Here is a 115,343-nt window from a genome sequence, read left to right as displayed (position 1 = left end):
AAAATTAAAATATATAAATAATAAACAATGGAGGGAACACAATTGGAAAATTTTGATAAAGACTTACGTTCTATACAAGAAGCAAGAGATCTTGCACGTTTAGGAAAAATTGCAGCAGACCAAATTGCTGATTATACTGAAGAACAAATTGATAAAATCCTATGTAATATGGTTAGGGTAGCAGAAGAAAATGCAGTTTGCCTTGGTAAAATGGCTGCAGAAGAAACTGGTTTTGGAAAAGCTGAAGATAAGGCTTATAAGAACCATATGGCTGCTACTACAGTATATAATTACATCAAGGATATGAAGACTATTGGTGTTATAAAAGAAGATAAAAGTGAAGGTGTAATTGAATTTGCAGAACCAGTTGGTTTATTAATGGGTATTGTACCATCTACAAATCCAACATCTACTGTTATTTATAAATCAATCATTGCAATTAAATCAAGAAATGCAATTGTATTCTCACCACACCCAGCTGCATTAAAATGTTCAACAAAAGCAATAGAACTTATGCGTGATGCAGCAGTAGCAGCAGGAGCTCCTGCAAATGTAATTGGTGGTATTGTTACACCATCTATACAAGCTACAAATGAACTTATGAAAGCTAAAGAAGTTGCTATGATAATTGCAACTGGAGGCCCTGGAATGGTAAAGGCTGCATATAGTTCAGGAACACCTGCAATAGGCGTTGGTGCTGGTAACTCTCCATCCTATATTGAAAGAACTGCTGATGTTCATCAATCAGTTAAAGATATAATAGCTAGTAAGAGTTTTGACTATGGTACTATTTGTGCATCCGAGCAGTCTGTAATTGCAGAAGAATGCAACCATGATGAAATAGTAGCTGAATTTAAGAAACAAGGCGGATATTTCATGACAGCTGAAGAAACTGCAAAAGTTTGCAGCGTACTTTTTAAACCTGGTACACACAGCATGAGTGCTAAGTTTGTAGGAAGAGCTCCTCAGGTTATAGCAGAAGCTGCAGGTTTCACAGTTCCAGAAGGAACAAAAGTATTAATAGGAGAACAAGGCGGAGTTGGTAATGGTTACCCTCTATCTTATGAGAAACTTACAACAGTACTTGCTTTCTATACAGTTAAAGATTGGCATGAAGCATGTGAGCTTAGTATAAGATTACTTCAAAATGGTCTTGGACATACAATGAACATTCATACAAATGATAGAGACTTAGTAATGAAGTTTGCTAAAAAACCAGCATCCCGTATCTTAGTTAATACTGGTGGAAGCCAGGGAGGTACTGGTGCAAGCACAGGATTAGCACCTGCATTTACATTAGGTTGTGGTACATGGGGAGGAAGCTCTGTTTCTGAAAATGTTACTCCATTACATTTAATCAATATAAAGAGAGTAGCATATGGTCTTAAAGATTGTACTACATTAGCTGCAGACGATACAACTTTCAATCATCCTGAACTTTGCGGAAGCAAAAATGACTTAGGATTCTGTGCTACAAGCCCTGCAGAATTTGCAGCAAAGAGCAATTGTGATAGCACTGCTGCAGATACTACTGATAATGATAAACTTGCTAGACTCGTAAGTGAATTAGTAGCTGCAATGAAGGGAGCTAACTAAAATGGACAAGTACGAAGCTGTTATAAAGCTTTTATTGGAAGCTGTTCAAGGTAGTCAGTCTTCTACAGAGACAAAGCAAGATACAAATGAAATCCCGGTTGGAGTTTCAAACCGTCACATTCATCTTTCACAAGCAGATTTTAACATATTATTTGGAGAAGGATACCAGGTAACAAAGATAAAGGATTTAGCACAACCAGGACAGTATGCTTGTAAAGAAACAGTAACAGTATGTGGACCAAAGGGAGCTATTGAGAAGATTAGAATTCTTGGACCATTACGTAGTAAGACACAGGTAGAAATCCTAAGAGGAGATTCTTTCAAATTGGGAGTAGCTCCAGAAGTAAGGATGTCCGGTGATTTACACGGAACACCTGGAATTGCCATAATAGGACCAAAGGGATCTGTTCAAATAAAGGAAGGTGTGATTGTTGCACAAAGACATATTCACATGACTCCTGCAGATGCACAACATTTTGGGGTGCATGATGGACAGACAGTAAGCATTAAAGTTGATGGACCACGTGGTGGAATTTATAATAATGTTGCAATTAGAGCAAATGATACTTCAGCTTTAGAATGCCATATTGACACAGAGGAAGCAAATGCAATGTGTGTTGGCAACTCATCAAAAATTACAATAGTAAAATAGTAAAATTATAAATTATAAAATAACAGTATTTGGAGAGGAGAAATAAAAATGAAATCTGATGCATTAGGAATGATTGAAACAAAGGGGTTAGTAGGTTCTATAGAGGCTGCAGATGCAATGGTTAAGGCAGCTAACGTTAACTTAATAGGTAAAGAACATGTTGGCGGCGGTCTTGTAACAGTAATGGTAAGAGGAGATGTAGGAGCAGTAAAGGCAGCTACTGATGCTGGTGCTGCAGCAGCACAACGTGTTGGAGAATTAGTTTCTGTTCATGTTATTCCTCGTCCACACGTTGAAGTTGAAACTATCCTTCCTAAAACTGGTTTAAAGGAAGACTAATATTAGAAGATATAGGATATAAGATACAAAGTAAAAAATAAAAAAAATAAATTATAAACTAGGAGGAAATAAAAATGAAATATGATGCATTAGGAATGATTGAAACAAAAGGTTTAGTAGGTTCAATTGAAGCTGCAGATGCAATGGTAAAGGCAGCTAATGTTTATCTAATAGGAAAAGAACATGTTGGTGGCGGTCTTGTAACAGTAATGGTAAGAGGAGATGTAGGAGCTGTAAAGGCAGCTACTGATGCTGGTGCTGCAGCAGCACAACGTGTTGGAGAATTAGTTTCTGTTCATGTTATTCCTCGTCCACACGTTGAAGTTGAAACTATCCTTCCTAAAACTAATTTAAAGGAAGATGAAAAGTAGATTACAGTTTACCGTTTAAATGCATATGCAGAGATGACTTTGAAATAAGTCAGATATGATGTGACATGGTAGATAGTTAAAAGTAATAGTTTGTATAGGGAACGTATCTAGATTGTGTAAATTAAATCAAGATACGTTCCTTATTTGATCTTTAGAAAAATGTTATCAGAAAATATAATTAAAGCGCCAATTGTATAATTGGCGCTTTAATTATATATAACTGTGCATTTAACAGGGAACAGTTCAAATATCAATCTTTCCTATGAAATTAACTACACACAATTTAGTCATCTTCCATTGACATAAGCGCATGTTTTCTATAGGCTTGAGGAGTCATATTCATCTCCGCACAAAATACCCTGTTAAAATAAGATGGATCTGAAAAGCCATATTCTGATGAAATTCGATAAGCACGATAATTAGTTGTTTTTAATAATCTGCAGGCATATTGAATTCTCAGATTAATTACATACTTTGAAAATGAGACACCTAGTTCCTTTTTAAAGACACGACTAAAATATTTTGGATTCAAAAATACTGTAGAGGCAACTATTTGTAAAGTTATTTTTTCCCTAAAATGCTCTTTAATATATTTTATAGACTTTTCAATAAAGTATTGCTGAGATTCTTTGGATTCGGGGTTCTTTTCTTCAGAGCTCTTATCTAGTACTATATTACAATCAGCTGCGGAGTCTAACATCTTCCGAAAAACTTGTTTGATAATGTTAGGCTTTACAGGTTTTAATAGGTATTCAAAAACCCGGAGACTAATTGCTTTCTGTGCATAGGAAAAGTCCGAGTGAGCAGATAAAATTGTAATAAGCACGTTGGGGAGAAATTTTCTGATTTCTTCAATAGTACTAAGACCGTCCAATTCGGGAATCATTACATCCATCATGATAATATTTGGCTTGTATTGTTTGGCTAGTTTAATAGCCTGAACTCCACTTTCACAGGTCAGTAATACATCTTCTGGAAAAAGTTCTTCAAGTACAATTGATTTGAGAAATTCTTGTTCAAGTATTTCATCTTCTACAATCAATACTATACTCATTATTATCACCTCACAATAGGTTCTGCAGGAATTGTGATGGTAACGGTGCTTCCACTGTAATCAGATTTTAAAATTTTCAATCCATATTGTTCTCCGTAATATCGTTTTAAACGTTTGTCTGTACTTTGAAAACCTAGGCCAGATTTATTTTTACATTGTTGTATGTCAAGCAAAACATCCTTTGGGAAACCATTTCCATTATCCATAATGGAAATAACAATTTCATCTTTATATTTTTCTGCATAGATACTTATTTTGCCTCCATCTCGCCTTGGGGTTATTCCATGAATTACAGAGTTTTCAACAATAGGTTGGATAATCATATTGAGAATTCTATAAGACTTAAGATCTTCCGAAATGTTGATATCATATTCCAGACGAGTTTTAAATCTTACTTTTTGAATATATAAATACTTCTCAATATTGTTAATTTCAGCACCAATGGTGTGAAGCTGGTTACCCTGCTTTAAATTATACCGCAGCAAATCAGAAAGGCAATAAATAAGCTCTTCTGTTTCGTGAGAATGTTCAAAATAAGCCACACGGGCAATACAATTTAAAGTGTTAAACAAAAAATGAGGATTAACGACTAGAGACATATTTTTTGATTCTAGATCAATGATCTTCTTTTCCAGTATTTCCTTTTCAATTGACAACCTTTTCACATCCTGATGGGACAGCTTAGTGCTTTCTGATAAATCAAGAGAAATATTTTTAGCAATTTCGCAACATAATCGCTCGTATACTTTAATTTTATTTGATTCTACGGATTTTAGTGAGAAAATCGATTTAGCGATAAACTCTAGCTCCTCAGTCTTAGTATCTTTGTGAGATTGGACATCAATCATATACTTTTTGTATTCGTTATCTTTCAAATATACTTGTATACCAGCCATATAACCTACAGTTTTATTGTCTACTATGATCGGAAAAATCATATTTTCAAGACCATATCGGCATACAAATCTACCTTCCTTGCCAGATTGTAATCGACATTGATAGTCAGGACATACATGAGACTCTCTTTCCTGACATACATGAGTACAAAAATCTGGGGAGGGAATAAATTCAAGTAAAATATCCCCATTTGTATCTACCAAAAATAAAGGTACATCTGATAGGGATAAAATACCACTATAGCGGCTATATAACTTTGAGGTTATAAATTTTTTAAGTGGATTATCAGTTTTATTCATCCTTATAACACCCGTCTCCTGACCTATAGTTTATACTCAAAAAAAGAAATTAATTAGATTCTAGTACGTTCTTTTTTTATATTATATTATATAAAAATATAAAAGTAAACAATATTTTATACTTTCCCACAGTTTCTTGTCATATATTGTCAAAAAAAGAGGGTAAATATAAAACATTTAGATTCTAATTTTTCCTAGTTTTAAGTAATAAATTAATTTTTACTATAAGCACTAAGACATAATTTAAAAATAATGCAAAGCAAAGCTTCGCAAGTTAAGAATTAATAATGAAAAATTAATAGTGAAGGATGATTTCTAGTTATCACAAAAAATCCACCTTCACTGTCCACTATCAATTATCAACTTTCAACTAAATTGAGAAAGTTGAGATACTTATTAATAACATTTTTGATAAATATGTATAAGTTCTTCTTTAGAAGGTTTTCTAGGATTAGTTGGAGTGCATCTATCTTGCATTGCTGTTTCTGCCATATGATTTAGAGCACTTTGAAACTCATCTTCTTTAATCCCAAGAGATCGAATATTATCTTCAACACCTAGGGATTTTATTAATTTATCTACAGCTTCAATAAAACTTACAGCGCCTTCGCGAGTTGTTCGAGCTGGAAGGTGTAGAATTGATGCTAGTTTTGCGTATTTTTCCATAGCATGTTCGCTTGCATTTCCAACCAAGCTAGCGTTGTATTCCATTACTGCATTAAGTAGAAGTGCATTGGATCGGCCGTGAGGAATGTGGAAAGATCCACCCATAGCATGAGCCAAGCTGTGATTAATTCCAAGACCAGCATTTGTAAATGCTATTCCTGCTATACAGGAAGCGTTTTGAACATGATCTCGAGCTTCGGAATCCTTACTATCGTTATAAATTTTTGGAAGATTCTCAAAAATTAATTTAACTGCTTTTTCAGCAAGAGCGTCTGTAAAGTCAGTTGCTTTTTTGGAAACATAGGCTTCAATAGAATGAACTAGAACATCTATACCAGTATCTGCTACAATACGCTGAGGCAGACCATCAATACAACTTGAGTCAAGTATTGCAACATCTGGTGCAATAAAATCATCTATAATGCATACCTTTTCTTTCTGAGAAGTAATAACAGTAAAGTTTGTTACTTCAGAGCCTGTACCACTTGTTGATGGAATTGCAATAAATAGAGGTTTTTTCATTTCTTGGCCCATTGCTTTTCCTAAATTACATGCAAAATACATTATTCCCTTAGCGGTATCAATACTGGATCCTCCACCTAGTGCTACGAGAACATCTGCGTCGCTTTTTTTGTACAATTTCATTGCATCTGCAATTACATTGACGTCTGGATCAGGGTGTACCCCCGTAAAAACAACGGAACTTATTCCAGCTTTGCTTAGGTAATCTATTACTTTTTGAAGATATCCAAGTTTTCCCATAATAGCATCTGCAACAATAAATGCTCGAGAACCAGTGACTTGCTCTAAAAGTTGAATAGATTCCCTATTAAAATAAATCTTGGATTTCAAATTAAAATTTTCAAACTTGTCTTCCATGATTTTCCCTCCTATTCTTTCTACAGTTACTTTTTACAGATTTTTAATAAACTTTGTTATTTTTTTAATAAATGCTTTCGCAATTATCACTTTACATGGTAGCATACAAAGTGGCTAGTTTATTGTAAATAGAATATATAGTTTTAGCACTATTGTATCTAGTTAGAAATTTATATGGTACAATATTGCTTTTATTGAACAATATCTACTTCAAAACATGATTTGTTATTGCATTTTTTTGAAGTTACAATTAATACTGCTATTAGAATATATATAATCTATAAAAAAGGTATGAAATATTTAATAAAGGCTCTAATAGAAAGCGATATGTTGATTTTTGGGACTATTATTGTTATAATTAAATTAATAATGGGTATGATCAGAAAGTTACAAACCGGTGTTAGGTGGTTACTTGTGTTTTTTATTGACAAAACAAAAGATTGAAATATGTGTGGTGGATTATTTATGAAAATGGAAGAATTAGTACAAAAAAAACTGTGTCTTGCTTTTAACGATGACAGTATAATGTTTGATAAATCTCGTTTTGCAGGTGGACTTACCAATTATAACTATATTATGAATATCAATGGAAAACAGTATGTTGTCCGACAACCGGGTGCCATGACCAATCTGATGATTGATCGTAAAATTGAAAGTTTTAATGATAAAATAGCAGCAGAGCTTGGTTTGAATTCTGAGTGTATTTATTTTGATGAGGATAGTGGAATAAAAATTAGCGTATATATTGAAAACAGCAAAAATATTGCTCAAGTTGATCCATGTTCTCCTATAACTCTTAGATCTGTTTCTGATCTCATGAAAAAAACTCACTCTAGCAAAAAGTGTTTTTCTAATTCATTTAATTGGCGGATGGAGTTAAATAAATATGAACATATAATTCAAAAGCTTAATGGTGATTTTTTCTTTGACTACGCTACATTAAAAAAACAATTGCTTGATTTTATGGAAAAGAATATTAAAAAAACAATTTCTGTTCCGTGCCATAATGACACGGTTCCTGAAAATTTTATTGTTGATAGTAATGGAAAGACCTACCTTATAGATTGGGAATATTCCGGAATGAATGATCCAAGCTGGGACGTAGCTTCATATATTCTTGAATCTAAATTAACCGAGGAAGCAATTCAATATCTTCTTGTTGACTACTATGGACAACTTCCGACACCTGAAGAAATAGTAAAGATAAAAAGTTATATGGTAGCACAAGATTTACTTTGGATGGTATGGGCTATGATTAGACATTACAGTGGAGATGATTTTCTTGATTATTGCTGTTTTAGATATGAACGATTTCAAAGAAATGTGAAGGCAATCACAAGCTCGCCAAGTTACTCCATTGCTGATATGGTAAAGAATTGTTAGTAAATAACATATTGCTGAGAACCCTGTACATAAGAGTAGAAAATAAGATCAAAATCAAAGTAGAAATATAGTGGTTTTTTGTGAATATAAAGCGTTCATTAATAAAGTGAAAATTTATTAATATGAGTTAAAGCAGTTATTAAGCATAACTAAAAGTTTGTACTATCAGTGTACATTTTACTGATAGTACAAGCTTTAATAGGTCATAATATATTATAGTGGTTATCGATTACTATTATTTTGCATAATCTTTAAGAATCTCATAAGTATAATCTATTATCTCATCACAAGATATACCTTTTTGTTTTAATTTAGAGCATTCAAAAGTGCCATACTTTTCTGTTACTTTGTTCATTATTTCTTTTGCAATTTTTCTAGATTTATTTTGTACAGAAGCCTCGTTTCTTCCTTTTACGGAGCCCATAGCCATAAGTGCTCCAGTAACAGCACCGCAAGTACTTTGTACGGCCATACCAAGACCAAATGGACTTGCAATTGAGACAGGAATATTTAAATTGTTGTCTCTGTTAAAAGCTTTAATTATAGATTCTGCACAATTAAATCCCTCTTTATGAAATTGTGACGCATCATTCATAATTTTCACCCCTTGTTTTATATAAATTCTAAATATTTGTAAATTACATTAATAATTATAATATATACATTTTTGTTGATGTCAAATTATATAATCTATCTTATTTATTAGGTACTGTTTTCCAGTCATCTAAAAATCTCTGTATTCCTATATCTGTTAGTGGGTGTTTAGTCATTTGTATTAATATTTTATATGGAACAGTGGCAATGTCTGATCCTGCTTTAGCAGCATTTATAACGTGAAGAGGATTTCTAATGCTGGCTGCTATAATTTCTGTTTTTATGTCATGAATTTTAAAAATATCAGATATTTGTTCAACTAATTCAATTCCGTTCATTCCAATATCATCTAGTCTTCCTAAGAAAGGACTTACATAAGTTGCACCAGCTCTTGCAGCTAAAAGTGCTTGTGCTGGAGAAAATATTAATGTTACATTGGTTTTTATATTTTCTTTTGAAAGAATTTTTACAGCTTTTAATCCTTCTACAGTCATAGGAATTTTTATTATTATATTTTTATGTATTTTTGCAAGTTCTTTGGCTTCTTTTACCATTCCTTCAGATTCTAAGCTTATTACTTCAGCGCTTATTGGCCCGTCTACAATAGTAGTTATTTCTTTTACTACTTCCTTAAAATCTCTGCCTTCTTTTGCGATTAAAGAAGGATTAGTAGTAACTCCACAAATTACTCCCATTTCATTAGCTTTTCTTATTTCTTCTACATTAGCGGTATCTATAAATAATTTCATACTTATTACCTCCTATTATATTTATATAAAATTATGATTTACACAATTATTTTACCACAAATTGATCATATTTTCTTTCTAAAATTCTTAGCTACTTTATTAATTAATTCAACTTTTGAAGTTGACCTTCTGTCTATATATTGACGAAAAAGCTAAAAAAGAATATTATAAAGTCATGTAAATGTATCCACTTTTTATAAAAAAGAAGATACTAATTGACTGAGTATATGAAAATAAGGTCAATCTTTATTAAATTAAATAAAGCTTGGCCTTATTTTCATATTAAATAAAGGTTATAATCTATATTTTTAAGGGTATGAAAAATATAGAGGTTAAATAGTGTAAAAACATTTACACTAACAAATTAAAATAGGGGGAAAGTGTTATGAAGAAAATAAGAAAGGGAAGTTTAATTTTATTATGTGCTATTCTTGTACTATCTACCTTGATTGTAGGATGTCAGGACCAGAAAAAAACAACTTCTGACAATAAAAAAATCAAAGTAGCTTTTGTTTATGAGGGGCCTATAGGAGATACGGGATGGAATTATGCCCAGGATCAAGGACGAAAGTATTTAGCTGCTAATATGCCAAATGCAGAAGTAACATATGTGGACAATGTCCCTGAAACAGCAGACTCGGAGAAAGTATTCACACAGCTTGCTCAAAAAGGCAATAAGGTTATATTTGGAACAACTTATGGGTACATGGATTATATGGTTAATGTAGCAAAAAAATTTCCAAATGTAATTTTCATGCATTGTACTGGATACAAAACGTCAAACAATCTAGGAACATATGCTGGACGTGATTATGAAGGAAGATATCTTTCAGGTATTTTGGCAGGTAAGAATACAAAGAGTAATATAATTGGATTTGTGGCTCCGTTTTCAATACCTGAAATTGTAAGAAATATTGATGCCTTTACTTTGGGAGCACAATCAGTAAATCCAAATGTAAAAGTTAAAGTAGTTTATACTAATTCATGGAGTGATCCTGCTACTGAAAAAACTGCAACTAATAGTTTAATAGATGCGGGGGCTGATGTACTTGCAATGCATCTTGATTCTACTACTGTAATGCAGGCTGCCCAGGAAAGAGGGGTATATGGAATTGGTTTTAGTTCTGATATGAGGTCAAAAGCTCCAAAGGCAGTGCTTGGAGGATCAATATGGAATTGGGGACCTTATTATGTCAAGACTGTTAAAGCTGTAGCTAATGGTACCTGGAAATCTGGACAATACTGGGGTGGAATTAAAGATGATTCAATAGTTGATATAGGTCCTTTTGGTCCAATGGTAACAAATGATGTAAAAACACTTATTTCAAAACAGAGGCAGAACATTATAGATAATAAGTTAAATGTATTTGAAGGGCCAATATATGATCAAGCTGGTAACTTAAAGGTTGCTAAAGGACAAAAACTTACGGATGAACAAATGCTTTCTATTAATTGGTTTGTAAAAGGCGTTGAAGGAACAATCTCTAAATAGAATATATTATTTTTACATACCGGCTTCTAAATGGGTCGGTATGTAAACTTTAAAGGTTGGGAGTGATAATATGGAGAAACAACCTATAGTTGAAATGACTAATATTTCAAAAGAATTTTCAGGAATAGCAGTTAATGATAAAATTTCATTCTCATTAAATGCTGGAGAAATCCATGCTCTTTTAGGTGAGAATGGAGCAGGTAAAAGTACACTTATGAATATATTAACAGGTCTATATAAATCAGATAGCGGTGAAATAAAGATAAATGGGAAAAATGTTGAATTCAACTCTCCTAAAGATGCCATAGCTTGTGGCATAGGTATGGTGCATCAGCATTTTAAGTTAGTAAGAGCTTTTACTGTGGCGGAAAACATAATGTTAGGACTTAGAAATTTAAAAGAAATTTACAATAAGAAATATATTGAAGATGAAATTGAAAAAAGTGCTCAAGAATATGGACTTTATGTAAACCCTAAAGCTAAAATATGGCAGCTTACAGTAGGAGAACAACAAAAGGTTGAAATTATAAAAGCACTTATGCATGGTGCAAAAATACTTATAATGGATGAACCTACAGCAGTACTTACACCTAAGGAAGGGGAATCACTTTATAAAACACTGGGCATTTTAGCTAAAAAGGGAAAATCCATTATAGTAATATCACATAAGATGAGAGAAGTAATGAAAAATACCAATAAAATTACAGTGCTGCGTGATGGAAAATCCATGGGTACTTTTAACACAAAAGACGTTGAAGAAAAAGATATGGCGAAAATGATGGTGGGCGGAAATATAGCACATGTTTCCAGTAAAAAAGCAGTATTAAATGGAAAGAAAATTTTAGAATTGAAAGATGTGTGTTCAGAAGATAAAAGTGGATCTGTAAAATTAAGAAATATATCATTTAGCGTACATGAAGGAGAAATATTTGGAGTTGCAGGTATTGATGACAATGGACAGAAGGAACTGGCAGAAGTTATTTCAGGTTTGACACCAATAAAAAAAGGAAATATATTTTTAAATGAAGCAAATTGTATAAATGAAAGTAGAAGAAAATTTATAGATAGGGGAATAAGTTATGTACCCGAAGACAGGATGACGGTAGGTCTTGTAGCCGATATGAATGCTTGCGAGAATATGATACTTGAAAATTATCGAAGGATGCCAGGATATCATATTAACTGGAGAAAAGTGTATGATAACACAGTTAATATAATAGAAAAGTTTCATATCAAGATAGCTTCTTTGAATACCCCTGTGAAAACTATGTCAGGGGGAAATATGCAAAAGCTTCTTTTAGCTAGAGAAATACAGTCAGATCCAAATCTTATTGTTTTGGCATATCCTTTCAGAGGACTTGATATAGGTGCCTCAGAATATATAAAAAAACTTTTAATAGATGAAAGAAATAAAGGTAGAGCAATTCTTCTTATTTCTGAAGAACTGGAAGATTTAATACAGCTTTCAGATAGAATATGTGTTTTGCATGAAGGCTCTATTATGGGAATAGTAGATTCATCTGAGGTTACTATGGAATCTATTGGACTAATGATGTCTGGAAGTAGAAAGGAGAATTACAGTGATTGACGTGTTTAAAGGGTGGAAACTAAAAAAAACGGACTCCTGTTCTATGATGAAAAAGGTAATGGTTTCTATTATATCTGTAATTGGTGGAATTGTATTTTCAGCTATTATCATTGCTATTACTGGAAATGATCCTATAGATGTATGTTCCCAAATATTTTCTGGTGCTTTTGGTTCAACCTATGGACTTTCAGAAACTGTAGCGAAATCTATACCACTTATGCTTACTTCTCTTGGAGTATCACTGGCTTTTCGTATGCAGCTCTGGAATATAGGTGCTGAAGGTCAGTTTTTCATGGGAGCTTTTGGGGCTTCTTGGGCTGCACTATCTTTTCCAAATATGCCCGCTTATGAATTGCTGCCACTTATGATGATAGCAGGTTTTATAGCAGGTGGATTATGGTCAATGGTTGCAGCGATTCCAAAGGCATTTTTAAATATAAATGAAACTATAACTACATTACTTCTCAATTATATAGCTATATTATGGGTTCAATATCTGGTATTTGGCCCTTGGAAAGATCCAAAGGGCAAAAATTTTCCAGTAAGTGCTGCATTTTCTAAAAGTGCAACTTTAACTTCCTTTGGTAATACAGATATAAATATAGGTCTATTTATTGGAATAGGGATAGCAGTGCTTATGTTTATTGTTTTGAAGTATTCTAGATGGGGATATGAGATACGGGTAAGCGGTGGAAATAAAAGCACAGCAATCTATGCAGGTATGAATTATGTCAGAAATATTTTAATTGTTATGTTTATAAGTGGAGGAATTGCAGGGATTGCAGGAATGGTAGAGGTATCAGGAGCTATTCATAAACTTCAACAGAATATATCACCTGGATATGGATATACAGCAGTTATAATTGCACTTCTGGCAAGACTTAGTCCGTTGGGTATAGTTATAGTTTCTTTCTTTATGGGAGGCCTTTTTGTAGGTGGATATAATTTGCAAACATCAGGCTTTTCATTAAGTATGGTTTTAATGTTTCAAGGTGCCATATTACTTTTCGTACTGGGGAGCGAAATATTACTCAAGTATAAATTAGTGAGAAAGGAAGCTTGACAATATGAATAGTACTTTTATAATTTCAGTGTTTGCAGCGGGAGTTGTTGCAGGAACGCCCTTATTATATGCTTGTCTTGGAGAACTTTTGACAGAGAGAGCAGGAGTAATGAATTTAGGTGTAGAAGGCATGATGCTTGTAGGTGCTGTAACAGGATTTATAGTTAGCATTCATACTAAGAATCAATGGTTGGGATTTATAGCAGGAATTGCTGCTGGTGCGGCCTTAGCATTTTTTCATGCTGTCCTCACTATAAAATTAAAAGCCAATCAGGTGGCCAGTGGTGTGGCACTTACTATATTTGGAACGGGACTTAGTGCCTACCTTGGAAAATCCTACATAGGGGCTCTTCCAGCTGCTTCATTTAAAGCTATAGATATTCCGATCTTAAGTAAAATACCAGTAATAGGGACAATACTTTTCAAAAATGATCTATTGGTGTATTTGAGCTTCATACTGGTTTTTGTAATCTGGTTTGTACTTTATAAAACTAAATCTGGACTTATACTGAGAGCTGTTGGAGAAAATCCTGCTGCTGCAGATGCTGCAGGAATAAATGTTTTTTTAGTAAGGTATGCATGCGTAATTTTAGGTGGTATGCTGTCTGGGGCAGGGGGTGCCTATATATCTCTTGCTTATTCTCCTTCATGGAGTGAAAATATGACAGCAGGGAGGGGATGGATTGCCATAGCTCTTGTGATATTTGCGTTGTGGGATCCAATTCGTGCTGTAGTAGGAGCTTATATTTTTGGAATTATAAGTTCACTGGGTCTTCACCTGCAGGCTTTTGGTTTTGTTATTCCTACATATATACTACAAATGCTTCCTTATATGTTTACTTTTGTAGTTCTAATTTTTACAACTAGAGAAACTAAAAGTAGACCTTCAGCTATGCCTAAAGCTTTGGGTATTTCATATTCAAGAGAAGAAAGATAATTATTTAAAATGGTAAAAACTTAGGATTTAAATTGGAATCCTAAGTTTCTATTTTATCTGCACATCGATAGAAAATATTTGTGGAAGTTTAAGTCTTCTGTAAGTTCGGGATGAAATGAGGTTACTAAAATGTTCTTATATTTTGCTGCCACTACATGCTTACCTATACTACATAAGTTTTTAACAGTACTGCCTATGGCAGTAATAAAAGGAGCTCTTATAAAAACTAAAGGTATTTTAGAAGAAGATACCTGGGGAATTAAAGCTTCTGTACTAAAACTATTGATTTGACTTCCATATGCATTTCTTTTCACCTTAATATCCATAACTTTTAGATAACCTTCATTTGAATTTTCTATAGAATTTGCAAGCAATATCATCCCTGCACAGGTTCCCCAAGTAGGCAATCCATTTAATATTTTTTCTCGCAAGGGCTCCATCATATTTGTGTCTATTAAAAGTTTCCCTATTGTGGTACTTTCTCCGCCGGGAAGTATGATACCATCAATGTCATCCAGCTGATATGAGTTTTTTATTTCTACAGCAGCAGATTTAAGCATTTTAACATGGTGAATATGTTCTGCTACTCCACCTTGAAATGACAATACTCCGATTTTCATGATTTACCATCCTCGCTGTGCATATTTTTGATCTAAATTATTAATTTCAAGTCCAGGCATTGCTTCCCCTAGGTCTTCTGAAACTTCTTCAATTTTTTTAGGATCATTGTAATAAGTTGTAGCAAGTACTATAGCAGTGGCTCTTTTTTGCGGATTTTCAGATTTAAATATTCCAGAACCTACAAATACCCCCTCAGCTCCAAGCTGCATCATAAGTGCAGCATCTGCTGGGGTTGCGATGCCACCTGCTGCAAAGTTTACTACTGGTAGCTTTCCGTTTTCCCATACATATTTTATTAAATCATAAGGTGCTTCAAATTCTTTTGCAAGTGTCATAAGCTCTTCTTTTTTTGCACTTTTAACTTTTGATATACCATCTACCATAGTTCTCATATGAGTTACAGCTTCAATAACATTTCCAGTTCCAGCTTCACCTTTTGTTCTTATCATTGCAGCTCCTTCACCGATTCTTCTTAGGGCTTCACCTAAATTTGTAGCTCCGCATACAAAAGGTACTTTGAAGTCCCATTTATTTATATGGTAAGAGTTATCTGCAGGAGTTAAAACTTCACTTTCATCTATAAAGTCTATATTCAACTGCTGAAGCACCTGAGCTTCAACAAAATGACCTATTCTAACTTTTGCCATAACAGGTATGGATACAGATTCTTGTATTTCTTTTATTATTTTAGGATCAGACATTCTGGCTACCCCTCCCTCTTTTCTTATATCAGAGGGAACTCTTTCTAAAGCCATAACCGCACAGGCTCCAGCTTTTTCAGCAATAATGGCTTGTTCTTTATTTACTACGTCCATTATTACTCCACCTTTTAACATCTGGGCTAAGTTTTTATTTATTTCATATTGTCCCATATTATTATCCTCCTATATTATCTAAAGACTTATTGATTAAGCTATAAAATCTCCATGAACTAGTATTAATGGAGTCTATAATAAATGAATGAAATAAAGCTTTATTATTTATATATTATATTCATAATTGAGTATTTGCAAAATGTAACGGTACATTTTAAAATAAAATCTTTATAGAATCTTTATACAGGCAAGTACAATCTTAACTCAAAATTTATGCTCAAGGTGGTAATATAGTAAAATCAAAATTAGGAAATCAACTTGGCATGGGGTTTAATATAGTAATAATAACACTGAGGGGAAATACCGTATTTTGGAAATCATATGAAATTACTTTTAGAGGTGTTAAAAATGAATTTAAATTTAGGAAATGTATCGAATGCTCTTATAGGTAGAAGTTTAAAAACCGAGGAATTAAAAGGTGAAAAGTTCAATGTATTTTGGGGACTGCCAATAATGTCAAGTGATGCTATCTCCTCTGTAGCTTATGCTGGAGAAGAAATATTATTGATACTTATGCCGGTTATGGGTCTTTTATCCTATAGATATATGCTCTATGCTTCACTATGCATTATATTTTTGCTGTTTATGCTTATATTTTCATATAGACAAACTATAGATGCCTATCCAGGTGGAGGAGGTTCTTATATTGTAGCAACGGATAATTTAGGGACAACCGCTGGTCTTGTAGCAGGTGCTTCTTTAATTATTGATTATATATTGACTGTAGCAGTAAGTGCTTCAGCAGGAACTGCTGCTATAACTTCAGCGATACCATCCTTGCTTCCGCATACAGTTACTATAACTTTAGTACTTATAACAATTTTAGTAATTGGAAATTTAAAAGGAATAAGAGAATCTTCAAAGGTATTTGGAGTTCCAACCTATGTATTTATATTTTTAATATTAGTTATGCTTATATGGGGAATAATAAAAATAAATTTTATGGGATATGTACCTAAATCTAATTACAAGATACCTGATGTTTCTGGAACCATAACTATATTTCTATTTTTAAAGGCCTTTGCAGCAGGGTGTACGGCTTTAACAGGTGTGGAAGCTGTAAGTAATGGAGTTCCAAACTTTAGGGAACCATCACAGAAAAATGCTAAGATTGTGTTAATGCTTTTAGCTTTTATAGTACTTTTAATGTTTGGAGGAATTTCCTATTTGGCTACACTTTATCATGCTGTTCCAAATTCTAATGTAACTGTAGTCGCTCAGATTTCATGGCAGGTATTTAATGGAGGAATTTTATTTTATATAATTCAGGCAGCTACAGCCATTATACTTGTTATGGCATGTAATACTGCTTTTGCAGGACTGCCGCTCCTGCTTGCTCTTATGGCTAAAGATGGATATGCCCCAAGACAGTTTGCAAAACGTGGTAAAAGGCTTAATTATTCTAATGGTATAATAATGCTTGGTTTACTGGCTGCCATATTAGTTATAATATTTAAAGGAGATACTCACTACTTGCTAGGACTTTATGCTGTAGGAGTGTTTATATCATTTACTTTATCTCAGTGCGGTATGTTCAAAAGGTGGACTAAAATTAAAATAAACGGATGGAAACACAAGGCATTTATAAATGGATTAGGCGGATTATTAACTTTTGTTACAACTATTATTATAGGAGTTACCAGGTTTACTCGTGGTGCATGGGTAGTTCTCATACTTATACCTATAATTGTATATACCATGGAAAAGATAAAAAGACATTATTTAAAAGTTGCACAGCAGCTGCGGCTTTCCATGGATGAACTGAGAAAATATGAGAAGGTAAGCTTTGAGGGGCAAAAGAGATACGTAATAGTACCTATAGATACCTTAAATAAATCTTTTCTGAAAGCTTTAAATTATGCTAGAACTATATCTGAGAATATAATAATATTTCATGTTTCTGTAGATGATGAGGTCACTAATAAACTTTTAAAGAAATGGAATGAATATAATATAGGTATACCTATAATAGTGAAAAAATCTCCTTATAGAAGCATTATAAAGCCTCTTGCAAAGTTTATAGATTCTGAAGAGTATGCTGCAGGGCCTAATGATACAATAACTGTTGTTCTTCCGCAATTTGTAGTTACTAAATGGTGGGGAAATATTTTGCACAATCAAACTGCATTGTTGATTAAAACTATTCTTCTTAAAAGAAGAAATATAGCAATAGTTACAGTGCCTTATATAATAGATGAAAATTAAATAATGTTAAAAAAAGAAATTCACATTTTGTGAATTTCTTTTTTTTTGGAAATAAAACATTTATGGAATTTTTACATAGGTAGGGTTTATCTTAACTCTAATTTTATACATTAGGTGATAGTATTATGGCTAAGAAATATGGAGGAGGGATAAAGATGCTGGATATTATATTTATAATTTTGATTTTATTAGGGTTTTTTCTACTAAAATATTTTACAAAGTGGTGTGAAAATCAAATAAGTAAAAAACAATAAGTTGGAGGAATGTTTATGATCTTTTTAGTAATTGTGATTATTTTATTGTTTGGATATCTGTGCTATGCATTATTTAATCCAGAGAAGTTTTAACTATAGGATGTGGAGGTTAATAATATGGAAATATTGCAAATTGGAATTATACTTGTTATTTTTGTTCTACTCTGTATTCCAACAGGTAAATACATTTATAAAGTTGCAGAACATGAAAAAACATTTTTAGATCCTGTACTTGATAAAGTTGATAATTTTATTTATAAAATTTCAGGAATAACAAAGGAAGAAATGACATGGAAACAATACATTGGAGCTTTACTTTTATGTAATCTTGTTCCAGCTATTTTAGCATATATAATTTTGAGAATACAGTTTATGCCTGTTTTCAATCCTAACCATATAGGGGGCATGGAGCAAGGACTTACATTTAACACTGTAATAAGTTTTTTAACAAATACTAATCTTCAAGGTTACAGCGGTGAATCAGGGCTTTCTTACTTTAGCCAGATGATAGTAATTACATTTTTTATGTTTCTTGCAGCATCAACAGGGCTTTCTATAGCACTGGCATTTATGAGGGGACTTGCAGGAAAGAAAAAAACACTTGGAAATTTTTATGTAGATTATGTAAGGATTATAACAAGAATACTTCTTCCTGTGTGTATTGTAATATCTATATTTTATATTCAACAGGGTGTCCCACAGACATTATCAGCTAATAAAACAATTACTACTATAGAGGGAAAGCTCCAGGACATTCCAATGGGGCCTGTAGCAAGCTTAGAATCAGTAAAACTATTTGGAACCAATGGAGGAGGATTCTTTGGGGCTAATTCAGCTCATCCATTTGAAAATCCAACACCACTTACAAATGCTTTTGAGATAATTTCATTTCTTCTTTTTGCAGGAGCAACTGTGGTATGTTTTGGACATATGATTAAAAAGAAAAAACAGGCTATATGTATATTCTCAGCTATGAGTGTGTTATTTATAATTGGCGTTGTAATATGTTATGCAGCTGAAAAAGCAGGTAATCCTATACTTGGACATTTAGGGCTTAATCAAATTATGGGTAATATGGAAGGCAAGGAAGTTAGATTTGGAATACCTATGTCTGCACTTTTTACTACAGCTACTACGGCTACATCCTGTGGTGCTGTTAATAACATGCATGATTCACTGACACCTATAGGTGGACTTGTGGCACTTGTAAACATGATGCTCAATGTAATATTTGGTGGAAAAGGTGTAGGGTTTATGAATATGATCATGTATGCGATACTTACTGTTTTTCTGTGTGGACTTATGGTAGGAAGAACTCCTGAATTTCTTTCAAAAAAAATTGAGGGAAAAGAAATTAAATTAATAGCACTTGCTATTATTATACATCCATTTTTGATATTAATGGTTTCAGCTTTAGCACTTGTTGTACCTCAGGGAATTGCAGGCATATCAAATCCAGGATTTCATGGACTTACACAGATATTATATCAATTTTCAAGTTCAGCTGCAAACAATGGATCTGGATTTGAAGGACTTTCAGATAACACCATGTTTTGGAATACAACTGCAGGCATAGTAATGTTTTTCGGAAGATATTTGTCTATGATAATACTGCTTGCTGTATCAACATCTTTAGCTTCAAAGAAGGCAATACCTGTAACTGCAGGCACATTTAAAACAGACAATGGGGTATTTACTATAACTTTAGTATTTATTGTCTTGATAATTGGCGCACTTACGTTTTTTCCAGCATTGTCTCTTGGACCTATTGCAGAACAGCTTACATTATGAATATAAAAAGGGGATGGTGTGATTATGAAAAATAAAATTAAAAAATCTAAGTTTATTACAAAGAGCATAATGAAAGATGCAATTGTAGAAGCTCTAAAAAAATTAAATCCTAAATATATGATTAAAAATCCTGTTATGTTTGTAGTTGAAATTGGATTCTTTATATCTTTGCTTAGCACAATTTTCCCTAATATATTTGGGGACAAAGGAAGTAATTTAAGAAGTTATGATTTTATAGTAGCTCTAATTTTATTTATAACAATATTGTTTGCAAACTTTGCAGAAGCAATAGCTGAAGGAAGAGGAAAAGCTCAAGCAGAAACGCTTAAGAAAACCCGTAAGGATACTTCTGCAAAATTACTTGATTTAAATGGCAATATAACTGTTATAAATGCAAGTGAATTAAAAAAAGGTGACATAGTTTTAGTGGAAAATGGAGATATAATTCCAAATGATGGAGAAGTTGTTTGCGGTATAGCATCTGTAGATGAATCTGCAATAACTGGTGAATCAGCACCTGTTGTAAAAGAATCAGGAGGGGATTTTGCTTCAGTTACAGGAGGAACTAAAGTTGTAAGTGATTGGTTGAAAGTAAAAATAACAGCAACTCCAGGAGAATCTTTTTTAGATAAAATGATAAGTCTGGTAGAAGGGGCTTCAAGGCAGAAAACACCTAATGAAATTGCTCTTAATACTGTGCTTGTAAGTTTAACACTTATTTTTCTTATAGTACTTGCAGCACTTTATCCTATGGCTTCTTATACAGGGGTAAAGCTTTCAATATCTACTCTTATAGCTCTTTTAGTTTGCCTTATACCAACAACAATAGGAGGACTTTTATCTGCAATAGGTATAGCTGGAATGGATAGAGTTACAAGATTTAATGTTATAGCTATGTCTGGAAAAGCAGTAGAATCCTGTGGAGATGTGGATACCATGATACTTGACAAGACTGGTACCATAACTTTTGGAAACAGGCTAGCTTCAGATTTTATTCCTGTAGAACATGTATCTAAAGAAGAGCTTATAGATTATGCTGTTTTATGTTCTTTAAAGGATGATACGCCAGAGGGCAAATCCACAGTAGAACTTGGATATAAATTGGGTTCAAAAGTGGAAAAATCCAAATATGAGGACATGGAATTTGAAGAATTTACAGCACAGACTAGAATGAGTGGGGTTAATTTAAAGGATGGTACTTCTATAAGAAAAGGGGCCTATGATGCTATAAAAGATAGAGTGGGGAAATTAAAAGGAGCTATTCCATATGGACTAGATGATATTGTAAACAAAGTAGCAAGCTTGGGAGGAACACCACTTGTAGTATGTGTGGATAATAAAATTTATGGAGTTATATATCTTAAAGATACCGTAAAGCCAGGTCTTGTGGAAAGATTTCAAAGGCTTCGTGAAATTGGAATCAAAACTATAATGTGTACCGGAGACAACCCACTTACGGCAGCAACTATTGCTAAAGAGGCAGGAGTGGATAGTTTTATTGCTGAATGCAAGCCAGAGGATAAAATAGAAGCTATAAAAAAAGAACAATCAGAAGGTAAAATTGTAGCAATGACAGGAGATGGAACAAATGATGCTCCGGCACTAGCGCAGGCAGATGTGGGACTTGCTATGAATAGTGGTACCACTTCAGCTAAAGAGGCTGCCAACATGGTGGACTTAGATTCAGATCCAACCAAGATACTAGAAGTAGTTGAAATAGGAAAGCAGCTTTTAATAACAAGAGGAGCACTTACTACTTTTAGCATAGCTAATGATGTAGCTAAATATTTTGCTGTAATACCTGCTATGTTTGCAGTAGCTATACCTAGAATGCAGGTGATGAATGTTATGAAATTGGCAACACCTTATAGTGCTATACTATCTGCGTTAATATTCAATGCCATAATAATACCTCTTTTAATACCTATTGCTATGAGAGGCGTAAAATATAGACCTATGAGATCAGAGACAATGCTTTTGAGGAATATGCTTGTTTTTGGATTTGGAGGAATTATTACTCCATTTATAGGAATAAAAATTATAGATTTACTAATAACTCCATTAGTTAGAATTCTTAATTTAGGTTAGGTATTTTGAGAAAGGAAGGTTTTAATATGAAAATGCTCCAAAAATCTATTCGATTAACTATTGTTTTTATGATAATTTGCGGTATTATATATCCGCTTTTTATAACAGGTGTAGGTCAGGTATTTTTTCATAAACAGGCAAATGGAAGTATTATAACGGTAAATGGCAAAGAGGTAGGTTCTGAACTAATAGGACAGAATTTTACAGATCCAAGGTTTTTTAGAGGAAGGGTTTCGGCTGTGAACTATAACACTTATACAAAGGAAGATTTGAAGCCAGATAAGAGTGGAAAAGTAGTTTACACTGGTGTATCATCTGGATCTCAAAATTTGGCACCATCAAATAAGATGCTGCAGGATAGGGTTAAAAAGGATTTAGATGGTTTCTTAAAAACCCATCCAGGGGTAAAGAAAGAAGATGTACCTACAGATCTTCTTACAAGTTCTGGATCTGGCCTTGATCCGGATATAAGTCCTAAAGCTGCAGAGGTACAGATACCTGATGTATCTAAAGCAACAGGAATAAGTGAAGAAAATATTCGTAAGATAGTCCGTAAATATACAGAAGATAAAACTTTTGGAATTTTAGGCGAGCCTAGAGTAAATGTACTAAAAGTTAATCTTGAAATAGCCTCGATTTTAAATAAATAAGTTTTATTTTAATTGGAGAAGTAGGTGATAGTATCATGAAAAAGATGGGTGTTATAATATTATGTATAATTATTGTTGTATTTATAGTGGTTTTTGTAAAGAAAGATAATAATAAATATCCCTATATAGGTAAATATCAGTGTCCCCAGAATAATACAATTTTAATACTTGATAAAAATAATAATTATACAATAATAAATAATTTATACAGAGAAGCTGTTTATACTAAAGGCAAGTATAGCATAGAAAATAACAATATGAAATTAATGTTAAAGAAAGGCGAGACGGTTTCCTATCCAAAAGAATATATTGAAGGAAAAATTAAGGGGGATAGAATTGAATTCAATAAATTTTATGAAAAACATGTTACATTTTATCTAGAAAAATGAGAAAATAAATATGTGATATAAGTTCTATATGGAGGTGATTATTATAGATTATAATGAAAGACCTGATCCATATCGTATTTTAAACAAAGTGGAAAAAGAAGATAGTGAAAGTGAACGGGGAAAACTAAAAATATTTTTTGGATATGCTGCAGGAGTTGGAAAAACCTATTCCATGCTTAGAGAAGCACATGACATTAAAAACTTGGGAAAAGATATAGTGATAGGTTATATTGAATCCCATGAAAGATTAGAAACTATGGATTTGACTAAAGGGATTGAGAGTATAAATACTAAAGTTATCGACTACAGGGGGGTAATTTTAAAAGAATTTGATTTGGATGCAGCTCTTTTAAGAAAGCCTGAGATAATACTTGTAGATGAACTTGCCCACACCAATGCCAAGGGAAAAAGACATAGAAAAAGATGGCAGGATATAGAGGAGCTTCTTGAAGCTGGAATTGATGTATATACCACGTTAAATGTTCAGCACATTGAAAGTTTAAATGATGTAGTTGAAAGTATAACTCATATTTCCGTAAGAGAAACTATTCCAGATAAAGTATTTGATAATGCAGATAAAGTTGAAATTATAGATATAGAACCAGATGAACTTTTAAAGCGGTTTAGCGATGGTAAAGTATATGCGAGAGATCAAGTAAAGAGTGCCTTTCATAATTTCTTTACTAAAAGCAATTTATATGCTTTAAGGGAAATTGCCCTTAGGAAAACGGCTGACAGGGTAAACTATGAAATTGAAACTGCAAGGCTTTCAAAAGGTCAGATTACTGTAGTACCTGCTTCCGATCAAATACTTGCATGTATAAGTTCATCACCTTCATCTCTTCGGGTTATACGAACAGCTGCGAGAATGGCAGAAGTTTATCATTCAAAATGGATAGTAGTATATGTAGAAACTACTAAATCTCAGAAATTAAGTAAAGAAGATAGAAAAAGACTTAATTCATATTTTAATTTAGGAGAGCAATTAGGTGGAGAAGTAGTTACAATATATGGGGATGACATAGCAGATCAGGTTATACAATATGCAAAATTTAGAAATATAACTAAAATAATAATAGGTAAGAACAATAAAAAAACAAGTAAAGTATTTCACTTTTATGCAAAAGATGTAGTAGATAAACTTATGGATTCCAATTCTTATATTGACGTTTATGTAATACCAAATTCACTATATGATAGGAAAAGTAACAAGATTACTAAGAAATTTAGTAAAGAATTTAATTTATCCTTAAAGGAAGCTATTAAAGCTGCTTTAATTTTATCAATAGTAACTTGTGCTGCTATAATTTTTGACTATGTGGGTTTTTCAGAAGCCAATGTTATTATGATTTTTATTTTAGGTGTTATAATTGTATACATGCAGACTACGGGTTACTTAATGGGTATAATATCTTCCTTAGTGGGTGTATCTATATTTAATTATTTATTTGTTCCGCCCAAGAGGTCTTTTCATTTTTATGATAAAAATTATTTGATTACATTTATAATGATACTTATTGAGGCATTTGTAATAGGAAATTTGACAAATAAGATTCAGCAGGATGCGGATGAGTCCTATACTAGGGAAAAAAGAACACAGACATTGTATAGGGTCACAAGTAAACTTTTAAGTGCAGTTGGAAATTCTGATGTAGTTTCCATAGCTATAAAATATCTATCAAGACTTGTGGACAGAACTGTGGTATGTTACCTGTCTATAGATAACAAACTTTCAACTCCTTTTGTATATTATTTGGATGAATTAAAAAAGGACGACTTAATTTTAAATAAAGATGAGGCTGCTGTGGCTTACTGGAGTTTTTTGAAAGGAAGGGAAGCTGGTTCTGGTACAGATACATTTTATGGGGCAAGGGGATACTATATTCCAGTAAAAGTGCAAAATAAGATATTAGGAGTTATTGGAGTTTCCTGTGAAAAAGACTTTTTAAGCCATGATCAGAAATTTATTGTAGAAACTGTAACGGGCCAAATGGCTATTGCACTTGACAGAGAAATACTTGTAGGACAGCAGGAGAAATCTAAGGTGGAGATTGAACGTGAAAGACTTAGAAGCAATCTTTTAAGATCCATTTCTCATGATTTAAGAAGTCCACTTGCAGGAATTAAGGGAGCAGTAAGTACTATTATAGAAAATGGTAAATTTATACCAGAAAAGACTAAGGAAGACTTGCTGAATGGGATTTATGACGATACAGAATGGCTTATAAGCCTTGTAGAGAATCTTCTTAGTATGACTAAATTTGATGAGGGGAATATGAAAATCAATAAAAACCTAGAATTGGTGGAGGAAGTAGTATCAGAGGCAGTTCAAAGAAGTTCTAAATATTTTAAAGACCATAAAATAAAGGTAGAAGTTCCAAAGAAACTTATAATGGTTCCTATGGATGGAAATTTAATTGAGCAAGTACTTATAAATTTAATTCAGAATGCTGCAAAATTTTCTAAAAAACAATCGTTTATACAAATAAAAGTTTATGAAAGTGTAGACGATGTATTTTTTGAAGTCATAGATGATGGAATAGGAATATCAGATAAAATATTGCCACATATATTTGATAGATTTTTTACCAATGGCAGCAGTATAGCAGATTCAAGACGTGGTGTGGGACTTGGACTTACCATTTGTAAGTCCATAGTCGAGGCCCATTGTGGTACAATTGAAGCTGAAAACAAAAAAGAAGGAGGGGCTATTTTTAGGTTTAACATTCCTAAAGGGGAAAGTACTAGTAATGAGTTAATGTAAGGAGGAAGATTGATGGATAGTAAGCCTTATATTCTTGTAATTGAAGACGACAGACCAATAAGAAATTTTATTACAGCAGCTTTATCTTCCCAGGGATATAAATATATTGAAACAGATAAGGGAAATGAAGGCATTTCTCTTGTAATGTCACACAATCCTGATCTTATAATATTAGATTTGGGTCTTCCAGATATTGATGGAATTGAAGTTATAGAAAAAGTAAGAGGATGGTCCAATATTCCCATTATAGTTGTATCTGCAAGAGGAAATGAAAGACAGAAAGTTGAAGCACTTGATAAGGGCGCAGATGACTATTTAACTAAACCTTTTAGTATAAGTGAATTGCTTGCTAGAATTCGTGTGTCTTTAAGGCATCTTATTGTAAACAAAGATCAACATGAAATATTGAATAATTTTAAGGTAAAAAGGCTATCTATAGATTTCGATAAAAGACGTGTAACTGTAGAAGGTAAAGAGATACATTTAACTCCTATAGAATATAAAATAATGGCACTTTTATGTAAGTATTCAGGAAAAGTGCTGACTCATAATTTTATTATTCGTGAAATATGGGGTTCATCCTTGGGAAGTGAAACTAAATCATTAAGGGTGTTTATGGCAAATTTAAGACGAAAGATAGAAAAAGATCCTGCACAGCCTGAGTATATATACACAGAAGTTGGAGTAGGCTACAGGCTTGCAGATGAGTAGTATAAATGAATTATGTATAAATTTTTAATAAACATTTGGAGGAAAATGAGATGAAATTCAATGTAGCACTAATACCAGGAGACGGAATTGGACCTGAAGCTATTGAACAAGCTGTTAAAGTATTAGATAAAGTTGGAGAAATATTTTCACATGAGTTTAAATACACAAAAGTTTATGCAGGAGGATCAGCTGTTGATAAATATGATAAGCCCCTTCCAGAAGAAACTTTAGATATTTGTAAAAAAAGCGATGCAGTTTTACTTGGGGCAATAGGAGGAGATAAGTGGAGCAATCTTCCTTTAAATAAAAAACCAGAAAAAGCACTTTTGACTTTGAGAAAAGAATTAGGACTTTATGCAAACTTGCGTCCTGCAGTACTGCAAAGATCATTAAAAAATGATTGCCCTTTAAAGTCTGAACTTGTAAAAGATGGTATTGATATGATTATAATAAGAGAATTAACTGGAGGAATGTATTCTGGTGAGAAAGGAGTAAGGCAGGGCAAAGATGGAAAAGAAGCTTATGATGTTGAGTGCTATAGTGAAAATACAGTTAGAAGAATAGCTTCAAAGGCTTTTGAAATTGCACTTAAAAGAAGAAAAAAGGTAACTAGTATTGATAAAGCTAATGTTTTAGAAAGTTCCATGCTTTGGAGAAATACTGTAAATGAAGTAGCAAAAAATTACCCTGAAGTTGAGTTAGAACAGATATATGTAGATAGTGCCTCAATGAAAATCTTAAAAAATCCTGGTGCATTTGATGTAGTATTGGCATCAAATGCATTTGGGGATATTATAGCAGACGAAGCTAGCCAAATAGTTGGATCTATTGGAACCTTGCCAGCTGCAAGCCTTGGGGAGAAAAGCTTGGGAATGTTTGAGCCAAATCAAATACATTCTTCCGTGCAGGATATTGCTGGGAAAAACACGGCAAATCCTATAGCTGTAATAATGTCTTCTGCCATGATGCTTAGATACTCATTTAATTTAAATGAAGAAGCTTCTGCTATTGAGAAAGCTGTATCAGAGACACTTGAAAATGGTTATAGAACTAGAGATATGATGACTGATGGAATGAAACTTGTTGGAACTAGGGAAATGGGAGATGTTATAGCTAAATTGTTAAGTAAGTAAAGGCGAGTTAGAATTGAATTTGAGATGCTAAAATTAATAATATACAGCTTATGCATAAATGTTTTATGTACAAGCTGTATATTGCTAAACTGCACTTTAACTAAGATAATTTGACCTAGGAAATTATGTCTTGATGCAGCTATTTTAGGTCATTAAGTTGCTTTTTTAAGTCATGAATTTGATCTTTTTTACTCTGAATTGACTCGAGGTACTGCATCTGGGCTGCGATAGAAAGCACAGTAGCTCCAGTTGATGCAATTACGTTTCCAAGAACATTTATTTCATCTGCACTTTTATCTTTAGTTATAACAATAGCTATAAAAGTACTAAGTACTGCAAGCTGTGTAGGGGATATTGTGTTTAAACAAGACATTTTATTCACACCTCTAATATATATTATATGAAATTAATATAAATGACACACTAAATTATTTAGGCATTTGAAAGAAAATAGGCTAGCGTGCTGACTAGTTATTGCTTTAAAAATACATTATAGTTGGGAGGGTAAGATTATGAAAGAATTTGGGAAACTTTTAGGTTGGGTTGGATTTTGGGCGTATTTTATATTACTCCTTAATTTCTTTATAAAGTACATAAATAGGAAGTATATGAAGAAGTTACCCAAAGATAAAAAACAGTATGAGCGTGTATATAAAGTCTTTATGAAGTACATTGTAAAATATCACAAGTTGGTTGGAATTATAGGAGTTATAGCTGTAGTGTGTCATGGTTATTTTATGTATAAATATAAGGGAATTTCTATACCGGGACTTGCTGCAGCTGTAGTTATGATTGTAACAGCATGTTTAGGAATATATGGACTTAAAAGTAGGAATATGAAGGGAAAATGGCTTATGGATCATAGGATATTAGCGTTTTTTCTCATATTCCTAATACTATTTCACATAATGTTTAAAAAGTTTCTTATGGTATAGAATTTCTAAGTGTGATTTCAATTTTGTTATTATATTTTATATAGAATTTCAATTAGAATCACTATATAGTTTCTTTAACTTAAAAGTCAGCTTATACACAGGTATATTTTTACAATAATGAAGCTCTTTTAAATATTTAACGAGCTGAAGGTTATAAAAAATATTCTGAGTATAAGCTTATTTTTAATTGGTAACTATGTCAGTTATATTTTTAGGATAAATATTAACGGCACATAAAACTTCTTATTTGACGTAAATCCATTCCAAAATAAACCCATCTATTTCTATGCCATCTATAACCTGAAATAGATCTTCTTCCTACATGAGTTAACCATGCCCAGAATCCATTGCCTCTATTTGGCCAAATATAAACGAACTTAAATAAGCATCGTCTTATAGAACCTGGATCTACAAATTTTGTACTTGAACCAGGTGCTAAGTTTTGAGGTGCTTGAGGAATATTGGATGGAGGAGGACCTGGTGGAAAGTTATCTCGCTGTCTGCTCATACACATAGGGGTATGGTTTGAGGAAAATCGTAGGTAAGGACATACGAAATCATCATCTAAATAATCTAATTCTTCGGGTTCATCATCTTCTCTAGCTTCATCATCAAATCTGAAGTAATCATAATCGTACATGTATACAACTCCTATTTTTTACTCTTAATTAAATAGTATGTTATTGTGAGTTATATAGTTACAAATCAATGAAAAAAATTTACATATACATAGTAGTTAAGTTAGAATTGTTCCTTAGAACAGTTTGATGTATATATAAAGTTATATAGACTAGCATGTCTTAATTCATCTGTTATTATTTCAATAAGCATGTTTATGTGTTTTCTGTTATTAAGTGCAAATAATATTTTTCTATATTTTACAACTGCATTTAGTTCTCCATTTAAGGCACGTTTAATGCCGCTGCAGAAAGAATCGGGAGTATTAAACTCTACATTTTCAGGAGAAGGAATCATATTTCCCGTTAATTCATAGTAAATAAATCTAAACATTTTGTTATGCTTTTTTTCATTGTCCCTGATACCAGATATAATTTTTTTAGATTCATTTTCAGGAGCATTTTTTATTAAATAGTCGTAAAAAAGTTCATCTTCTCTTTCTCCAGAGATAGCTTCTTCTATTAACTTTAGTGCAGAATTGAAGTTGTCTGGATAAGTGTATTCATCTAAATTCAAGTCCATCTGAGAAACATTGTTAGGAAAGTTCATACCACAGCGAGTAAAGGGACACATATAATGTTTCATTTTCAACTCTCCAAAATATAAATTATAGTAGTATTTTATGATAGAAGTTATAAAAAGTGAATGAGGATAAACAGAGTTCTTGGCATCAGATGGAGTTTTGACTCCACCTGATGCTTATTAACAGGCTTCTTAGTGCTTCAGCACTTAGAAGGCGTTATCCTTTAGGGAAAATCGTTATCCAGGGACGTAACTGCTCTTTACTCCCATTTGGAGAAAAGCAGATATCCCAAATCTTTGATTTGGTGATAGTCGCTTTCACAGAGTGCGTGGGAGTATTAGAGCAGGTAGTCATCGGATAAATAAGTTACTTTAATGCAATATACTGATATATTAAACTACCATATTGTAAAAAAGTAATTTATTAATCTAGAATTAAACTTTTTTCATTTATGTAAATTTTATCTAAAATTGATTTATAATATAAGTATAAGTTTGGAATATAAGGAGATGTTTGGTGTGTATCCAATAAAATTTGAAAACTTATACTATGATAAAATTTGGGGAGGTAGAGATTTAGAACTTTTCAGGAGTAACCTTCCAGAAGGTAAGATAGGAGAAAGCTGGGATATAGCCTGTCATAAAAATGGTATGGGCATAGTAAAGAATGGGGAATTCAAAGGAACTAGATTTGATGATCTTGTTAAGGCTCAAGGAGATAAGCTATTGGGAACAAAAATTAAAGGTAATAGATTTCCCCTTCTTGTAAAGCTAATAAATGCTAGGGAGAAACTTTCAATACAAGTTCATCCAGATGATATCTATGCGAAAGAAGTAGAAAATGATTCAGGAAAAACAGAGGTATGGTATGTTATTGAAGCATTTGAGGGGGCAAGTTTGATAGTTGGAACTAAAGATGGATGCAGCATAGACGAATTTAAAAAGGCTATAAACAATGGAAACTTGGAAAAGTATATGAACAGAATTCCTGTTAAAAAAGGTGATGTGTATTTTATAAAAAGCGGTCTTGTACATGCAATATGTGAAGGAGTTATATTGGCAGAAATTCAACAAAATAGTGATATAACTTACAGAGTATATGACTATGGAAGGGGAAGGAAGTTACATATTAATAAAGCCTTAGACGTAGTAAATCTAAAATTAAAAGGAAATAGGAGCAGAGGTATTAGTATAAAAAAGGATGGCTATAAAAAAACTTATCTTTGTTTATCAACAGAAATTTCTCTGGAATTATATGATATTCAAATTGAAGCAGTAGAAAAAAGTGATAGAGAAAGGTTTTATATATTTACCTGTGTTGATGGCAAGGGCAAGATAGTTTATAGCGGCGGTTTTGAAGATATATTTAAAGGAGACAGTGTGCTTATTCCAGCTTCTCTTGGAGAATATAGATTAAAAGGTAACATGAAGTTGCTTAAAAGCTATGTTCCAGATTGTAATAAAGTAGAAAATAGTATATTAGATGAAATAAGAAAATTTTAAGAATTTTCACTAAGCTATTGTTAATAAAAATCTTTTTATTAACAATAGCTTTCTTCTTTTTTATACATAAAAATTGAAAATATCTTATTTTCAAAAAATTTTAAATTTCTAGCTAAATATTTTAGTAAAGCATTTCATTCAAATCCTTATTATTGTATCTCAACCCTTTGTATAAGACAATTCCCTTAAATTTTATCTATAGAATTACTGTATTATGTATAGGCAATAACTATAAAAGATAACGATAACATTGGTGGTAACTATTGGTAATATATTTTAGATTTAAGTATAATGAAAACATAAAGATTGTTATAAAATACACAAGGGGGAAATAAAATGTCAAAATTAAATGAAAAAGAATTTCAGGATTATCTGAAACAAATTAGGGCTTTAGCTGAAGGACCTTTTGAAGAAATACAAAAAGAAGTTGAGGTTACTAATAAATTTCCTCAGAAGTTTTTTGACTTATCAATTGAAAACAATTTATACAGATGCGCATTGCCAGAACAATATGGTGGATGGGGATTAAGTGAGACACAGATTTTACAGGTACAAGAAGAGTTCAGTAGAGGACCAGGCGGAATGCGTATGCATCTTCATTATGCAATGGATTTAAACTGGAGAATTCTTGATGACTTTGGAAGTAAAGAATTAAAAGATGAATATATGGATAAATTTCAGGATAAAACAATCTTCACATGCTTTGCATTAACTGAAGAAACAGGTGGTACAGGAGCAGATTTACATACAAGAGCTGTGAAAGATGGAGACTATTACATCATGAATGGTGAAAAAACATTAATTTCCCATACTGACTGCTGTGAGTTTGCATATGTAATCGCTGTCACTGACCCAGATGCTCCAAAGGATAAGAGATTATCTGCATTCTTTGTACCAGTTAATACACCTGGTTATGAAATCGTTCCAATGCCTCATATGATGGGTTGCCGTGGAGCTGGACATGCAGGATTAAAATTCACTAACATGAAGCTTGACAAGAAATACTTACTTGGTAAAGAAGGCGAAGGCTTAAAGATTGCAATGCATTCTTTATCCGTATCTAGAGCTCATATTGCAGTAAGTAATCTTGGTATGTCTCAGAGAATGTTAGAGATGACAATTAAGAGAGCAAAAGACAGAGTAACATTTGGAAAACCACTTGTTAAGAGACAAGCAATTCAACAGACAATTGCTGATATGGGAACTGAAATACATGCACTTAGATTAATGGTTTACGATTTTGCAAAAGATTATGAAGCTGGTAAGGAAATTGAGATGAAAGCAGCTATGTGTAAACTTCATAGTATCAATACTGTTAAGTTAGTATCTGATTATATGTTAGAGATATTTGGAGGAATTGGATACTTTGAAGAATGCGAATATGGTCCAGTTGAAAGATTATATCGTGATTGTCGTGCAATGTGGTTAGAGGAAGGCCCTAGAACTGTTCAAAGATTAACAGCTTCAAGAAAACTTATTGCTAATGGAGGCAATACTGAAGAAGAATAATTTTTTACTTGAAATATTTACTATTTTATATTATAGCCTTTTGAAGTTTTCAAAAGGCTATAAATAAAATATAGAAACAGGAGGATAAAAATGGAACCTTTAAAAGGGATTAAGGTGGTAGATTTAACCACATATTTAGCAGCTCCTACTACTGCTAGGATTATGGGAGAATGGGGCGCTGACTTAATTAAAATCGAAGCCCCCAAAGGAGATCCAGCAAGAGGACAGGGTTCAGTATTTAATATGCCTTTTAGTGATGAAGAAAATTTGCCGTTTGATGTAGCAAATATGGATAAGAGATTTATCACTATAAATTTGAAGACAGAACATGGACGGGAAGTTGCTTATAAATTATTAGAAGAGGCAGATGTATTTATTACAAATACAAGAACAAAATCACTTGTAAAATTAGGTATGGATTATGATACCTTGAAAGAAAAATTCCCAAAACTTATTTTTGCACAGGTTTTAGGATATGGAGAAAAAGGACCTGCAAAGGATAGGCCGGGTTTTGATGCTACTTGCTATATGGCAAGGGGAGGTGTCCTAGGTACAACAGTAGATAAAGGTGGTTCGCCAATGAATCCACCTAATGGATATGGAGATTTTCAGGTTTCAATATGTCTTTTATCTGGTATATGCGGAGCTTTGTTTAACAGAGAAAGGACAGGAAAAGGAGATAAGATAACTGTAAGTCTTCAGCATGCTGCATCATTTATGTTAAGTGTTGCTATGATTTCAGCACAATATGGAAATGAATATCCAAAGAGTCGAAAAGAAGTTCCAAATCCATTTAATAATTGTTATCGCACTAAAGATAATAAGTGGGTTGTAATGTGCTGTCCTGAATATGATAGAGATTACGATAAAATTATGAATTTATTAGATGTTAAACATATGGTAGGAAATAAAAAATACAATAATTGTGCAAAGATAAATTCAGATAAGCTAAATCATGAAGTAGTAGATATACTTGATGAGGCTATTTCCAAGATTAATAGGGATGATTTGCTTAAAATACTTGAAGACAATGAACTGCCGTGTGAAGCAGCAAATGAGCCTTTGGATGTTTATAAAGATGAGCAGGTTTGGGCAAACAATATTTTAACTAAAGTAGATTACCCTTCAGGAAAAAGAATGGTTCCTACTAATCCAATTTTATTTGGTTCTATGTCAGAACCTATAATAAAAACTTGTAAACCTCAAGGTGCACATACAGAGCAAATCATGAAAGAATTAGGTTACAGCAGCAGTGAGGTTGAAGAATACATAAACGAAGGAGCTGTAGCTGGATTGAAACTGCTTAAAAAATAATGGGGAGGGTTAAAATTAATGAGCTTATTATATACAAAGGAACAAAAAGAATTAATTGCTCTTGTAAAAGAAATGGCAGAAAATGAAATCAAACCACATGTTCAGGAGCTGGATGAAAAAGGCGAATGTCCAAGAGAATTGTTTAAGTATGCTTTTGATATGGGACTTCATATGCTTGAGATTCCAGAAGAATATGGTGGAACAGGACTGAGCTACGAAACTACAGCCATGATTTTTGAAGAGCTTGCAAAGATAGATGCAGGATATGCAATTACACTTGTTACTACATTTGTTGCTTTGAGAAATGTAATTCTTTCTGGTACCAAAGAGCAGGGCAAATATTTTGCAGATATAATTGGAAAAGGAAATTTTGCGGGTTTCGCTCTTACAGAGCCAAATGCAGGTTCTGATCCTGCAGGAATGAGAGGAACAGCTGTAAAAGATGGTGATGAATATATATTGAACGCAACAAAAACGTTTATCACTAATGGTGCACTTGCTTCTGTGTTTGTAGGAATTTTTAAAACAAACCCTGAAGCAGGCAATAAAGGTATTTCAGCTTTTATAGTAGATGCAAATACACTAGGAATTACTATTGGAAAACATGAAGACAAAATGGGTCTTCGTTTATCAAATACTACAGATGTTACTTTTGAAAATGTAAGAGTTCCAGCTTCTAATATGCTTGGAGAGGAAGGATCAGGATTTAAACTTGCATTAAATTCTCTTAACTTATCTAGAGCCTTTGTTGCTACGTTAGCAGTAGGTATTATGCAGAGGGCTTTGGATGAATCTGTAAAGTATGCAAAAGAAAGAAAGCAGTTTGGCAAGCCTATAATTAAATTTCAAATGGTACAACAGATGCTTGCAGATATGGCAATAAAGATAGAAGCTTCCAGAGCACTTGTAAACAATACTATGAAGTTAATGGATAATGGAAATCTTGTTCGTAAAGAAGGTGCCATTACTAAAGCATTCGTATCTGATTGTGCACAGGAAGTTACGTCAAATGCAGTTCAAATTTTCGGTGGATATGGATACAGCAAAGAATATCCAGTTGAGAAGCTTATGAGAGATTGCAAGGTGTTCCAGATTTTTGAAGGAGCTAATCAGATTCAAAGAATGACAATAGCCGGTGCATTAGAAAAGGAATATAAGTAGGGGGGAAGAGAAATGAACATCGTTGTTTGTATAAAACAGGTTCCTGATACAACAGAAATTAAAATTGATCCAGTTAAAAATACATTAATTCGAAAAGGCGTTCCAAGTATTCTAAATCCATTTGACAAAAATGCATTAGAGCAGGCACTTCGTTTAAAAGATCAATATGGAGCTACTGTAACTGCAATTTCCATGGGACCTGATAACGCAAAAGAAGTTTTAAGGGAAGCTCTTTCCATGGGTGCAGATAAAGCGTACTTAGTTACAGACAGAGCTTTTGGAGGATCTGATACCTATGCAACTAGTTATATTTTATCAAAAGCAATTGAAAAACTAGGGCCATTTGATTTTGTACTTGTAGGTAAACAGGCAATTGATGGAGATACAGGACAGACAGGTTCAAGTATTGCAGAACATTTGAAGATTTCCAGATTAAGTTATGTGCTTGATATTAAAATGGAAGGTCAAAAGTGTGTAGTAAAGCGTCAAGTAGAAGAAGGGGCTGAAATAGTTGAAACAAAACTTCCTGTTTTATGTACTTTGACAAAAGAAAGCAATAAACCAAGATATGCAACTATTAAGGGAAAAATTGACTCTTTAAAAGCAGAAATAGGAGAAATTCACTTAGATGATATTAAGGATATAGATACTACCAAAATAGGTCTTAAAGGTTCACCAACAAGAGTAAAAGCAACTTTTACACCAAAACGTCAGGCAAGTGGTGAGGTAATGAAAGTTGTAAATCCTGAAAAAACAGCAAAAGAGTTAGTTGGCAAGCTATTAGAAGCAAAATTAGTTTAAGGGGAGGCTTTGGTTATGAATTTCGATGAATATAAAGACGTATGGGTATTTATAGAATGCTTTCAGGGACAACCAAAGAACGTTGGTTTTGAACTGCTGGGACAAGGTAGAATTTTAGCAGATAGCCTAAAGCAGAAATTATGTGCCGTAGTAATAGGCAGTGACGTAGAAGATGCAGTTAAGGGTGCAGGCAGTCATGGAGCAGATAAAGTTTATGTTGTGCAGGGAGAAGAATATAAAAATTATTCTTCAGATGTATATGGAGATGCATTTTTAAAACTCTGTCACAAGTATAACCCAAATACCATTTTAATAGGTGCCACTATAAGGGGCAGAGAACTTGGTTCTAAAATTGCAGTTAGCTTAAGAACAGGTCTTACTGCAGACTGTACTGCTTTAAGTGTAGAAGAGGATACTGGAAATGTTGTATGGGAAAGACCTGCTTTTGGAGGCAATCTCTATGCACAGATACTTTGCAGTGATACTAGACCACAGATGGGAACTGTAAGGCCTGGTGCCTTTAAGAAACCACAAGAAAATGAAAATAACCGTCCAGAAATTATTAAAGAGACTATTAATATAGACAAAGATTCTATTTTAACAAAAGTAGTTGATTTTATTAAAGCCCAAGAAGATTCTGGAGTCAAACTTGAAGAGGCAGAGTATATAGTATCTGGCGGCAGAGGAATGAAAAATGGAGAAAACTTTAAGATGTTACAACAACTTGCAGATTTACTTGGTGGAACAATTGGAGCATCAAGAGCTGCTGTAGATTCTGGATGGATTCCACAGACAAAGCAGGTAGGGCAGACAGGTAAAACAGTTTCTCCAAAAGTATATATTGCATGTGGAATTTCAGGTGCTGTACAGCATTTAGCTGGAATGAGCTCTTCAGATACAATTATTGCAATTAATAGAGATGAAACTGCACCAATATTTGAAGTAGCAGATTATTGTATAGTAGGAGACCTATTTGAAGTCGTTCCAGCACTTATAAAGGAAATTAGTTCAGTAAAAAATCTTTAATTGTGTTCTTTTTATAAGGAGATATGACGTGATGGATGAAATTAAAATAAATGATAGCCAAAAAAGATTGTATGAAAAAATGGGCTATTGGGGTAAAAAAACACTCTTAGATTACTGGCATACGTCGGTAAAAAAGTATAGAGATAAGGAATTTGTAGTAGATGATAGAGGATATCGTTACACCTATGGACAATTGGATGAAAAAGCAGGTATTGTTGCTTCCTATTTTCTTAGTATTGGAGTAAAGCCTCTAGATGTTATTTCTTTTCAAATACCAATATGGAGTGAATTTGTAATTGTTAGTATTGCATGCATGAAGGTGGGAGCTGTTGTTAACCCAATTGGCATGTGCTATAGTGGTCGGGAAGTTTCATATCTTTTGAATTTATGTAAAAGTAAAGTTTTTCTCTGCCCTACATGGTACAATAAGACAAATTATGAAAAATTGATTCTATCAGTCAAAAAGGATGTAAAAAGTTTAAAACACATTGTATTACTTGACAATCTTAAAGAAAAAGAAAGTAACAGTATTACTTTAAAACATATATTATCATCATACTTTTCCTTGAACATAAAAGATGAGGTAATGGTTGACAGTAATGATGTAGCAGCTATCCTTTGCACATCCGGTACTACTGGATGTGCAAAGGGAGCCATGCTGACTCATAATAACATAATATTTAGTGAAAAATACTTTAATAAGGAACTTGGCATTACAAAAGATGATATTATGTTTATGCCGGCACCTTTAAATCATGCAACTGGCTTTCATCATGGAATTATTGCACCTATGCTTATTGGATCAAAAGTGGTTTTACAGCAGAAGTTTAAAAGTAAAAAGGCAATAGAACTTATGAATAGAGAAAAATGCACCTGGTCAATGGGAGCTACACCATTTATATATGATATTTTGAAAAACATTAGAGAGGATGAAGTTTACCTTAGTTCGTTAAAATTTTATCTTTGTGGTGGAGCTGTAGTACCAGAAGAAATGGTAAGGCAAGCCTATGAATATGGAATAAAATTATGTGAAGTTTATGGATCTACAGAAAGTGTTCCACATGTATTTGTAAGACCAGATGAAAATATTGAGTTAACATTTGGCACTGCAGGAAGGGCTATGGAAGGCGTAGAAGTTAAAATTGTAGATGAAAATAGAAAAGAGATACTACCTGGAAATCTAGGGGAAGAAGTATCGAGAGGTCCAAATGTATTTGTAGGATATATAGGTGATAAATCAGCTACAAATAAGGTACTGGATGATGAAGGATGGTTTTATAGTGGCGATTTATGTGTAAGTGATATAAGTGGCAATATTAATATCATTGGGAGAAAAAAAGACATAATTGTTAGAGGCGGTGAAAATCTCAACTCGAATCATATAAGTCAGTATATTTCAAAATTTCCACTAATTAAAGATGAGGCAGTTATTGGAATGCCTGATAAGCGTCTTGGTGAACGAATTTGTGCTTATGTCGTATTGAAAAAAGAAGTTAATTCTCTGAAATTAGAAGAACTTTTAGAGTACATGGAAAAGGAAAAAATCCCTAAAAGGTATTGGCCGGAACACCTGGAGATTATAGATAAAATTCCCAGAACTGACAGTGGAAAGGTGAAAAAAAATTTATTGGCAAAGGATTTAAAAGTTCGAATGAGTAGACAGGAGGAGTCAAGTTGGAAGGGCGAGAATTCGGTCCAAGAAGATCAAGAGAAACAACAAAACCAAGGGTTGTGTGCCCCAAGTTAATATTTTATCATTGTAAACATTGTGGAAATGTATTTCAGTTAACAAGCATGGGAAAGGGAATATCTCCAATGTGTTGTGATGAAAAAATGGAGATACTTTCTACCAAAAATCCTTCAGAAGTTTCAGATGATATAATTATTGATTACAAAATTACAGGTGGGTACAATGAAAATGTGGTAGAGGTCTTTTGGAAAATAAGGAATGAAGCTATTTGTGTTGAATGGATTTATCTTAGGACATTTACAGGTGGACAGTTAAAGTATGTGACAAATCCTAAAAAGACATCTTTTGTATTTGCTTTAGCAGATGAAGATGCGTATGTTTACTGTGATGAAGATCCATGCCTTGAATGCACTTTTAGATGTAAAAGGGGATTTGAAATTTATGCATATATAAAAGATAAAGCAATTGTTAAAATCCCTTTAGAGAGAATGCATGCTAATTGGCAGTCCTAATTTTATGGCTTTTGCTTTTTTTTATCATATAGTCTGAAAACATTTTCACAGCTATAGAATGGTAATTATTTTTATTATAGGCCATATATACTGTACGTGTATTGTTTGGTGTATTTAGTTTTATAATTTTTAACTTATGAAATTGGAGTAAAAAAGAGGTACGTGCAGTAATAGCAGCCACATTTGTTGAACATACCATTCCACCAATAGTTATTTCATCGTCAAAATCATAACTTACATGAAGGTCATAAGGTTTTAAGAGTTCCATTATAGTTTTACCAATAGGCAAACTTTGTCGATATGTGATCAATGGATAGTCGCTAATATCTTGCAAATTAATGATTTTTTCTTTTGCCAATGGATGTTTATCGTTTACAACAAGGACAAGTTCTTGATCAAGAATTGGAATAAATTCAATGCTAGGTTCATTTTCCAAAATGGAACAGAAGCCGATATCGTATTTTTCTGACTTGATTCCAGCTATAACATCTAAAGTCATGCCAGTGAAAATGTTAAATTTGGTTTTTGAATTTACAGTATTTAAATACTTATTTATTATATTTGGCAAAAAATTTCCACATAAGGTAGGAATACATCCTATATCAATAATTCCTCCAACAATACCAGATGATTCTTTTAAGCATTCAATCCCTTTTTCTAATTCACTTAAAGAATTGCACACGTAGTGATAAAAAACTTTTCCGTATTTTGTAAGTTTGATTTTTCGACCTTGTCTATGAAATAATTCTAGACCAATTTCTTCTTCTAAAGATGAAATGGCTTCACTTAGACTTGGTTGGGTTATATATAATTCTTTAGCAGCTTGAGTAAAATGCTGTATTTCAGATAATTTTTTAAAATAATATAATTGATTTAAGTTCATAGTGTACCTCCCTGTAAATTTATACTCGTATTTGTTAATATTTTAGCATATTTCGATAAAATATTCCACAATTATGGTATAGTTTAACAGGAAAAAATAAAACTAATTAATAGATTAAATAGAAGGGAGAAATGAATATGATTTCAGAAGTTGAAAGCGTTGGTAAAAGCGTTGGTAAGAAGAGGTGGGAGATTGTTTTACTTTTAACTCTATGCTACTTGATTTTATATATGGACAGATCATGTATGTCAATGGCAGGCCCCTCTATGATGAATTATTTTCATTGGAATGCAAGTCAGTTTGGATTGGTTTCTACAGCTTTCTTCATTGGTTATGCTTGTACTCAAATTTTAGGTGGATGGTTAGCTGATAAATTTGGTGGAGGCAAAGTTGTAATGTTTGGTGCGATATGGTGGTCAGTATTTGTTTTTTTAACCCCATTTGGAGCAACCTTAGGTCTTATGATAGTAATTCGTATTGTTATGGGAATGGGAGAAGGAGTTTCTTTACCGGCCATGTCTACAATTATTGCAAAATGGGTACCAAAGAAAGAATCAGGACTAGCATGGGGAATAAGTATAATGGGTGTTTCTATGGGAATTGCTCTTGCTATGCCTATCTCTGCATGGATTATAAAAACTTGGAGTTGGCAGATGGTATTTCACTCCTTCGCTTTTCTTGCACCTATTTGGGTAATTATTTGGTGGAAGTTTGGAAAAGATAAACCAGAAGATCATCCTAGTGTAAGTAAAGAGGAATTACAATATATAAGAGTAGACGATAATATATCAGAAAATTCAGGAAAAAGAACTATTTTAAGTTCAAAAGATATATTTTCTACTCCATCTGTATGGACGGGTGCACTTTCATTTTTCTGTACTAACTATTTATTTTACTTATTTATGACATGGCTTCCTACGTACTTTGTTAAGGGCAGAGGATTTGCAATGGGTACAAGTGCTATTTATACAATGATGCCTTATATTGTTGCAACTTTTACATATCCATTTGGTGGATGGTTAGCTGATAAAGCAGCTAAAAAGTTTGGAGATAATATGGGACGAAAGTTATTTCCTCTTCTTGGTATGGTTGGAGCAGGTGTTCTGCTTATACTAGGATCTAAGGCTTCTAGCGCTATTTCGGCAGTAGCATTAATATCTATATCAAATGGAGTATTATGTCTTACTATGGGTGGATATTATTCAATGCCAATGATTTTCTCTTCAACTAATGCAGGTAAAATTACTGGACTTTATGCAACTTTTGCTACAATTGGAGGTATATTAGCTCCACTTCTTACTGGAATTATGGTTGACGCTCACGGATATACAAGTGCACTTTACTTAGGTGCAGGAATATCTATACTTGGTGCTATTATATTACTTACAAGTACAGTTCGTCCTATTGTACCTATAGCTGAAAGAAAGTAGGTTTATCCTAGAAATATTTATTTTGATAATGATTTCATCTAAAGGATAGAAAAGTATTTAAGAAATTTGTTAATAAGCATCGGATGAAGTTTAAAATTTTGTCCGATGCTTAAAGCTATTTACTTTAAGAAAAATAAGCAGCAGCCTAAAGATAGCAGTAAATGATAAAATTTTTACATAAGGAGTTGTTGAGCAAATGGATTTTAGCAAGTTATTTAAAGTTGGAAGTACATATGTTAGTGAGTATATAGTAAAACCTGAAGATACAGCTAATTTTATTGGAAATAACGGTGTTGTTATGTTATCTACGCCTGCTATGATAAAGTATATGGAATATACAACTTTACATATAGTAGACAATGTTATACCTAAAAATTATAGACCTGTTGGAACTAAAATTGATGTTGAACATATAAAGCCAATACCTGCAAATATGAAGGTTGTTGTAAAAGTAACATTAATATCCATTGAAGGTAAAAAACTGCGTTATAATGTAGAAGCTTTCAATGAAAAAAATTGTAAAGTAGGTTTTGGAATATACGAACAACAAATAGTTAATTTAGAACAATTTTTAAATAGATAGTAAAAATTAATAGAACCGATAAATTTTTTGAGTTATTTAGGATAAAAATATATATGAAGTATTTGTTTAAAGGTTTTAAAATTTAACCTTTTAATCAAGTAAGAATAAATACATTATAGTGTACCTATGATGTATTTATTTCATATAAAATGAAAATTATTTTATAAAAACTATTGCAAAACAACAATTAATATTATATAATAATTTATGTCAAGGGAAATGAAAATTATATGAAATAACTTTAAGGAGGAATTTTAAATGAAAAAATTTGTTTGTGCTGTTTGTGGATATGTTTATGAAGGTGAAAATCCACCAGAAAAATGTCCTGTATGTGGTGCACCATCAGATAAATTTGTTAAAAAGGCAGAAGGCGAAATTAGTTGGGCAGATGAACATAAAGTAGGCGTCGCTAAAGGTGTAGATGAAAAAGTATTAGAAGAATTGAGAGCTAACTTTACTGGAGAATGTTCGGAAGTAGGAATGTATCTTGCTATGAGTCGTCAAGCTGATAGAGAAGGTTATCCAGAAGTTGCAGAAGCATATAAGAGAATAGCTTTTGAAGAAGCAGAGCATGCAGCTAAATTTGCAGAATTATTGGGAGAAGTAGTATTACCTGATACAAAGAAAAATTTGCAGATGAGAGTAGATGCGGAGACAGGTGCTTGTAAAGGTAAAAAGGATTTAGCTACTTTAGCTAAAAAATTAAACTATGATGCAATTCATGATACAGTACATGAAATGTGTAAAGATGAAGCAAGACATGGAGCTGCTTTCCAGGGATTGTTGAATAGATACTTTAAATAAACAGTAGTCTCGGATAAATGCAAGGGACTGATACACTAATTAATTAGTGTATCAGTCCCTTTTTGTACTCTATGCTAAATACATAAAATAAGATATAGCATCTTTTGTTGGAGTTTGAAAATCTATATTTCTCTTATGGTAAGCATCACCGTTGTAGTCATAACCTTGATTATCACAAATATACGCATAATCAAAACTTTTTGGATCTACCCACTTCATGAATGTATATGTATGAGTAGGGCCATTCCCATAAGAAATGGTAAAGCATATATCTCCTGGTAAAAGCTTAGATAAATCTGTAGAAGTTTGCCATCCTCTGCTTTGAAGCTGAGATGTAAGTTGATTAGTATTTGCTACAGATTCTGGAAGATCAGTCATTCCAGCTCTTCTAAGAGCTTCGCTTGCATAATATACACAGTTATTACTTGTATCTCCGCCGTGAAGTTCGATAGCTCTGTCTAGTACAGATTGTCTATTATCATAATTCATAAGATAATTATAAAGGTTTGTCCCAATTTGAGATTGAATTCTATAGTCGTTCATAATAGATGGCACGGGTTCAAATGCCTTTATAGTTAAACTTAATGTCACTGGTTTACTATATCCATCAACAGTACCTGTATAAGCATATACACCTGGTATGCTTGTCGTGTCTACGGACTTGTCCCAAGATACATTTACAGAAGTAGTAGTATTATTTGACATTTTAGCAGTTACCTGTGTAGGTAAGGTGTAATCATCTTGCTGATTTATAGTTACGCTTATGTTATCTATAGAAGATATAACTGGTGCGGTTTTAAATTCTACTACAGTAGGATTTTTAAGTGTTTTGTTGTATCTGGATACTATATTTCCACTTATAGTTAAAGTATAGTCTGTGTCTGGATTACAAACATTCGTAGGTGATACAATAACGGACATTCCGAAATCTGTTGAAGAAAAAGTTAGTGGAACTTCAGTATTATTATTGTCAACTAGTCTTATTTTACCACTTAAGGAATTTACATCTACTGGTTGGTTAAAGCTTATTTTCCACTTTTTACTTACAGGAATACTAACTTTTACAATGGTATCGTAATTTGTGCTTTGATTGACATTTGAATTAGCCTTTTCTGGAGTATTGTTTTCACTGGCGCTTTTATCATTGCTGCTATTAGTGTTACCATCAATAGTTTTTGAATTAGAAATATCTTTATTAGTATCTAAACTAGTTGAAGCGGTAACAGTTGATACGTTAGAAGACTTGTCCATATTATTTGCAGCTAATGCAATTGTACAGTGAGAGCCTTGAGCAATTGCATAAATTCCGCAAAATAATACGAAGTTTTTAATAAGTTTCTTCACTTTTTAATCGCTTCTTTCTATTTTAATTTTAATTTATGTAAAAAATATGCCATATCTATTAAGTTAAATTTTATCCTATTACTCCACCGAACCTTGTAAAAGTAATTTATGCAAAATCATAGACTTTAGTTCTCTGCTTTTTTCAAGGTGGGGTAAAGAATAGTTGTGTCTCTAGATAAGTTCAATAGATTTAGGCATATTTGCTTATAATTTTTTATATAAAAGGGCAAAATTATAATAACAAATAAGAGTATAGCATAATATTAATATATAGTCTATATAGCGGATAATATACAATATTCTGAAGGCGTATAGACGATTAAATTTAAGGCATTTTTAAAGAAATAGCCATCCAGTCAGTATACTAGTCTATTTTCTTTTAAATGCCTAAAAGAGGAGAATTTTCTTTGAAGGAAAGAGCAGTTAGTAAATTAAAGGAATTTATTTTTAGATTTATACAAGATGATGTATTAGCGCTGGCTTCACAACTTGCATATAGCTTATTATTTTCTATTTTCCCTTTTTTGGTATTTTTTATAAGCCTTATAGGGTATAGTGATATAAGTAGTAATGATATATTGCTAATTTTAAGTAATGTATTGCCTAAAAATGCACTGGAATTAATAGAAAATACGGTAATTAAAACTGCTAATAGCAAAAATATTGAACTTTTATGTTTAAGTTTAATTCTTACATTATGGGCGCTATCAGGAGGATTCCATGCTGTTATAAAAGGATTGAATAAAGCATATGATCAAAGAGAAACTAGATCCATATTTAAGATATATATTATATCTATACTATGCACACTAGGAGTAACGTTGATAATATTATGCACTTTATTGTTTTTAGTATTTGGTCAAATGATTGGAAGTTTTTTAGCTTTTAGGTTAGGGCTTTCCGAAGGATTTGGATTTTTATGGAATATATTACGATATGTGATTATATTTTTTGGAACTATATTAATATTTGCAGCAGTGTATATTTTTACCCCAAATGTAAGGCTTACTTGGAGAAAGGTATTACCTGGTGCTGTTTTTTCAACTATAGGTATCGTAATAGCTTCTATGGGTTTTGCCTTTTATGTAAATAATTTTGGAAATTATTCTAAAATTTATGGAAGTATAGGAGCTGTAATAATCCTTTTAACGTGGCTTTTTATTCTATCTACAATAACTATTTTAGGAGGAGAATTTAACTCAGTATTATTTAAAAGAGAAAAAAATAGATTTTAGCTGTGTTTTTCGTGTATCAGCACACTTGCTTGTATAAATTTTCTAAAGCTGTATCAAGTGATTCTTAGGTTTAGATGGAGTTCTTATAGTTATGACTTTCTCCAGCTGAACCTTATAGAAGATGGTGGTGTCAGTAATGGTAACCATAGGACAAAAAAGTTTTATATAAAATTAAAAATATTATTGACAAAAATTTAGGTAGTTGTATAATATAAATATAAATCATAGTAAAACACTCAAGAATACTTTGAAAAAGAAAAGTAACTTAAATTAAATTTTGCAGAGAAGAAACAGTTGGTGAAAGTTTCTAAATTAAGTTTAAGTGAAGTGCCCTTTGGAGTTATGTGGTCGAATTAATAGTAGATTACATCGGATTCACCCGTTATAGTGATAGAACATAGCGCTGTGTTCGATTAAGAGTTGGATTTTTTTAAAAATCTAATTAGAGTGGAACCACGGAGTATAAACTTCGTCTCTATATAACATATAGAGATGAAGTTTTTTTAATTTCAAAGTAAAATTTCATGCTTAAAATATTAATTTTTATATAAAATTTTGGGAGGTATTAAAATGATATTTACTAATGCTATAGATATGATAGGTAATACACCTTTGTTTAAACTTGATAATTTTAAAAATGAGGACGCAGCTGATATATATGTTAAACTTGAAAAATTTAATCCTGGTGGAAGTATTAAAGACAGAGCTGCCCTTGGTATGGTTGAAAGAGCTGAAAGAGAAGGACTTTTAAAAAAGGGTGACACAATAGTGGAGCCAACTAGTGGTAATATGGGTATAGCTCTTGCAATGATAGGAAAATTAAAAGGATATAAAGTTACAATTGTAATGCCAGAAACTATGAGTGTAGAGAGAAGAAATATGATAAAGGCTTATGGTGCAGAATTAGTTTTGACAGATGGAGCTAAAGGCATGAAAGGAGCTATAGAGAAATCCTATGAAATTGGTAAAGATAAAGAGGGGTACTATATACCACAACAATTTATAAATACTGCTAATCCTAAAAAACATTATGAAACTACAGCAGAGGAAATTTTAAAGGATTTAAAAGATGTAGATGCTTTCGTAGCTGGTGTTGGTACTGGTGGAACAGCAATAGGAGTAGGAGAAAACTTGAAAAAGCACAATAAAGATGTAAAGGTAGTTGCAGTAGAGCCAGCAGGTTCACCAGTTCTATCAGGAGGTAAAACTGGTGCTCACAAAATACAAGGTATAGGAGCAGGGTTTGTACCTGATATCTACAAATCAGAAATTGTAGATGAGATCATAACTGTAACAGATGAAGATGCTTTTAAATATGCTAAACTTATGGGAAAAGAAGAGGGAATACTAGTTGGTATATCCTCAGGAGCTAATATAGCTGCAGCAATTCAAGTGGCAAAAAAACTTGGAAAAGGTAAAAAAGTAGTAACTGTAGCACCAGATGGAGGAGAGAAATATCTATCCATGGGATTATATGATTAGTATGTAATTCAATAAATTCACAGTTCACAATTTTGGTGGATTTTTATTTGCTAGGGTTATGAAGAATCTAAAAACTAAGTAGGATGGACGTTAAATTTTTAAACTTTCTATGGTAACATAAAAATCATCTTAATTGTGGATTGTGCATTATGAATGGATTACTTAGCATTATTTTTATGTTAAGTCAAAATTTGAGCAATAAATTTGAAAGGAGAAAACAATGAGAAACCCATTTAAGCTATTAGCTTATGATATTAAAAATGCTATGAAAAATGATCCAGCGGCTAGGAATCCGTTAGAGGTTTTTATATTATATCCTTTTATTCATGCTTTGATACAGTATAGAATAGCACATTTTTTTTATAATAAGAAATGTTTCTTTATTGCTAGGTTAATATCACAAATTGCTAGGGGTTTAACTGGAATAGAAATACACCCAGGGGCTAAAATAGGAAAGGGATTATTTATAGATCATGGCATGGGTGTTGTTATAGGTGAAACTGCAGAGGTTGGAGATAATGTAACGCTTTACCATGGAGTGACTTTAGGAGGAACAGGAAAGGATACAGGAAAAAGGCATCCTACAGTAGGGAATAACGTATTTATAGGAAGTGGAGCAAAACTTTTAGGGCCAATAGTTGTAGGCGATAATGTAAAAGTAGGTGCAAATTCAGTAGTTTTGAAAGATATACCAGCAAATTGCACTGTAGTAGGTATACCAGCTAAAGTAGTTAAGGCTGAGAGTAATACTGTTATAGAAATAAAAGACTATGCAGGAAGAAGAAAAAAGATATATAATGAAATGATAATATAATTTCTATAATAAGCAGGTGAAAGGTTTGAACTATAAGGAAGATATATTGAGTTACTGTAATAAGATTGGATTGAATACTGTAGGATTTACAAAATGCAGAATATTCACCGAATTAAAAGATAGTTTCAAATATAGAAAAGAAAATTTGCTTGAAAATGAATTCGAAGAAAAGAATATTGAAAATAGAGTTAATCCATATGTGTATATGGATGGGGGAAAGACAATAGTATCCATTGCCTTTCCCTATTTATTTGAAAAGCAAGATGAGGAAAATGTAAGCTTTTCTCTATATACTAGAGGAAAAGATTACCATATAGTAGCACGTTATTATTTACAAAAAGTGTGTAATTTTATAAAAGGTTTAGGGGGAAAAGCCGTATACTTTGTAGATAGCAATTCCTTGCCTGAGAGATATATAGCTTTTCAGTGTGGAATAGGGTTTATAGGAAAAAACAATATGATTATTACAGAGAAATATGGATCTTATGTTTTTTTAGGAGAAATAATAACTGATATAAAAGTAGAAGCTGATATCCCACTAGATAGTAAGTGTGGCAGCTGTAGTTTATGCCAAACATCGTGTCCTACAGGCGCTTTGCTTGGAGATAAAAATTCTAATATATGTATGTCATATATAACTCAAAAAAAACATATAGATAATAAATGGTTTTTACAATTTCAAGGAAGATTATTTGGATGCGACACTTGCCAAAAAGTATGTCCGTATAATAGTAAGGTTGCTTTTTCTAATATACAGGATTTTAAACCTTTTGATTTTATGAATAGAGTTGATTTAAATGAAATTGTAGATATGGATAAAAAAGAATTTACAGAGAAATACAAAAACACATCCTGTGGATGGAGAGGTAAAAATATTATTCAGAGAAATGCGCTTATAAATATGCTTACATTAAATAAAAGTATTAATTTGGAATATAAAAACATAAGATCTACCTATGTAAGAGATTATTATGATAGACTTTTACAGGTTTTAAAATTATAATTTATATTAGAGAGGTACATTTAAAAAAGTATACCATATATAAAAGGAAAGGTGGATTTATTTATGATTTCTCCATGGATGGTCAAGCTAATGGGACATCTCCCTAAAGGACTTCTAGCGTATATTTCAAAAAAAATATTAGGTGGTTACTTAAATAGATGTGCAGATATAAAAGTAAAAGGCATTGAAAATCTAAATGAAGTGGAAAGACCTGTAATATTTATCTGCAATCATTTAAGTAATTCTGATGCTCTTGTATTAAGTAGAGTACTTAAATCGGAAAACCTGACTTTTGTAGCAGGTAAAAAATTGAATCAAAATTCTTTAACTCAGCTTGGTATGTGTATTACAAAGACCATCAATATAAAACCAAATAGTGCGGACAAGGATGCTATATCTAAAGTTATAAAGACCGTAAAAAGTGGTAATAATATACTTATGTTTCCTGAGGGAACGAGAAGTAGAACAGCGAGCTTAGCAAAAGGAAAAAGAGGGGTAGTTTTAATACAGAAACTAACTAAGGCTGCAATTCTTCCTATTGGTATCTCTGGTACTGAAAAACTTTTACCTATAAGTGACAAGGATATGGCTCTAGAAAGTTTTCATAATGCAGAGGTAAATGTAAACATAGGAAAGCAGATAGATATACCGCCCCAAGATAAAGGTGAAAACAAACATGTATATGAAGACAGAATATCAGATTTATTTATGAAAAAAATAGCAGAACTTTTGCCTGAACAATATAGAGGAGTATACAAGTCTTAACGAAGGTGATAAAAATTGGATAAACAAAATATAGATAATATATTGAAAGTACTGAAAGAAACCTATCCAGAAGCTAAATGTGCATTGAATTTTGGATCTCCTTATGAATTGCTAGTGTCCACTATGCTTTCAGCTCAATGCACCGATGTAAGAGTGAATAAAGTTACATCAGAATTGTATAAACAATATAATACCCCTGAAAAAATGATATCTCTAACAGAGGAAGAATTAGGAGAAAAGATAAAAAGCTGTGGCTTTTTTAGAAATAAAAGCAAGAATATACTTGCAACTAGCAGAGAACTTGTTGAAAAGTATGATGGAGAGGTACCACATACTATGGAACAATTGATAGAACTTCCAGGAGTAGGCAGAAAAACTGCGGATGTTGTTTTATCAAACGCCTTTGGAGTTCCAGCAATTGCAGTGGATACTCATGTATTTAGAGTATCAAATAGACTTGGAATTGCAAAAGGGACTACTCCTCACAAAGTAGAAATGGAACTTATGAAAAATATACCTAAAAGTATGTGGAGTGATTCACATCATTATTTAATATGGCATGGAAGGCGCATATGTAAGTCAAGAAAACCTGATTGTGAGCATTGCCCTCTAGCCCCTTATTGTGAATACTTCAATCATCCAGAGGAAACTAAGTCTTGAAGTTTAGAATTTACATAGAGTTTCTAAGTAAAAGTTGAATATACAGAGGATATGCTGACAAATTTCATCACCATAAAAACTTTTGATAAGTCTATAGTTCGTATTTTGAAAATCTAAAGAAGCTTAGATAAACTCGTACCTCAGACATATCTAAGCTTCTAAGATTTTCAAAAAATACGAATCTAAGACTTATAAGAAAAGTTTTTAAGTGTGATTTCAATTTTGTCAGAATATCGTCAAGTATATTTTAACTTTTAGTTAGAATTTGTACATATAGATAGTTAACTCTACAATTAAACTTATCCAAATTGCCAGTTTGATTTAAATGCTAAAGTTATAAATACAACCAAGATTTACAATCTATAGTGGTTCTAACTAAAAAATCAGCTTATGTGTAGGCATATCTTTACAATAAGCAAGTACATTTAAATATTTTGTATATAAGTCTTAGTGGAAAATTCACAAAAAAACTTAGACCTTTTGAATTGTTTGAGGTACGAGTTTTCAAAAGGTCTTAGATTTTTGTAAATTTTCTGCTTAGACTTATCAAAATATTTAACGTACTTGTGGTTGTAAAAATATTCGGAGCATAAGTTGATTTTTCGTTTAGAAACTCTATGAGTTTATAATGTGTCTTCTTATCAAATCGAGAGCAGTCATAGTTGCTCTTTGTCTTACTACATCTCTGCTGCCAGAGTATTGGCACTTCTTAACATAAGTCTTTCCATTTATATAAAGTCCTATATATACTAGACCTACAGGATTTTCGTAAGTACCGCCGCCAGGACCTGCAACGCCTGTAGTAGCTATGCCTATATCGGTATTTGCTGTTTTAGCTATACCTTCTGCCATTTCTTTTGCAGTTTCAGAACTAACAGCAGTAAATTTGTCCAGGGTATCCTTTTTTACTCCTAGTCTTTTCATTTTGGCCTCGTTGGTATAAGTGACAGCACCTTCTTTAAATACAGCAGATATGCCAGGATAATTTACAAGTCTTGCTGCTATTAGCCCACCAGTACATGATTCTGCAGAAGATATAGTTAATTCTTTATTTATCAATAATTTCCCTATAACCTCTTCCATAGTGTCATCATTTTCACCATATATATTTATCCCTAGTTTTTCTCTAATTTTAGATTCTATAGGTTTTATAAGCTCTACAGCTTCTTCTTCTGTATTTGCCCTTGCAGTAATTCTAAGTATTGTATCATTTTCTTTTGCATAAGGAGCTACAGTGGGATTTACACTATTGTTTATAAGATCTGAGACACTCTCAGCCATAGAACTTTCGCCTATACCACAAACTCTCAGTGTTTTAGATTTTATTACTCCATTACTGTACTTTTTTAAAAATGGTACTACATAATTTTCAAACATAGGCTTTGCCTCTTTTGGAGGACCGGGAAGTATTATTAAAATTTTGCCATTTTGCTCCATACAACATCCAGGAGCCGTACCATGTGGATTAGGAAATATAGAAGCACCTTCAGGAAAGTAAGCTTGCTTTATATTATTGCCTTCCAAATTTGATTTCCCCATCTTCTTAAAATAAGATTCTAATTGGGTAAGTGAATTTTTATCTAAAATCATTTCCCTGTTAAAGTATTCAGCACCAGTTTCTTTAGTTAGATCATCTTGTGTAGGTCCAAGTCCTCCAGTTGTAATTATGATGTCAGTTCTTTCAAAAGATTTCCTAAACTCATCTAAAAGTCTCTGAGGATTATCTCCCACAACAGATTGGTGATACACTTCTATACCAAGATCAGCTAATCCTTTGGAAATAAATTGTGCATTTGTATTTACTATATCTCCAAGTAAAATCTCTGTACCAACGCATAATATCTCAGCTTTCATTTATGTACTCCTCCATATTTAAGTATATTTAAAAAACAAACATACTTTCATGATAGCATAAAAGTTATGTTTGTTTGTTACAAATTAGTAATAATTAAATTAATAATTTTTATATATAAAAGCTATTACTCTATAGTATAATAACTATGTGAAAGTGAAGAGGTGATAATGATGAGTGGAAAAAGAAAGACTAGGAAGTCAAAGAGAAAGTCAGGCGGAACATTAAAAATACTAGGTTTAGCTGCTTTAACTATTTTTTTGAGTATAAGCTGCGGATTTATAGTTTACCATTATAATGATGTAAAATACTGGGATAACTTAATTTATCCTAGAGTTTCTATAAATAATACGGATCTTTCTGAAAAAACTAAAGATCAGGCTAAAAGTATAATGAGCAGCGAATATTTAAACAAATTTCAACAGAAACAAATCACTATAACTGCAGGAAATAAAAGTTATGAATTACCTTATTCGAGTTTAAGTTTTACGTACAACTTGGATGATACGATAAAGTTGGCCTATTCTTATGGAAAAAGCAGCAATATATTTAAAAAATATGAATTATTAAAGAATCCTAAAAATGTAAACTATAATTTGAAATTTTCTTATAATACCAAAGTTATAGATAATATGGTAGATAAAATTGCAAGTGAAGTTGATACAGAACCTGTGAATGCATCTCTTGAGATGGGAGGAGTGAAGTTTTCAGTAATACCACAGAAAGATGGGATTAAAGTAGATAAAGAAGCTTTGAAAAAAGATATTGAATCTAAAATAGATAATAATTCAGATCAGGATTTAACTGTAAAAGCGGTACTCAAAACTACTAAAGCTAAAATAAAGGAAGATGATCTTAAACCTGTGGACACATTAATATCTAGTTTTAGTACAGCCTATGGCGGCATATCTTCTGGTGAAAGAGCAAATAATATATCACTTGCTACTAGCAGCATAAATGGACATGTAGTAATGCCAGGAGATACTTTTAGCTTCAATGATGTTGTAGGTCAGAGAACTGCAGCCAAAGGATATGAGGCAGCTCCTGTTATTATTGGAGATAAAGTGGAGTCAGGACTTGGCGGTGGAATATGCCAGGTATCTACCACGCTTTATAATGCAGTTGCTAAAGCAGGACTTACATCTACGGAAAGGACTCATCATACTATGCCTGTTCATTATGTCCCTGAAGGAATGGATGCTACGGTAGATTACGGAAACATAGATTATAAATTTAGAAATGATTTTAAATATCCTATATACATACAAGGTTATACTTCAGGTGGTAACATAGTATTTAATTTATATTCCAATTCTTCAGTATCAAAATAGAAGTTACGTATTAACTTAATTAAAAAAGTATGCTATAATAGATAAGTAATTTGTGCGGATATGGCGGAACTGGCAGACGCGCTAGATTCAGGTTCTAGTGAGGGAAACTTCATGCAGGTTCAAGTCCTGTTATCCGCACCAAAGTCAATGGTTAACAGTATTAATTAAATTTTAATATAAAAATTTTATACACTAGAACTTAAAGAATTATTTGAGTGACTGGTGTATTTTTGTCTTATAATAGAACTTTGAAGTAGCAGAGGATGTTGATATGTAAAAGCTATGGGGTACAAAAATAACTAATTTTCTACAAAATATTTACTACTTGTCCCAAAAGTTATAAGATTATAGGAGCAGATATTTTGTAGAGGAGATGGGAAAATGGAAGGTACGGATGATAAATTAATTCAAGTTGGAAGGTTTTATCAAAAATTAAATGATATAATTGGTTCAAATTTACCATTACAAAAAATATATCGCTCCAAAGGACTTCCAGCCCATTTAATAAAGGAAAAACATTTTAATTGTTTAAAACATATAGATGATATATCAAATATCATAAAAAATCCTGATTATGTCGGGATAAATCCAAATGAAAAAGGAGATACTGTAGAATTAATTAAAGTACTTGATAAAAATATCCTAGTTGGAATAAAGTTAGATGTTGATGAAAATTATTTATATGTATCTACAATGTATGACATTCAAGAATCAAAGCTTCGTCGAAGGTTACATAGTGGAAGAGTTAAGAAATTTATTATTGACAAAAATAAGTAAAGAATGTATAATAATTGTGACAAGTGAATATGATAATTATAGGATTATTGAGGTCGGAAATGGTTCCCGACACACTCGAAAGAGTACCTGAGATGATGGATACACCGCCCATCCGATAATCCAAGTGTATATAAGACCTCTGATTGATTTTGGGGGCCTTTTGCTATGCTTAAATTTTTTTGAATTAATATGTAGTGTCAGTTAAAAATTTTAAGGAGCTTGTATAAATATAGATCAGGATTAAATAGAATAGTATATCACATTTTGCTGTGATATACTAAAACATAAATATACATCAAATAAGTTCTAGTGAGAAGCTTATGGATGTTTAGTTTATTTGCATCATGATGTTATGAAAGGTGGAAAAAATATATATGTATTTTTCAGATTTATTTGAAAATGACCAACCAGTTGTATTTTTATAATCCAGGATGAAGGTTGAGTGTTTGTTTAAAATACCTTCTCATAGGCGTTAACTTATATAATTATAAGAAGATGGAGGTATTTAAGAATGAAAAAAAGATTGATTGGATCAATGTGCTTATTCTTAGCAGCTTGTATATGGGGTGGAATGTATGTAGTTAGTAAATATATATTGGAATTTATTTCTCCAATTACACTTGTGTGGATTAGATATGCAATTGCTTTTGTAGTTTTATTTTTAATACTTATGTTTTTTAATTATAAAAAAGGACGTAAGGTAGTTATAAAGAAGAAGGATTGGCTTCTCATTGCATGGATAGGATTTATAGGGTATTTTATTTCTATATGTCTCCAGTTTATGGGAACAAAATTATCAGATGCTCATATGGGATCATTAATTACAGCATCTACACCTGTATTTGTGATTATATTTGCTAGATTCATACTTAAGGAGTTATTTACAAAGAAAAAAATGATTTCTCTTATACTTGCTACCTTTGGTGTCATCATAGTTATTGGATTGGATTCCATGTTTATGAAACATCTTTTAGGAAATATAATTCTTGTTGGAGCTGCTGTGACTTGGGCGCTAGCGTCTGTTTATTTAAAAATAGTATCTAAACGATTTAATTCACTGATTATAACTACATATGCAATGCTATTTGCTTTAATCTTTACCACTCCACTTATGCTCACACAGCATAACAATTTTACCTTAATATTAAATAACAGAAATCTTATACTTGGGATTATCTATCTTGGAGTTGTATCTACAGCAGGAGCATTTTTTTTGTGGAATAAAGGTATTGGACTTATGGATGTAGGAATTGGATCACTATTTTTATTTTTTCAGCCTGTTACGGGTTCAATTTTTGGATGGCTCTACCTCCACGAGCAGCTTACATTTGGCTTTTTTATAGGTGGGACACTTATAGTAATAGCAGTGATTATAGCTATCACAAAAGAGGATAATTGATGAATTGAAAATGCTGTTACATGGCTTTTTCTTGTAACAGCATTTTTTTTATAGTAGTATATATTTCATTCCAATTTAATATCCTGGTGATGTTTTGATTTAAAGGAAGGCGGTTGTAGTTTGTGTCTACTAGTAGTACTTTAAAGTTACTTTTAGATAATTCAATGGCATTTTCATAACTATCTTCTATAAATATGTCACAGTTTAAACTTTTAGCTGTATCTACTTTATGAGTAGAACCAAGAACGTAAACACCATCATAAGGTATTTCATATTTATTCAAGTATTTATGTGTTATAATTTCCAGACATTTTTCACGAGCAGTTACAAAATAAATATTATTTAATTTTGCCAGTTTTTGTGTAACTTCTACGGCATCTTTTCTTATTGTCTCTTCAGTATGAAGTTTAAATTTAATTTTATTGTAAAAATTTATATACTCATCTCTTGTTATTCCAATAATTTTATGAAGTTCATATTGGGTTACTTTATCGGCAGTTATACTCTTATTAAAGTATTTATTGGCACTTTCTATCCAGTAATATGGGTCTGTAATTGTTCCATCAATGTCTATACATATATTCATATTTTTGATACCTCCTATAACAAATATACTAATATATAATTATTAATAGCATATTAAAACAAAATTAAATCTGTGTAAAAATATAATTTGCTAGAAGAATAATATTAACTGGAATATTAAGGAAACAAATGATATAATGTACATATCATAAAAAACAAAAAAGGGACAGTGATATTATGAGAATTGACAGCAGAAAAAAGCTAATGTTTTCCTGCATTTTTTTAATTTTGATAATGTTTATTTTTGGAAAAAATATTAAAATATTGAATCAAGTTAGCTCTATGAAGGTAGCTGCATCTCCTGTAGTTAAAATGTCAAATAATCATAGTTCATCTAAAAAGTATCGTATAGTACTTGACCCTGGTCACGGAGGAATAGATAGAGGGACAAGCTATGGAAATATGAATGAAAAGGACTTAACTTTAAAGATAGCAAAGTATGCTGAGTCTTATTTAAAGAGTCAGGGAGATGTAGTATTTTTGACTCGAGATAAGGACAAGCTGGTACCACTTAAAGAAATAGGTAATAAAACAAATTCTTATCATGCAGATGTTTTTGTTTCAATTCATGTAAATTCTTTAAATGATAAAAACTTTAATGGAATAACTGCATTATATTATGATGTGAACGGATATCAAAAATCTGAAAGGATAAGATTAGCAAAGACAATAGAAAGTCAGGCAGTAAAAAATGATGGTTGGGAAAGTAGGGGTATAAGAAGACAAAATCTAGCAGTACTAAGATATAGTAAAATACCTGGGGTACTTATGGAATGCGGATTTATAACTAATGATGAAGATAGAAAAAGGTTGTCAAATGATGATGTATTAAAAAGACTTGCAAAAAATATTTCAGATGGCATAATAAAATATTTAAATGAAAATCCTCAATGATCGTCAATATAGGTATTACTAAACAAAAAATCAAACTTATACTACGGATATTTTTTACAAACTTCAGTTCATTAAATATTTTGATAAGTCTAAGTAAAAAATTCTAAAAAAGCTAAGAACTTTTGAAAACTCGTACCTCAAACAATTCAAAAGTTCTAAGTTTTTACGAATTTTTTTCTAAGACTTATGTACAAAATATTTAAAAGAACTTCATTATTGTAAAAATATGCCTTCGTATAAGTTGATTTTTAAGTTAGAATACACATATAAATCTACATATGGATCATAAAGTTTAAAATTAAATCTATAATTACTTAAAATTGCTATTGAAAAGTTAATCTTAAATAATCCACAACTGTGGATAGATTCCATGAGGTACGAAGGAAATCGTCATTATTTGAACTTTGATATTTGGACTTTAAACTTTTTTAAAACTTTGCAGCATTGAATTCTAATTGTAGAGTTAAAAGTATGCTCTTTACTGAAACATCAATATGGAGTAATATATTTAATAGGACTTTTGAACTAATGAGTCCATAAACTTAAAGAAATTATTATTTATATTTTATATGTTGTAATAGAGGAGGAAATAAAATTGAGTTTAAATATAGTGTTATTTCAGCCTGAAATACCACAAAATACAGGGAACATTGCTAGAACATGTGTACTTACAGGATCCAAGCTCCATCTGATAAAACCTTTAGGTTTTAGTTTAGATGAAAAACATTTGAGAAGGGCAGGTCTTGACTATTGGAAGTATCTCGATTTAACTTTATATGATTCTTATGAAGAGCTTAGAGAAAAATATAAAGGTGGTACTTTTTATTTTTCCACTACTCATGGAAAAAACTTTTATCATGAAGCCAAATTTAAAGACGGTGATTTTATAGTATTTGGAAGGGAAACCTGTGGTTTGCCAGATGAAATAAGAGACAGTGCCCCTGAAAAATGTATAAGAGTTCCTATGATAAAAACAAGCACTCGTTCCTTAAATTTATCTAATACCGTAGCAATAGTTGCCTATGAGGCTTTAAGGCAGATAGACTTTCCGGATATGAAATAAGGAGTAAGCTATGGAAAAAATAAAGATAATAACAGATAGTACAGCAGATTTACCTGAATATATATTAAAAAAGTACGATATAGAGGTACTTCCTCTTATTATTAATTTTGGTGAAGAATCTTATAGGGATGGAATTGATATAGATATTTATACACTTTTTAATAAAATGGAAAATAGCAGTATTTTTCCTGCAACGGCTCAAGTAAATCCACAGGTGTTTTTAGATTGTTATAGTTCTTATATAAAAAAGGGTTATAAAATAATTTCTATTCATCTTTCATCAAAAATGAGTGGTACTTATCAATCTGCATGCATTGCCAAAGAAACCCTTAAATCAGAGGATATAGTTGTGATAGATAGTATGAATGTAACTTCTGGACTTGGAATTCAAGTTATTAAGGCTGCAAAATTAAAAGGAGCAGGACTTGGAATAAAAGAAATAGAAAATGAAGTTAAGAAAATTTCTCCCCATATAAAAAGCACTCTTGCTTTTAATAGCTTAGATAACCTTGTAAGAGGAGGACGTCTTTCTAAAACAGCTGGAGTTATAGGAAACATTTTGGGCATAAAGATAATAGTCGAAGTGAAAGATGGAGAAATGTCAGTAGTTGACAAGGTAAGGGGAAGCAAGAAAGTTCTTAGAAGTATGTTAACTTACCTTGATCAAAGAGGAATAAAAAGTGCTGAAGATTTGATATTACTTCATGTAGGAGAAGTGGATATATTGGATTCTCTGAGGGAAAACTTAAATGAGAAAAAATTAGATTTTATAGAATGTGAAGTAGGATGTACAGTTGGGGTACATTCGGGATCAGGAGCTTGTGGAGTATTTTTCGTAGAGGATTATTAAGATATATGTAAAGTCTGCAATTTGTAATTTAAGCATTGTAAAGTATTTCATGTATATTACAAATTGCAGAAAAAATAAACGAAATAAAATTTTTTACAGCTTCATGATATAATAAAATAAGGAAGCTGTTTTTTTAGTAAAATGTGAGAATGGGAGGTATATAAAAATGAACATGGATTTTGGACTTAATTTAACTCAAGAACAAAAGTTAATCATGACTCAGCAAATGCAATTATCTATAAAAATGCTTCAGATGTCAAGCTTTGAACTCCAAGAATATATAGAAAAAGAGTTCCAACAAAACCCTGTCCTTGATGTTAAGGAACCGGACTCTACTGAGATAGAAAAAGACAAATTGGATTATAAGGAAATTATAAAGAGTCTTAATTCAAATAATTTTAGTCATCAAAGCTATCAAAAAAGTGACGAAGAAGAAGTGTCTCCTTTTAACTTTATTTCTCACAAAAAGTCCTTAAAGGAATATTTAAAAGAGGAAATAATGGGCTTAAATGAAAAGGATTACGTTAAATCTATATGTTCCTATATTATAGAAAACATAGATCATAGAGGATATTTAGTTATAGAAGAAGGGGAAATAGAAAAAGACCTTAAGATTTCAACAAAGCTTGTAAAGTACTGTATAGGTATAATTCAAACTTTAGAACCTTATGGAATAGGTGCCAGGAATTTATCAGAATGTTTGAGGATACAGGCAAGACAAAGAAAAGTAAAGGATGAAAATATATTTATAATAATAGACAAATATTTAGAGCTAATTGCGGAAAATAAGTATAATGTTATAGCAAAGAATATGGGGATAAATGTGAAGCAGGCTCAGGAATATGGTGATATTATAAAAACTTTTGATCCAAAGCCCTCTAGGGGATTTTATACAGGAGAAGATGTAAAATATATAATTCCAGATGCTTATATAGAAAAAATTGGAGACAAATACTATATAATTATGAATGACGATTTAACACCAAGACTAATTATAAATTCAGTATATAAAGATATAGTTGAAAACCAGGAGGACAAAGAAGCTGCAGATTATGTAAAAGAAAAATTAAATAGTGCAGTATTTCTTATAAAAAGTATACAACATAGAAAAAGTACTATATATAAAGTGTTACAAAAGATATTGGATTTGCAAAGGGATTATTTTGATTATGGAGAAAGATATTTAAAACCAATGACTCTAAAGGATATAGCAAGTAGCATGGACATGCATGAATCTACTATAAGCAGGGCTATAAGGGATAAATATATATATACAAGTAGGGGAACAATAAAAATAAAGGACTTATTTACCACAGGGATATCAAAAGGGTTTGATGGAGAAGATGTGTCTGTATTAATTATTAAAAAGAGTATTGAAAAAATAATAAATGAAGAAGACAAGAAAAAACCTTTATCTGACCAACAAATATGTGATTTAGTTAATCAACAAGATATGAATATTTCTAGAAGAACTGTAGCAAAATATAGGGAGGAGATGGGTATAAAATCATCAAAAGGGAGAAGAAGATTTTAATATTCTCCCTAATATTTATAATTGTTGTTAAATTTTTTTCATATTCCTATTTAAAAAATCATTCATATGTTTTATAATATAGGTGGGACAATTAATAATGTAGTGGGACTGATTTTGACCAGGGAGGCACAGCAGTGGAAGATGTACTTAAATTTGAGCAGAGAATAGTACCTGAATTGGTAAAACTATTAGAGAAAAGATATAACATTTTAAGGACTATATACTATAACCAACCTGTGGGAAGGAGAGTATTAGCCAATAACCTAGGTATAGGTGAGAGAATTGTTAGAACTGAAATAAATTTTCTTAAAGCTCAAGGCTTTATTGAAATAAACACTCCTGGTATGACTATAACGTCAGATGGAGAAGAAATTATAAACAAACTTAAGGATTTTATACATGAACTAAGGGGATTGTCTAAGATTGAGAAATTTATAAAGGATAATCTGGATTTAGAAAATATCATAATTGTTCCCGGAAATTGTGATGAAGATATAACTGTGTTAAATGAAATAGGAAGAGCTGCTGCAAGTTATCTTAAGAATGTGTTAAAAAGTAATGATGTGATTGCAATTACTGGTGGATCCACTATAAAAGAAGTAATTGATAATATGCCTAAAGTTTCTAACATAAAGGATATATTAGTTGTGCCAGCTAGAGGTGGCATGGGTAAAAATGTTGAAACTCAAGCAAATACGCTATCTGCCAGATTAGCAGAAAAATTAGAAGGTAATTATAAATTACTCCATGTTCCTGATAACTTAAGTGGGAATGCGTTAAAGGCAATTATTGAGGAAAAAGATATACAGGATATATTAAAAAGTATATCGAATGCAAATATACTTATGTACGGTGTAGGAATGGCTTGTAAGATGGCAAGAAGAAGAGGATTACCAGAAGAAAAGATAAATAAGATCCAGGAAGATGGAGCAGTAGGCGAAGCTTTTGGATGTTACTTTGATAGAAATGGAAATGTAGTATATTCTACTCCAAGCATAGGAATAGTAAATGAAGAAATAGGTAAAATAGAGATATTGATGGCTGTAGCTGGAGGAGGTAGTAAGGCTGAGGCTATTCTTGCTACAGTAAGAAATAATCATAATGGTATCCTTATTACAGATGAAGGTGCTGCTAGGGAAATTGTTAAATTTATAAAGTAAACACAATATATTATTTTAAAATAAATATTTAATTTTTTAGGAGGAATTATAAATGGTTAAGGTTGGAATTAATGGTTTTGGAAGAATAGGAAGGAATGTATTTAAAGCATTAGTAAAAAGATATGCTAATGAATTACAGGTTGTAGGTATCAATGATTTAACTGATGCAAAAACATTAGCTCACTTATTAAAATATGATTCTTTATATGGCAGATTTGATGGAACTGTAGAAGCAAAGGAAAATTCTATAGTTGTAAATGGAAATGAAATAAAAATATTTGCAGAAAGAGATCCTAAAAATATAGATTGGAATTCATTAGGTGCTGAAATAGTTATAGAATCCACTGGACTTTTCACAGATGCTACAAAAGCTAATGCACATTTGGGAGGATCAGTTAAAAAAGTTCTTATATCTGCTCCAGCTAAAAATGAAGATGCAACAATAGTTATGGGAGTTAATGAAGAAACTTATGATGCTTCTAAACATAATATAATTTCAAATGCATCTTGTACTACAAACTGTCTTGCACCATTTGCTAAAATATTAGATAGAGAATTTAAGATAGTAAAGGGACTTATGACTACAGTACATTCATATACAGGAGACCAAAGACTTTTAGATGCTCCTCACAGAGATATGAGAAGAGCTAGAGCAGCTTGTGAATCTATGATTCCAACTACTACAGGAGCAGCAAAGGCAGTTGCACTTGTACTTCCTCAATTAAAGGGAAAATTAAATGGATTTTCTCTTAGAGTACCTACACCTACAGTATCATGTACAGACTTAGTTGCAGAACTTTCAAGAGATGTAACAGTAGAAGAAGTAAATGAAGCATTCAAAAAAGCTGCTGAAAGTGATATGAAGGGAATATTAGGATACAGTGATGAACCTTTGGTATCTGTAGATTATAGAGGAGATGAAAGATCTTCTATAGTGGATGGACTTTCAACTATGGCTATAGGCGGAAACATGGTTAAAGTTGTTGCTTGGTATGATAACGAATTTGGATATTCAAATAGACTAGCAGATTTAACTAAATATGTTGCCGACAGACTATAATATTATAGGGCCTGGTTTTGTAGTTTTGGCTATGAGGCCGGGCTTTTTTACTACAATAATTTTAAAATCAGTTGTATAATGTTACCGTGAAATAAATTTATAAAGGAGTTGGGAACAGATATGGCTTTTAATAAAAAGACAATTGAGGATGTAGATGTAAGTGGAAAAAGAGTACTTGTTAGATGTGATTTTAATGTTCCACTAAAAGATGGAAAGATAACAGATGAGAATAGGATTATCGGTGCACTTCCAACTATACAATATTTACTGGAGAAAAATGCAAAGGTTATACTTTGCTCACATCTTGGAAAACCAAAGGGAGAGCCAAAACCAGAAATGTCACTGCTTCCAGTTTCAAAAAGGCTTTCAGAACTTTTAAAAAAAGAAGTTGTATTTGCAGCAGATGATGTGGTAGTAGGAAAAAATGCCAGGGCTGCAGTTAAGAATATGAAAAATGGAGATGTAGTCCTTCTTGAAAACACAAGATATAGAAAAGAAGAAACTAAAAATGAAGACAATTTTTCAAAAGAACTTGCATCCCTTGCTGAAATATTTGTAAATGATGCTTTTGGTTCAGCTCATAGAGCACACTGCTCTACTGTAGGAGTTACTAAATTTTTGGATACCGCCGTATGTGGGTACTTAATTCAAAAGGAACTTAAATTTTTAGGAAATGCAGTAGAAGATCCAATAAGACCATTTATTGCTATATTAGGTGGTGCTAAGGTTTCTGATAAAATTAATGTAATAAATAATTTGCTTGAAAAGGTAGATACCCTTATAATTGGAGGAGGAATGAGTTATACTTTTTCAAAAGCTAAAGGTCACTCTATAGGAACTTCTCTGCTAGAAGAGGATAAATTGGAGTATGCCAGACAGATGATAGATAAGGCAAAAGCCAAAGGAGTAAAGTTACTTTTACCTATAGATACTGTAATAGCAGATAAGTTTGATGCAAATGCAAAACCTATAGTTACAGATGGAGTAGATATAAAAGATGGTTATATGGGGCTTGATATTGGGCCTAAAACATCTAAGTTATATGAAGAAGCTATAAAAGATGCAAAAACTGTAGTATGGAATGGACCTATGGGAGTATTTGAGTTTGAAAGCTTTGCAAAGGGTACTTTTGCTGTAGCTAAAGCAATGGCTGAATCTGAAGCGACTACAATCATAGGTGGTGGAGATAGTGCTGCAGCTGTAAATCAACTTGGTTTTGGAGATAAGATGACACATATATCTACAGGCGGAGGAGCTTCTCTTGAGTTTTTAGAGGGAAAAGAGCTGCCAGGAATAGCGGCTTTAAACGATAGATAGAAATAAAGGGAGGTAATTTATATGAGAAAGGCAATAATAGCTGGAAATTGGAAAATGAATAAGACTGTAACTGAAGCACTGAAGTTAGTTGAAGAGTTAAAACCGCTAGTAAGTGATGCGAAATGTGATGTAGTTGTATGCCCTCCTTATGTTTGTTTAGATGCAGTTGTGAAAGCAGTAAAGGGAAGTAACATAAAAGTAGGAGCACAAAATATGCATTATGAAGAAAGTGGTGCGTACACTGGAGAAGTAGCTCCTAATATGCTTAAGGATATTGGAATAGATTTTGTAATAATTGGGCACAGTGAGAGAAGACAATATTTTAATGAGACAGACGAGTCAATTAATAAAAAAGTGAAAAAAGCTTTTGAATATGATATAAATCCTATAGTTTGTTGTGGAGAGACTTTAGAAGAAAGAGAATCAGATGTAACAGAAGAAGTTTTAGGGAAACAGATAAAGATTGATCTTGCGGGACTTGAAAAAAGTCAGGTGGGAAAGTTAGTTGTAGCATACGAACCAATATGGGCTATAGGTACGGGAAAAACTGCTACAGATAAACAGGCGAATGAAACTATAGCTTATATTAGAAGTGTAATTGCCAAAATGTACGGTAGGGAAACAGCGGAGAAAACAAGAATTCAATATGGTGGTTCTGTGAAACCGGCTACAATTAAAGCTCAGATGGCACAGTCAGATATAGATGGAGCGTTAGTTGGAGGAGCTAGTTTAAAGTCAGAAGACTTTGCAAAAATAGTTAATTACTAAATTTTATTGTATTTTGGAGGCAAAGATGAAAAAGAAACCAGTAATGCTTATGATATTAGATGGTTTTGGAATATCTGAAAAAGCAGAGGGAAATGCAATTAAAGCGGCCCATAAGCCTAATTTTGATAAATATTATAAAAATTATCCTCATACTGAGTTAGGAGCTAGTGGATTAAGTGTAGGTCTTCCAGAAGGACAGATGGGCAATTCTGAGGTTGGACATCTAAATATAGGTGCAGGAAGAATTGTGTATCAAGCACTGACTAGAATTACAAAGTCCATAGAAGAAAGAGATTTTTTCAAAAATGAAGCTCTAAATAAAGCTATGGATAATTGTCTTAAAAATAATTCATCCCTCCATCTTTTGGGACTTTTATCACCAGGGGGAGTACATTCTCATACGGACCATTTGAAAGGACTTCTTAAATTAGCCAAGGAAAAAGGTCTAGAGGACGTATATATTCATGCGTTTACTGATGGAAGGGATGTACCTCCTTCTTCTGCTGGATCCTATATAAAAGATATGGAAAGTTACATAAAGCAAATAGGAATTGGAGAGATAGCAACAGTATCGGGAAGGTACTATGCTATGGACAGAGACAATAGATGGGAAAGGGTGGAGCTTGCATATAATGCACTTGTATATGGTCAAGGAAAAAAAGCAAAGAGTGCCTTGGAAGCAGTTCAAAATTCCTATGAAGATGGTAAAACTGATGAATTTATAATTCCAACAGTAATTGAAGAACGTGGAAATCCAATTGCTACTATAAAAGATGAGGATTCTGTAATATTTTTTAACTTTAGACCTGATAGAGCAAGGCAGCTTACGCGAGCTATAAATGATAAGGTATTTAAAGGATTTAAAAGAAATAATTTAAATATTGAATTTGTAACTATGACAGAATATGATTCTACTCTGGAAAATGTGGATGTAGCATTTAAAAATGAATTACATAAAAATACATTGGGAGAATATCTCAGCAGTAAAGGAAAGAGACAACTTAGAATAGCAGAAACTGAAAAATATGCCCATGTGACTTTTTTCTTCAATGGTGGAGTTGAAAAACCAAATGAAAATGAAGATAGAGATCTCATTCCTTCACCTAAAGTTGCCACTTATGATTTAAAGCCTGAAATGAGTGCTAGAGAGGTAACAAGTGAAGTGTTAAATGAATTAAATCAAGATAAATATGATACTATAATATTAAATTTTGCTAATCCTGATATGGTAGGTCATACAGGAAAATTTGAGGCTGCAAAAAAAGCAGTGGAAGCAGTAGATGAATGTTTGGGGAAGATTGTAGATGAAGTTTTAGAAAAAGATGGAACAGTATTTATAACAGCAGATCATGGAAATTGTGAGCAAATGACAAATTATTCTACAGGAAATCCTATGACAGCACATACTACAAATGAAGTCCCATTTTTATTTGTATCAAATAACTCAAAACCTTTGAGACAAGATGGGATATTAGCAGATATTTCTCCTACAATACTTGATGTTATGGGACTAGAGAAGCCTTCAGAAATGACAGGTAAAAGTCTCATATTAAAAGATTAAACTTAATTAGCTGATTTTTTAAATATGTATATAAAATTAAAATAAGAAATGAAGGGAGTGAAAAAACCGTTGTTTTACATAGCGGTTAGAATTTATGAAAAATTATATAGAAATAGTAGATGTAATGGCAAGACAAATCCTTGATTCAAGATCAAATCCAACTGTAGAGGTAGAAGTTGTATTAGAAGATGGAACTGTAGGCAGATCAGCAGTACCTTCTGGTGCATCTACAGGAGCATTTGAAGCTGTAGAACTTAGAGATGGAGATACTGAAAAATATAAGGGAAAAGGTGTTTTGAAGGCTATTGACAATATAAATAATTACGTAGCAGAAGAACTTATAGGAATGAATGTATTTGATCAGGTACTTATAGATAAGACAATGATAGAACTTGATGGTACAAAAAATAAGGCTAAGTTAGGTGCTAATGCTACATTAGGTGTATCACTTGCTTGTGCAAGAGCAGCTGCTGAATATTTGGGACTAAGCTTATATCAATATATAGGTGGAGTAAACGCAAAAGTTCTTCCAGTTCCAATGATGAACATATTAAATGGTGGAAAGCATGCTGATAATAATGTAGATCTTCAGGAATTTATGATAATGCCTGCAGGCGCTCCAAGTTTTAGTGAAGCTCTTAGAATGAGCTCTGAAGTTTACCACACACTGAAGTCACTTTTAAAATCCAAGGGTTATGACACTGGTGTAGGTGATGAAGGTGGATTTGCTCCAAATCTAAAATCAAATGAAGAAGCTATACAGGTAATAGTTGAAGCTATAGAAAAGGCTGGATATACTCCAGGAAAAGATATATTTATAGCATTAGATCCTGCTTCATCAGAATTTTATGAAGATGGAAAATACAATTTAAAGGGAGAAGGCAAAGTTTTAACTCCTGCAGAAATGGTAGATTTTTATGTAGATATTGCAAATAAATATCCTATAATCTCCTTAGAAGATGGTATGGCAGAAGAAGATTGGGAAGGATGGGCATTATTAACTGAAAAATTAGGAGATAAAATTCAGTTAGTAGGCGATGACCTCTTTGTAACTAATACAGAAAGATTGAAAAAAGGTATAGATAAAAAAGTTGCCAATTCTATACTTATAAAATTAAACCAAATAGGAACTCTTACAGAGACATTAAATGCTATAGAGATGGCAGAGAGAGCAGGTTATACTGCAGTTGTATCACATAGATCAGGTGAGACAGAAGATACTACAATAGCTGATTTAGTAGTAGCAGTAAATGCAGGACAGATAAAAACTGGTGCACCAGCAAGAAGTGAAAGAGTTGCAAAGTATAATCAACTTTTAAGAATAGAGGAAGAATTAGGGGAAGTAGCTGAGTACAGAGGACTAGATGCATTTTATAATCTAAACAGAAAGTAAAAAAGGACCCGGTGCAAAAACACCGGGTTTTAAAAAAATAGTAAATTGAAATTATTAGATGCATATGTTAATATAGTATATGTGTTAATTTAAAATGCAATATGTAGGAGGAAATTACCTATGCACATTTTTTTAGTAATTTTGCAACTGATAATTGGAGCTGTGCTTATAGCAGTTATATTGGTACAGCCGGGTAAAACTAACGGGTTGAGTGGACTTATATCTGGTGGAGCAGGTGAAAGCTTTTATTCAAGAAATAAATCAAGGACTTCAGAAGCAATGTTAGTAAGAACAACTGTTATACTAGCTATATTATTTGCGATTATATGTGTAGTGCAAAATTTCATAAAGTAATTTAGATAGCAGTTTGTATAAATAGGGTATATGTTGCTCTATTTATTTTTTTATAAATAAATAATTTGGGTAATATTGAATATTTTTACCATAATTAAGTCAAGATAATAGTAGGTGGTGAAAAAATGAATATAAAAGAAGCAATTATAAATTTTATGGAAGAGCAGGCTTATAAGCCTATGAATATAAGGGAATTAGAAGGTATATTTTCTGTAACAAAGGCTGAAGCAAAAGATTTTAAAAAGGTATTGGATGATTTGGAAAAGGAAGGATTGGTAGTTAAAACACGCAGAAAAAGATATGGAATACCAGATAGAATGGGACTTGTAACAGGTAAGTTTCAAGGACATCAAAAAGGATATGGTTTTGTTATACCAGAGAATGAAGGAGCAGATGTATTTGTACCATCTTCCTATTTAAATGGTGCCATGAATGGCGATAAAGTAGTAGTAAAAATAACGAAAATGGAAGACAAAGGTAAAAAATGTGAAGGGGAAATTATAAGAGTATTGGAAAGAGCCAATAAAGTAGTTATAGGTACGTTTGAAGACAGCACAAATTTTGGATTTGTGGTACCAGAAGAAAAGCGTATATATCAAGATATATTTATACCGAAGGAATGTAGAAAAAATGCCCAAACAGGTGATGTGGTAGTTGCAGAAATAACTGAGTGGCCCGAAAAAAGAAGAAATCCAGAGGGAAAAATAGTAAATATATTGGGTAAAAAAGGAGAAAAGGGTATAGATATATTGACCATAATAAAAAAGAATAACTTACCTGAAGAGTTTCCTATAAAAGTTCAGCAATATGCTGAAAATATACCCGAAGAAATTCCAAAAGAAGAGTATGATAGAAGAACTGATTTGAGAAATTTACTTACAGTTACAATAGATGGAGAAGATGCAAAAGACTTAGATGATGCTATTTCTATAAGCAAATTGCCTAATGGAAATTATTCATTAGGTGTCCATATAGCCGACGTATCCAACTATGTAAGAGAGAAAAATCCGTTAGATAAAGAAGCGTTAAAGAGGGGGACGTCTGTTTATCTCATAGATAGGGTTATACCCATGCTGCCTAAAAAGCTTTCAAATGGTATTTGTAGTTTAAATCCTAATACGGATAGACTAGCATTGAGCTGTCTTATGGAAATAGACAAAACTGGGAAGGTAGTACAGCATAAGGTTGTGGAAAGTGTAATTAAAAGCAATGAGAGGATGACCTATACTGACGTAACAAAAATACTGAGAGATAAAGATGCCGAGACTATGGAAAAGTATAGCTATTTGGTGGATACATTTAATTTGATGGAAGAGCTGTGTAAAATTTTAAATAAAAGGAGAATGACAAGAGGAGCTATAGATTTTGACTTTCAAGAATGCAAGATAATTTTAGATGACTTAGGTGTGCCTGTAAAGATTGAGCCTTATGAAAGAGGAATATCTAACAGGATAATAGAAGAGTTTATGCTGGTGTGTAATGAAACTATAGCTGAGCATATGTTTTGGACCAATTTACCTTTTGTATATAGGATACATGAAGACCCCGATGAAGAAAAATTAATGCATTTTAATGAGTTTGTACATAATTTGGGATATGTGATAAAATGGGGGCAGGAAGTCCATCCTAAAGCACTACAGGATATTATAGAAAAGGTAAAGGGTAAAAAAGAAGAGATTGTAGTGAGTACTTTGCTACTCCGTTCTATGAAACAGGCCAGATATTCATCGGAGTGTGTGGGCCATTTTGGGCTGGCAGCTAGATACTACTGCCATTTTACATCACCTATAAGAAGATACCCTGACTTAATTATTCATAGAATTATTAAAGAATTTATAAATGGCAGGTTGACTGATAATAGAATAAAAACATTGGTAAAAGAAGTAGACTATGCTGCAAAACAATCTTCTGAAATGGAAAGAGTTGCTCAAGACGCTGAAAGAGAAGTAGACGATCTTAAAAAGGCGGAATATATGAGTAAAAGAATTGGAGAAGAATTTGAAGGAATAATATCTTCAGTTACTAATTTCGGAATGTTTGTAGAACTTCCAAATACGATAGAAGGATTAGTTCACATGAGTACTTTGGAAGATGACTATTATGTATATGATGAAAAACATTTAAGCCTTGTAGGGGAGAGAAACAGAAACATTTATAAATTAGGTGATGAGATAAAAATTCGAGTATTAAAAGTAGATATGTTCGCTCATGAGATATATTTTGAAGTGGTAAGGGAAATAGATGATGAAAAAAATGGGGACTAGGTAAACAGACGTTATGAAAGGGGATGGGATGCTTTGACTAATAAAAAGTCCAGTAATAAGACTCTTGCAGAAAATAGAAAGGCAAGGCATGATTATTTTATTGAAGAATCCATGGAAGCTGGAATAGAACTGGTTGGAACTGAGGTTAAATCTATAAGAGCAGGTAAATGTAACTTAAAAGATAGCTATGCTGAAATAAGAAATGGTGAAATATTTATATGTAATATGCATATTAGCCCTTATGAACAAGGAAATATTTTTAACAAGGACCCATTAAGAAATAGAAAATTACTTCTTCATAAAAATGAGATAATTAAATTGCAGCAATATACAGCTCAACAGGGATATACTCTTGTGCCAATGTCTCTTTACCTTAAATATGGTAGGGTAAAAGTAAATTTAGCAGTAGCAAAGGGAAAGAAAAACTATGATAAAAGAAATACAATGCTGGAGAGAGCGGCTAAAAGGGATATAGACAGACAGATGAAAGAGAGATCTAAATATTAAATAAAATAGTTAAAAGGTCATATTGTAGTCAATATGACCTTTTAGTAATATACACGTAATATGTTAAGTGTTATTTAGTATTATTCTTTGGATATCCATTTCTTTATGAAAAATACAAATAATAATAGAGTAGGTACTATTAATCCATATGTAATACTAAAAGGTGTCCATATAAAATTAACCCAATTTGCTTGATATATAGTATCTGGAAAAACAACCTCTGACATTACTAATACAATAAGTCCCAGCGGCATAACTATCTTTTTATAGTCTTGCAATTTAAGCAGCTCCGTAAGTCCTACGATGCCTGCATAAAAAAAGGATACACCTATTATAAATAGTGTAACAATCCACACAGCAGCAATTATAAATTCCAGTCTTGTGAATACAATGCCAACATTTATTTCTTTGGCAAGTAAATATGTAGGATACTGTTCTTTGGCAGTTATTCCACTTCCAAGTACCAGTATAGACATAAAATTTGTGATAAAAATCATAAATGCACCCCACAAATAACCTTTGAAAAGTGACTTCTTACCGTCTGATATATTATTAAGGTTAATAGGATATATCATCATTAGAGTGATTAAAGGAAATGTTAAAAAACATGATAAAAATACTGAACTCTTTAGGATTGGAATAATACCATTTTCAAATACAGGCTGAATATTTTCTATTTTTGCATTTGGTAAAACAAGAATCATTGCTAAAAAAAATAAAATTGAAGTAAAATATATGATTATCTCAGAAGCACGTGCAAATGTTTCTAGTCCATATAATAAAGCTATCACAACTGCTATCACAAATAATGAACTTATAATATATGCTGGTGTTTGAGGCATAACTTGAGTAGTTATAAAGTTATCAATATACCATGGCAGATGATAAGCAATTGTTAAATAGAAGAATACAACACTACCTGCAACAATTAAGCCAATCCATTTTCCAAATATTTTTTTTATTATTCCAACTAATGTCATGTCAGGATACTGACTACCCAGAAAACAATAAATCCATATTATCGGTATACCAAATGCAGGAGTAAGTAATGATGTAATCCATGCATCTTGTTTTGCTATGCTTGCTACTAAAGCAGGAACAATAAGAACAGAACCTCCAAATGCAATACTGGTGGCTAATGAAAACAGTTGATGATTTGTAATTTTTATTTTATCCATATTAGTTGTCCTGCCTCTCCAAAGCTAATGCATACTTTTTTATATAAAAACCAGTCACCATTACTATTGGCAAAATTAATCCAAATGTTGCTACAAAAGGTGGCCAAACAAAAGTATCCCAAGTTGATTTATAAATGTCATCTGTGTATACAATTCCTGACATTACAACTATAATAAGTCCTAAAGGCAAAATAATCTTCTTATGGTCTTTTAGTTTTAAAAGTTGTGCAATACTTATAATTCCTGCATAAAAATATATTATTGCTCTTGATAGCAGTGTAATAATCCATACCGCTGCAACTATAAATTCGAGTCTTGTAAAAATAACTCCAACATTTATTTCTTTGGCAAGTATATAAACTGGATACTGTGAATCTGCAGTTATTGTACTTCCAAGTACTAATATTGAAACAAGGATAGAAATAAATATCAAAAATCCGCCCCATAAATAGCCCTTAATAAAGGATTTCCTAGCTTTTGTTGTATTATCAGCATTAGTTGGAAATATCATAAGTAAAATAATAACAGGGAATGTAAAAAAACTGTTTAAAAGTATTGAACCTTCTAAAATAGGAATAATACCTTTTTCAAATACAGGCTGTAGATTCTCTATTCTTGCATTTGGCAAAACGAGTATCATTGATAAAATAAATAAAAGTGAAGCAAAACATGTGAGTATCTCATACGAACGAGCTATTACTTCTAAGCCATATAATAATGCTATTGCTATTACTATAAAGAATATTGTATTTATTAAATAAGCAGGCGTTTGATGCATTTCTTGTATAGTCATAAAATCTCCTATATAATGTATTACTTCTGAATCAGTTAATAAACAAAAAAATGCAAAACCAACTGTAATAATAGAACCAATATATTTTCCAAATGTTTTGTTAATCATTTGAACATATGTCATACCGGGATAATGACTCCATAAGAAACAAATTAACCATAGCTCAAGTGGACCAAATACTACAGTGAGCAACATTGAAATCCATGCATCCTGCCCTGCTAAGCTCGTTATCGAAGCAGAAATAACAAGAGGCCCAGATCCGCATGCAAAACTTGCTGTTAATGCAAACAACTGATGATTTGTAATTTTTATTTTATCCATAATGTTAAGTACCTCATTCTAATAAATTTTTAACAATATTTGTAAGAGGGGAATACACCCACGCTATAAAGTCTGAAGGGTTTGGTATATCCACATTAAGGCTTTTAAGTATTGCAAGTACTGTACCAAGACCAAGTAATATAGAAAATGTCCATAATTCTCTATGGAGGTTTTCTTTTAGCATTTTTGGTATTTCTACAATACACAATATGGTGCTAAAAATTAATACTGATAAAATAGATACTATAAGCATATTATTATTTCTCCTTAATAAAAAATGGTTTTGTAACTTCACCCAATTGAAGTGTTTTTACATTTACGGTGATGTTGACAGGAAGATGCGTAAATTCAGTATCCCATCCATTTTTAATTTTTTTCCATAGTTTAGGATACTCTCTGTGTACTACTTCTCCAAAACCAAAAACATCAGTTTTTAATTGAGTTTGTGCTTTATGAACTGACTTCTCACAAAGTGTTTTAATTCTTTTCTCAGACATTTTATTTACTATATTTTTGCTTTCCTCCTTAGAAACATCAAAATCTCCTCCAACTGCCCCAATATTTTGGGTTACGTTTATATGAACATTAATAGCAGGTTTGCCATTTACTAAAGAAGACGTTACAGTTGATTTAGCATCTGTAACATCACTTGTAATTTTAATGTTATCAGTATAGTATGAATATCCTACTGTGCGTTTTACATTTCCAGTAATATAATTGTAGCCTTTGCTTTCATCTTCATTTAACCATCCTACAAGTTTATCTTTTTTAAAAGCACCTAAGCCAGTATATGTTATTTTTTTAATTCCATTACTTTGCTTTAAATCATTTATGGACTTTGGAGTAACTTTACCGCTAGTAAGTTCAATTCCTGTAAGTACTGGATTTTTTCCATCTAGAATAATAGAGTTTATAAGTTCTATTATTCTAATGGATTTTGTAGGTGCCCATTCTTTATTAGACATAGTAAGTGATTTATACATATTAACTCCGGGTAGTGATTCTATAGGCGTTAAAACACTCAGCACCTCTTTTGCAGTTGTATTTTTAGTTATGGCAAAATAAAAATCGGTACGATATTCAGGAGCACGTGCAAAATAATCAAGTATATCTTTTATACCATCTTTTGTAACATTTTCATTAAATATAACCATTCTTAAGTGTGCATTATATATTTTTCTTGAAGATTTTGTGGTAATACTTCTAATTGCTGCATCTAGATCCTTTCCTTCAGCTGTATATACAACAATGGGGGATTCAGTTGTTGCTTTATTAGAAGCTACTACTTTTGGAGTTATAACTTGTTCTGAAACTAAATATCCATTTTCAGTTTTGTCAATACCAATACATAAAGTAATTGCAAGAGTGTTTATTTCACGACTGTCCCAGCATCCAGTCAAAAATATGCTCGGCATTATAATAAAAAAGATTAATATTTTTTTAAACTTCATATACATCAGCTTAATTCCTGCTTTTCATTTTGGTTTGGATTTACAGGACTCCTCTCATTTACTTTTGCCACATCAGTACTAATGCCTTTAAGGTTGTATTTCATTTTCCATAGAGGAAATCTAAAAAAGGTATCTCTGTTTCCACCCTGTACTTTGGGTGCTACAGGTGCTAAATATGGAACCGTTATGGATTTTATTTTACACAAATGAAGTATCAGTATAAGTAATCCCATAAAGACACCATACAATCCAAGCGTTCCTGCTAAAATCATTAATAAGAACCTCAGTGTTCTTATAGCATTTGACATTTCATAATTAGGTATAGCAAAACTTGATATGGCAGTTAGTGCAACAACAACAACTATAGCCGCCGATATAAGACCAGCGTTTACTGCTGCCTCTCCAAGTACTAAGGCTCCTACTATAGAAATGGCGGATCCTATAGCTCTAGGCATTCTTATACCAGCTTCTCTTAATATTTCAAATGTTAACTCCATAAGCAGTGCTTCTAGAAAAACTGGAAGGGGAACTTCTTCACGCTGTGTTGCTATACTAATAAGTAATGGTGTAGGAATCATTTCTTGATGAAATGTTGTTAGTGCTATATATGTTGCTGGAGTTAAAAGTGTAAGAAAAAAGGCAATAAACCTAAAGAAACGTATCATAGAAGATACAATGTAGTGATGATAATAGTCCTCGCTTGATTGAAAAAACTCAACCATAAGTGCAGGTGCTGTTAATACATAAGGCGTACCATCAACTAAAATTGCTACTTTGCCTTCAAGTAGAGCGGCAGCAACGGAGTCAGGTTTTTCAGAATTTAAAAAAGTAGGGAATATGGAATATTTGTCATCCTTAATTAATTCTTCAATATATCCACTATCTAGTACAGCATTAATTTCTATTTTATTAAGTCGGGATCTTATTTCCTGAACAATTTCATTTTTGGCTATTTTGTTAATGTACATTAAGACTACTGTTGTTTTAGTTATGCTGCCTATAGATAGATTTTCTACTCTTAAATCTTTGCTTTTAACTATTCTTCTAATAAGCAAAATATTGGAGTCTATTTTTTCAGTAAATCCATCTTTGGGTCCTCTTATTACAGTTTGGGAAGTAGTCTGTTCGATAGATCTGCCTTCAGTGCTTTTTGTAACTACTGTAAAAAATTTATTGCAGCCATCAATTAAAAATACAGTATTACCTGATAATAAATCATCATAAAGAGTTTCATAATCAAATCCTTCTTTTGAGTCTCTTATGCCACAAAAATAATTCATTAGCATATCGAAATTTATATCAGGTTCTGTGTCATAACATTGGCGTTTTAATTTAGACAATTGTAATGATAAACTATTTATAATATTTTTATCTACCAAACTTTTAATATATATATTTGCACAAATTAGATCTTTATTATTATTAAAATTGAAACAACTAACTTCAATATCACTACTGTGTCCAAAATCACTTTTTAGTTTTGATATATTTTCATTTATATTTTTACTTATATGTATGGCAGGGTTAGTTTTATTTATTCTGTCGTTTCTTACATTCATTTTTTTTGAAAATTTCATTAAATATGAATTCCCTTCTTCCCAGTACTATTACAAAATATTTTCTTAAAGTATCTTTACCAATATAGCAAAATATATTCTTAAGTTACCTCAGGAGCAATACAGGGTTAGAAGACAATTGTAGTAACATGATATAAATATTAGTATTAATTGTAGTTATAGGTTATACTATAGGTAAGGTTTTAGGACCTAATTGGGAGGTGGTTTATTTGGGACGCAAAAATGGTGGCAGAGGTAAAAATAAGGATTTAACTGATTTCAGATATTTACTTAATAAAGATGAAGAAAAAACTAGTGATAATAAAGAGGAGAAAAATAAAGATAAAAAAGATTAATCTGATTTTATATGTTTGTACAGTAAGTGCAAATAATATAATAAAATATGTTACCCCCTAGATAATATAATTATTTAGAGGGCTTTTGGGTGATAGAGATTGGATAATATTTGAAATTTATATCGTTTCTTTTGTTTATAAGTATAATTTTGTTTGAATTCTTCTATCAAATTCTGACCAATTATCAGGCTCAGTTTCATCTTTTATCTGACAAATCTTATTCATAGTAGCATCTATGGAATCAGCATAGTTAACTATAAATGATTCTTCTGTTTTCATTTCTCTTGGAGAACCAAATTCAAGTTTTCCATGATGCTGAACAATACATCCTTTTATTCTCATTATAAAATCCTCTGAATACAATGTAGGATTTTCTCTAATAGCTTTATCTAGTAACTCTACCCCAATAACAATATGACCTTCCATTTCTCCTCTAAGAGTATATTTGAAAGGGCCATCATAATACAACTCATAAACTTTTCCAATGTCATGGAGTTTTGCTGCTAACATTGCCATTTCTTTTCTCCGGCATTGATACCTTTCACAAAGCACAGCAGTTAAATACATAACGTTCAAGGTGTGTTCCGCAAGGCCTCCTATATAATTATGATGCATGGAGACACCACCTATTCCTCTTTTAAATTTATCTAGAAATAGTTCATCTTTAAAGAAATAATCGTTTAAAGTCCTAGCTTCCTTAGAAATAATATATTTATTTGTATACAGCTCAATTTCCTCCATGATATCTTCGATAGGTCTTTTTACTGTTGGAAGATAATCTGAAACGTTATAATCAGAAATTAACTTATAGTTCTTTATATCTAGAATATTATCTTTAATTCCTTCAACCTCGAGTACTGTTCCTTGTGTAATATTTTCATTTATATTTGGCATATTAGCTTTTATTTCTCCACTTTTATCGGCTAATATACATACAATTTTAGAAGTATCTTTAAATATTATTTTCATTACCATTAGCGATAGTTTTACATTATGTCCATTTTCTATATTACTTAAAAAAAGCTCTTTTTTATTCATATGTTCCTCCCAATTAAATGTCTTTTCTAAATGTAGTATATGTAAAAAGTTCATTTATATCAATTTCTAATTAAATGTACTCTATTTGCTTAATATTTTTTCATAGCAGTAGAATGGCTTTTCTTTTCCGTTAAAGTGAATTTCTCCAACAAAATTATAACCGCACTTTTTAAAAAGAGCTTGCATTTTTGCATTTACTGAATAAGTATCTGTTTTTAAATATTGTATATTATTTTTTAGAGCAAGGCTTTCTGTAAATTTCATTAATTCAGAGGCAATTCCACATCTTCTATGATTAGGACTAACTGACATTCTATGAAGAACCAAACAATCTTCATTTAATGACCAATTTAATCCATTATACTCAGCTGGTTCTATTTTATTGATGCACAGGAAGCCAACTAATATTTCATTTCTTTCTACTATAAATAAATTCTCATTTTCAATATCATCAATAAAATCTTTTTTTTGAGGGTAATTTTCATCCCATTGAGTATTGTTGTAAGTACGCATTTCTGCAATAGTTTGTCTTATAATTTCCATAATATCTTTTATATCTTCCATAATTGCTTTTCTTATCATAATTGATCACTCCTAAGAATTTTTTATTTCTTTCCAATGATTTTCAATATTCTCTCTCATTTTTTTAACTAATTTATAGGCAAGTTCTTTTTCTTCCTTGCTGAAGTTATGGAAACAAATTTGTATATGTTTGTTTTCTTCCTCAATGATAAATGGATATATATCTAATGCCTTTTCTTTTGGATAAAGTCTCCACATCCTTTTATCAATATCATCTTTTCTTTTATTTATATATCCAGCCTCGATAAGTTTCTGTACGGCTTTTGTTGTTGTAGTTTTGTCTACCTTTAAGAGAGTTGATAAATCAACTTGATTAATTCCAGCATTTTCACATATTCTTGTTAAGAATGTAAATTGACCTTTTTGTAGATTTATTTGTTTAAATCTCAAGTCACTTATAGACTGGATACAGCGAGATAGACCTCCTATTTCCCTTAATATTTGACTATGTAAGCTTTCCATAACCTTTCACCTCCTTAAATACTAGTTGAAAGTTCAACTATATTATATAAATAATAGCATATTAAAGTTGAACTTTCAACTACATTTATTTGTTTTTTATTATATGTAATCTTTTTTTTATGACTAGAACAAAGAAAAGTAATAAAGGTACTCCGAAGTCAATTGGAAGTGAAAAATATTGCCATACATTTTCTCTTAAATTTAAAAATAACACTCTGTCATGTCCTAGGTAAAAGGTAACAATTATCATTATTAAGCTGAAAACAATGATAATGAATGGATTTTTCTTTTTTATGCCAGTAGTTTGCATAAAGGCGGTTAAAGAACAGCTTGCTAGAATTGCTGCATGAGTCATCATACTCCAATACCACAGGGCAACCATAAAGGATTCAAAACGGTGGAGGTATTGGGTTATTTGGATAGATCTTACAAAGTCCATACTGGCAATACGCATTAAGGCTACTACATGAGGGCCCATAACCATTAATTCTACAATAAAGTAAAAGATAAAAAAAGAACCTCCAATGAGCAAACCAGAAGTTGCTGAGCCAAAAGCTTTTTTTTGGTCATGGACCATGGGAAGAATCATTGCTATAAGTATTTGGGATATACCTATAAATGTATCAGTTTTTAAAGTGGATTTAAATACATTAGCAACTCCTGAATCAAAAAAAGGTGCAATTCTGTTAATATCTATTTCACCAAAAGAAGCCATGGAGACAAGAAAATAAAAAAATATATCTGCTCCAAAAGCAATAACAGCTGTTCTTCCAATGACCTCAGAACCTTTCCATACTAAATAGAATACTACCAAAACATGCATTGTATTTACTACTAAAAAAGGTGTTTGCGGCAGTAGAAAGTCAGTAAGATGATGGACGTACATTGATATTGAACTAGAAGACATGATAAAAAGGTACAGTGTAAGTATTATCCCTAGAACTTTTCCCAATATACTACCTAGCAGGTCCTGACCATATTGTACAATTGTTTTGCCTGGAAAACTTTGCCCGATATAAATAATGAGAAGAGCAAAAGGTATTATAGTAAGTACACCTATAATACCACTTATCCACATATCCCGGCCTACTTCTCTAGCTAAAATGCCACTTGCATAGTTGATTGTTGTAGGCCACATAATGCAAATTAGAAGATCTCTAAACTGATTATTGCTAATGGTTTCCTTTTTTTGCATCATAGCACTTCTTACTCCTTTATCTCATATATTATTTCTGTATTTTTATTGGCTCTAGGGGTTTTGCCAATGATACATGATGAATAGTTACATTTGCAACTATATCAACCTTACTATTTTTAAAAAGCTGATCCCATTTTGAAGATATTTGATTCCACTCTTTTTTATGCTGTCTGTGTAGTGCAAAACTTAAACCAGGAAAATCTATTTGTATATCTTTTGCTGTTAGTATTGTAGACTGGATGTCTTTGCAAATGGATTTTTCAAGTGATTTTTTCAATTTATTTAGTTTTTCAATGTCATTAAAGTTGGTAAGACATGATTGTTCGGTGATGGTAGCATTTACTTTAAGATTAATTGAAAAATGTGGAACTTCACCATCCAAATAACTTTTGATGGAAGACTTAGATTTTTTAATTTCAAGGGTAACAGGCATACCATCATAGGGGCAATTTACAACCATTATTGATGCGTTCATTTTATCTTTTATCCACAAAAGTCCTCTTGTCCGTTCTTCACTAAGTACAGTGGATACTTTATTGTCATCAAATACATATGCACCACTTGTTTTTAGAATGGGTTCTGATTTTGATTTGTCAATAATGATCCTTGAGGTTACTGGACCTACATATGGGTCAAGATAGTCTTCAATAAAATCCTTTAACATTATGTCATAAGACTTACCTGTTAAGTTTTTATTTCTAATTATTTTTTCCAGGTATACAGCTGGATCTTTCTCCGTTACAGGAACAACATCAAGAACTTTTCCTGCGTCTCCCGGGGTAACTGCAACTAGGGTTCTTAAACGAAGCTCAGGATTCCGGGTAAAAAAATCAAATATTTCAAGGGTATTGCTCCGCGCTAGTTGTTCACTTATAACTATTATTTTAATATGAGACCAAAAGATACGACGGGAAGATGTTGAGGCCATATTACGTATTGCCTCAAAAATTGTTTTGCCGGTACTTGTAATTATCCAGAAGGGTTTACTCTTTTGTGTAAATCCAGAACCTGATGGTGTTTTACTATAAGTTTCCGGACTTGCAATTTGTGCCGTTACTTTGAATCCATAATCTGTTTTATCTAAACCAATACTTAATACAAAGGCAAGTTCATCGATTTCCCTAGCATCCCAACAGCCAGTTTGTAGAAATGAAAGTATAAGAATTAATCCCAAAGCTATCTTTCTCATCTGCATCTCTCCTTTTTTGAAAACAGAATTAACTATTATTATCTTTCTCTGTAGAATTTGCTTTTGGTCCTGGTTTCATGTTTGGGGCTTCTCTTACAATACTTTTACGGGCAATATAACCTGGAAGTCGATTTACTTTCCACCAAGGATTTCTGAGTATGGTGTCTTTAGTTATGCTTTTATCTGCTGATATAAAAGGTTCCATGTAGTTTACACCAAAAGAGCGCAGACTGTTTAAGTGAATAACAATTATACTTACTCCTGCCAGGATACCAGGTAAACCGAGTACAGAAGCCACTATCATTAGTGGAAATCGAAGTAAACGGCCTGAAGATGATGCATTAAAAGCTGGAATGGCAAAGGAACTTATACCTGTTAGGGCTACCACGATTACCATAGCCTGTGAAACAATACCTGCTTGAACTGCAGCCTGACCTATAACAAGACCACCGACTATACTTACGGCTTGACCTGCTTGTTTGGGTAAGCGGAGGCCTGCTTCCATTAGAATTTCAAAAGTAATTTCCATCATAAAGGCCTCTCCTATGCTGGGAAAAGGTACACCTTCACGGGAAGCTGCAATTGACAAGGCCAGTGTAGTAGGTATCATTTCTTGGTGAAAGCTTGTTAAAGCAATGTACAGCGAAGGAAGAAGAACTGAAATAAAATAAGCAATAACTCGAATGAATCTTGCAAAAGATCCTACAGGAAAACGCTGGTAGTAATCATCTACTGACTGAATAAACTGAACGAAAATTGTAGGAACTATGAGCACATAAGGAGTTGTATCTACAAGAATGGCTACCCTGCCTTCTAAGATTGCTGCAGAAATTTTATCAGGTCTTTCACTGTGTTCTATCTGGGGAAACATAGATGAAGGGGTATCTTCTATTAATTCTTCAATATAACCACTCTCAAGTATGCCGTCAATTTCAATTCGTCCTAGTCGTTCTCTAACTTCATTTATTACGCCTTCCCTTGCTATTCCTTTAAGATATGCTATCAATACTGTTGTTTTAGTTTTTGTACCTATTTTAAATGATTCTATTCTTAAGTCAGAACTTTTGATATGGCGCCTTATTAGAGCACTATTATTTTCAATGTTTTCTGTAAAACAATCCTTTGGTCCTCTTACCGAATTTTCACTACTTGGTTCAGAAATTGACCTGTCCTTCCAGCCTGTGCTTCCTACTATAAGAACTTTGTCTATTTTGTCCAACAAAAGAATTGTATTGCCATCAATTAATTCAGTTACTATGTTATTAATATCAGATTCTTCATTTACGTAGGTATTAGGTAAACCATATTGTTTTATCATTTGAAAAAATTCATTAGTATTTTTTACATTGCCAAACCTGTCATTTAACATCAATGCTCCAATAACTTGTTCATTGATGAGTTCTCTTTCAGCTAAGCCTTTAATAAAAATGACTGCTGCTTTTACTCCACAATCTGGAGAAATAGTAAAATTTCTTACTGTTATGTCGCTGGAAAAACCGAGCATCTTTTTTATTATTTCAATGTTAGAAGCTAAATCTAAAGAAAGTTTTATTTTAGGAGGTAACTTTTTTTCAGTTTTCTGATTTTGTTTTTTAATTTTGGATTTCTTAGGATTATGGAAATATTTTAAAATTGACGTAATAAAACCTCCTTTAGAACAATTAAATACAGATTTAGTATGTTTAATATAGTTAAAATTATTCACACATGAAATGAAGGTTTTTAGAAGAAGTTAAAGAAAGTACATATATGGAAATAGGAGGAATTTTTTAAAAGTATCTTTTTAGTAGTGAGCTATATAATTTGCATAATTTGTTAAAGTTCTAAAAAAAATACGATATTTATACATAATGAATAAAAAAATACTATCTTTTTTAAACAAGCGATATTATAATAGACGTAATACACTTTATTTAACTAAAGATGAATAGGAGGAATTTGTATGCAACAAGAATTAAAAAGAACACTTACGATGAAAAATTTAATTATATTCGGTATGATTACGATGTCACCTCTTGCACCTTTTCAAGTGTTCGGTACAGCTGCTCAAGCAAGTTATGGAATGGTCTCTTTGGTGTATCTAATTGGGGCAGTGCTTATGCTTTTTACTGCATTGAGTTATGCTCGATTTAGTAAGGAATTCCCATATGCAGGATCAGTTTACTCATATGTAGGGAAAGGATTTAATCCACATATTGGTTTTATAGCAGGTTGGACTATTTTATCAGATTATATTCTTGCACCTGCTCTTATGTGTTTATTCTCAGGTTTATGGTTAACAGGCATTTTTCCAGGTCTTGATCCAAAAGTTTTAGCTATCATATTCATTATCATAACTGGTCTTATTAACATTCGGGGAGTAGAATTAAACGCTAAAGTAAACACATTTTTATTTATATTACAGATTATAGCATTAATTTTATTTGTAAGCTTTGCTATTAAGTTTGTATTTATCGAAGGATTGGGAATAGGAGGATTTTCATTACTTCCAATTTTTCAACCAGAACATGTTAATTTGAAATTTGCTGCAACTGCAACTTCTATGATTCTATTAGGATTTGTTGGATTTGATGGAATAAGTACGTTAGCTGAAGAAGTAGAACAGCCTGAAAAGGTAGTTGGAAAAGCAACTGTTTTAGCATTAGTAACAACAGCTTTAATATTCTTAGTTCAAACTTATTTGGCTTGTTTAGCTCACAGTAATTATGCAAACTTAAATCCAGATATGGCAATGTTTGATATTGCAAAGGAAATTGGAGGACAGTATTTTTATGTGGCTATGCTCCTTATAAATGTAGTTGCAGTTGGACTTGCTGTTACCCTTAATATTCAATCAGCAGTAGCCCGTATCCTATTTGCTATGGGTAGAGATAACATTGTTCCTGGCTCTAATGTATTGAAAAAAATTCACCCCAAATATATGACTCCAGCAAATGCAATTATACTATCAATGATTGTATCCATTACTCTTGTTTTAACATTAAAGTTAACGACCATTTTAATGTTTGTTAACTTTGGTGCAGTAACAGCATTTATGATTTTAAATCTATCTGTAATTGCATATTTCTTTTTCAAGAAAAAAGAAGGTGGAGTGAAGGGATTTTTGTTTCATTTATTATTTCCATTTATAGGATTTGCCGTTTGCGCTTTTGTATGGTCAGGCTTTGATAGAAATACTAAAATTGTAGGTCTTTCTTGGATTTTCATAGGTGTCATTGTTGGGTTTATCAAATCAAAAGGATATAAAAAAGAAGGACCTATAATTGATAATATATAATGATGTATTAAATAAATTATATTTGATGAGGAGGAAACAAATATGAGACTAGAAAATAAAGTAGCTATTGTAACTGGAAGTGCAATGGGAATTGGGAAAGCAATTGTTAGAGATTTTGTAAATGAAGGAGCAAAGGTTATTATTTCTGATATTTTAGAAGCTGAAGGACAAGCTCTTGAAGAAGAATTGCAAAAGAAAGGTCATTCTGTTTATTTTTTTAAAACAGATGTTTCTTCTGAAAAGAATATAAAGGAACTTGTTAAATTTACTCTCGAAAAGTTTGGAACAATTAATATTTTATGTAACAATGCAGCTGTTAATATTCCTGGTTCTGTTCTTGAGTTAACAGAAGATATTTGGAATAAAACAATGGATGTAAATGTAAAATCTCACTTTTTAGTATCTAAGCATGTTATTCCTGTTATGCAAAAAGCAGGGGGAGGCTCAATAGTAAATACTGCATCAGCAAATAGTTTTGTTGCAGAACCAAGGCTTTCTGCTTATGTAGCATCCAAAGGGGCTATTCTAATGTTAACAAGAGCAATGGCACTAGATTTTGCAAAAGATAATATTAGAGTAAATTGTATTTGTCCTGGTTGGGTTGACACAACTTTTAATGATGCTCATGCTGAGTTATTTGGAGGTAGAGAAGCTGTATTAAAAGATCTTGCATCCGTACAACCTATTGGAAGACCTATTGCTCCAATGGAAATTGCTAAAATTGCTACATTTTTAGCTTCAGATGATTCTTCCTGTATGACAGGATCACCTGTTATTGCAGATGGTGGTATCACAGCAGGAGTTTAATAATATTATCTGAAATCAGACTTTAAAAATAAGAAGATATTATTAAAAAAACTACCGCATATCTGAATTCAACAGGTATGCGGTTATTTGTTTTATTATTATGATGCAGGCAAAGACAATAATTAAAATCTACACTTGTCATTGAATTAAATTTTCATATTTTTCTTTTGCTAGCTTGATAAACTCCTTTACTGCTTGAGATATATAGCGATTTTTTTGATAGCCGATGGCCAGCGTTCTATGAGTTTTATTATATCTCATATGGTATATGTTAGTACTTGCAAAGGAGTCTTTATCAAATACTAAATTCTTGTTACTCATTAGAGTTTTAGGGTAAAAAGTAATTCCCATTCCTTTTACTGAAAGTGCTAAGGCTGTTTCAATACTATCTGTTTCTAAAATAATATTAGGCTTTATCTGTTTTTTACTAAACATTTCATCTGCAATAAGCCTAACCATATGTCTTGTGTTAAACATTAAAAAAGGGCAATCTTTCAATAAAGCTAAATCTACATCTTTTTCAAGTTGTGCTTTAACTTTATCATAGTTATTAGGAAAGTATTTTACTAATATACTATCTGGAACGATCATAAGAACTTCTTCATTACAAAGAGGTATTGTTTCTACATTTTCTACATGGAAAGGTAACATTGCAACTATTAAATCTACATCACCGTTAAGTAATGCAAGGTCTAATTCTTTTGAATTACCTTCGAATAAATGTAGATGAATATTAGGAAATTTTTCGCTGTAGTCAGGCAGTATCTCTGGCAAAAATGATAGTCCTCTTGTAGGGGATATACCAATATATAAGTCACCTCGTTTAAAATCTTTGATATCTGACAGTTCTTTTAGAGATTGTTTTTTTAAGTTCAGTATCTTTATAGTGTTTTTTGCCAAACTTTTTCCTTCTGGTGTCAATGTCAAAGGTGAGGTACGATTAAATAATGTGACATTTAAGTCAAGCTCTAACTTTGAAATATGAGAACTTAATGATTGTTGAGAGATAAACAGTCTTTTTGCTGCCTTAGTAAAGTTTAATTCTTCTGATGCAACTAAAAAGTATTCCAAATTAAGAAAATTTATCATAATTTAAATCAACTCTACTTTAATATAATGATTTATATATTTCATATACAGTTTGTTCATTTAATTCTGTATAGTTATTTGCCATTAAACGACCTTGTTTAGTCATAACACTTTGTGTAAATTCCTTTAATTCTTTTTCTTTTACCCCATACTCACGTAATTGTTTTTTAGGAATCAATACATTTAATAACTCTTCTATTTTAATGTAAACTTCATTTTCTTTGCAGTTTAAAATGGATGCTAAGAATTTATTTAGTTTTGTAATTTTACCTTGTGGTTTTAAACGATAATAGGTTTTAAATACTCCAATGAACATTTGATAATTTGCTTCTCCATGAGGAACATGGTAATTAGCACCTAAAGGATAACTCATAGCATGTACTGCACCACACCCTGCATTGCCAAATGCAATTCCAGCATAATTGCTTGCAAGTAAAAATTTATCTAACAAGGAAAACCTGGCGTCTGGGCCATTTTTTGAAATCTCCTGATATCCTTTTAAGATCATTTCCATTGCTTTATAGGAAAACATTTCTGTATAGCTTGTAGCTTTTGGTGAAACACTGGATTCAATGGAATGAATCAAGGCATCAATGGAACTAGTTGCAAAAAATTTAAAGGGTAAATTCTCTAGAAGTTCTGGAATCATAACAGCAAAATCTGCATATAGTTCATCTATAGCAAGACCTAATTTTGTATGTCTTGACTTCAATTCAAGAATAGAAATATTAGTTACTTCACTGCCTGTTCCGCAAGTTGTTGGAATTAGGATCAATTCCTTATCTTTTACAAATTCTAATTTGTGATCAAATAAATCAAGTACTGGCGAGACTTTCTTTAATGCAAACAATTTTGAAACGTCAAGGACACTTCCGCCGCCAATAGCAATTACTCTTTTATAAGTAATATCTTTTATATCCTTACAAATTGCTTCTACCATTGTATCACTTGGCTCTCCAGTGCCGTATTTTCTAATAAAGATTACATTGGTATCAAGGTTATATTTAGAAAAATATGAAACATAAGTATGCTCACTTGTAATAATTAAATCTTCTTTTCCTATTTTAAATTTGTTTATAAATTCTTTACATGTATCAAAGGTATAGATTTCTGGTTTAATAGATAATGCTTTCATTTTATTCCTCCACTTTACATATTTTCATAAACTTCTTTTAAATGCTTTGTAAGCTTTATATTTTCACCATAGTCAACTTGACAATCAATAACTGCAGGTACATTTTGTTTGAAAGCTTCTTCTAAAGTTGGAATTAAATCTTCTGCTTTTTCTACTCGATATCCTTTTGCATACATACTTTCTGCAAGCTTTACAAAGTCTGGATTAGTAAAATCTACATAACAGCTTTTACCATAGTGTTCTTCTTGTTTCCACTTTATTAAACCGTAGTTACTGTCATTAAATATTAAAACTACAATTGGAGTTTTAATACGTAGGGCTGTTTCTAATTCTTGATTATTCATCATGAAACCGCCATCACCAACAATAGCCAATACTTTTTTATCTGGATTAATTAATTTGGCTGCAATTGCACCTGGAACACCAATACCCATTGTAGCAAAACCGTTTGAAATAATACATGTATTGGGCTCATAGCAGTTATAATGTCTGGCAATCCACATTTTATGGGCACCTACATCTGATATGACAATGTCATGTGGTCCCATGACCTTTCTAACATCATTTAAAATTCTTTGGGGTTTCATTGGAAAAGCATTGTCATTTGCATAGCTTTCATGTTCAGCTAGCATTTCTGATTTAATTTCCAAAGCTTTTACTGGTTCATCTTTGCTAGAAGTTCTTCTCAATATATTGTATAGAGCATCTGAAATATCACCAACTACTTCTACTATGGGCTGATAAAGTTTATTGATGTGTGATGGTCTTGCATCGATATGCACAATTTTAATGTCCCCATTTATATTCCATTTGGATGGGGCATATTCTACAATATCATATCCAATTGTAATTACTAAATCAGCCTCTTCAATAATTTTATTTACATAATCTTTTTGTGGAATACCTATTGTCCACATTGAATACTTGTTATCCATTGGAATAATACCTTTTGCCATCATCGTATTAATTACTGGAATTTTCAATTTAGTTGCAAATTCCGTAACAGCTTTTGAAGAATTTCCTCTTATAGCACCGCTTCCAGCTAAGATAATAGGATTTTTTGCTTTGAAGATTTCACTTGCAGCTTCCTCAATTGTTGATAAATCTGCATGTTCCTTTGGTGGAATCTTCTTTTCCAAAGGCTTTTCTAAAGCACCTACGGGCATTTTTGCAATATTTACAGGTAAATCAATGTGGCATGCTCCAGGCTTTTCACTTTCAGCATACTTAAAAACAAGTCTTATAATCTCACTTACAGTATCAGGACGAACGATTTGTTTACTTCTCTTTGTGATTGGTTCGAACATTTTGCAAAGGTCTAAAAATTGGTGCGATGTTATATGCATTCTTTCAGTACCTACTTGACCTGTAATAGCAACAACCGGAGCACCATCACTATCAGCATCTGCTACACCAGTTACTAAGTTAGTGGCACCTGGTCCTAGTGTTGATAGGCAAACACCTGCTTTTCCTGTTAAACGTCCATAAACGTCGGCCATAAATGCAGCACCTTGCTCATGACGGGTTGTGATAAATTCAATAGTTGAATCTGAAATTGCATTCATTATTTCTAGGTTTTCTTCACCAGGAATACCAAAGATGTACTTTACTCCTTCGGCTTCTAAACATTTTACTAGCATTTGAGCTGTATTTAGTTGGACTTCTTTTTTTATATCTCTATTCATATAAAACTTCCTCTGATCTTTATAGATTTTATTAAACGAATTAAAATTCATAATTTTAATTAAATAATTTCACATTTGTGATTGTATCAATCATCATACTTCAATTAGCGACACTTTTCAAACACTTTTTTATTATTTTATCACAATAAAATGGTTGTGACTAATCTTTAAAAAAAGTTTATTATTTGTAGGTTAGGTTTAATTCCTAAATTTGTGGAAATACTTTGGTTATATGGATATGTTATATTTTTGGATAAGTCCCAGGAAAGGGGAGAGTTATTACTAAAATATGAAAGAAAATAGGTGGTCTCTTAGGGAAAATTCAAGTTTATGTAGATATATACCAATTATTAGTATCCTAGGAGCTTTCATAGCAGCTTTATTTATACTTTTTTATCCTCCTATGCCAGGTATAGCAGATCAAGGAGATTTTGAAAGAGTAATGAAAGCTACTGGTTTAACAGATGCCAAAGGGAAAGATTCAGCTCACTGGTTTAAGTATGTTGTAACTGAATATAAAATGCTTCCAACCAGTTTTTCAAGGCTTTTAGGAATTATTCCAACTACAAGCATGATTTATCCTATTACATTTGGAAAATTATTATGTAAGGTAATTGGTTATAATTATTTTGACACTAGAATTTTAGCTTTTATTTACTTAATTTTGTATATGACAGGATTATATATATGCTTTAGCTGTATTCATTTTAAAAATATAGCTGCAGCAGTTTTTTTTAGTATATTATCTATAATAATATTAGTAGATGGAAACTATATTGTATGGTTTAACAGCCTTTATGGAGAACCAATGATGATTGTAGGTTTTCTTTTGTTTATTTCAAGTATTATTTACTTTTTAAAACATAGAGAAGATAGGTCTTATAAAAAATTTTTATTTATATTTATCTCGTCCATTTTGTTTCTTGGAGCTAAAGCCCAATGTTTTGTTGAATTGCCACTTGTAGTTCTTATTATGCTAAGGATAGTGAAAATTGATAGAAAACAAATTTTTAATAAAACTAATATATTTCTTGTTATTACTACTCTAACGTTAATTTTTTATGTAAAAGGAGTATATTGTAAAATTGATAGCTCTTGTGGTGTAGATACAAAATTTAATTCAGTTTTTTACGGTATTTTGAAAAATTCACAAAGTCCAAAAAAAGACTTGGTTATGCTTGGATTATCTCCAGATTTATCTGTGGAAGCAGGGAAGCATGCTTATTTACCTAAAAGTGCATATGTAAAATATATTCCTTGGTCAGATATAACCAATAAAGAATTTAATCAAAAGATTAGCAATATAAAACTTGCAAAATTCTATATTTTACATCCTGATAGGTTATTAAAAGGCATGGAATATACTGCATCTAAGAGCTTTCATACCGAAACCTCCTTAGGTAAATATGAAAGATCTAAGGTGTCAAAATATAATCCTGAATTTAATCGTTTCACATTTTGGTCAAACTTTAGAAATTTAAAACTGCCGAAGACTCTATCTTTCATAGTAGTTTTTTATACTTTAGTGTTTTTAGTTTCCTTTATTGAGTATATTAAAAACAAAAAGAATGAGAAAATTACTTTACAAATAGAAATTTTATGGATGATCATGTTTGTTGGTATTGTACAATTTCCTATGCCCTATATAGGGAATGGGGAAGCTGATACTGCAAAGCAGCTTTTTTTATTTAACTATACTTTTGATATTACTTTTTTAGTTGGGTGTACCTGGATTTTTGATAAACTAGTAGCTACTTACTATAAATACAAGCGTTTTTATTTTGAATTATTATCTTGAAATTAGAAATATTATTTCCTAAAAGATTTATTTTATCTCTTGTAATAAAAAGCAGACAGCTATTATTATCTTTTAAAAATCCATTTATACCACCGGAAGTTGGAACTAAGTCACCATATAATTCAGCACACAGCCAGTAACTCTGTTCAAAGTGATTGATGTAGATTTTTTTGCCTTTGTATTCAGGGTGCTTTTCTAGGTCCTTGAAAAGAATTTGAATCGGGTCTGTTTTGACATGAGAAATTTTTTCCATAATTAATAGCTGATTTTTTCCTGCAGAAAACAGTATCATTCCGCTTAGCAAAATTGGCATAATAATATTTGATTTTTTTGATTTTAGAAGTATACTTGAAGTCGTACCAATACTTATGGCCATTGCAGGATAGATGGGGAATATGTACCACCAAATTTTAGTTTTTGCCATTGTATAAAGCAAAAAGGGTATAGTTATCCACAAGGCTGTGCATAAAACATAATTTTTATCATCACTAGTTAAAGTTTCTGGAAGGGTTATTGTAATGATTGTAAGCGCAGTACTTGTGAAAACAAGAAACCAATAAAAATAAGACCACTGAAAATGCTCAATGTAGTAACACATGCCGCCAATATGACCTTCTAAAGTTCTGGAGGTTCTAGCCATTAAATCATATGATATCATGTTTTTAAAAAATGTAAAACCATCCTGACTGTATCTTAACAATGACCAAACTAAAATTGGAAATGAAGTACTTAGTATAAATATAGCTATATCTTTTTTATTTATCATTGATCTATTTATAGTTAAATATATGACTATAATAACTCCTATACTGCCGGCATGCCAGCTTTTAGTAAGAAATGCTAATGCAGAAATAAAACCAGAACTATAAAACCATAAAATATTTTTTTTAGCTAAAGTTAAACATATTATAGATAATGTGAAGAATAAAATAAATAGGGAATCTGCATCTCCACTTCTAGAACAATGATCAAGAATAAAGGGTGATGTAGTAGTTAATACGGATGTTGAAATTAGAGAGGCTATTTTCCCGTAATTATATAAAACGAATATAGTTACTATAAGTATTGTTAACATACCTGCCACAGCGGAAAATAATCTTAGACCTAAGGCATTAAAGCCTGCTATCTTAAAGCCTAAAACTATTGATAAATAGCTTAATGGTGGCTTCAAGTTCCAGTAATCATTACTATATGCATAAGTGTTTACTATGTAATTATTTCTTTTAATCATTTCATAAGCATTAACTCCGTGCCTTGCCTCATCCCAGCTATTTATAGGTGTACTACCTAAGTTATAAAATATATTAAACAATGATACGGATAAAATTATTATTAAAAAAAAATAATAGTTTTTCTCAATAAAATTAATTATTTTATCTACTGATTTTGCATTAGATAAATTCATAGGCCTTCTCCTTATGTTTTCATACTAATCTTTATTTTATTTTTTTAGACATGACGTAAAAATATTCATAAATAAACAAAAAATATTAATAAAGTTTATATAAGATAGGAATAGAAAACCGGGCTTATACGAAAAATAATGAATATAGATAAAGTTAGATAATTACTATTTATTAAGTATATTTTGGGGAGGTAAATTATGAACCATAAACTTATTTCAATAGTTGTTCCCATGTATTTTGAAGAAGAAGTTGCTAGTGAGTGCTATACCCGGTTAAGCAATGTAGCTTTAAAAAATGATTTAAATTATGAGCTAATTTTTATTAATGATGGAAGTAAAGATAAAACCTTCAATATTTTAAAGGAAATTGCCAAAAGGGATTTTCATGTGAAAGTTATAAGCTTTTCTAGAAATTTTGGCCATCAGATTGCAGTTACTGCTGGAATCAATAAGTCTAATGGGGATGCGGTAATTATAATGGATGCAGATCTTCAGGACCCTCCTGAACTTATACCTAAAATGATTAAGTTATGGGAACAGGGAAATGATGTAGTATATGGAAAAAGAAAAAAGCGTGATGGTGAAAGCGTATTTAAACTTATTACAGCAAAATTATTCTATAAGATTTTAAATAAAATGAGCAGTGTAACAATCCCTGTAGACACAGGGGACTTTAGGCTTATTGATAGAAAGGTAGTTGAAGTCATAAAGAAAATGCCTGAGCATAATAGGTTCTTGAGAGGAATGTGGAGTTGGATTGGATTCAAACAAGTACCTTTAGAGTATGAAAGAAAAGAACGTTTTGCAGGAGAAACAAAATATCCCATAAAAAAGATGATAAGATTTGCGCTAGATGGAATAATCTCTTTTTCTTCAAAACCATTAAAGGTAGTTGAACATTTAGGTCTTGAAACTATTTTACTATCACTAATAACTTTTGTATATCTTCTAGTAAAGATATTACGAGGAACTGCTGTAAATTCTATAGGATGGGTAACAACATTGACTATAGCATGCTTTATAGGAGGTATACAACTTTTTTCTATAGGAATTGTGGGCGAATATATTGCTAGAATTTATGACGAAAGTAAATGTAGACCGCTGTACATAATAGATAAAGAAATAAATTTAGATGACAAACTGGCAAACCCCACTAATAGTTCTATAAAATTATATAAAAGTCCCCAAAAAAACTTATATGTAGTTAATGATGTCAGAGGTGAAGGTAAAGATTATCATGCTAAATAAAAAATATTTTATAATAGGAAAATCTTATGATTAAGCTAATAAAATTTTGTATAGTTGGGGTCGCTAATACTACTATAACACTGCTTTCTTTTTATCTTTTTAACAAGATTTTGCTGATTAATTACCTTTTAAGTACAGTAGTTTCGTATTCAATAGGTATGTTAAATAGTTATATTTTAAACAAAGAGTGGACTTTCTGTGATAAGGATAAAAGGATAGTTCTTCAACTTATAGAATTCACTATGGTAAATGGAGTATCCTTATCATTAAACTTAATTATTATGCATTTACTAGTGAGCAAACTGTATGTTGATACTTTTCTTTCTCAAGTTTTTGCTACGGGTTTTTCTATTATTTCAAACTATATTGGAAGTAAGTTTATTGTATTTCACAGTATCAATGAAAGTTCAAATTAAATATTTTTAATTCAAACCAGAATGTACTGCTTATATTTACTTTACTTCATGACTTTACAACTAAATCCTCGTTTAATCCATAAAAGTTGCTTTCATCCTCACTAGTGGTATCTCCAACTTGTCTTATTCATTGTAGTATTTGTGAGTGCTAAATTACTACTTTTACTTACCATAACACCGGATTGATTTGCTTTTGCAGTAGCTAATTAATAGACATCAACTATTTTTTCCTTACCAAATAAGGAGAGAAGAGTTATTAATACAAGCATACATTATTTTTAGCTATTTAATCTGAAGCTTCTTAATATTTGTTCCAGTATTAGTTATCTTAGTCTTGACATTTACCCTAACAGGAACATCATGAAATATATCATCCCAAACCCCTTTATAATACTTGTTCCATTCTTTAGAATGTTGTCTATAAAGACTAAATCCAAAACCAAATATATCTGAATTTAATTCACCTTTACCTTTTTCTAGTGCTGCCATAATATCTGAATTTATACTTCTTGATAGTTTTTCCTGAATTGAATTAACTATATCTGGACTTATGTACTCACTTCCCTCATCACTATAATATTTTCTTAAGGCAGCTTCAACCTTAACTTCTAAATATATAGCAGGTTGATTATTTTCTATTTTAACTCTAATTTTGCTCCCTGATTTTGTTATATAATAGTAGAGCATTTTCTTGAGATTAGCATGAAGCGGTAAATCTTTTTCATCCTTATTAATACTAGGCTTATCTATATTAGAAGTTTTATAGGAGGTAATCTTATTACCTAATATCCAATTTAGACCCATGCTTTCCTTATCATTAAGCCAGCCAACAAATTTATCTTTTTTAAAAGCTGCCATACCACTTGCAAGTATATTGCCATTCTTTTCTACAGAAAACCTTATACCATTTCGAGTTCCACCTAAAGCTTCGCCTGAATCACTACTGAGCACTGTAGTTAACATTCTGGGAGCTACTGGTTCAACCCCTTCTCTATCCATCATCTGCAAATAATCATGCAGAGTAACGGAATATGTGGTACCATTACTTTGAGATGAGCTTAAAAGCATATGCATTTTTTTACCCGAAGAGGTTTCAGAATTGGGATCGCGAGTGGCTATTGTCCCCTGGGCACTTCCAGGTACAATTACTATGTTTACAGAATTACGAATGTTTGAGGTACTATCAAAAAATACAATTAGATCTTTCATAAGGTATTTTGCTGCATCTTCACTAATTACTATAACCTGCAGATACCCAAGAAATAGCTTATTAGGACTTGCCTGCTGCAGCTTTGTTAAGGCATCAATTATTGTAATACCAGATGCAGAATAGACTGTTCCTGTACTATTGGTAGTATTTGTTTTATCTCCCATGGATTTAGCAGTTGGAATATATTGCAGTGTTATAGTTACTTCATTCGATTTTGCATCTAAATCTACTCCTAGAGCATATATTTGAGTCATCTGTTCATACTCCACATAATCCCAGCAGCCAACGAAAGAAAGCATAAGAATTACTGATGATATTATAAGCATTGCCTTTTTCATCCCACATCACTTCCAGACATTTTTCCCTTAATATAATCACCAAGAAAAGCTATTATTATAATAAACGCTACAAAAGGTAAAAGAATATAATAATCCATAAATATAGAAGCAAAAAATGCTTTATTATAGGAATTTAATTTTATAGATGGGATTATGATTATAATTGAAATTAAAAGCAATATAATAAAAGAATATTTCTCATTAAATAATTTTTTTATAGGTATCCATGTACAATATAAATATAATGATAATCTTAAAGTAGCGATTAGTTGATACGTAGCTAGAATGAATATTTCCAGTCCTCTAAAAAAATCTCCAAGATAAATAGCTCTTGATAGTTCAATTCCTGTGGATGAGGTACGTAATAATAATCTGCTGCCAGATATACCCTGCATAATAAATACTGCCAACGATAATATGAACGACCAAAGAACAATTCCTTTTATTATACTTTTTCTATTACCAGTGGTTTGAGGCATATCACCAACCATTACTATTATAAACAGTAATATTTCTGAGGCTGAACATAATGAAAAGTATGTCGCCTGCCCAAATTTTAATAGTGTAGTATCAAATATAGGAAATATGTTTTTAAAATCAAATTTGCTCACAAAAGCAAGAGAAAACCCTGTAAAATAATTTAATATATACCATACTGTTAGTAGTTCTATAGCTCTTCCAAATAGCAAGGGTTTATTATTTACAAATAAAAAGGCCATGATAAGAATAACAGTCATAATCACCCATACAGGAGTTAATTGTAAAAAGTGTATCTTAACTGTTCCGGTCATAAAATTCAAAACAATTGCTGCTAAAACAATATTTATTACTGCATTAATTATTATCACAATTATATATAAAGGTTTTCCAAAACTAATATTTATAATGTCAAATATATTACATTCAGGATACTTTTTGCTTAAATATACTATTACAATGGCAATAGGAATGGTCAAAAGAATTCCTATACACATTGCAACCCATCCACTTCTTCCTGATAAATATACAGCCCAAATAAAATTAAATGCCATATTACCACATCCACTTGCATACGTAAGAAAAACAATTTGTTCTCTTGTGAATTTATCATACCTCAATGGAGGTCACCTTCTCTTATAATAAAAGATATTTCATTGCTTTTTTGTATTTCCAGCTTTATTACTACTTACATTTGCAATAAGTGTTAGTTTGTTTTTCAACATTTTCAAAGGTGCTCTGATAAAAATATCATTCCATCCCTGAAATTCAACTGGTATGATTGGATATAAGTAAGGTACTCCAAAGGATTCCAATATGGACATTCTCCATAGAATAATAAAACTACCATTAAAAAAACCAAATATACCCAAGAATCCTGATAACAATATTAGAAAATAATTAATTATTCTTGAAATATTTACTAGCATAGTAGATGAAATAGCAAAGGTAGCTATTGCTGAAAATGCCACCACTATAATAATAGATACACTTATATAACCTGCTGATACAGCTGCTTGACCGATTATAACTGCACCTAAAGTTCCTATAAAATAACCTACTATTCCCGGCATACGTGTTCCAGCTTCACGAATTATATCAATTATAATCGTCATGGCGAGTAGCTCTACTATTGAAGGGAATGGGACACCATTTCTTCCTTGAGAAATATTCAAAGCAAGAGATGGTGGAACAATAGTATGATTGTAGGTAACAAAGGAAAGGTATAACGGTGATACGGTAATAGATATAATGAAAGCTAAAATTCTAATGATTCTTAATAGCGAAGCAGCAAAAGGTAACTGTGAATAATCATCTATGGTTTTAAAGTTATTCCAAAAAGTCATTGGCATTATCAATGCAAAGGGACTATTATTGCAAAGTATTACAACATAGCCGTCAGACAGAGCCCTTGAAACTATGTCTGGACGTTCTGTCAATCTATAGGTTGGAAATATACTAGTAGGCTTATCTTGTATAAGTTCAGCTAAAGTACTAGTACCATCTATTATCTCGGTATCCACATCTTTAATCCGCCTTCTGATTTCTTCTACAATATCATCCTTAGCTAATCCTTTAATCCATAACAATTTTGAATTTGTACAGGATAATCTTCCTAACGTGAAAGTTTCAAATTTAAGTGTCGGTATAGGAAGTCTCCTAATAACCATGCTAATATTGGTTTCTATATCTTCTACAAAGGATTCTTTAGCACCAAAAATAGTTGTTTCATTTTCTGGGTTATTTATAGATCTTTTTTCCATCTTTGGAGCTTGAACTATAAGTATACTGCTGCATCCCTCAAAGAAAATTACTGTATTTCCTTTTAATAATTCAGCTGCAGCTTTTTCTTTTTGTTTTATTATTTTAGTATTTATTGGTGAAATAAACATTGTCTGTGCCAATATACTTATGTCACCATTTTCTATATTATTTTTTAATGTTCCCTGTAATAGGGGGGTAATAACTTGGTCACTTATAAACTCTTTATCACAAAGACTGGTCACATACAATACTCCAATTTCTCTTTGACCACCAAATGCTTTAAATCTGCCTTCACCGAGACCAATACCATCTCCTAATTGATTTTTGATAAAAGATAAATTTTGTTCAACAAATGAATTCGAGTAATTTGTATCCTTTCCTTGTCCCATATTAATCACGTTTCCTTATAAAATTTATAATTATTGTATATAGTACTGTGTATTTTCTATATTTTTTATACTATGATTTAACGTAGGCTACTATTTCATCTATACTCTTTCTTGCCGTAAAATTCACTGGTTTATCATATATGGCAAGCATACCTATTTCATCACTTGTTAATTTTTTTGGATTTTTACTTTTAATTTTCCATTTTAGTAATGCCATAAGAAATTTATCAAAAGGGGACAGTTTACTATAATTAAAGCCACCTCTCAAATAAAAGAACTTAATATATTTTTTACAAATAATATTTTATTGGATTTTCTTATTATTTAATAATATAATGTACTTAATAGTTTATATCTAGAAATAAAATTATTTGAAGTATTTGTTATATGTAATTATTATTTTATTGGGAGGCTGATCATATGTATAAATACAAAAATTATATTTTTGAAGTTATTATTTTATTAATTGTGACAGCAGCTTTGTATATGACCAACCTATATAGCTATTTATTGTTTCACAGCCTTGCAGAATTATTTAGTGTAATAATAGGATTTACTTTGTTTATAGTAGCATGGAATTCAAAAAATTTTTCGAAAAAATATTTTGATTACCTTGTATTCATAGGTATTGCATATGTGTTTGTAGCATTTTTAGATTTACTACATACGCTGTCATACCACGGCATGAACATTTTTAGAGGATATAATTTTTATGCCAATCAATTATGGATAGGAGCACGTTATCTTGAAAGCATTTCTTTGTTGATACCATTTATATTTATACATTTTAAAAGAAAATTGAGACCATATTTAACCTTTGGAATTTATACCGTAGTTACGTCAAGTATTATAGCTTCAATTTTTTATTTCAAGGTATTCCCTATATGTTTTATTCAAGGAAAAGGACAAACCCCATTTAAAATAATTAGCGAATATATTATATGTGGAATATTAACAACTGATATCATATTGTTAAGGAAGAACAAAAATAAATTTGATAATAAAGTTTATGGGTACTTGTTTGGGTCTATTATTTTTACTATAATATCTGAATTTGAGTTTACTTTATATATAAATAACTATGCATTTTCAAACTTGTTAGGGCATTATTTTAAGATAATATCTTTTTATCTTATATATAAGGCAGTTATAATAACCTGTATTACTCAGCCTTATAATACTATATTCAAAGAATTAACAGACAAAGAAAATGAATTAGAAAAAACAGCTGCCACTGATGAAATGACGAAGTTATACAACAGAAGGGCAGGTATGGAGTTCTTGGATAAAGAAATGAAAAATGCATTGAGAAGCAAAAATAATCTAACAATATGTTTTATAGATGTGGATAATTTAAAAAAGACAAATGATACTTATGGTCACATTGAAGGGGACAACCTTATCTTAAATGTAGTCAAGTTGTTAGTCTCTAATGTAAGAAATTCTGACTATGTTTGTAGAATAGGTGGAGATGAATTCCTTATTATATTTCCTAATATTGCTATAAAAGATGCAGAATTAATTATTAATAGAATAAGAAGTGATATGGACAAGCTTAATGCAGGCAGCTCTTTTAATTATAAAGTGGATTTTAGCTATGGTTTTGCAGAATATAATAATATAAAAAAGGTTGATATTGATACTTTAATAGAGATAGCAGATAACAATATGTATAAAAATAAAGTGCAAAAGCGAAAGTAACAGAATAAATCATTATAGGCTAAAAGTCCCACATGTAGAGTGAGAGTTAAATAAAGTTGAAATAAAACTTTTTAATTATAAAATATATTTTTTCTCACCCATTTTCTAAAGAATTCAAGATGTTCTTTTGTATGAAAGTAATGTTCTCCATGTTCCATTATTTGTAGTTTACAATTAAAGTGTTTTGCAAATGCAGATATCACATCAAGCTCACACAAGTTATCTTCTGATCCGTATAGAATCGAAGTAGCACAATTCCAAGTGATTATAGGATGTTCTTTTACATAGGAGTAGTAATCCCAATATAGTGTCTGTCCAATAGGCGTTGGTACCTCTTTTTCTAATTTTAGTTTACTTTCACTTATGTTAAACCATGTCATCATATTATTTATGATGCGTTCCATATCCACTACAGGAGAGAGAAACAAACACTGTTTTAATGGTTCACGGCTGTAAGCAAGTAAGCTAAAATATGCTCCCAAGCTGCAGGCAAATATACTTATATTATTTGATAGTGATTTTGCATAATCCATAATGGTACTAAGGTCTTGAACATAGTTTTGAACCTTGCAGACATAGGGTTCATTATTGCGGTCACCATGCTCAGGTAAGTCAAAACTAAGAACTTGATAACCTTTTGCTAGTGCTTCTTCTGCAAATACCACAATGTTATCATCTGCCTTATTTGACATGCTACCGTGAATTGCTATAAATAGTTTATCTGATTTGAGACCCCACAAGATTGCAGGTATATTTTTTATTCTTAAATCTTGTTTAATCACTGAAAATTCTCCTTCATATCCTTTTACTAATAAATTATACCATTGCATTTTGCAATTTATCTAGTTCACAAACAATTATGTAATAAACTTGATTATCATGATTACTTATAGTTGAATATGATTATAGCTTTTAATATAATAATCTATATAGCATATAAGAAATAATATTATAAAATGGCGATTAGTTAAATGGGAAAATTGCCTGAAAGACTAAAGAGGCGAAGGATGAAAACAAAAAAATTTGTTAAAAAAAATAAATTTATATTTGCTGGTATACTATTGATTATTGTATTTTTAGGACTAGTTGGAAGGTTAGGGTATTTAATGGTAGCAAAGGGTTCTGAATATAAATCAATGGCTATAGAGCAACAAACAACTACAATACCAATTAGTGCTAAAAGAGGAGAAATCCTAGATAGAAATTCTAATGAATTGGCAGTAAATGAAAGTATCTATAGAGTTGACTTGGATTTAAAAACATTAAGACAAACTTTAAGTGAGAGAAAAATGTCTTTTTCTCAATTAGCTGATAAATTGTCTCCCATACTTAATATGAAATCTGGCGATATTATAAAAGTATTAAGTACAACACTACCTAATGGATTGCCTGCTAATTCAGCTTTATTGAAAAGGCAGATTGAGAAACCTGTAATGACCCAGGTTAAAGCGTTAAATATTAAAGGAATTATTATTTCACCAGATACTAAAAGGTATTATGTAAATGGAAATTTTATGACAAGTATTTTAGGATTGGTGAATCCTGAAGGTGATGGAATTTCTGGAGCAGAAATGAGCTATGATAAAGAACTTTCGGGTACGCCTGGCAGTATGACTTATGAAAAAGATGCAAAAAATAATCAATTACCTTATGAATCTGAAAAATATACTCCGCCAGTAGATGGTAAAAATGTTATTTTAACAATAGATTCAGTTATTCAACAATATGCTGAACAAGCAGCTCAAAAAGCTTTAGAAGATAATAATGCGAAAGCAGTTAATATTTTAGTTATGAATCCTCAAAATGGAGAAATATTAGCAATGGCAAATAAGCCTAGTGTAGATCTTAACAACGCAGCAAGTATAGCCAAAAATTCTAAAGATGCTGAAATGCTTTGGAAAAATCCTTCTATTCAAGATAATTTTGAACCAGGGTCTATATTTAAAGTTGTTACTGCAGCAAGTGCTTTAGAAAACAATATTGGATTGAATGATACCTATATATGTGATGGAAGCATAACAATTGATAAAAGTCCTATCCACTGCTGGAATTTAAATGGGCATGGCAGCGAAAGTTTTGTGGATATAATAAAAAATTCCTGTAATGTAGGTTTTGCAGAGTTAGGAAATAAACTAGGTAAAGACAAGCTTGTTGCTACTGCGCAAAAAATGGGGTTTGGTCAAAAAACAGGAATAGATTTGCCTGGAGAATCAGCGGGTATTTTGAGAAGTCCTGATCAAATTAATAGATTTGATTTATCTGAGCTTGCTTTTGGACAAGGAGTTGCAGTCAATCAAGTTCAATACATGGCTGCTTTTAATTCAATAGCAAATGGAGGAACATGGATAAGACCGCATGTTATGAAAAGTATTGCACATATTGATGATACAAATAATGAAGTTGTAGATAAAAAATATAGTAATTATGGTAAAAAAACTGTGTATGATGCTAAATTAGCATCTGAGTTAAGAGATGATTTAACTAAAGTAGTTACTTCAGGGGTAGGACAAAATGCCTTTTTACAGGGATTAGATATTGCAGGTAAAACTGGCACGGCTCAAGTAGCTGATCCTAAAACAGGAGGTTATGCAGTGGGAAAATACATGTCTTCCTTTGCCGGTATGGCTCCTGAGGAGAACCCTAAAATAACTTTGCTTGTAAGTGTGGATGAACCTAGTGGATCAAATTATTATGCTTCAGATGTTTCAGCACCTGTGGCAAAAACTTTGTTTCAAGAGATATTTAATTATATTGGTATTAAAGGTGAGAAAAGTGTGTTAAATTAATAGCTCAACTTTCGCACATATGAAATCTTGACTTAATATAAAAACTTTGTGAAACAAAGTTTTTGAGTTGAAAGCTGATAGTGGACAATTGACAGTGAAGGAAGATTTTTAGCTATCGGAAAAAATCTTTAAATTTATATGAATCAACTCAGCTATGTTTTGCTTTAGCAAAATGAGCTTTGAAAAATTTAATTAAAGATTTTTTGTAGTGTAACGGAAAAAAATTCACCTTCACTGTCCACTGTCAATTTTCAATTGTCAACTAAATTGATTCGCAATATTATTAAACTGTGAAAATTGAGTTAATACATAATAAATATATTATTTATTACATTTCTAAGTTTGCCTCTAATTCATCAATTTTTTTTGAAATATAGGTTTGAAAATCCTCATCGTGGACAAAGACAAGATTTGATTTTATAAGAAAAATTGATGAACGGACTGCAGATTCTGCCAGAATATAAGCTTGCTTTACATCTGATGCTGATGTTTTACACCCATGTTTATTAACAAATCTTATAGCATAAATTAACTCTACAATATTATTGGCCATACTTAGAGGTATTTCTATAGCTGTTTTAAAACTATTTTGTAATTCCTTTTGTTGAATTTCTTTTTCAGATTCTGTATTTAACGGCATTAAATATAAATCTATTACTTTTTTAAAGGCTTTTGTATCTTTATCAATATCATTAAGAAAAATCTCCCTATAGGAAGAACATTCCTCAGCTATTTCTTTCATTTTAGCTGAAATATCATGATATTTAGGCTTTTTTGAGGTAAGGTTAGCAGCCATTTCAGTTAATGCTGCTGCAGAAGCTGCACTCAAGGCAGCTATGCTTCCTGCAGCTGGAGTTAATGGTTTAGAAGCTATATTTTCTAAGAAAGAATTGATTGGTTTATCACTTAGCATTTAATCACCTACCTATAAACTAATATTAAGAAGCAAAATATGGTATTTAGTTTGAGAAATACCATCTGTAATACTCCGATCATCTTAAGCAAACTCTACCTGAGTCTAAGAATCACCTGATGAAATTAGTATGCCCGTGCATATAAAGTCTAAACGAAATTAAAAATGTAATAGATAAATTTGATTTTATTAATTTTCTAAAATAGTCTGTTCTCTGAATAGGCTTAAAACCGCCGCATCATAATCATATAATTTTTCTGATTTCTTAATTTTTTTTGCATATTTTGTATTATTAGAAAATATCTGAATCATATAAGACCATAATTCTTTCATTCTAAACAAGACATTTCTATCTCCAAAAAGTACTTTTTTATAATCTTCATAAATCTTGTCATGAAAATTTTTTAGTAATTTTTTATCTAGTTTAGTATTATTTTTAATATCATTAATCAATCCGGGATTGATTAATAATCCTCTACCAAGCATTAGAGTTTCTACGCTATGAAAATTAGTGGTAAATTTCTTGTAATCTTTGACTGAAAAAATATCACCATTATAGCAAATAGGATTTTTACTTAAAGATAGGGCGTCTTTAAAAACCTTAAGATTAGGCTTATTTTTATAAAAGTCTTTTTGAATCCTAGGATGAATGATAAGTTCTTCTATAGGATATTTGTTAAATATCTCAATCAAATTATAAAATTCTTCTGGACTGTCTTTTCCTATTCTAGTTTTTACTGAGATTTTTGTTGCAGCCTCTGAAAAAATTTCATCTAAAAATGCATCAAGTTCTTTTGTTTTTGAAAGGAATCCAGATCCTCTATTTTTTGAAACTACAGTTCCAGAAGGGCATCCTAAATTTAAATTGACTTCAGTATATCCCATTTGCTTTATTTTCTTTGAAGTATGTATGAAGTCTTTTGCATTATTTGTTAGTAATTGTGGAATCAAAACTATACCTTGATTGTTTTCAGGTAAAATATCATTTAATTCTTTTGTTTTAAACTTATCACTTTGATTTGCAAAAATAAAAGGTGAAAAGTATTTATCTATTTTATTAAAAAAGGCATTATGGGCATTTCTATAAATGTATCCAGTCAAACCTTCCATAGGTGCAAAGTAAAAATTCATATGTTTAAAAGCTCCTTTATTTAAGTAGTGTTATTATCACATTCATATGCTCATAACAAGTATTATACTTTATTGTCACTTACTATTTCAAATCTAGTTTCCTGCAGCTATTGAAACAGCTATTAAGCTAAATCTCCCATAGGGAACTGACTCAACTAAAATTATTGCACATAGGTAGGATATTGTGTGGATAATGTGGATAATTTGTGTATAACTTGTGAATTAATAAATAATAATGTTATGCCATGTCATTTTAGAAAAAAGCTGATTTTTATGCTAGATTAATTACATAATTTGTACATATTGTTGACACTACCCCAAAATATGATATAATTATAGTCAGTGCTGAGTATAAGGGGATTACAAATGAAAGTACAATTATATATTCTAGGGATTCTTATGAGATATGGTCCTCAACATGGATATAGTATAAAACAAATAGTATCAGATAACATAGCAGCCTTTGCTAAAATCAAACTTCCTACAATTTATTATCATTTAGATAAACTTGCTGAAAAAGGTTATATAAATTCTGTTATCGAAAAGGATGGCAATAGGCCTGAAAAAACAGTATATTCTATTACTGATTTAGGAATTGCTTATTTTAATTCTTTGCTTAATAAAATTTTAGCTAAAAATTATAGTGTAGAATTTGATTTTGATGGAGTATTATATTTTTCTGACTTTGCTGATAAAGATACTGTTATTAAAAATTTAAATATACAAAAAGAGTATATAGAAAATAAGCTGAAAGAATTAGCTAGAAATAAGGATAATACAGTAAGCAAATTGTTACCTGATTACAGAATTTACTGTATTAGCATATTTAATCATCATATATATCATTTAGAAACTGAATTAAAATGGATAAATGAAACATTGAAGGAACTCTCTTAAGAGTTCCTTCAATGTTATTATAGTCAGTACTGAGTATAACTATGGAGGTATATTTATGGAAAAGAGTCTTTATTCAAGAAATTTTGAAGTAAACTATTATGAAGTGGAGGATAATATTTGGAGAACTACCTCACATCTAATGGATCATCAACATGATATTCAAGTAATAGTAGATGTATCTGTGCCAGATATGATTATATTGGATGCCAGGGTAGAATTATTACGTTATCCAATGAGGGAGTGTATTTTAATTAAGGATAAAATAAAAGAATTAATAGGTGTTAATGTTATTTCAGAATTTCGCTCTAAATGTGATGAATTGTTTTCTAGTGAAATGGGGTGCGGCAATGTTAGAATGCTTCTTGGAACTTCTGTGCCCGGGGTAATCTATAATTATTTTCCACATCAAATTAAAATAGGAAATATGACAGAAAAGAAATGGTGGGATTATTGCAAAGAAAAACTCCCTAAGGCATGTGTAGCTCATACAATAATGAGTAATTGAACAAAAATCTGAAGATATAAAGAGAGTTTTTACTAAAGATTATGAGAGTACCGTTCCAAGTGAATATACGAAAGATGGAAAGGCACATTGTTATTTATATATCGCCATTCGGTAGGTTGATATTATGAAAAAATCGTACTGGGTTTGTCCAGTACGATTATGTATTAATTGATTTTATTAGTGAATTTGAAGCATAATAAATAATTTTTATGAGTTAAATGTTTTTAGATAGAGATTTGTCATTTGTATAAAAGTACTATTCTTTCTTGCCTTTAGATCCAAAGTAACTTAACACTAAGAAAAGAATATACTCAAATATAACTAATACAACTGCTGTAATTTTGCCATTACTGCTTGATATCCAGTTTTTTGTTAATGGTATTCTTAACATAATCCCAATAAAACAAAGAATGAATATAGGTGGTAGAAAAGGCCACCATATACGACGTTTTTGCTTGTCGCAGTTAAATATAAAGAAAGTGGAAGCAATAAGTAATAGAGATATAATAAAGATTCCCAACAAATTTGACAAATGTATATCAACGGACATTTCTGTTATGCTTTTAAATTTGGAATTCTAACAAATGGTCTCGGCATTATAAGAGATATTTCTTTTTACAATAAATAGTTTCTTCAAGCGTATCCCCCAATATCGTTGTTGAGAAAAAATCCAATTCTCCTGATGAGGATAAATCTCTTGGCGATTCCAAAGCACTTATACCTGTCCTTAAGGATTTTTTTGAAAAACATCCTTTAATAAATTCTAAAATCTTTTTAGGTGATGTTGCTTTTGACAGTATTGAAATTTATCAATATATTTTACAGCAGCTAAAGTTTAAAAAGCATATATACCACTAAAAACTAAGCTTGCATCCGAAGAATGGAATTACACTTATAAAATTCGTTCTGCCGTTAAAAAAAACATTGAACATTTATTGTATTGCAAACCGGAAAAAACTCTTCATGCTGACTTACTTCTTGCAGGCATAACTCAGTTAATAACAGTTTTCATGGCTAATAAAATACACAAGCATGAATATATTCGAAGCCTAAAGCCACTGATTGCATAGATACTGACATTAGAAAAATTCAAAATTACTCAAGGGCTTATTTCTTATACCCATTTTTAAGAATTTTCTTAAGTCATCTACTAACAATCACTGATATACTTATTTGGTACCGTTTTGCATCTTTCTCTATTTGTATATTCATTTTTATCAGTGAGTTTGGCAATTACCTAATATTAAATTATCAACCTTGGACTCTAAATCCTTCCACTGTTCAACAAAAGTCACGTTGAATATTACTTCAACGTGACTTCTGTTGGTCTATTATAAGAGTTTTTTATCTGTATTCCTTTAATCTCCAATTTAAATTTTCTTAGGTATCAATAAATTGAATTCACTTTCATTCTGTGAGAGTTAATTAATATTTAAACAAATTAACATTTTTTTGCAACTCTATTGATAAGTCATTTAATGCAGTTGCCAAACTTGCCATTTTGGTTATACTTAAAGCCTGTTCTTCCATGGATGCGGATACCTCTTCTGCGGAAGACGCTGATTCTTCTGTTATAGCTGAAACATTTTGTAAAGATGCATTTAGATGTCCTACTTGTTCAATTACCTTACTTATTTTACTACTCATTGATTCAATTTTAGATACCATATCATTTATTTGCTCGTTAATCTGGGTGAAAGAATCTTGCGTTTGTCTTGTAGCCTCCTCTTGTTTGTAAATGGTCATCTCACTTTCTTTTATTTGTTTTACAGTCTGCCCAACAGCTGTCTGAATTTCTGAAATTGTAGTAAATACCTCTCCAGTTGATTTGAGAGAAAGCTCGGCCAATTCTTTTACTTCCTCAGCAACTACTGTAAATCCTTTCCCATGTTCACCAGCTCTAGCAGCCTCAATGGCAGCATTCAAAGCCAACAAGTTGGTTTGCTCAGCAATACCGTTTATAGTTTCTGCAATCTTATTTATTGAATCAGTTTTCAGCACTAAACCTTCAACAGCATTTCTAACTTCCTTAGATATCTCTACTGTTTGGTTCATATGAGTCGTTTGGTTTTTGATTATATTTTGACCCTCATATACAATTTTTTCAACCAGTTTTCTATTTTCAACCAAACTATTTAACTCAACAGAAGTATCCTTGGATATTTTGTTTATATTGTCAGCCATGCTGCTTACGGAAGATACTTCTTTAGCGATTTCCTGATTACCAACAGCCATTTCTTCAACTGTAGATGCCATTTGATCAGAAGATTTGCTTACTTCTTCGGCGTTAACAGATAAGGTTGAAACTTTCTCATTTAATATATTGGAACTTTGCGACACTTGTGAAATCGATTTTCTAGTCTTTTCTAACATCAAATTAAATTTTTGTGCCATTAAACCAAGTTCATCTTTGTTTGATAATTCTACTTTTTGTGTTAAATCTCCCTCTGCTTCAGCGATATTGGATAACTTTAAAGTTAACATTTCGACGGCGTTAATAATATTCCGTGAAATTATTAATGCTAAGAATATAGCAAGGATTAAACCAATTACTCCCCCACCAACTATAACAGTTTTTGTATTTCTTTCAGTTATCTTTAAATTTGCCGTACGTTGAGCCAACAAACTACGCTCTTCCTGTTGGATATCACTGATCAATTTTCTCATATCGTCCATTGCCTTTTTGCCATTTTGAGATGCTTCAAAATTTATAACATCTGTTATATTGCCTTTACCCGAGTTAACCTTTTGACGAGTAGCTATCAAAGAAGAACTTTCTGAGTTTGACCAATCTTGATAATCTTTGGACAAGGCATCTATCCTTTGTTGTTGCTTAGGATTATCAGAAGTTAGTTCTTTTATCTCCTGAATATGCTTTTGAAAATCGATCTTACCCTGATTATATGGCTCTAAGAATGTGTCTTTACCAGTAATAGCATATCCTCTTAAACCTGTTTCTATGTTAACTAGGCTTTCTAAGGTATTATCTGCCTCACCAATAACCTGATATGTATGAACATTCCAATCAACAGCCTGAGACTCTGTATTAAGATTCTTGTAAGAAAAAGATAAAACTAAAATCATAATTAAAGTGATAACTCCAAATCCTAAGTATAACTTAGTACCTATTTTAAGTTTATTCAACATTTGTAACACATCCTTTTTATCAATTTATGTATTAATTGTTAAATTATGGTATTTTGGTGCTTAAAAAATACTTGGATATTAAGCAAAATTAAAAGCTTATCATTAGTTTTCGGTGATTAATTTATTTTGTATTGGTACTTTTCTACACAGAAGGATATCTAAATTTTATACAAACTTAATATATTAAGAACAATTCATCTACTTAAGAAAAGTAGAAAGAAGTACATTTGAATATTTCTATCGTCCAACATTGCTTTGCGTCTTGTTCTTTCAAATAATATGCCCAAATACTATAACCTCCCTTAGTATTAAAGCCTATATATACTCATTAGTAATAATTATATCAAAATACAAACACATTACAATGCGTTTTCTCAAATTACTTAAATTACATGTTATGCCCCAATTTGTAAAGGTACTAAAAAACGGTATTTTAACTATTTAGACAATAGCCCTTCAAAGAGATCCTTATTCAAAGGCTGCATCTATTTGGATTTCTCATATTCCATCCGTTTTGTTAAGAGTGATTTTCACTTGAGCTGTTAAGAAATTTCCATTTTCATTTTAATGGACTCCTACATAAAAAGAAGGTACCTAACGTGAGTTCGATGAGTTAAATGGAAAAATTTAAGGTTAAAAAACCCCACCAAAATGTTTTATTATTGTAAGTGACAAAACAAACAAGATTAAAACAAAAGGATGGAATTTTGTGCAAGATTTATTAATAAAAATATTTTATGATGTAGACAACTACTGTATACCTCTTGAAGAATACTGCAAAAATTATTTTTTAAGCAGTGATAAAGGTCGCAATACATTTACATCAAGTAAAACTCTATGTTTAAGTGAAATAATGACTATAACAATATATTTTCATCTGTCAGGTTACAGAACATTTAAAACTTATTATAAAGAACATGTATCTACTATTCTAAAACCTTACTTTTCTAAGCTTGTAAGTTACAACAGATTTGTTGAGTTAATGCAGGAAGCATTAATTCCATTACTATTATACATGATGAAATTCAGAACTGGCAAGTGCAAAGGATTTTCCTTTATAGACTCTACAACACTAGATGTATGCAATAATAGGAGAATATATTCTCATAAAGTTTTTAAAGGAATTGCCAAACGAGGTAAAAGTTCAACAGGATGGTTTTATGGGTTTAAACTGCACTCGGTTGTAAATGATAAAGGTGAAATTTTATCCTTCTACTTAACCCATGGAAATGTAGATGATATGGAAGATAAAATTCTTCTTAAGAAACCATCCCTAAAATTAAATAAGTATGTTGTTACAGCTTAATTTAAGCAAGCTGGAATAACTAGAACAAAATGTAACGTATCAGTAAGACTACTTTTTTGAATTTTCATGTGGTAATCTTAACCATAAATGAACTCAAATTTTCGAACTCCCGTTATTGTAATAGTCATAGTTTGATTAGCATATAAAAAAATTTAAAAGCTGTATATAAATATTTGTTCGTTTAACTCATATAGATTAAAAATAGATTTTTACTTTGACCTTGGTTACGTATTTGCTGTGATTACCCCATTAAAAGGTAACACAACTTAAAAATCTATTAATAAAAAATTTATAATATATCTTGACAAGTATCATCTACAGTTGTAGACTATACATGTTGGTTTACAATTGTAGATTATAAAAGGAAAAGGTGTATATTATGAGAGATATTCCTAAAATATCAGCAGCTGAGTGGGAAATAATGAAGGTTATATGGAAGGAAAACCCATTGACATCTCAAAAAATAATAAATTCTTTATCTGATAAAATGGGATGGTCAGCCCAAACAATTAAAACTTTTTTGGCAAGACTTGTAAAAAAAGAAATAATAGGGTTTGAGAAATCAGGTAGAATTTATAATTACTATCCGTTGATCTCAGAAGATGAGTGTATTAAAGTTGAAAACAAATCTTTTCTTCATAAAGTATATGATGGAGCTGTAAGTATCCTTTTTACGAAGTTTTTAGAAGAAGAGTCTTTATCAGAAAAAGAAATTGAACATCTTGAAAAGCTTCTTAAGAGTAAAAAAGAAAAAAAGAAGTAACTTTAAGAGTTTCTGGATTATTATGAAAGAGGAATGTTAGAGATGGAAATCTTACAAAGGATTTTTTTATGGGTTTTGCAAACTTCCTTAACAGCAAGTATTGCAATACTGATAATTACTTTAATTTTGAAGTTATTCAATAACCATATTGGTGTAAAGTTTAAGCATGCACTATGGGTTATAGTGCTCATAAGACTTATTATACCTGTAATTTCACAAAATCAAATAAATTTGTTTAGTATTTTTACGAGAAATGAACAGGGTACTTCACAAAATAAAAATACTATCCAAAAAAGACATAGCTTACCCTTGAATCTTTCAGGGTTAAACCAAGCAAATTTGAATAGTACTAAACGTCAACCTCATTATAACAACAACATTGAAAATAAGCAAGTTATGTATATAAAAGATAAATGGCAAAGTATAGATAAAAATAAGTTAGTTGTGAATATATATAAGGCAGCTTCTTGTGTATGGCTATTAGGATTGCTTATTATAGCTTCCATATTTTTATTAGTTTTAGTAAAGTCCAAGAAGAAATTTAAAGTCTTGAAAACCCTTGATGATACGGAAGTATTAACACTAATTAAGGAATGTAAGAAAAAAGCTGATATAAATATAGATATTCCTATTTATGTATACGACAATTTTAAAAGTCCTTGTATATTAGGTGTTTTAAAACCAAAAATTTATATACCACAAGGTCTAATTAATATGGACAACCTCAAACAATTTTCATATATTATCTTACATGAGCTAGTTCATTATAAAAGAAAAGATCTATTTTATAATTCGCTTAGCATAGCTGCTGTTTTAATACATTGGTTTAATCCCTTGGTATGGTTTGCTATGAATAAAATGAAGTTGCAAAGAGAATGCGCTTGTGATGCTTGTGTACTTGAGATACTTGGAGAAAAAGAGACTGTAGATTATGGTATGACACTAATTAATTTTTCAAGAAAGTCTCTAAATTTAGCTAGGTATCCTCAAGCAGCAATTTTTTTTGAAACTGAAAGTCAAATCGAAGGGAGAATAAAAATGATAACAAAATTTAAAAAAGGATCTTATAAAATGTCTGCATCGGCTGTTTTATGTTGTGTACTAGTTGGAGGATTAACACTTGCAAGTGGTATTAGCGTTAAAGCTGTGGGAAACAATGGTATCCCTGCTGTAACTTCTAATAGCACTATGAGTTCTGCTCAAAAAATTCAGTTTCTTGTGGATTCAGAAGTAAAAGAATATGATAACTTAGCAAAAGCACAAACAGTAGCTGGTTTTAAATTCAAGGTACCAGATTATATGCCTGCAGGCTATAAAGTTATTAATTATTTTCAGGTTGAAAAAATTTCAGATAAGGATAATTTTTTATCTATAAGTTTTAATGATAAATATAATATGCCTAATATACCAATAGATCGTATTTCGTTTAAAGTTTTTCATACAAACTATACAGAGGTACTAAAGAAAGTGGCATCTCTAGATCCTCAATTTGAAAAAGACGGCGGTAAAGTCGAAACCTCAGAACAACCTATGAAGCTTGGGGAAATAAATGGAACAAGTGTTACTGCAAAATTTTTTACACCAGCCCAAAAGAATCAAGGCAAAGATACTCAGAGTGTTAGTAAGTATTTCATATGGCAGGATGAAGGCAACTGGTATAGCTTAGAATATAGTGGTGTATACCAGGGAATAGAGTCTGTAAATCTTTCTCAGGATCAAATAGAAAAAATAGCATCATCCATAAGATATCCAGAGGAAGTAAAAAAGTTAGATTATAATACTCCAGGTAAAAGTTCAGATTATGAGATTTATGATAAAGATGATTTAAAAGCAGCTGAAAATGTACTTGGTTTTAAATTTAAGTTCCCTAATAGTGCAAATAAAGATATAAAGATTTCAAGTGCTTTTGTGTCCAAAGAGAATAAATATTTTGGTATAGAATACTGCAAGAATAATGCTGTAGTGGGAAACCTGCTTCAAACAAAAGATTATAAACAGTATGAGGAAGCAAAAAATACAGGATATGTTACTATTGCAGGACTAGGTGGAAACTTAACAAAAAATAAGACACAGTTATTAAATATTGCTGGTAAACAAGTTTTTAAATATGAATATGAATTAAAAAATGGTGAAGGTAATAAAGAAACAGTTTATATTTGGAATGAAAATGGTGTTTGTTACAAGTTTGATGCTAGTTCGTCAAACAAAAATGGTTTAAGTGAAAGTGAATTGAATGAATTACTTAATCTTGTTGTAGGTTCAAGCACATTTGAGCAAAGCGGCAATTAAAAACATACATGGTGTTAATATGAGGTGTCTCTCAGCACTTGTTGAGGGACACTTTATATATCATGCCTAAATACTTGATGGGAGACATATATGAAAAATAAAAAACTATTAATAATTATCACAATAATATTTTTTATTATATTGTGTTTATGTATGTATCTTAAACTTTTTTCACATTCATCTAAAAATGTAGGAGTGTTAGGTAATACTGCTGTACCAGAAAATAAAATGCTGCCTAAAAAAGTTGGAGATATAAGCTTAGATCAAAAAACTTATTCTGATTATTACATACAAAAAGTTACAATGTATATAAATTCAGATAATAAACAAGGCCAAATAGTATTTTTAGGGGACAGTCTTACAGACATCGGACAGTGGAATGAATTACTAAATAATCCTTATATATTAAATCGTGGAATCAGCGGCGATAATACCTCTGGAGCTTTAAACCGTTTAAGCGAGGTTATAAAGTTAAAGCCTCGAAAAATTTTTATTATGATAGGAATAAATGATATCGGTAAAGGGCTATCTACTAATGAAATTACTAAAAACTATTCTAAAATATTAGGAAGGATTAAGAAAGACTTACCTAATACTATAATATATGTAGAAAGTGTTCTTCCAATAAATAAGGATTTGTTTAAAACTAATACAAGTGAAAAACAAATAATAGATTTAAATATATCCTTAAATAAGCTTTGTAAAAGCTTAAGTGTTCAATACATAGATTTGTATCACCTTTTTACATTACCTAATGAAAATAAATTATCTTATAAATATACTGTAAGTGGATTACATATAAATGGAGATGGTTATAGAGTATGGAGAGATGCTTTAAAACCTTATTTACAGTAAAATTATGAAGTGGGGAATGGTTATAGATTTAGTTTTTATACAAATCTATAACCATTCCCAATAAATTTTAGTATTTTAATTTCTAAATAATAATTAAAAAGCTAAAAAATCAAATTAACTTATTTAATTTTTCCATATTGGACATATTCATTCCTACTTTGCAAATTTTTTATTAGTAAACCTGATTTACTAATATCTATACTTATCTTACTTTTGAATCCACGAAAAGTTTCAACACATCTTTTGTTTATATCTATCTTCCAAACCTTAAAACTTGTCAATTGTTATGCAATTTGAATCAGGTATTACATGTTTTGATTTTGCCCACCAACCCATATATGAACCTTTCCACACATCTGTATATCCATGATATGTAATTGGAGTTACAGCATCAGTAATTTCAATTTTACCGTACAATATGCTAAAACCAAATTTAGATATGAAAGCTAATCCAATGCAATATCCTAAGCAATGGGATAATTATATCTCAAAAATAGTAGAAGAAAAAGGATTCTATAATTGTTC

General features: G+C 31.4%; 104 protein-coding genes, 1 tRNA gene, 3 pseudogenes and 1 other annotated feature. Of the genes and pseudogenes, 70 read left to right on the top strand and 38 right to left on the bottom strand.

The features are described 5' to 3' along the window. Window positions 1–42 precede the first annotated feature (42 nt). The 4 genes from CLJU_RS19570 (at window position 43) to eutM (CLJU_RS19555) (ending at window position 2,958) form a co-directional block, all read left to right on the top strand. Complete coding sequence (locus CLJU_RS19570; RefSeq protein ID WP_013237861.1) at window positions 43–1,596, top strand: acetaldehyde dehydrogenase (acetylating); 1,554 nt, start codon at window positions 43–45, stop codon at window positions 1,594–1,596. 1 nt (window position 1,597) lies between these two features. After that, window positions 1,598–2,248, top strand: coding sequence for a phosphate propanoyltransferase (locus CLJU_RS19565; protein WP_013237862.1), 651 nt, complete (start codon window positions 1,598–1,600; stop codon window positions 2,246–2,248). A 48-nt stretch (window positions 2,249–2,296) separates the two neighbouring features. Next, window positions 2,297–2,587, top strand: a complete 291-nt coding sequence (gene eutM, locus CLJU_RS19560) for an ethanolamine utilization microcompartment protein EutM (RefSeq protein WP_013237863.1) — start codon at window positions 2,297–2,299, stop codon at window positions 2,585–2,587. Window positions 2,588–2,661: 74 nt separating this feature from the next. Next, on the top strand, window positions 2,662–2,958 hold the full coding sequence (gene eutM, locus CLJU_RS19555) for an ethanolamine utilization microcompartment protein EutM (RefSeq protein WP_013237864.1): 297 nt from the start codon (window positions 2,662–2,664) through the stop codon (window positions 2,956–2,958). A gap of 283 nt (window positions 2,959–3,241) precedes the next feature. Here the strand turns inward: eutM (CLJU_RS19555) and CLJU_RS19550 are convergent, their stop codons facing one another. From CLJU_RS19550 to CLJU_RS19540, 3 genes are all read right to left on the bottom strand, one after another. Then, a complete protein-coding gene (locus CLJU_RS19550; protein WP_013240566.1) occupies window positions 3,242–4,012 on the bottom strand; it encodes a response regulator transcription factor in 771 nt (256 codons plus the stop codon). 5 nt (window positions 4,013–4,017) lie between these two features. Beyond that, the gene (locus CLJU_RS19545) at window positions 4,018–5,208 is read right to left on the bottom strand and encodes a histidine kinase (protein WP_013240565.1); all 1,191 of its coding nucleotides are present in this window, start codon (window positions 5,206–5,208) and stop codon (window positions 4,018–4,020) included. A gap of 396 nt (window positions 5,209–5,604) precedes the next feature. Further along, window positions 5,605–6,753 carry a 1-propanol dehydrogenase PduQ gene (locus CLJU_RS19540; RefSeq protein WP_013240564.1) on the bottom strand — a complete coding sequence of 383 codons (1,149 nt, stop codon included), beginning with the start codon at window positions 6,751–6,753 and terminating at the stop codon, window positions 5,605–5,607. Between the two features lie 447 nt (window positions 6,754–7,200). On the opposite strand from CLJU_RS19540, the gene CLJU_RS19530 reads away from it, so the two are divergent. After that, window positions 7,201–8,136, top strand: coding sequence for a choline kinase family protein (locus CLJU_RS19530; RefSeq protein WP_013240563.1), 936 nt, complete (start codon window positions 7,201–7,203; stop codon window positions 8,134–8,136). A 235-nt stretch (window positions 8,137–8,371) separates the two neighbouring features. Here the strand turns inward: CLJU_RS19530 and CLJU_RS19525 are convergent, their stop codons facing one another. After that, window positions 8,372–8,731, bottom strand: coding sequence for a C-GCAxxG-C-C family (seleno)protein (locus CLJU_RS19525; protein WP_013240562.1), 360 nt, complete (start codon window positions 8,729–8,731; stop codon window positions 8,372–8,374). 100 nt (window positions 8,732–8,831) lie between these two features. After that, a complete protein-coding gene (gene fsa / locus CLJU_RS19520) occupies window positions 8,832–9,479 on the bottom strand; it encodes a fructose-6-phosphate aldolase (protein ID WP_013240561.1) in 648 nt (215 codons plus the stop codon). A 385-nt stretch (window positions 9,480–9,864) separates the two neighbouring features. Between fsa and CLJU_RS19515 the strand changes: the two genes are divergently transcribed. The 4 genes from CLJU_RS19515 to CLJU_RS19500 all read left to right on the top strand — a co-directional run bounded on the left by CLJU_RS19515 (window position 9,865) and on the right by CLJU_RS19500 (window position 14,559). After that, complete coding sequence (locus CLJU_RS19515; protein ID WP_013240560.1) at window positions 9,865–10,971, top strand: BMP family ABC transporter substrate-binding protein; 1,107 nt, start codon at window positions 9,865–9,867, stop codon at window positions 10,969–10,971. Between the two features lie 70 nt (window positions 10,972–11,041). Then, window positions 11,042–12,559, top strand: coding sequence for an ABC transporter ATP-binding protein (locus CLJU_RS19510; protein ID WP_013240559.1), 1,518 nt, complete (start codon window positions 11,042–11,044; stop codon window positions 12,557–12,559). Then, the gene (locus tag CLJU_RS19505; protein WP_013240558.1) at window positions 12,552–13,622 is read left to right on the top strand and encodes an ABC transporter permease; all 1,071 of its coding nucleotides are present in this window, start codon (window positions 12,552–12,554) and stop codon (window positions 13,620–13,622) included. Before CLJU_RS19510 ends, CLJU_RS19505 begins: the two co-directional genes overlap by 8 nt. Before the next feature lie 4 nt (window positions 13,623–13,626). Further along, window positions 13,627–14,559 (top strand): ABC transporter permease, encoded by a 933-nt coding sequence (locus CLJU_RS19500; RefSeq protein ID WP_013240557.1) that lies wholly within the window; start codon window positions 13,627–13,629, stop codon window positions 14,557–14,559. 53 nt (window positions 14,560–14,612) lie between these two features. On the opposite strand, the gene pdxT is transcribed toward CLJU_RS19500, so the two are convergent. Both pdxT and pdxS read right to left on the bottom strand, forming a co-directional pair. After that, window positions 14,613–15,179, bottom strand: a complete 567-nt coding sequence (gene pdxT / locus CLJU_RS19495) for a pyridoxal 5'-phosphate synthase glutaminase subunit PdxT (protein WP_013240556.1) — start codon at window positions 15,177–15,179, stop codon at window positions 14,613–14,615. 3 nt (window positions 15,180–15,182) lie between these two features. After that, window positions 15,183–16,052: a pyridoxal 5'-phosphate synthase lyase subunit PdxS gene (gene pdxS, locus CLJU_RS19490; RefSeq protein ID WP_013240555.1), complete on the bottom strand. Its 870-nt coding sequence runs from the start codon at window positions 16,050–16,052 to the stop codon at window positions 15,183–15,185. A 351-nt stretch (window positions 16,053–16,403) separates the two neighbouring features. Here pdxS and CLJU_RS19485 point away from each other — a divergent pair, with 351 nt between their 5' ends. From CLJU_RS19485 to leuB, 10 genes are all read left to right on the top strand, one after another. Then, window positions 16,404–18,260: an APC family permease gene (locus tag CLJU_RS19485; protein WP_013240554.1), complete on the top strand. Its 1,857-nt coding sequence runs from the start codon at window positions 16,404–16,406 to the stop codon at window positions 18,258–18,260. A gap of 125 nt (window positions 18,261–18,385) precedes the next feature. After that, window positions 18,386–18,514: a hypothetical protein gene (locus CLJU_RS23245; RefSeq protein ID WP_275935558.1), complete on the top strand. Its 129-nt coding sequence runs from the start codon at window positions 18,386–18,388 to the stop codon at window positions 18,512–18,514. A 9-nt stretch (window positions 18,515–18,523) separates the two neighbouring features. Continuing rightward, on the top strand, window positions 18,524–18,607 hold the full coding sequence (kdpF, locus tag CLJU_RS23375; RefSeq protein ID WP_081442095.1) for a K(+)-transporting ATPase subunit F: 84 nt from the start codon (window positions 18,524–18,526) through the stop codon (window positions 18,605–18,607). Between the two features lie 24 nt (window positions 18,608–18,631). After that, window positions 18,632–20,305 (top strand): potassium-transporting ATPase subunit KdpA, encoded by a 1,674-nt coding sequence (gene kdpA, locus CLJU_RS19480; protein ID WP_013240553.1) that lies wholly within the window; start codon window positions 18,632–18,634, stop codon window positions 20,303–20,305. Window positions 20,306–20,329: 24 nt separating this feature from the next. Further along, on the top strand, window positions 20,330–22,393 hold the full coding sequence (kdpB, locus tag CLJU_RS19475) for a potassium-transporting ATPase subunit KdpB (protein WP_013240552.1): 2,064 nt from the start codon (window positions 20,330–20,332) through the stop codon (window positions 22,391–22,393). Window positions 22,394–22,419: 26 nt separating this feature from the next. After that, on the top strand, window positions 22,420–23,043 hold the full coding sequence (locus CLJU_RS19470) for a K(+)-transporting ATPase subunit C (RefSeq protein ID WP_013240551.1): 624 nt from the start codon (window positions 22,420–22,422) through the stop codon (window positions 23,041–23,043). Window positions 23,044–23,078: 35 nt separating this feature from the next. Then, window positions 23,079–23,432 carry a hypothetical protein gene (locus tag CLJU_RS19465; RefSeq protein WP_013240550.1) on the top strand — a complete coding sequence of 118 codons (354 nt, stop codon included), beginning with the start codon at window positions 23,079–23,081 and terminating at the stop codon, window positions 23,430–23,432. Between the two features lie 43 nt (window positions 23,433–23,475). Further along, window positions 23,476–26,196: a sensor histidine kinase gene (locus CLJU_RS19460; RefSeq protein ID WP_029170073.1), complete on the top strand. Its 2,721-nt coding sequence runs from the start codon at window positions 23,476–23,478 to the stop codon at window positions 26,194–26,196. Between the two features lie 12 nt (window positions 26,197–26,208). Continuing rightward, window positions 26,209–26,907 (top strand): response regulator, encoded by a 699-nt coding sequence (locus CLJU_RS19455; RefSeq protein WP_013240548.1) that lies wholly within the window; start codon window positions 26,209–26,211, stop codon window positions 26,905–26,907. A 50-nt stretch (window positions 26,908–26,957) separates the two neighbouring features. Then, the gene (gene leuB, locus CLJU_RS19450; RefSeq protein WP_013240547.1) at window positions 26,958–28,040 is read left to right on the top strand and encodes a 3-isopropylmalate dehydrogenase; all 1,083 of its coding nucleotides are present in this window, start codon (window positions 26,958–26,960) and stop codon (window positions 28,038–28,040) included. Window positions 28,041–28,179: 139 nt separating this feature from the next. Here leuB and CLJU_RS19445 read toward each other — a convergent pair whose 3' ends face one another. Then, complete coding sequence (locus tag CLJU_RS19445; RefSeq protein WP_013240546.1) at window positions 28,180–28,413, bottom strand: hypothetical protein; 234 nt, start codon at window positions 28,411–28,413, stop codon at window positions 28,180–28,182. Window positions 28,414–28,552: 139 nt separating this feature from the next. Between CLJU_RS19445 and CLJU_RS19440 the strand changes: the two genes are divergently transcribed. After that, window positions 28,553–28,975 (top strand): hypothetical protein, encoded by a 423-nt coding sequence (locus CLJU_RS19440; protein ID WP_013240545.1) that lies wholly within the window; start codon window positions 28,553–28,555, stop codon window positions 28,973–28,975. A gap of 223 nt (window positions 28,976–29,198) precedes the next feature. Here the strand turns inward: CLJU_RS19440 and CLJU_RS19435 are convergent, their stop codons facing one another. Continuing rightward, on the bottom strand, window positions 29,199–29,615 hold the full coding sequence (locus tag CLJU_RS19435) for a hypothetical protein (RefSeq protein ID WP_013240544.1): 417 nt from the start codon (window positions 29,613–29,615) through the stop codon (window positions 29,199–29,201). A gap of 101 nt (window positions 29,616–29,716) precedes the next feature. After that, entirely contained in the window at window positions 29,717–30,238 is a 522-nt protein-coding gene (locus CLJU_RS19430; protein ID WP_013240543.1) for a ferritin family protein, read from the bottom strand. 456 nt (window positions 30,239–30,694) lie between these two features. Here CLJU_RS19430 and CLJU_RS19425 point away from each other — a divergent pair, with 456 nt between their 5' ends. The 8 genes from CLJU_RS19425 to CLJU_RS19390 all read left to right on the top strand — a co-directional run bounded on the left by CLJU_RS19425 (window position 30,695) and on the right by CLJU_RS19390 (window position 39,691). Next, window positions 30,695–31,678: a type I phosphomannose isomerase catalytic subunit gene (locus CLJU_RS19425; protein WP_013240542.1), complete on the top strand. Its 984-nt coding sequence runs from the start codon at window positions 30,695–30,697 to the stop codon at window positions 31,676–31,678. A 336-nt stretch (window positions 31,679–32,014) separates the two neighbouring features. Continuing rightward, on the top strand, window positions 32,015–33,187 hold the full coding sequence (locus CLJU_RS19420; protein WP_013240541.1) for an acyl-CoA dehydrogenase family protein: 1,173 nt from the start codon (window positions 32,015–32,017) through the stop codon (window positions 33,185–33,187). Between the two features lie 90 nt (window positions 33,188–33,277). Next, window positions 33,278–34,501, top strand: coding sequence for a CaiB/BaiF CoA transferase family protein (locus CLJU_RS19415; protein ID WP_013240540.1), 1,224 nt, complete (start codon window positions 33,278–33,280; stop codon window positions 34,499–34,501). An 18-nt stretch (window positions 34,502–34,519) separates the two neighbouring features. Continuing rightward, window positions 34,520–35,662, top strand: coding sequence for an acyl-CoA dehydrogenase family protein (locus CLJU_RS19410; protein ID WP_013240539.1), 1,143 nt, complete (start codon window positions 34,520–34,522; stop codon window positions 35,660–35,662). A 12-nt stretch (window positions 35,663–35,674) separates the two neighbouring features. Continuing rightward, window positions 35,675–36,463, top strand: a complete 789-nt coding sequence (locus CLJU_RS19405; protein ID WP_013240538.1) for an electron transfer flavoprotein subunit beta/FixA family protein — start codon at window positions 35,675–35,677, stop codon at window positions 36,461–36,463. A 15-nt stretch (window positions 36,464–36,478) separates the two neighbouring features. Further along, a complete protein-coding gene (locus CLJU_RS19400) occupies window positions 36,479–37,489 on the top strand; it encodes an electron transfer flavoprotein subunit alpha/FixB family protein (protein WP_013240537.1) in 1,011 nt (336 codons plus the stop codon). Between the two features lie 31 nt (window positions 37,490–37,520). Next, complete coding sequence (gene fadK, locus CLJU_RS19395) at window positions 37,521–39,236, top strand: medium-chain fatty-acid--CoA ligase (protein WP_013240536.1); 1,716 nt, start codon at window positions 37,521–37,523, stop codon at window positions 39,234–39,236. Continuing rightward, window positions 39,164–39,691, top strand: a complete 528-nt coding sequence (locus CLJU_RS19390; protein ID WP_013240535.1) for a hypothetical protein — start codon at window positions 39,164–39,166, stop codon at window positions 39,689–39,691. Before fadK ends, CLJU_RS19390 begins: the two co-directional genes overlap by 73 nt. On the opposite strand, the gene CLJU_RS19385 is transcribed toward CLJU_RS19390, so the two are convergent. Beyond that, window positions 39,675–40,574, bottom strand: a complete 900-nt coding sequence (locus CLJU_RS19385; RefSeq protein WP_013240534.1) for a LysR family transcriptional regulator — start codon at window positions 40,572–40,574, stop codon at window positions 39,675–39,677. The genes CLJU_RS19390 and CLJU_RS19385 overlap by 17 nt on opposite strands. Before the next feature lie 137 nt (window positions 40,575–40,711). Between CLJU_RS19385 and CLJU_RS19380 the strand changes: the two genes are divergently transcribed. The 3 genes from CLJU_RS19380 to CLJU_RS19370 all read left to right on the top strand — a co-directional run bounded on the left by CLJU_RS19380 (window position 40,712) and on the right by CLJU_RS19370 (window position 43,391). After that, entirely contained in the window at window positions 40,712–42,004 is a 1,293-nt protein-coding gene (locus CLJU_RS19380) for an MFS transporter (RefSeq protein WP_013240533.1), read from the top strand. Window positions 42,005–42,200: 196 nt separating this feature from the next. Continuing rightward, the gene (locus CLJU_RS19375; protein ID WP_013240532.1) at window positions 42,201–42,587 is read left to right on the top strand and encodes a thioesterase family protein; all 387 of its coding nucleotides are present in this window, start codon (window positions 42,201–42,203) and stop codon (window positions 42,585–42,587) included. A gap of 258 nt (window positions 42,588–42,845) precedes the next feature. After that, complete coding sequence (locus tag CLJU_RS19370; RefSeq protein WP_013240531.1) at window positions 42,846–43,391, top strand: NADH peroxidase; 546 nt, start codon at window positions 42,846–42,848, stop codon at window positions 43,389–43,391. A gap of 69 nt (window positions 43,392–43,460) precedes the next feature. On the opposite strand, the gene CLJU_RS19365 is transcribed toward CLJU_RS19370, so the two are convergent. Then, complete coding sequence (locus tag CLJU_RS19365) at window positions 43,461–44,735, bottom strand: Ig-like domain-containing protein (RefSeq protein ID WP_013240530.1); 1,275 nt, start codon at window positions 44,733–44,735, stop codon at window positions 43,461–43,463. A 383-nt stretch (window positions 44,736–45,118) separates the two neighbouring features. On the opposite strand from CLJU_RS19365, the gene CLJU_RS19360 reads away from it, so the two are divergent. The 6 genes from CLJU_RS19360 (at window position 45,119) to nth (ending at window position 50,694) form a co-directional block, all read left to right on the top strand. Beyond that, complete coding sequence (locus tag CLJU_RS19360) at window positions 45,119–45,970, top strand: YihY/virulence factor BrkB family protein (protein WP_029702413.1); 852 nt, start codon at window positions 45,119–45,121, stop codon at window positions 45,968–45,970. 238 nt (window positions 45,971–46,208) lie between these two features. Further along, window positions 46,209–46,450 (top strand) — a binding site (T-box leader). 90 nt (window positions 46,451–46,540) lie between these two features. Further along, a complete protein-coding gene (gene cysK, locus CLJU_RS19355) occupies window positions 46,541–47,452 on the top strand; it encodes a cysteine synthase A (RefSeq protein WP_013240528.1) in 912 nt (303 codons plus the stop codon). Between the two features lie 220 nt (window positions 47,453–47,672). Beyond that, a complete protein-coding gene (epsC, locus tag CLJU_RS19350) occupies window positions 47,673–48,266 on the top strand; it encodes a serine O-acetyltransferase EpsC (protein WP_013240527.1) in 594 nt (197 codons plus the stop codon). Window positions 48,267–48,291: 25 nt separating this feature from the next. Continuing rightward, window positions 48,292–49,269, top strand: a complete 978-nt coding sequence (queG, locus tag CLJU_RS19345; protein ID WP_013240526.1) for a tRNA epoxyqueuosine(34) reductase QueG — start codon at window positions 48,292–48,294, stop codon at window positions 49,267–49,269. Window positions 49,270–49,332: 63 nt separating this feature from the next. Further along, window positions 49,333–50,034: a lysophospholipid acyltransferase family protein gene (locus CLJU_RS19340; RefSeq protein WP_013240525.1), complete on the top strand. Its 702-nt coding sequence runs from the start codon at window positions 49,333–49,335 to the stop codon at window positions 50,032–50,034. A 15-nt stretch (window positions 50,035–50,049) separates the two neighbouring features. Beyond that, window positions 50,050–50,694 (top strand): endonuclease III, encoded by a 645-nt coding sequence (nth, locus tag CLJU_RS19335; RefSeq protein WP_013240524.1) that lies wholly within the window; start codon window positions 50,050–50,052, stop codon window positions 50,692–50,694. 615 nt (window positions 50,695–51,309) lie between these two features. On the opposite strand, the gene CLJU_RS19330 is transcribed toward nth, so the two are convergent. Next, entirely contained in the window at window positions 51,310–52,548 is a 1,239-nt protein-coding gene (locus CLJU_RS19330) for a competence/damage-inducible protein A (protein WP_013240523.1), read from the bottom strand. 171 nt (window positions 52,549–52,719) lie between these two features. Here CLJU_RS19330 and CLJU_RS19325 point away from each other — a divergent pair, with 171 nt between their 5' ends. The 4 genes from CLJU_RS19325 to CLJU_RS19310 all read left to right on the top strand — a co-directional run bounded on the left by CLJU_RS19325 (window position 52,720) and on the right by CLJU_RS19310 (window position 56,053). Beyond that, window positions 52,720–53,877 (top strand): VanW family protein, encoded by a 1,158-nt coding sequence (locus CLJU_RS19325; protein ID WP_013240522.1) that lies wholly within the window; start codon window positions 52,720–52,722, stop codon window positions 53,875–53,877. Window positions 53,878–53,931: 54 nt separating this feature from the next. Further along, a tRNA-Leu gene (locus CLJU_RS19320) sits at window positions 53,932–54,018 on the top strand. A gap of 240 nt (window positions 54,019–54,258) precedes the next feature. Then, window positions 54,259–54,654, top strand: a complete 396-nt coding sequence (locus tag CLJU_RS19315; RefSeq protein WP_013240521.1) for a PBECR3 domain-containing polyvalent protein — start codon at window positions 54,259–54,261, stop codon at window positions 54,652–54,654. A 511-nt stretch (window positions 54,655–55,165) separates the two neighbouring features. Beyond that, a complete protein-coding gene (locus CLJU_RS19310; protein ID WP_013240520.1) occupies window positions 55,166–56,053 on the top strand; it encodes a DMT family transporter in 888 nt (295 codons plus the stop codon). Window positions 56,054–56,069: 16 nt separating this feature from the next. Here the strand turns inward: CLJU_RS19310 and CLJU_RS19305 are convergent, their stop codons facing one another. Beyond that, a complete protein-coding gene (locus CLJU_RS19305; protein WP_029170070.1) occupies window positions 56,070–56,648 on the bottom strand; it encodes a 5' nucleotidase, NT5C type in 579 nt (192 codons plus the stop codon). A 167-nt stretch (window positions 56,649–56,815) separates the two neighbouring features. Here CLJU_RS19305 and CLJU_RS19300 point away from each other — a divergent pair, with 167 nt between their 5' ends. From CLJU_RS19300 to smpB, 13 genes are all read left to right on the top strand, one after another. Beyond that, complete coding sequence (locus CLJU_RS19300) at window positions 56,816–57,532, top strand: N-acetylmuramoyl-L-alanine amidase family protein (protein ID WP_013240518.1); 717 nt, start codon at window positions 56,816–56,818, stop codon at window positions 57,530–57,532. Window positions 57,533–58,127: 595 nt separating this feature from the next. Continuing rightward, complete coding sequence (gene trmL, locus CLJU_RS19295) at window positions 58,128–58,595, top strand: tRNA (uridine(34)/cytosine(34)/5-carboxymethylaminomethyluridine(34)-2'-O)-methyltransferase TrmL (RefSeq protein WP_013240517.1); 468 nt, start codon at window positions 58,128–58,130, stop codon at window positions 58,593–58,595. Window positions 58,596–58,605: 10 nt separating this feature from the next. After that, complete coding sequence (locus CLJU_RS19290; RefSeq protein WP_013240516.1) at window positions 58,606–59,445, top strand: DegV family protein; 840 nt, start codon at window positions 58,606–58,608, stop codon at window positions 59,443–59,445. Between the two features lie 172 nt (window positions 59,446–59,617). Further along, a complete protein-coding gene (gene rpoN, locus CLJU_RS19285; protein WP_174377513.1) occupies window positions 59,618–60,979 on the top strand; it encodes an RNA polymerase factor sigma-54 in 1,362 nt (453 codons plus the stop codon). Window positions 60,980–61,113: 134 nt separating this feature from the next. Then, window positions 61,114–62,139 (top strand): sugar-binding transcriptional regulator, encoded by a 1,026-nt coding sequence (locus CLJU_RS19280; protein WP_013240514.1) that lies wholly within the window; start codon window positions 61,114–61,116, stop codon window positions 62,137–62,139. Between the two features lie 52 nt (window positions 62,140–62,191). Continuing rightward, entirely contained in the window at window positions 62,192–63,199 is a 1,008-nt protein-coding gene (gene gap, locus CLJU_RS19275) for a type I glyceraldehyde-3-phosphate dehydrogenase (RefSeq protein WP_013240513.1), read from the top strand. A 120-nt stretch (window positions 63,200–63,319) separates the two neighbouring features. Further along, window positions 63,320–64,516 carry a phosphoglycerate kinase gene (locus tag CLJU_RS23095; RefSeq protein ID WP_013240512.1) on the top strand — a complete coding sequence of 399 codons (1,197 nt, stop codon included), beginning with the start codon at window positions 63,320–63,322 and terminating at the stop codon, window positions 64,514–64,516. A gap of 21 nt (window positions 64,517–64,537) precedes the next feature. Then, window positions 64,538–65,284: a triose-phosphate isomerase gene (gene tpiA, locus CLJU_RS23090; protein WP_013240511.1), complete on the top strand. Its 747-nt coding sequence runs from the start codon at window positions 64,538–64,540 to the stop codon at window positions 65,282–65,284. Window positions 65,285–65,309: 25 nt separating this feature from the next. After that, window positions 65,310–66,845 carry a 2,3-bisphosphoglycerate-independent phosphoglycerate mutase gene (gpmI, locus tag CLJU_RS19260; protein WP_013240510.1) on the top strand — a complete coding sequence of 512 codons (1,536 nt, stop codon included), beginning with the start codon at window positions 65,310–65,312 and terminating at the stop codon, window positions 66,843–66,845. A gap of 94 nt (window positions 66,846–66,939) precedes the next feature. After that, window positions 66,940–68,238, top strand: a complete 1,299-nt coding sequence (gene eno / locus CLJU_RS19255; RefSeq protein WP_013240509.1) for a phosphopyruvate hydratase — start codon at window positions 66,940–66,942, stop codon at window positions 68,236–68,238. Window positions 68,239–68,358: 120 nt separating this feature from the next. Further along, window positions 68,359–68,592: a preprotein translocase subunit SecG gene (secG, locus tag CLJU_RS19250; protein WP_013240508.1), complete on the top strand. Its 234-nt coding sequence runs from the start codon at window positions 68,359–68,361 to the stop codon at window positions 68,590–68,592. Between the two features lie 125 nt (window positions 68,593–68,717). Continuing rightward, window positions 68,718–70,856: a ribonuclease R gene (gene rnr, locus CLJU_RS19245; protein WP_013240507.1), complete on the top strand. Its 2,139-nt coding sequence runs from the start codon at window positions 68,718–68,720 to the stop codon at window positions 70,854–70,856. 33 nt (window positions 70,857–70,889) lie between these two features. Beyond that, window positions 70,890–71,363: an SsrA-binding protein SmpB gene (gene smpB, locus CLJU_RS19240; protein WP_013240506.1), complete on the top strand. Its 474-nt coding sequence runs from the start codon at window positions 70,890–70,892 to the stop codon at window positions 71,361–71,363. An 80-nt stretch (window positions 71,364–71,443) separates the two neighbouring features. On the opposite strand, the gene CLJU_RS19235 is transcribed toward smpB, so the two are convergent. The 5 genes from CLJU_RS19235 to CLJU_RS19215 are packed head-to-tail and all read right to left on the bottom strand — an operon-like array spanning window position 71,444 to window position 76,683. Next, window positions 71,444–72,541, bottom strand: coding sequence for a GerAB/ArcD/ProY family transporter (locus CLJU_RS19235; protein ID WP_013240505.1), 1,098 nt, complete (start codon window positions 72,539–72,541; stop codon window positions 71,444–71,446). Between the two features lies 1 nt (window position 72,542). After that, complete coding sequence (locus CLJU_RS19230; protein ID WP_013240504.1) at window positions 72,543–73,655, bottom strand: GerAB/ArcD/ProY family transporter; 1,113 nt, start codon at window positions 73,653–73,655, stop codon at window positions 72,543–72,545. A gap of 13 nt (window positions 73,656–73,668) precedes the next feature. After that, window positions 73,669–73,908, bottom strand: a complete 240-nt coding sequence (locus CLJU_RS19225) for a hypothetical protein (protein WP_013240503.1) — start codon at window positions 73,906–73,908, stop codon at window positions 73,669–73,671. A gap of 4 nt (window positions 73,909–73,912) precedes the next feature. Further along, window positions 73,913–75,112, bottom strand: a complete 1,200-nt coding sequence (locus tag CLJU_RS19220) for a Ger(x)C family spore germination protein (RefSeq protein ID WP_013240502.1) — start codon at window positions 75,110–75,112, stop codon at window positions 73,913–73,915. Then, complete coding sequence (locus CLJU_RS19215; protein ID WP_013240501.1) at window positions 75,112–76,683, bottom strand: spore germination protein; 1,572 nt, start codon at window positions 76,681–76,683, stop codon at window positions 75,112–75,114. Before CLJU_RS19215 ends, CLJU_RS19220 begins: the two co-directional genes overlap by 1 nt. A gap of 209 nt (window positions 76,684–76,892) precedes the next feature. On the opposite strand from CLJU_RS19215, the gene CLJU_RS23240 reads away from it, so the two are divergent. Continuing rightward, window positions 76,893–77,018, top strand: coding sequence for a hypothetical protein (locus CLJU_RS23240; protein ID WP_278244744.1), 126 nt, complete (start codon window positions 76,893–76,895; stop codon window positions 77,016–77,018). A 135-nt stretch (window positions 77,019–77,153) separates the two neighbouring features. Here CLJU_RS23240 and CLJU_RS19210 read toward each other — a convergent pair whose 3' ends face one another. The 6 genes from CLJU_RS19210 to CLJU_RS19185 all read right to left on the bottom strand — a co-directional run bounded on the left by CLJU_RS19210 (window position 77,154) and on the right by CLJU_RS19185 (window position 83,192). Continuing rightward, complete coding sequence (locus tag CLJU_RS19210; protein ID WP_013240500.1) at window positions 77,154–78,056, bottom strand: 3'-5' exoribonuclease YhaM family protein; 903 nt, start codon at window positions 78,054–78,056, stop codon at window positions 77,154–77,156. Window positions 78,057–78,137: 81 nt separating this feature from the next. Then, a complete protein-coding gene (locus CLJU_RS19205; RefSeq protein ID WP_013240499.1) occupies window positions 78,138–78,638 on the bottom strand; it encodes a GNAT family N-acetyltransferase in 501 nt (166 codons plus the stop codon). A gap of 12 nt (window positions 78,639–78,650) precedes the next feature. Continuing rightward, entirely contained in the window at window positions 78,651–79,100 is a 450-nt protein-coding gene (locus tag CLJU_RS19200) for a MarR family winged helix-turn-helix transcriptional regulator (RefSeq protein WP_013240498.1), read from the bottom strand. An 85-nt stretch (window positions 79,101–79,185) separates the two neighbouring features. Continuing rightward, entirely contained in the window at window positions 79,186–80,298 is a 1,113-nt protein-coding gene (locus CLJU_RS19195; RefSeq protein ID WP_013240497.1) for a GerAB/ArcD/ProY family transporter, read from the bottom strand. Between the two features lie 28 nt (window positions 80,299–80,326). Further along, window positions 80,327–81,487 carry a Ger(x)C family spore germination protein gene (locus CLJU_RS19190; protein WP_013240496.1) on the bottom strand — a complete coding sequence of 387 codons (1,161 nt, stop codon included), beginning with the start codon at window positions 81,485–81,487 and terminating at the stop codon, window positions 80,327–80,329. Window positions 81,488–81,515: 28 nt separating this feature from the next. Further along, on the bottom strand, window positions 81,516–83,192 hold the full coding sequence (locus CLJU_RS19185; RefSeq protein ID WP_023162446.1) for a spore germination protein: 1,677 nt from the start codon (window positions 83,190–83,192) through the stop codon (window positions 81,516–81,518). Window positions 83,193–83,429: 237 nt separating this feature from the next. Here CLJU_RS19185 and CLJU_RS19180 point away from each other — a divergent pair, with 237 nt between their 5' ends. Next, the gene (locus CLJU_RS19180; RefSeq protein ID WP_013240494.1) at window positions 83,430–84,764 is read left to right on the top strand and encodes an APC family permease; all 1,335 of its coding nucleotides are present in this window, start codon (window positions 83,430–83,432) and stop codon (window positions 84,762–84,764) included. A 42-nt stretch (window positions 84,765–84,806) separates the two neighbouring features. Further along, the gene (locus CLJU_RS19175) at window positions 84,807–85,571 is read left to right on the top strand and encodes an SDR family NAD(P)-dependent oxidoreductase (RefSeq protein WP_013240493.1); all 765 of its coding nucleotides are present in this window, start codon (window positions 84,807–84,809) and stop codon (window positions 85,569–85,571) included. Window positions 85,572–85,709: 138 nt separating this feature from the next. On the opposite strand, the gene CLJU_RS19170 is transcribed toward CLJU_RS19175, so the two are convergent. The 3 genes from CLJU_RS19170 to CLJU_RS19160 are packed head-to-tail and all read right to left on the bottom strand — an operon-like array spanning window position 85,710 to window position 89,480. Further along, window positions 85,710–86,660, bottom strand: a complete 951-nt coding sequence (locus CLJU_RS19170; RefSeq protein ID WP_013240492.1) for a LysR family transcriptional regulator — start codon at window positions 86,658–86,660, stop codon at window positions 85,710–85,712. 19 nt (window positions 86,661–86,679) lie between these two features. Then, window positions 86,680–87,795, bottom strand: a complete 1,116-nt coding sequence (locus CLJU_RS19165; protein WP_013240491.1) for a 4-hydroxybutyrate dehydrogenase — start codon at window positions 87,793–87,795, stop codon at window positions 86,680–86,682. A gap of 14 nt (window positions 87,796–87,809) precedes the next feature. Next, window positions 87,810–89,480, bottom strand: a complete 1,671-nt coding sequence (locus CLJU_RS19160) for an acetolactate synthase large subunit (protein WP_013240490.1) — start codon at window positions 89,478–89,480, stop codon at window positions 87,810–87,812. A gap of 289 nt (window positions 89,481–89,769) precedes the next feature. Between CLJU_RS19160 and wsfD the strand changes: the two genes are divergently transcribed. Continuing rightward, the gene (gene wsfD / locus CLJU_RS19155) at window positions 89,770–91,278 is read left to right on the top strand and encodes a glycan biosynthesis hexose transferase WsfD (RefSeq protein WP_013240489.1); all 1,509 of its coding nucleotides are present in this window, start codon (window positions 89,770–89,772) and stop codon (window positions 91,276–91,278) included. Here the strand turns inward: wsfD and CLJU_RS19150 are convergent. Beyond that, on the bottom strand, window positions 91,232–92,683 hold the full coding sequence (locus CLJU_RS19150) for an ArnT family glycosyltransferase (RefSeq protein ID WP_013240488.1): 1,452 nt from the start codon (window positions 92,681–92,683) through the stop codon (window positions 91,232–91,234). The genes wsfD and CLJU_RS19150 overlap by 47 nt on opposite strands. A gap of 198 nt (window positions 92,684–92,881) precedes the next feature. Here CLJU_RS19150 and CLJU_RS19145 point away from each other — a divergent pair, with 198 nt between their 5' ends. Beyond that, window positions 92,882–93,931: a glycosyltransferase family 2 protein gene (locus CLJU_RS19145; RefSeq protein WP_013240487.1), complete on the top strand. Its 1,050-nt coding sequence runs from the start codon at window positions 92,882–92,884 to the stop codon at window positions 93,929–93,931. A 26-nt stretch (window positions 93,932–93,957) separates the two neighbouring features. Beyond that, entirely contained in the window at window positions 93,958–94,347 is a 390-nt protein-coding gene (locus CLJU_RS19140) for a GtrA family protein (protein ID WP_013240486.1), read from the top strand. Between the two features lie 282 nt (window positions 94,348–94,629). Here CLJU_RS19140 and CLJU_RS19135 read toward each other — a convergent pair whose 3' ends face one another. The 4 genes from CLJU_RS19135 to CLJU_RS19120 all read right to left on the bottom strand — a co-directional run bounded on the left by CLJU_RS19135 (window position 94,630) and on the right by CLJU_RS19120 (window position 98,742). Further along, a complete protein-coding gene (locus CLJU_RS19135; RefSeq protein WP_013240485.1) occupies window positions 94,630–95,895 on the bottom strand; it encodes a Ger(x)C family spore germination protein in 1,266 nt (421 codons plus the stop codon). Beyond that, the gene (locus CLJU_RS19130; RefSeq protein WP_013240484.1) at window positions 95,892–96,992 is read right to left on the bottom strand and encodes a GerAB/ArcD/ProY family transporter; all 1,101 of its coding nucleotides are present in this window, start codon (window positions 96,990–96,992) and stop codon (window positions 95,892–95,894) included. Before CLJU_RS19130 ends, CLJU_RS19135 begins: the two co-directional genes overlap by 4 nt. A 33-nt stretch (window positions 96,993–97,025) precedes the next feature. Further along, window positions 97,026–98,525 (bottom strand): spore germination protein, encoded by a 1,500-nt coding sequence (locus tag CLJU_RS19125; RefSeq protein WP_013240483.1) that lies wholly within the window; start codon window positions 98,523–98,525, stop codon window positions 97,026–97,028. Between the two features lie 70 nt (window positions 98,526–98,595). After that, window positions 98,596–98,742, bottom strand: a complete 147-nt coding sequence (locus tag CLJU_RS19120; protein ID WP_199275782.1) for a hypothetical protein — start codon at window positions 98,740–98,742, stop codon at window positions 98,596–98,598. 203 nt (window positions 98,743–98,945) lie between these two features. Between CLJU_RS19120 and CLJU_RS21505 the strand changes: the two genes are divergently transcribed. Further along, a complete protein-coding gene (locus CLJU_RS21505) occupies window positions 98,946–100,226 on the top strand; it encodes a sensor domain-containing diguanylate cyclase (RefSeq protein WP_013240481.1) in 1,281 nt (426 codons plus the stop codon). Window positions 100,227–100,297: 71 nt separating this feature from the next. On the opposite strand, the gene CLJU_RS19110 is transcribed toward CLJU_RS21505, so the two are convergent. Further along, window positions 100,298–101,008 (bottom strand): alpha/beta hydrolase, encoded by a 711-nt coding sequence (locus CLJU_RS19110; protein WP_013240480.1) that lies wholly within the window; start codon window positions 101,006–101,008, stop codon window positions 100,298–100,300. Window positions 101,009–101,233: 225 nt separating this feature from the next. Here CLJU_RS19110 and CLJU_RS19105 point away from each other — a divergent pair, with 225 nt between their 5' ends. Then, entirely contained in the window at window positions 101,234–103,012 is a 1,779-nt protein-coding gene (locus tag CLJU_RS19105; RefSeq protein ID WP_013240479.1) for a penicillin-binding transpeptidase domain-containing protein, read from the top strand. A 328-nt stretch (window positions 103,013–103,340) separates the two neighbouring features. Here the strand turns inward: CLJU_RS19105 and CLJU_RS19100 are convergent, their stop codons facing one another. Beyond that, window positions 103,341–103,925 (bottom strand): cyclodeaminase/cyclohydrolase family protein, encoded by a 585-nt coding sequence (locus tag CLJU_RS19100; protein WP_013240478.1) that lies wholly within the window; start codon window positions 103,923–103,925, stop codon window positions 103,341–103,343. Between the two features lie 189 nt (window positions 103,926–104,114). Beyond that, window positions 104,115–105,056 carry a tRNA dihydrouridine synthase gene (locus CLJU_RS19095; protein WP_013240477.1) on the bottom strand — a complete coding sequence of 314 codons (942 nt, stop codon included), beginning with the start codon at window positions 105,054–105,056 and terminating at the stop codon, window positions 104,115–104,117. 366 nt (window positions 105,057–105,422) lie between these two features. Here CLJU_RS19095 and CLJU_RS19090 point away from each other — a divergent pair, with 366 nt between their 5' ends. The 4 genes and pseudogenes from CLJU_RS19090 to CLJU_RS23400 all read left to right on the top strand — a co-directional run. Continuing rightward, window positions 105,423–105,953 carry a PadR family transcriptional regulator gene (locus CLJU_RS19090; protein WP_013240476.1) on the top strand — a complete coding sequence of 177 codons (531 nt, stop codon included), beginning with the start codon at window positions 105,423–105,425 and terminating at the stop codon, window positions 105,951–105,953. Between the two features lie 55 nt (window positions 105,954–106,008). Then, a complete protein-coding gene (locus CLJU_RS19085) occupies window positions 106,009–106,458 on the top strand; it encodes a DUF2889 domain-containing protein (RefSeq protein ID WP_013240475.1) in 450 nt (149 codons plus the stop codon). Further along, window positions 106,457–106,573, top strand: a pseudogene (locus CLJU_RS23085) (AraC family transcriptional regulator); the annotation flags it as partial. The gene CLJU_RS19085 and the pseudogene CLJU_RS23085, both read left to right, overlap by 2 nt. Before the next feature lie 414 nt (window positions 106,574–106,987). Then, window positions 106,988–107,336: pseudogene (locus CLJU_RS23400) on the top strand (ISNCY family transposase); the annotation flags it as partial. Window positions 107,337–107,883: 547 nt separating this feature from the next. Here CLJU_RS23400 and CLJU_RS19080 read toward each other — a convergent pair. Next, complete coding sequence (locus tag CLJU_RS19080; protein WP_013240472.1) at window positions 107,884–109,605, bottom strand: methyl-accepting chemotaxis protein; 1,722 nt, start codon at window positions 109,603–109,605, stop codon at window positions 107,884–107,886. A 709-nt stretch (window positions 109,606–110,314) separates the two neighbouring features. Here CLJU_RS19080 and CLJU_RS19075 point away from each other — a divergent pair. The 4 genes and pseudogenes from CLJU_RS19075 to CLJU_RS19060 all read left to right on the top strand — a co-directional run. Beyond that, window positions 110,315–110,863, top strand: a pseudogene (locus tag CLJU_RS19075) (IS982 family transposase); the annotation flags it as partial. A 427-nt stretch (window positions 110,864–111,290) separates the two neighbouring features. Next, the gene (locus CLJU_RS19070) at window positions 111,291–111,674 is read left to right on the top strand and encodes a BlaI/MecI/CopY family transcriptional regulator (protein ID WP_013240470.1); all 384 of its coding nucleotides are present in this window, start codon (window positions 111,291–111,293) and stop codon (window positions 111,672–111,674) included. 42 nt (window positions 111,675–111,716) lie between these two features. Next, the gene (locus CLJU_RS19065) at window positions 111,717–113,963 is read left to right on the top strand and encodes a M56 family metallopeptidase (protein WP_013240469.1); all 2,247 of its coding nucleotides are present in this window, start codon (window positions 111,717–111,719) and stop codon (window positions 113,961–113,963) included. Window positions 113,964–114,053: 90 nt separating this feature from the next. Continuing rightward, window positions 114,054–114,818, top strand: coding sequence for a GDSL-type esterase/lipase family protein (locus CLJU_RS19060; RefSeq protein ID WP_013240468.1), 765 nt, complete (start codon window positions 114,054–114,056; stop codon window positions 114,816–114,818). A gap of 267 nt (window positions 114,819–115,085) precedes the next feature. Here the strand turns inward: CLJU_RS19060 and CLJU_RS22715 are convergent, their stop codons facing one another. Then, on the bottom strand, window positions 115,086–115,235 hold the full coding sequence (locus CLJU_RS22715) for a hypothetical protein (RefSeq protein ID WP_156496170.1): 150 nt from the start codon (window positions 115,233–115,235) through the stop codon (window positions 115,086–115,088). Window positions 115,236–115,343 lie beyond the last annotated feature (108 nt).

Source organism: Clostridium ljungdahlii DSM 13528 (assembly GCF_000143685.1).
GTDB classification, from domain to species: Bacteria; Bacillota; Clostridia; order Clostridiales; family Clostridiaceae; genus Clostridium_B; species Clostridium_B ljungdahlii.
The sequence above is the reverse complement of the archived record's forward strand: the minus strand, read 5'-3'. Positions and strand labels throughout refer to the sequence as shown.

Excerpts from the sequence above, each read along its gene's own strand:
- kdpB (WP_013240552.1), top strand. The coding sequence starts at position 20,330 with ATGAAAAATAAAATTAAAAAATCTAAGTTTATTACAAAGAGCATAATG.
- pdxS (WP_013240555.1), bottom strand. The coding sequence starts at position 16,052 with ATGGGACAATATGAAATAAATAAAAACTTAGCCCAGATGTTAAAAGGT.
- CLJU_RS19175 (WP_013240493.1), top strand. The coding sequence starts at position 84,807 with ATGAGACTAGAAAATAAAGTAGCTATTGTAACTGGAAGTGCAATGGGA.
- CLJU_RS19100 (WP_013240478.1), bottom strand. The coding sequence starts at position 103,925 with ATGCTAAGTGATAAACCAATCAATTCTTTCTTAGAAAATATAGCTTCT.
- fadK (WP_013240536.1), top strand. The coding sequence starts at position 37,521 with ATGGATGAAATTAAAATAAATGATAGCCAAAAAAGATTGTATGAAAAA.
- CLJU_RS19205 (WP_013240499.1), bottom strand. The coding sequence starts at position 78,638 with ATGATAAGAAAAGCAATTATGGAAGATATAAAAGATATTATGGAAATT.
- CLJU_RS19545 (WP_013240565.1), bottom strand. The coding sequence starts at position 5,208 with ATGAATAAAACTGATAATCCACTTAAAAAATTTATAACCTCAAAGTTA.
- CLJU_RS19105 (WP_013240479.1), top strand. The coding sequence starts at position 101,234 with ATGAAAACAAAAAAATTTGTTAAAAAAAATAAATTTATATTTGCTGGT.
- tpiA (WP_013240511.1), top strand. The coding sequence starts at position 64,538 with ATGAGAAAGGCAATAATAGCTGGAAATTGGAAAATGAATAAGACTGTA.
- gap (WP_013240513.1), top strand. The coding sequence starts at position 62,192 with ATGGTTAAGGTTGGAATTAATGGTTTTGGAAGAATAGGAAGGAATGTA.
- CLJU_RS19085 (WP_013240475.1), top strand. The coding sequence starts at position 106,009 with ATGGAAAAGAGTCTTTATTCAAGAAATTTTGAAGTAAACTATTATGAA.
- CLJU_RS19160 (WP_013240490.1), bottom strand. The coding sequence starts at position 89,480 with ATGAATAGAGATATAAAAAAAGAAGTCCAACTAAATACAGCTCAAATG.
- CLJU_RS19325 (WP_013240522.1), top strand. The coding sequence starts at position 52,720 with ATGAGTGGAAAAAGAAAGACTAGGAAGTCAAAGAGAAAGTCAGGCGGA.
- CLJU_RS19420 (WP_013240541.1), top strand. The coding sequence starts at position 32,015 with ATGTCAAAATTAAATGAAAAAGAATTTCAGGATTATCTGAAACAAATT.
- CLJU_RS19095 (WP_013240477.1), bottom strand. The coding sequence starts at position 105,056 with ATGAATTTTTACTTTGCACCTATGGAAGGTTTGACTGGATACATTTAT.
- CLJU_RS19405 (WP_013240538.1), top strand. The coding sequence starts at position 35,675 with ATGAACATCGTTGTTTGTATAAAACAGGTTCCTGATACAACAGAAATT.
- CLJU_RS19195 (WP_013240497.1), bottom strand. The coding sequence starts at position 80,298 with ATGATGCAAAAAAAGGAAACCATTAGCAATAATCAGTTTAGAGATCTT.
- CLJU_RS19170 (WP_013240492.1), bottom strand. The coding sequence starts at position 86,660 with ATGATAAATTTTCTTAATTTGGAATACTTTTTAGTTGCATCAGAAGAA.
- CLJU_RS19400 (WP_013240537.1), top strand. The coding sequence starts at position 36,479 with ATGAATTTCGATGAATATAAAGACGTATGGGTATTTATAGAATGCTTT.
- CLJU_RS19125 (WP_013240483.1), bottom strand. The coding sequence starts at position 98,525 with ATGGGACAAGGAAAGGATACAAATTACTCGAATTCATTTGTTGAACAA.
- CLJU_RS19135 (WP_013240485.1), bottom strand. The coding sequence starts at position 95,895 with ATGAAAAAGGCAATGCTTATAATATCATCAGTAATTCTTATGCTTTCT.
- CLJU_RS23245 (WP_275935558.1), top strand. The coding sequence starts at position 18,386 with ATGGCTAAGAAATATGGAGGAGGGATAAAGATGCTGGATATTATATTT.
- leuB (WP_013240547.1), top strand. The coding sequence starts at position 26,958 with ATGAAATTCAATGTAGCACTAATACCAGGAGACGGAATTGGACCTGAA.
- CLJU_RS23095 (WP_013240512.1), top strand. The coding sequence starts at position 63,320 with ATGGCTTTTAATAAAAAGACAATTGAGGATGTAGATGTAAGTGGAAAA.
- CLJU_RS19080 (WP_013240472.1), bottom strand. The coding sequence starts at position 109,605 with ATGTTGAATAAACTTAAAATAGGTACTAAGTTATACTTAGGATTTGGA.
- secG (WP_013240508.1), top strand. The coding sequence starts at position 68,359 with ATGCACATTTTTTTAGTAATTTTGCAACTGATAATTGGAGCTGTGCTT.
- gpmI (WP_013240510.1), top strand. The coding sequence starts at position 65,310 with ATGAAAAAGAAACCAGTAATGCTTATGATATTAGATGGTTTTGGAATA.
- CLJU_RS19445 (WP_013240546.1), bottom strand. The coding sequence starts at position 28,413 with ATGTCTTGTTTAAACACAATATCCCCTACACAGCTTGCAGTACTTAGT.
- CLJU_RS19440 (WP_013240545.1), top strand. The coding sequence starts at position 28,553 with ATGAAAGAATTTGGGAAACTTTTAGGTTGGGTTGGATTTTGGGCGTAT.
- eutM (WP_013237864.1), top strand. The coding sequence starts at position 2,662 with ATGAAATATGATGCATTAGGAATGATTGAAACAAAAGGTTTAGTAGGT.
- cysK (WP_013240528.1), top strand. The coding sequence starts at position 46,541 with ATGATATTTACTAATGCTATAGATATGATAGGTAATACACCTTTGTTT.
- CLJU_RS19455 (WP_013240548.1), top strand. The coding sequence starts at position 26,209 with ATGGATAGTAAGCCTTATATTCTTGTAATTGAAGACGACAGACCAATA.
- CLJU_RS19090 (WP_013240476.1), top strand. The coding sequence starts at position 105,423 with ATGAAAGTACAATTATATATTCTAGGGATTCTTATGAGATATGGTCCT.
- CLJU_RS19190 (WP_013240496.1), bottom strand. The coding sequence starts at position 81,487 with ATGAGAAAGATAGCTTTGGGATTAATTCTTATACTTTCATTTCTACAA.
- CLJU_RS19150 (WP_013240488.1), bottom strand. The coding sequence starts at position 92,683 with ATGAATTTATCTAATGCAAAATCAGTAGATAAAATAATTAATTTTATT.
- CLJU_RS19290 (WP_013240516.1), top strand. The coding sequence starts at position 58,606 with ATGGAAAAAATAAAGATAATAACAGATAGTACAGCAGATTTACCTGAA.
- CLJU_RS19225 (WP_013240503.1), bottom strand. The coding sequence starts at position 73,908 with ATGCTTATAGTATCTATTTTATCAGTATTAATTTTTAGCACCATATTG.
- kdpA (WP_013240553.1), top strand. The coding sequence starts at position 18,632 with ATGGAAATATTGCAAATTGGAATTATACTTGTTATTTTTGTTCTACTC.
- CLJU_RS19120 (WP_199275782.1), bottom strand. The coding sequence starts at position 98,742 with ATGGCATTACTAAAATGGAAAATTAAAAGTAAAAATCCAAAAAAATTA.
- CLJU_RS19310 (WP_013240520.1), top strand. The coding sequence starts at position 55,166 with ATGAAAAAAAGATTGATTGGATCAATGTGCTTATTCTTAGCAGCTTGT.
- fsa (WP_013240561.1), bottom strand. The coding sequence starts at position 9,479 with ATGAAATTATTTATAGATACCGCTAATGTAGAAGAAATAAGAAAAGCT.
- CLJU_RS19410 (WP_013240539.1), top strand. The coding sequence starts at position 34,520 with ATGAGCTTATTATATACAAAGGAACAAAAAGAATTAATTGCTCTTGTA.
- pdxT (WP_013240556.1), bottom strand. The coding sequence starts at position 15,179 with ATGAAAATCGGAGTATTGTCATTTCAAGGTGGAGTAGCAGAACATATT.
- CLJU_RS19430 (WP_013240543.1), bottom strand. The coding sequence starts at position 30,238 with ATGAAACATTATATGTGTCCCTTTACTCGCTGTGGTATGAACTTTCCT.
- CLJU_RS19065 (WP_013240469.1), top strand. The coding sequence starts at position 111,717 with ATGGAAATCTTACAAAGGATTTTTTTATGGGTTTTGCAAACTTCCTTA.
- kdpF (WP_081442095.1), top strand. The coding sequence starts at position 18,524 with ATGTTTATGATCTTTTTAGTAATTGTGATTATTTTATTGTTTGGATAT.
- CLJU_RS19375 (WP_013240532.1), top strand. The coding sequence starts at position 42,201 with ATGGATTTTAGCAAGTTATTTAAAGTTGGAAGTACATATGTTAGTGAG.
- CLJU_RS19210 (WP_013240500.1), bottom strand. The coding sequence starts at position 78,056 with ATGAATAAAAAAGAGCTTTTTTTAAGTAATATAGAAAATGGACATAAT.
- CLJU_RS19540 (WP_013240564.1), bottom strand. The coding sequence starts at position 6,753 with ATGGAAGACAAGTTTGAAAATTTTAATTTGAAATCCAAGATTTATTTT.
- CLJU_RS19515 (WP_013240560.1), top strand. The coding sequence starts at position 9,865 with ATGAAGAAAATAAGAAAGGGAAGTTTAATTTTATTATGTGCTATTCTT.
- CLJU_RS19340 (WP_013240525.1), top strand. The coding sequence starts at position 49,333 with ATGATTTCTCCATGGATGGTCAAGCTAATGGGACATCTCCCTAAAGGA.
- wsfD (WP_013240489.1), top strand. The coding sequence starts at position 89,770 with ATGAAAGAAAATAGGTGGTCTCTTAGGGAAAATTCAAGTTTATGTAGA.
- CLJU_RS19180 (WP_013240494.1), top strand. The coding sequence starts at position 83,430 with ATGCAACAAGAATTAAAAAGAACACTTACGATGAAAAATTTAATTATA.
- CLJU_RS19465 (WP_013240550.1), top strand. The coding sequence starts at position 23,079 with ATGAAAAAGATGGGTGTTATAATATTATGTATAATTATTGTTGTATTT.
- CLJU_RS19330 (WP_013240523.1), bottom strand. The coding sequence starts at position 52,548 with ATGAAAGCTGAGATATTATGCGTTGGTACAGAGATTTTACTTGGAGAT.
- CLJU_RS19370 (WP_013240531.1), top strand. The coding sequence starts at position 42,846 with ATGAAAAAATTTGTTTGTGCTGTTTGTGGATATGTTTATGAAGGTGAA.
- CLJU_RS19230 (WP_013240504.1), bottom strand. The coding sequence starts at position 73,655 with ATGGATAAAATAAAAATTACAAATCATCAGTTGTTTGCATTAACAGCA.
- CLJU_RS19500 (WP_013240557.1), top strand. The coding sequence starts at position 13,627 with ATGAATAGTACTTTTATAATTTCAGTGTTTGCAGCGGGAGTTGTTGCA.
- rnr (WP_013240507.1), top strand. The coding sequence starts at position 68,718 with ATGAATATAAAAGAAGCAATTATAAATTTTATGGAAGAGCAGGCTTAT.
- CLJU_RS19550 (WP_013240566.1), bottom strand. The coding sequence starts at position 4,012 with ATGAGTATAGTATTGATTGTAGAAGATGAAATACTTGAACAAGAATTT.
- CLJU_RS19140 (WP_013240486.1), top strand. The coding sequence starts at position 93,958 with ATGATTAAGCTAATAAAATTTTGTATAGTTGGGGTCGCTAATACTACT.
- CLJU_RS19565 (WP_013237862.1), top strand. The coding sequence starts at position 1,598 with ATGGACAAGTACGAAGCTGTTATAAAGCTTTTATTGGAAGCTGTTCAA.
- CLJU_RS19485 (WP_013240554.1), top strand. The coding sequence starts at position 16,404 with ATGAATTTAAATTTAGGAAATGTATCGAATGCTCTTATAGGTAGAAGT.
- CLJU_RS19525 (WP_013240562.1), bottom strand. The coding sequence starts at position 8,731 with ATGAATGATGCGTCACAATTTCATAAAGAGGGATTTAATTGTGCAGAA.
- CLJU_RS19215 (WP_013240501.1), bottom strand. The coding sequence starts at position 76,683 with ATGAAATTTTCAAAAAAAATGAATGTAAGAAACGACAGAATAAATAAA.
- CLJU_RS19200 (WP_013240498.1), bottom strand. The coding sequence starts at position 79,100 with ATGGAAAGCTTACATAGTCAAATATTAAGGGAAATAGGAGGTCTATCT.
- CLJU_RS19380 (WP_013240533.1), top strand. The coding sequence starts at position 40,712 with ATGATTTCAGAAGTTGAAAGCGTTGGTAAAAGCGTTGGTAAGAAGAGG.
- CLJU_RS19385 (WP_013240534.1), bottom strand. The coding sequence starts at position 40,574 with ATGAACTTAAATCAATTATATTATTTTAAAAAATTATCTGAAATACAG.
- CLJU_RS19070 (WP_013240470.1), top strand. The coding sequence starts at position 111,291 with ATGAGAGATATTCCTAAAATATCAGCAGCTGAGTGGGAAATAATGAAG.
- CLJU_RS19315 (WP_013240521.1), top strand. The coding sequence starts at position 54,259 with ATGGAAGGTACGGATGATAAATTAATTCAAGTTGGAAGGTTTTATCAA.
- CLJU_RS19220 (WP_013240502.1), bottom strand. The coding sequence starts at position 75,112 with ATGTATATGAAGTTTAAAAAAATATTAATCTTTTTTATTATAATGCCG.
- epsC (WP_013240527.1), top strand. The coding sequence starts at position 47,673 with ATGAGAAACCCATTTAAGCTATTAGCTTATGATATTAAAAATGCTATG.
- CLJU_RS19300 (WP_013240518.1), top strand. The coding sequence starts at position 56,816 with ATGAGAATTGACAGCAGAAAAAAGCTAATGTTTTCCTGCATTTTTTTA.
- CLJU_RS19165 (WP_013240491.1), bottom strand. The coding sequence starts at position 87,795 with ATGAAAGCATTATCTATTAAACCAGAAATCTATACCTTTGATACATGT.
- CLJU_RS19060 (WP_013240468.1), top strand. The coding sequence starts at position 114,054 with ATGAAAAATAAAAAACTATTAATAATTATCACAATAATATTTTTTATT.
- CLJU_RS19415 (WP_013240540.1), top strand. The coding sequence starts at position 33,278 with ATGGAACCTTTAAAAGGGATTAAGGTGGTAGATTTAACCACATATTTA.
- CLJU_RS19470 (WP_013240551.1), top strand. The coding sequence starts at position 22,420 with ATGAAAATGCTCCAAAAATCTATTCGATTAACTATTGTTTTTATGATA.
- rpoN (WP_174377513.1), top strand. The coding sequence starts at position 59,618 with ATGGATTTTGGACTTAATTTAACTCAAGAACAAAAGTTAATCATGACT.
- CLJU_RS19360 (WP_029702413.1), top strand. The coding sequence starts at position 45,119 with ATGCCTAAAAGAGGAGAATTTTCTTTGAAGGAAAGAGCAGTTAGTAAA.
- CLJU_RS19510 (WP_013240559.1), top strand. The coding sequence starts at position 11,042 with ATGGAGAAACAACCTATAGTTGAAATGACTAATATTTCAAAAGAATTT.
- CLJU_RS19530 (WP_013240563.1), top strand. The coding sequence starts at position 7,201 with ATGTGTGGTGGATTATTTATGAAAATGGAAGAATTAGTACAAAAAAAA.
- eno (WP_013240509.1), top strand. The coding sequence starts at position 66,940 with ATGAAAAATTATATAGAAATAGTAGATGTAATGGCAAGACAAATCCTT.
- CLJU_RS19435 (WP_013240544.1), bottom strand. The coding sequence starts at position 29,615 with ATGTACGATTATGATTACTTCAGATTTGATGATGAAGCTAGAGAAGAT.
- CLJU_RS21505 (WP_013240481.1), top strand. The coding sequence starts at position 98,946 with ATGTATAAATACAAAAATTATATTTTTGAAGTTATTATTTTATTAATT.
- eutM (WP_013237863.1), top strand. The coding sequence starts at position 2,297 with ATGAAATCTGATGCATTAGGAATGATTGAAACAAAGGGGTTAGTAGGT.
- CLJU_RS19235 (WP_013240505.1), bottom strand. The coding sequence starts at position 72,541 with ATGGATAAAATAAAAATTACAAATCATCAACTGTTTTCATTAGCCACC.
- CLJU_RS19145 (WP_013240487.1), top strand. The coding sequence starts at position 92,882 with ATGAACCATAAACTTATTTCAATAGTTGTTCCCATGTATTTTGAAGAA.